Here is a 115,343-nt window from a genome sequence, read left to right as displayed (position 1 = left end):
TCTCGGTCGATACCAACATCATGACCGTGTTCACGCGGCGGGGGGCGCGCGTGGAGCTCGCGCTCGCCTCGAAGCGCGACATTGCCGTGAGGATACTCGATCTCATCGAATCGGATATGGGTGCGCGCAAACTCTGAACTCGGGGGAGGTTCCCATGTTGCGAAGAAGCCCGGTAGTCGCGGGATCGTTCTACCCTTCCAATCCCCAGCGCCTTGCCGGGGACGTGGAGGAATATCTCAACGGGGCCGGCAAGGCCAGGCTGGACGGCGAGCTTGTCGCCCTTATCGTGCCGCATGCGGGTTATGTGTACTCAGGCCCGGTAGCGGCCTACTCATACGCGCTCCTGGAAGGTTCGGGGGTCGAGCTCGTCATAGTGCTCGCGCCGTCCCACCGGGCGCGTTTCAGCGGCGCCTCGGTCTGGCCGTCCGGGGCGTTCGACACGCCGCTGGGGAGCGTGCCGGTGGACCAGGAATTGGGGAGCAGGCTCGAGAAGCAGCCCCATATAAGCTTCATCAAGGAGGCCCATCTCAACGAGCATTCCCTCGAGGTACAGCTCCCGTTTTTGCAGAAGACGCTCCCTTCATTCAGCCTCGTGCCGCTCATCATCGGTACGGTCGACCTGGGGCTCTGCAGGGCCATCGCCGCCGAGATCGCATCGGTCTTAGAAAACGAAACACGGAAATTCGCGGTGGTGATATCGACGGACCTCTCGCACTATTTTCCGTACGAGCGCGCAAAAAAGATCGACGGCATGTTCATAAGCAGGCTCACGGGTTTTGACCTGGACGCGCTCGCGCAATCCCTGGGCGTCGAGGAGTCGCAGGCCTGCGGCGAGGGACCGGTCCTCACTGGCCTCGCCCTCGCCAAGATCATGGGGGCACGCGCGGTTGAAATTTTGAAATACGCCAATTCCGGCGACACCGCGGGCGGGAAGGACCAGGTCGTGGGCTACCTCGCGGCCGCGGTGGTCAAATGAAACTACGAAGCCCCGGAGGCGCCGCATGATAGAATTGAACGAACAGCAGCAGCAAAAACTGCTCGCCCTCGCGCGCAAGGCCATACGCCAGTACCTGGAAACAAAAACGCTCCCGATACCCGACATGGAGGAGGAGTTCAGCGACCCGGTTTTCTGCGAACGGTGCGGGGCCTTCGTGACATTGCACATAGACGGCCGGCTCCGCGGCTGCATCGGCTACATCACCGGGATCAAGAATATCCCGGACACGGTCGTGGATATGGCGCGCGCGTCGGCGTTCCAGGATCCGCGCTTTCCGCCCCTGCGTGCGCAGGAGTGCGACCTTGCGGAGATTGAGATATCCGTAATGTCGCCCCTTGAGGATGTAAGCGATATCGGCGACATCAAGGTCGGGCGTGACGGTCTCATCGTGTCCTCGGGACGCCAGTCGGGCCTTCTCCTTCCTCAAGTGGCGACCGAGTATAACTGGGATACGGCCGAGTTCATCGAGCACACGTGCACCAAGGCTGGGATGCCGTGCAACGCGTGGAAGAAACCGGGGGTTCGCATTCAGAAATTTTCCGCGCAGGTGTTCTGTGAAAAAAGGAAGGGGGTCCGATAATACCCTCAGTGCTCCAGGCCTTTTTCCTCGGTCAGCGCGCTCAGGGTGGCGAGAAGATCGGAAACCTCGAAGGGCTTGTCGATCCAGGCGCTCACCTCTTTCTCGATCTTCTTTTTCTTGAGCGGCGACGACGACCATCCGCTCAGCATGACGATCTTGGCATCGGGGAGGTGCTCCCGGATGACGGGAATGAGATGGTCGCCGTTCTTTTCGGGAAGGATGTAGTCGAGCAGCACCACGTCGAACCGCTCCGACTTGCACAGCACGGTCGCTTCCTCCGCGTTGCGCGCGAGTGTCACGCGGATGTTGCGCGCGGTCAGCGCGCGGAAAAGAAGCTCGCGGATGCTCATCTCGTCGTCCACGACCAGCACGTTAAGGGGGTGCCGTAGCATGGGAGGTGCCGTTGTCGCGGCGGGCGCCGGTTCGCGCGGGTGGCCCTGCGCCGGGACGGCGGGAAGCCTCACGATGAAACGAGAGCCCTCGCCGGGGATGCTCTCCACGCGTATCGTACCCTGGTGTTTCCTTATTATCGCGCTTGAGACGGCCAGCCCCAGCCCCGAACCCTTGATTTCGGACCCGTAGAGGTTCATTCCTATGGGACCCTTGCTTGTAAAAAAGGGATCGAATATCCTCGATATGTTGTTCTTGTCGATGCCTATCCCCGTATCCTTCACCTCGATCACGATCATGCCGCGGCTCATCCGGGCCCGGATGGTGATGGTGCCGCCTCCCTTGGGGATTATCGCGTGACGCGCGTTGATTACCAGGTTGAGGAGCACCTGTTGGATCTGGAACCTGTCGAGCATGTGGCGCGGCAGGTCGTCCACATCCGTTATAACCTCGATCCCTTCCTGCGCCGTGTACTTGCGCTGCAGGGAGATAACCGTATCGACCAGGTCCCCGATTGAAACCGGTTCCGGGTTGATCTGCGTGCGGGAGGAATAGAGTCCCATGTTCTTGCACAGGTCCGCCCCTCTTCGGGTTTCGCTTTCGATGATCCGGAAGGCCTTCTCGAGCAGGGCCGAGTTCGAGAGGTCGCGCGCGGCGAGCTGTGCGTATCCCCGGATGCCCGTGAGCACGTTGTTGAACTCGTGTACGACACCGGAAGCGAAGGTGCCTATGGATGCGAGGCTCTGGAGGTGATCCATGCGTTCCCGAAGCTCCATCTCCCCGGTCAGGTCGGTGAACCGGATCAGCAGGTGCCGGTTATCGCCGTCCTGGACGGTTACGAGCCTTAGAGACGCGGGAAAACCGGTTCCGTCCCTGCGAATGCACGCGAGCTCCAGCGATTGTTCCTTCCTTCCCCTGCCGGCGGCCTTGTCGATGGCGGCCGGCAGGGTGCGCCCGTCGGCTGGTGAAATGAAATCCCGTATGTCCTCACCGCTCAGGTGCGATCCGCCGATCGAAAACATCCGCATGAAGGCCTCGTTAACGCGGATTATTATGCCGCGGCGGTCGATAAGGACGCAGCTTTCGGGCAGCAGCATGAGGGAATCAAGCCGATGGTTTTCCTTGCGCGGACGCGACGTGCCTCGTGACGCCGGGCGGTCGGATTTGGCGGGTCCTGTTGGATTTTTCCTGGCCATGTCACCCTTGTCGACCGTTCCCCGGACTCGCCCTCACCCCGTCTATTGTGTAGGCAAAATGCCGTATTCGAGGTAAAGACCTTCACCCGGGAGCACGATAATTAGATTGACGGGAGAGTCGCAGTATCTTTTTTTATTCCGCCGTCTCTATATAGTAATTGAACTGCATCTAACCTATCGATACACAGGAAAGATAGTGTGCGGCGCGGTTTTATGTCAAATAAATTCCAAGGTTATTAAAATGCATTTTGCCACCATCATGAGGATCGCTCTCGTCACCCTGCTTTTCGCCCCGCTCGTCGTCTGGCCGGGATGCGGCAAGCCGAAATTCGCCGGCCCCCAGCAGGTGCTCGCGAATTGGAGCAGGTCGATCCAGGATCTCAACTATGCGGAGTATTCCCGCTGCGAGGCCTATCCCCGCGGAGCCGACGTGTTTGCGGAAATGTACAGGGATTTCTACTTTACCGACATGATGGTGACCTCGATCGAGGAGCCGTCCGAAAGCGACGTAAAAACCGATTACGAAGGGAATGCCTATATCCACTGTTCCCTTTCGTTCGAAGCGGGCGTAATTAAAAGGGGCGCCGCCCATCCGTCGCAGCTCGCCAGGGGCGACGCGGTATTTATCAAATTCGCGGAGGGAAAAAGGGCAAAACAGGGCTGGCTCATGTCGAATCGTACATTTATAACCGTGGACAGGTGATGCTTGATTTCGCGCATGAAACAGGGTATATTAATACGTTAAACAGACGCTTTTTGTCCGTGCGATAGCGGTATGGACGCAATGAAAAAGAGAACCGTATCCCTTATCCTCATCACTACAGTAGTCATCGGCCTCCAGGGGGGGCGGATTGCGCGTGGAGAAACGATCGAAGAGCTCGACCAGAGGGCGAGCATGTATTACGAACAGAAGGAGTTCAGCAAGGCGCTCGCCGACTGGCTGCGTATACTCGATATCGACCAGAACAATGAGAATGCGCAGAAAAAGATCGAAATGCTCTATGAGGAGAAGCACAAGAAAGACCTCAGTTACCAGCGCGCGCGCGCCTATTTTCGACGGGCGGCGGAGCAGATGGGCGTGAATTTCGCGCTCGCGAAGCTCAGCTCGGAGGAGGCGATAAAGAATTTCGTTTCCGCGTATCGCGTCGACCCGAACGACCCCGATCTTCAGGCGATGCGCGAGGACATGCGCAAACTGCAGGAAGAGGTCCGGATAGAAGAAGAGAAGCGCAGGCTTTCGGCGGAGAATAAAAAGAGGTTCGACGATTTCATGCTTCTTGCAGAGGAGTACATGAAGAAGCAGGATTTCGAACCCGCGGTAAAGGCCTACAAGGCCGCCCTGAAACTTCTGCCCAAGGATCTCAAGGCGGCCGAGGGTTACCGGACCGCCGAGATGGCGCTCAACAACCGTCTCAAATTCGAGAAGATCCAGACATTACTCGTGGCGGGGCTCGCGTTATTCAACGAAAAGAAGTACAAGGAAGCCCGGATGGAGTATGAGCAGATAATCGCGCTCGATGAAAAAAACAAGGACGCGGCGCGATTCATGCGGAAGATCGACGATATCCTCGAGGAGGGCCGCAATCTCGAGCTCAAGCGCGCGCAGTCGGAACAGCTGTACCAGCGCGGCATAGAAAACGTGCAAAAGAAGAATTTCGACCAGGCGGTGGACGACTTCGAGAGCGTGCTCTCGCTCATACCCGGCTACAAGGACGTGAAGGATCGCCTTGCGAACATGGACCGCCTGCGCAAGGAGTGGGCCGAGGAGCAGAAATTCCAGCGCCTGAAGGACATCGACAAGGAGTTCCAGAACGGGCTTTTTGCCTACGCCAACAGGAAATTCAAGGATGCGCTGTCCTACTTCGAGAAAACGCTGCGCCTGGATCCCGGCAACGAACTCGCGAAGAAGTACATCGACCTGGTCAAGGACGCGCTCAAGGACGTCGAGGAGGAGACCGTCGATACGGACTCCCCGTATTACGATATCGTGAATTCCCTGGTGGTGTCGGGCCGCCGCCTCTTCGACCAGGGCGATTACCCGGAATCGCGCCAGCGGTGGGAGAAAATTCTCAAGCTCTTTCCCAAGAACAAGATCGCGTTCGAATTTTTGTTGAAGTGTGAATTCAAGATGAATCCGCGGCGCTTCGGCGAAATCGCGGGGAAGTACGTGGATGAGGGAAAGGATCTCATGAAGGAAAACCGGTTTGACAAGGCGCTCGCGAATTTCGAAATGGTGAAATCCATTTCTCCCGAGTATCCCCAGATCGACGAACTGATCGCGGCCTCCCGCCGCGGGAACCAGGAAAGAAAGGTTTTCGGCGGGGGCGCCACGGCGGATGAGATCGAGGGCGCGTACAACGAGGGCATGGCGTATTACCAGCGCGGGGGCGAGGGCAACGTCAAGCTCGCCATGGAGAAATTCCAGTGGGTCGTGGCGCGCGATCCGAATAACGTTAAGGCGCTCATCAACCTGAACAAGATAGCGTCCCAGCTGCGCGTTGGGGGCGGCGTGATCGCGGCGGAGGAGGGCGTCGCGCTTACCGAGCGGCAGCGCCAGCTTGTGCGCCAGTATTATTATAACGGGATCGCCTATTACACCAGCAACAATTTCGACAAGGCCATCGAGGAGTGGTACAAGGTCCTCGCGATCGATCCGACCCACGAGAAGGCCCGCAATAATATAAAAAAATGCCTGGTACTGTTAGGAAGGTAATGCAATGGCTGAACGGGGCACCGGCTCATCGAAGCCGGCCGGAACACCGGTTAAATCCGCGGGGAAACCCGTTGGGGAACCGAACACACCAACCGCGGCGAAGGTGCGGTTCGGTCTCAGGGTTAAGTTTTCTCTCGCGATTATCGCCCTCGTTGCGGTGGTCGTTGTCGTCATGACCATCTATTTCATCCAGCTTGAAAGCGGGACGCTTAAAAACGAAATCTTCAAGTTCGCGGAGAGGGAGATCGAACACCTCGCGAACACCGCGCAGGACGCGATAGCCTCCGAGCAGGAACTCAACCTGATTCCCGCAATCGAGAATATCAAGAAGATTCCCGCGGTCAAGTACGTGATCATTTTCGACGCAAACGGAAGGGTAATCCAGCATTTCGATCCCGCGGTGATCGGGACGACCGTGGAGGACGACGAGATTACCAGGAAGGCCAGGGAATTCGCGGATACGGATAAGCCCCTCCGGATAGACGTGCCCGACCCCGCGGAAAGAGGCGGTATTATCTACGACTTCTCGAAGCCGGTCATGCACCCGTTCTTCAAGAACCGAATAGCCACCGTTCGCATGGGGTTTTCCGACAGCATGATCAGGGAGGAAATCGCGCGCGTCACGCAATCCATCCTGTATATCGGCGGCTTTTTCCTGGTGTTTTCAATTTTCGGCGCAATTGTCCTCGCGAGCATCACGATCAAGCCCATAAGGAAACTGTCGCAGGGGGCGGCGATCATCAGTACGGGCGACCTCGACTTTAAAATTGATATCGGAACCTCCGACGAACTGGGCGCGCTCGCGCGCGATTTCAACCTGATGACCGAACATCTCAAAAAAGCCAAGGATATAGAGATCGAATCGAGGATCATGCAGGAGCAACTGGAGCTCGCCAAGGAGATCCAGGAAGGACTCAACCCGATGGCGTTTTACGACCGGAACGGAATCCAGATCAAGGGGTATACCCGCGCGGCCAAGGGCGTGGGGGGGGATTATTTCGACTACATTGACATAGGGGAATCGAAGGTCGGGGCGCTGATAAGCGACGTGTCCGGGAAGGGCGTTCCCGCGTCGCTGGTCATGGTCATGATACGCACGGTGTTCACCAACTCGGTCAAGAATAACCGGCACGTGGACTGCGCGACCATCGTGCGGTCGATCAACGACGCGCTGAGCGCGGATTTCGCCATCGACAAATTCGCCACGTTGTTTTTCATGATCTACAACAGGGAGACCGGGGAGCTCTCTTTTACCAACGCGGGCCACGGGCCGCTTTTCTGCTATCGTGAGGCCCTGTCGCGCTGCACGGTAACCAAGCTGGACGGCGTCCCGATCGGCATAACGGAGGACGTGGAGTACGAGCAGGCGAAATTGAAGCTGAACCCGGGGGACGTGGTGGTTCTCTATACGGACGGTATAACGGAAATGAGAAACGAGTCAAGGGAGGAATACGGCAGAACCCGACTGCAAAAGCTGCTTGTCGAAAGCCACCGGTTGAACGCGCAGGAGATAGTGGAGAAAATAGTGACCGATGTGGATATTTTCAGGGGAAACGCGAGCCCCCACGACGATATGACCACGCTCGTGATGAAAAGGGTATCCTGACCTAGAGCAGATCCTCTTCGTCCTCGTAGATCTTGAAAAACTTATCCAGCGTAGCAAGCTTGAGGATATTGAGCACGTCGTCGTGTATGTTTATAAGCGCGAATTTTCCGTTGTGCGCCTTCATTTTTTTCTGCCCGGCGACCAGGGCCCCGATTCCGGATGAATCCATGTAGTTCACATTTTTCAGATCCACGATCACGCTCATGTGCTTCCCGTCCGTGATGCTGAATAACGCCTTTTTAAGATCGCTTACGTTATACAGATCGACCTCTCCGCTCACGAGCACGATTTTATGTTCGCCAAGGTCTTTGAAATCTATTTCCATCCGTTCCTCCCAAACCAGCCGGGCGCTACGCCCCTTGCCCTGTGCTCAATTCGAATTTATTACTCATCGTGATGGAGATTGCGTGATCCGATGTAACGACTGTGCGACCATGCAGCCGGAAAGAAAGCTCCAAGCTCCATCGTTATCGTATAATTCATGAGACATTGGATGTAAAGCAAAAAAGAATTACGCAGAAAAATTTATGCCTTTTTTGGAAGTGAAATGAGAAACCTCACCCACTTGCCGACTTCCGATTCGACCCAGATCCTGCCGTTATGTTTTTCCACTATCGTTCTGCATATATAGAGTCCCAGGCCCGAGCCCTTTACGCCCTCCGTGCCCTTTTGCTTGAGCCGCGCGAACCGCTGGAAAAGGCGCTGCTCTATATCTTCCTTTGAGATGCCCACGCCCTCGTTATAGACGGAAAGGACGTAGGAATCCGCGGTTTCCGACAGCTCGATTTTAATGGGGGTTCCGGCGATTCCGTATTTAATAGCGTTGTTAACCAGGTTGGTGACGACGATCTTCAATAAATTGGGGTCGCCTGAAATGACGGGTTTCACCCGGAAATCCGTCATTATGGGCATGGCCTTCATATTGCTGTGGTGCTCGGGTATCTCCACGATGGGGAGCACGATTTCGTCCACAAGGTTGACCTGCTGCGCGAACGATTCGATGTTATCGATCTCCATCTTGGAGAGGTCCAGGTAATTGCGGATTATATCCTCGAGGTACTGGCAGTTGCGCAGGATAGTTTCGATGGTCTTTTCCTGTCCCTGGTCCAGCTTCCCGAAGTAGCCCTTGTAGAGGGTTTCGGCGGTGGTGTGCACCACGGATATCGGGCTCTTGAGCTCGTGGGAGACGATCGACATCAAGTCGAGCATTTTCGCTTCGGAGCTGTTGGTCCGGGAGGCAATTGCGTTTTTCACCACCTCCCGGAGCTCGTCGGGGGTGAAGGGTTTCGGGATGTAGTCAAATGCGCCGTTTTTAAGGGCTTCGCGGGCAGTTTCCACTGTCGCGTAACCGGTGAAGATTATCACCGTGACGTCGGGCTGCTCCTTTTTGAGGGTTTTGAGTATCTCCATCCCGCCCAACTGGGGCATTTTCAGATCGGTGATGACAATGTCGAATTTCTGCGCCCGGGCCTTATCGAGCCCCTCGATCCCCGATCCGGCGGTGGCTATCATGTAGTCGGTGCTGCGCAGTATGCGGGTCGAGCTCTTAAGCACGATTTCTTCGTCATCGATAAGCAGAATCCTGGTCTGGTTTTCCATATCGGCCCCTGAGCCTTCTCCCCCGCGAACACCATAATATTCAGTATACGTAATCTAGCGCGCGCTCTGCAAATGTCACTCATTTTTTTAAGGCGGGCCCCCGTGGACCCGGATCGTGCATTCCCCGCCTAGACCCCGCTCGCGTCGACGGGATTCACGGGCAGGGTGATGACGAACTTGGTACCCTCTCCCGGAATGCTGTGCACGGTTATCTGCCCGTTGTGCCGCTTGATGATTCCATAGGTCACGGCCAGTCCAAGCCCGGTCCCCTTGCCGGTCTCCTTGGTCGTAAAAAACGGGTCGAATATCTTTATTAAATTTCCCTCGGGGATGCCGCACCCGGTGTCGTTCACGGTGATGACCACCGAGTCATTTTCGCTGTCGAGATTCGTCGCAATGGTAAGCGTTCCGCCGTCGCTCATCGCGTCGGCGGCATTGAGCGCGAGATTGTTGATAACCGATTTTATCTGGTTTATGTCCACGTACATGGGGGGAAGATCGTCGCGAAATGCCTTGACGATCCCGATGTTGTGGAACGACACGTGTTTTTCCAGGATGGAAAGCGTCTCCGAAATGATAAGGTTAATATTGACACGCTCTTTTTCGATCTTCGTCTCGCGCGCAAAATTGAGGATTTCGCGCACGATCTTGCGGCAGCGCATGGTTTCGTTGACGATTATTTCCAGATCGTCCTTGTACTCCGTATCCTTGAGATCCTCGAGCAGTATGGAGCTGTAGGTGAGTACGCCGGTGAGCGGGTTGTTGATCTCGTGGGCGATGCCCGCGGCGAGCTTGCCGAGCGAGGCGAGCTTCTCCGAGTTGATGATCTGCTGGTGCGTGTCTTCCTTCAGCATCGTGTCGCGCTCCACGATGGCGCCCACCATGGTGTTAAATGTTTTGCAGAGTATCCCGAGCTCATCCCTGGTCTCGACCGGGATATTGATGGTATAGTCGCCCTTTGCGATGCTGTTGGACGCGTTGACCAGGTAGCGGATGGGATTGAGAATGTTGTGGATCAGGTAGATGTATATTATCAGCGCCACCTGGAGCGTGACGAGCAGGATTATGAGAAAGAAAATGGCGGTCTCTTTTTTAATCTGTTCGAACTTGCTCTCTATAATGCCCACGTAGAGGATCCCGATTACCTCGCTGCGGATATTGTAGATTGGGCTGTAAGCCGCGATGTACCAGTTGTTCACGACGAATGCCTTGTCGAGCCACAGCCTTCCCTGCGTGAATACCCGGTCGTAGACTTCTTCCGAGACCTTGGTGCCGATCGCACGGGTGCGGCTGATGAGCACGTTCGTCGAAATGCGCATATCCTCGAGGAAGATGGTCGCGGTGCCGTACTCATAGCCCTCGTATTTTTCATCCTTGAAAACCAGGCTCTTGATCTGGTCGACAATCTCGTAGTTTTTATTCAGGAGTTTTGCGCCGTAGATGATCGCGATTAATTTCCCCTCGTAATAGATCGGCGCGGCCGCCTTGATCACCATGCCGCGCTCCTCGTTGAGCGAAGCCGCGGCGCGGGACATCGCCGTGGGCACGAATTGGATATACGCCTGGTTCGCCAGATCCTCTCCCTCGCGCAGGAGATACTCGCGGCTCATGATATCGGTTCCCGAGCAGGAAATTCCGTTTTCGAGGATGAACCGGATGAAGATGTCGTCGGATACGTAGTCTCCCGCGACGCGCGGGTTGCGGGAACGGACTATCACGCGTCCGTCCGGGGCCGTAATGTTCACGATATCGAGGCCAAGCTCCTTTTCGACCTCCTGAAGCTTGTTGATAAGAAGGACCCTGTTGTCGCCCAGTACCGCGTCCTTTATATAGGGAAGCGACGCCAGGTGTTTCATGAACAGGTGGATGACATTGATCTTTCCGTCGTAAATGAACTGCGCGGTCTTGAGATCGTTCTGAACCTGGTCGTATGCCTGGCCCACGATGTTGTTGTTGATGATGCGCAGGCCCAGCCACACCGATGACACGCCTATTATAAGCACCACGGACACGATGCTCGCGATAAGCTTGAAACGTAGGGTGGGCTTCACCCGTAATATGCGGAAGATGGGCATGGGAAATTACTTGGTAAACAGCTTGTCGATGAATTCGGAAAGGTCAAGGAAGTTATTTACTTCCTTCATCTCGGTGCAGTGGGTGCCGTACACCGAGGCGATGCTGTCGCTCCAGTCCCAAAGGTGGCGCTTCTCGGGATTGAGCCAGTAGACGTTGCGCACGCGCTCCTTCATCCTGATGAACGCGTCGAGCCCGGGGTCCTGGTTGTTGTTCCGTGCGTCGCCGATGATTATCACGGTGGTCTTGCGGGTGCAGGAATCGCTGTACTCGTTCATGAAAATGTCGAAGCAGCGCCCGTAATTGGAGCCCCACCCGTACGTAAAGTCGGTGTCGGTGAAGATGGAATTGAGGGCGCGCTCCGGGTTCATCTCCATGAACAGCGGCGTGATTTCGACCATGCGGCTGATGAACGCGAAGGTGCGCACCTTGGAAAAGAGGCTCTGCAGTGTATACGTGAGAAGAAGCATGAACCGGGAATACTGGTTCACGGAGCTTGAGATATCGCACATGACCACGAGCTGCGGCCGGTCTATGCGCCGGTTGCGGAAGTAGAGCTTGAAGGGGATGCCGCCGTGCGGGAGGTTGGACCGGAAGGTGCGTTTCACGTCCAGGCCGCCGCGCTTCATGCGCTTTTTCCTGAGCGAGATCCGGTTCTTGAGTTTCTGGCCGAAGCGCTTGACGAGCTCCCGCATCTCCTGGACCTCCGCGGGCTTCAGCTGGTAGAGAAACCTGTTAAGGAGATACTGCTCGCGCTTGTGAATCGCGTTTCCCACATTCCGCTCGCGCAAGCGCCGCTTGATGCGCGGGAGAATGATGTTCGCGAGCCTGTTCCCGCCCTCTCCCTCGTCGGGCTCGTTCGCGCTTCCCGATGACGCGCGCGCCCGCGCATTCAGGAGCATCATGCCAAGCCCCCCGCCCGACGTCGCGACCGCCGGGTCCTCGAGCATGAGGTTCAGGATTTCGCGGGGCGAGCGGGTGAGAAGAAGCTCCTCGGGGAGCGATTCCAGGTAGCGGTCGATCTCGTCCTGCATGCTCTCTAACTCCTCGGGAGAAAGGCCGAGGTCCTGCTGCGCCGATTCGCGTCCCCTCAGGTCGGCGAGCGCGGTTTCCAGTGATCCGTCCTTGCCGGCCTTCTTCTCGAAAAACTCCTCGAAGCAGCGGTTGAATACGGGTATGTCGGTGTAGTCTTTTACCAGCGTCGTCGCGAGCGTCTGGCGAAACTGGACCCTGTCCGTGAAGTCAACGAGGGGAAGGGCGTTCATGAGGTCGATTGTCTCCGTGGGCGAAACGGTGACGTCGGCGTCCTTGAGCACGCGGGTGAACTCGAGAATTTTCCTTGTGATCCTGGGATGTTCCATCAGTGCACGAATACTTCTTTGGCGTGCTTCTTTACAAGCTCGATGTCCTTTTCGTATTTCAGTATGAAGTTCAGCGTATCGATCGCGGCCGTGTCGTTGAGCACCTCGCAGCCCAGTATCGCGAGCGCCTTTGCCCAGTCGAGCGTTTCGCTTATACTGGGTTCCTTCTTGAGCGGGAGCGTGCGGATCTTGTGCACGGCGCCCACCATCTCCTTGATAAGGAATTCACCGGCCTCGGGCACTTTAATGGACACGATCTTCTCCTCGAGCGCGCGGGAGGGGAAATTGATATACAGGTGAAGGCAGCGGCGCTTGAGCGCATCGGACATCTCGCGGGCGTTGTTCGAAGTCAGGAGCACGAAAGGCTTCTTGCCGGCCTTTATGGTCCCGATCTCCGGGATGGACACCTGGAAGTCCGACAGCACCTCGAGCAGGAAGGCCTCGAACTCGGAATCCGACTTGTCGATTTCGTCTATGAGCAGCAGCGTGGGGCTGGGAGAGGTAATGGCGCGCAGGATGGGACGGGCGATCAGGAATTTTTCGGAGAAGAATATGTTTTCCTCGCCGCTCAGTCGGTTCACCGCGTCGGTAAGCGTCTTCTCGCTTTCAAGCATTGCCGAAAGCTTATCTTTTAGTATCTGGGTATAGAGAAGCTGTTTCGCGTATTCCCATTCGTAGAGTGCCTTGGCCTCGTCGAGCCCCTCGTAGCACTGGAGGCGTATCAGGTCCATCCCCAGCGCCCCCGCGATGCACTTGCCCAATTCGGTCTTGCCCACGCCCGCGGGCCCCTCTACCAGCACCGGCTTTTCCATCTTCATCGCGAGGTAGACGGTTGTCGCGATCTCGCGCGAGCAGATGTACTCCTGGGTTTCAAGAGCCTGGACGGTAGTTTCGACATCTTTAAACATAGGGCGTGTCCGTGCGACTATAATAATCGATGCTTGTGCGCCTCGACCATGATCAAACCGAGTATGCAATCCCGCAAGAACTTTCCACCGGGTGCGGTGTTTTTTCGGCTGTGCGCGAAAGGGCGCGAGTTCTGGTTGTGCCTTCAATGGGAGATGACGAGATGGTGGATATAAGGAGATGAGGGCAGGGTAATTATCGGACCTGGTTCATTGGCAAATACTGTCCAAAAACAAGATCTGATAGTTGGAGTTGAGCAAAAACGTCAAAGACATGGGGTGCCGATACACAAGGTTCCACGGCGGAACGGTCGGATTAATCCCGGTACTTTAAGGGGTTTTCCCGGACTACGCACGCAGGTGCGAGAAGAGGTCCAGGTCCTGGAGGCGCGCCGCCAACCCCTCGTTATTGGCGTCGCCGGTTTTTTTATGCGCATCGCGGATAGCGCCTGCGAGCGCCAGCACGGACGCAAGGTCCGCCGATCTTTCGTCGACGCGCTCGCCGGCCCGCGCCTGGTCGTACGCGCTCTTCGTGGTCGCCGACTGGGCTGTAAGCAGGGATTGCAGGTCATCAAGCGCGTGGTTGGGAATCGCGCCGGCGGGAAGCGCCTCGCCCATGTACATGCAGAAGGCGATGAACGCCTCCATGATGAGTGCCCGCTCCACGATGCCCCACCTTTTAATGGCGCGGCGCAGGTCCGCCCCTTCGATCGCGAACAGGTCGCTTTCGGGGATCAGAAATTTTCGGAGCGTCAGGCGGGTGTGGCTCATCGAGCGAAGCGCGGCAAGATGAAGCTCCTCGAAGGCGTCGTCGGGAATAATATACGCGGGAATGACCGCGGCACGCGACACCTTTTGCTCGCCGGCGAGACGCATCGTGAGGATGACGAGATCGCAGAGGTATCCCCCGGTAATGTATTTCTTGGTGCCGCTCACGCATGCCTCGTTGCTTTCGCTGCGCTCCACCGTGACGGGGTTTGCCGCGTCCTCTGAGTGGGCGAGGGAGGCGATTCGGTCGTGTTCCAGCATGTCCAGGAGTGCGGCGATCTTGTCCGCGTCGCCTGCGCTCCTGAGATCGGCGAGGAGGGCGCGGATAATCGTGGCCTGCACGATCCAGAGCATGGACAGGCCCAGGTCCCCCGAGCGCCGCGCAACGATACCCGATGGAAGCGGGCCCGCCGCCTCACGGTAGCGTTCGAGGAAAGGGGGATACTCGCCGGCCAGCTCCACCCACGCGGCCCGCTGCAAGTCGAAGTCGCCGCAGCGGGAGGCGAAGCCCTCGTCGAGCCTCGCGAACAGGTCCGCGGGGGCCGTCATTTTCCCCTTTTCTCGTTCAGAAGTGCTTCGACCTTAATGGGCAGCCCGTAGATGTTCATGAACCCGCTGGCGTCCTTGTGGTCATACAGCTCGCTCTTGTCGAAGGTCGCGATATCGGGCTCGTACAGGGTCACGGGAGATTTTCTGCCGACGACGATGCAGTTGCCCTTGTAGAGCTTCATCCGCACCATGCCGGTTACGTTCTTCTGTGTTTCCTCGATAAAGGCGTCCAGGGACTCGCGCTTCCGGGTAAACCAGAGGCCATTGTACACAAGGGTGGCGTACTCGTGCGATAGCTTGTCCTTGAGGTGCTGCGTTTCCCGGTCTATGGTAATGGACTCCAGGTCGCGATGCGCGGTGTAGAGGACGGTACCCGCCGGCGTCTCGTACACGCCGCGCGACTTGATGCCCACGAGCCTGTTTTCGACGATATCGATGCGTCCCACGCCGTTTTCACCGGCGAGGGTGTTCAGTTTCATCATAAGCTCTATCGGACCATACGCCTTGCCGTCAAGCGACACAGGATTGCCGCGCTCGAACCCGATCTCCACGTAGGTGGGCTTGTCGGGTGCCCTTTCCGGGGACTTCGTGAGTATGAACATGTCTTCGTCCGGCTCACGGTACGGGTCCTCGAGTATGCCGCCCTCGTAGGAGATATGCAGGAGGTTGCGGTCCATGCTGTAGGGCTTGTCCTTGCTCACCGGTACCGGGATGTGGTGCTTCTCGGCGTAGTCGAAGAGAAGCGTCCGGGAATGCAGGTCCCAGATGCGCCAGGGCGCTATGATCGTGAGGTTGGGCGCGAGCGCCTTGAAGGTCATCTCGAAGCGCACCTGGTCGTTTCCCTTGCCGGTGGCGCCGTGGCACACCGCGTCGGCGCCTTCCCTGAGGGCGATCTCCACCTGTTTCTGCGCGATGATGGGGCGCGCCAGGGACGTGCCCAGCAGGTAGCGGTCCTCGTAGATCGCGTTCGCCTTGACCGCCTTGAACACGTATTCGCGCACAAACTCCTCGCGCAGGTCTTCGATATAGCACTTGCTCGCGCCCGTGTTTATCGCCTTCTGCTCGAGCCCGTCAAGCTCCTCGGCCTGGCCCACGTCCGCGGCGAAGCAGATCACCTCGCACTCGTATGTTTCGCGAAGCCACTGGACGATGATCGAGGTGTCCAGCCCCCCGCTATAGGCGAGGACGACTTTTTTGATTTTCATTGCAGTTCTCCTTATAACGTACCGGGCGTGGTAGAGACGGCCCGCCGGGCCCGTCTTTACTACGCCCGGTACGCGGTTACTTACCCATGAGCGCGCACAGGAGCGCCTTCTGCACGTGCAGCCGGTTCTCCGCCTGGTCGAACACGATCGAGACCTCGGAATCAAGGACCTCCTCCTCGATCTCTTCACCGCGGTGCGCGGGCAGGCAGTGCATGACGCGGCACCCGTCGGCGCACTTGTCGAGGAGCTTGCGCGTGATCTTGTAATCGCGGAACGCCTTGCGCCGCCTAGCCGCCTCGCGCTCCTGGCCCATGCTGGTCCACACGTCGGTGTAGAGGTAATCCGCGTTCTCGACCGCCATGCCGATATCGCTCGTGACCGTTACGTGCGATCCCGATTTCGAACACAGCCCGAAGGCGATGCTCACCACCTCCCGGTCGGGCTGGTAGTCCTTCGGGGACGCGACAGCGATGTCCATGCCCAGGATCGCCGCGCACAGCATGAGCGAGTGCGCCACGTTGTTTCCGTCCCCCACATAGGCGAGCTTTCTTCCCGCGAACCCGGGCTCACGCTCGTAGATCGTGAAAAGGTCGCTCAGGGCCTGGCAGGGATGGAAGAGGTCCGACAGGCCATTGATCACCGGTATGTCGGCGATCCGGGCAAGCTCGATCACCTTGCCGTGCGAAAAGGTCCGTATCATTATGCCGTCCGCGTACCGCGCGAGCACGCGCGCCGTGTCGGCCACGGACTCACCGCGGCCGAGTTGGATGTCGTTGTGGCTCAGGAAGAGGGCGTACCCTCCCAGTTGGTACATCCCTATTTCGAAGGATACGCGCGTGCGCGTCGAGGTTTTCTCGAATATCATCGCAAGGGACTTCCCCTCGAGAAGGCGGTGGGGCTTCCCGGTTTTCTGCGCCTTCTTCAGTTTTGCGGCGAAATCGAACAGCGCGATGATTTCCTTCGCCGACAGGTCCTTGACGGACAGCAGGTCCTTGTGCGCCAGTGCCGGTATTTTCACGGTTTTTCAACCTCGCCGGATAATAGTTTTTCGAGTATTACAAGCCCCTCGTCGATCGCCTTCCGGCCGATCGTGAGGGGAGGCATTATCCGGATGACGCGGTCCGCGGTGCAGTTGATCACGAGCCCCCTTTCCAGCGCCTTTTTAACGAGCGCCGCGCCGGGAACCGCGAGCTCGACGCCAATGTGAAGACCCAGCCCCCGCACCTCGCGGATCACGGGGTAACGAGCGGCCATGTCGTTCATGCGCTTCATGATGTATTCGCCGCTCGCGCGCACCTTTTTGAGCATCGCGGGTTTGGCCAGCTCCTTGAGCACCGCCTCGACCGCCGCGCACGCGAAATGATTTCCGCCGAACGTGGTGCCGTGCGCGCCTTTTTCGAAGAGCCGCATGAGCTCGCCCCGTGCGTGGAGCGCCCCGACCGGGATGCCCCCGCCCAGCCCCTTGGCCAGGGTGATGACGTCCGGGGTGACGCCGTAATGCTGGTAGGCGAATGCCGTTCCGGTCCTGCCCACGCCCGTCTGCACCTCGTCGATAATTGAGATCGCGCCGTGCCTTTTACACGATGCGATCATCGATTTCACGAATCGCGTATCGGCGATGCGGATGCCGCCCTCGCCCTGGACGAGCTCGGTGATGACGGCGCACACGCGCGGGTTTCCGGAGAGTTCTTTTTCGAGCGCCGCCGTGTCATTGAAGGGCAGGTACTTGAAGCCGGGCACTATCGGACCAAATCCCTTGCGTATCTTCTCCTGCGCGGTCGCCGACATTCCCCCGAACGTTCGCCCATGGAACGATCCCTCGAAGGATATGATCTCGTATTTTTCAGGCGACGTCTCCTGCCCGTAGCGGCGCGCGAGCTTAATGGCGGCCTCGTTCGCCTCCGTGCCGCTGTTCACGAACAGCGTGCGGCCCTTGAACGCGAGGGTGGAGACCAGCCGCGCCGCCGCCGCCTGCTCGCGGTTGTAGAACCAGTTGGAGGTGTGGATGATCCTGCCCAGCTGCGCGTGCAGTTTTTTCGAAAACGCCGGGAGGCCGTGCCCCAGCGAGGTCACCGCGATGCCGCAGAAAAAATCCAGGTAGCGCCGGTCGTCCTGGTCGTAGAGGTATGCCCCCTCGCCGCGCACGAAGCACACGGGGAGCCTGTCGCCGTAATTCTGGAACAGATATTCCCTGTCCTCGTCGATGATTGCCTGCAATTTCCTGGAAGTCATAAAGCCGCCTTAAAATTGAAAAAATCGGGGCTCCCCCGATCGCCATGTATAATTGCATTCTTGCAGGGTATACCCTGTCAATCAAAAAAAGGGCCGCAACAGGGCGCTAGAGCATGAACCCGAATCCGAAATAGAGCACGGTCATGTTCATGAATACGTCGGAGTAGAAGATGGTCCTCCAGGAAAGACCGGTGGTGATCTGGAGATGGCTGAACTGGAACTTGAGCCCCGCTGCCAGCGAGAGATAGGGGTCCACCGTCTTCGCGGTATGAATTATCGCCGGCGGACCGTTGCTTCCCGTATCCGTGATTTCGAGCGTGCTCCACGCCCCTCCCAGCCCCACCGTCGCCGTAGCGGAAAACGCGGGAGAGAGCACGTAATTATAGCCGCAGGCGAATCCCGCGGTCCTGATCGTCAGGTAATTGTTGTTCCCGCCCGAACCGCCGTCCTCGTTGCTGACGCTCATGTAGTCGAACTGAAGCGAGCCCGTGAGGTCCCTGTAGATCGGCTGATTGGTAAAGTACGAGAGGTCATAGGCGAACGACAGGGACATCATCGTTGCCTTACCGTCGTAGATATCCCCCCAGTCTCCGGAGATATCGGCCTGGCCGTGGGTCAGGCCCAGCGTTGCTCCCTTGATGCGTTCATAAAAGGGGAGGAAGGGGGACGCCGTCGCGTGCACCTTCTTGATCTCGATGTCTTTCTGCAGTTCGGTATTGATTCTTGTGGATATCTGGTCGATGATCACCAGGAGGAGCGCCCCCAGCTCCTCGGTGGTTTCGCTGATATCGCGCATCTTGAGCTCGTGAACGTCGAATATCTGGGTCCTGATCCGGATTATCCTTCCCTCGACCGAAAAGCTGCCGGTGATCACGTACTGCGCGTCGAATTCCCTGCCCCTGTCGGCAAGCAGGCGTATGCGGTTTTTCTGCTGTTCGGCGGGGGCCGATTGATCGACGTACTCCATGACCACCGGAAACGTCTGGACTGTGAATTTATCGGACCTCTTGATGTCGGTGGCTATGTTTTCGGGTATGATATACGAATAGTATCCGAACTCGGTCGATTTCCCCGTGTTCTGGAAATGGTAGACGATGACCTTGCCCTTGAGGTCGGCGTCCCTATGGGTCTGGATGTCTTTTTGCGCAAGCGCCGGGCGGGCGGCTCCGCCCAGGATTATGAGGGAAATGAACCCTGCGGTGAGAATCCCGGCAGTTCGCGATGGTAGTGATCTCATTGGGGTAATATGGGGCACAATCGCGGATTCGTCAAGAATGAAATAATGCGCCCCCTGATATTATGTCGTGTACTCCGCGTTGATCTTCACATAGTCGTACGAGATATCGCTCGTATAGAATCGTGCGCTTCCCGTCCCCCGGCCGATATCGAGCTCGATGATCAGGTCCTTTACGCTCATCTTTTCGATCACCTCTTTTCGGTTGACCGCCTGCGGGACCCCGCGGGAAAGAAGAAGCACCCCGTTGATGCTCACCGAGAGCGTGTCCTCGGACAGGGCGGCCCCGGAGTAGCCCGCCGCGCATGCGATGCGCCCCCAGTTGGGATCATTCCCGAAAAGGGCGGTTTTCACGAGCAGGGATTCGGCGATTGACCGGGCGGCGCGCCGCGCGTCGTCGTCGGATTCGGCGCGCGTCACGTCGACCGTCACGAACTTGGTGGCGCCTTCACCGTCCCGCACGAGGAGCTCCGCGAGACGCGTGAGGACGTACAGGAGCGCCTCCTCGAACGCCTCCGCGTCGCGGGGATCGCCCAGGGGCGCGTCCGCACGGGGGGCAAGGAGGATTGCGGTGTCGTTGGTCGACATGTCCCCGTCGATGGTGATCGCGTTGAGCGAGCGCGCTATGCACCGCCCGAAAACCCCATCCATGACCGGGCCCGCCAGGGGCGCATCGGTGACGAGAAAGGCGAGCAGCGTCGCCATATTGGGCGCGATCATGCCCACGCCTTTGGCCGTGCCCGCGATAGTGAACGCGCCCGCCGAGGTTTCGAAGGACGCCGCGGCCGCCTTGGGATACGTGTCCGTGGTCATAATCGCCCTGGGGACGACCGCGCCCGCCTCGCGGGAAAGCCCCCCTACGAGCGACGGGACCGATGCGCGCATCTTATCCGCGGGGAGCTGGACGCCGATAACGCCGGTCGAGGCCATGAGCAGGGAGTCCGCCGGAACGGCAAGCTTCAGGGCGGTCTCGCGCGTGAGCGCCACGGCGTTGCGGTACCCCTCGTCGCCCGTGCACGCGTTCGCGTTCGTCGCGTTGATGAGCACGCCGTGCACCGTTCCGCCGATACGCTCCCTGCACAGGCGGACCGGCGCGGCAAAGATGCGATTCGTGGTGAACGCCCCGGCCGCGCGGCACGGTTTCTCCGAAAAAATGAGCGAAAAGTCGAGCCGACCCGCGTACTTGATGCCGCATTCGATCGCGGAAAAGGTGTAGCCGGGAACGAGCTCCAGGCCGCCGTCGAGGATTTTCATGGTGAAGCTCCGTACGTAATGATTCATCGCGCTGTGCAGGAGGAATAATGAGGGGGGAGGGGGGAAGAAATGCAATAACAAAATGAATCGAAATCTGACACTTGGGGAAACTTTACTGTACTTCATTGTTGCCTCCTCCTTATGAGGCGACAACTATCTTGACACTGGGGGGTTGTATGACGTTTTGTAATGGTTTCACAACAATATTTTATTAAATCATCATTATATAATAATATGTTTCATTTATATTTATGCTTTGCAAGATATGTATTACCTTTAAACTCTTTTTCGTGAATTATCCATCCTAAAACTAAAGCTTCAAATATATTTCTAATTTTTACTTTTGTCCTTGTTTGTGGTTTAAGGTTACTTGTGGATATTTTATAATCGACTAACAATTCAAATGCAGATTTATAATCACTTCGTTTTATATAAAATCTTGCTACATTATAACCCCAAATATATGGTCCTGGATATAGATGATGAAAAATTGAATTGATTATGTAATAATTAATGTTATGAGCATCTAGTATAATTCGATAAATCATTATTTCATTTTCATTTGAAGATGTAAAGATTTCCATAATTAAATCTTCATCAGCAACGTTTAGACAGAAATTATAATTTGAAAAGTCTTTATAAAATTCTCTGTCTCCATTTTTGGGCAAAATATAATATAACATAGAAATTGATGTTATTATCAAGATCAAGACTGAAAAATATTCATCCTGCATTGTTTTGATTCATCCATGGTAAATATTATACTTGTTTCACTTTTACAAGTCACAAATAGATAATGTTAAATATCAAATACAAAAAGCCAATACAAAATGTCCTATAACGTCAAAGCATACCCGATGTTGCGCTGGTTGTGGCGTACGACGCGTTATGTTTGTGCTAAAACGAGACGATTATCCGGCTGTAATATTTCTCGATTTATTATTCTTACATTTTGAAAATCGACGTGTTTGGGATTTAAAATAAAAATATTTTCGTTTGGAACAATTGAAGAAGGAACTTTAAGCAATAATGTTTCCCGTGATTCAAGCCAAATAGTGCCGTTTTCGATTGTATAATTATTCCAGGGAATAGAATTCCAGTCTGGAGGTAATAAAGAGCGGTTATAAACTTTTATGGATGAATCGGGTACTTCGAATGATAATATCAATCTATTATGCAAATCATTGATGCATTGGCAATGAACAATTGTCTCAAGAATGGCAAGTGAGATATTTTCAGCTAAATATATTGCCGGATAGCCCTTCTTGTTCCAGCGCCCACCCGGTAGTTCCGCTCCCTTTCCACTTAAATCATCAGCATGACGAAGTTTTGAGACCCGATAAAGAACCATTAGCTGAATTCACTATATTCAATTCTGTTTAATTCTGCTTTTATCAAATCGCGTCCCTTGTGCGAATCCATAATCTCGATGGGTTTTTTATGGTTGAAATAAGCATTTTCAGTATTCAGCCAATTGTTAAACCTTTCTTTGTTTTCATCAAATGCCTCAAGGCCAATGGAATATATTTCACCAATTTCAACAAAAGTTTCAGTAACTTTAAATTCTAAAATTTTATGCTTTTTTTCAAGTTCTCTCTGTAGAGTTCGTTTTGATATAGGTAATATGGTTGACCATTCGTTTAATGAAAGTTCCGAAAAATTAATAAAATTCCTGGCATTGTCGGCAGTGAATTTATTCCGAATAACTTCGATCAGCTCGTTGTCATTGTGTATGCTGCTAACCACCTTGGGCGGTAACTTATACATATAATGTAGAAAATCGTAATTCATTATGTTCCTCGATATGATGTCATCTGACATACAAGATAGCGACATATGGCATTTCTGTCAACAGGAAATGGCGTTTGATACGATATTTTTCGCACCAACCAGATACTCGTGCGTACAAACAAAAAAGGGGCGCGATCACTCGCACCCCTTTCATTGAATCCGCTGAAAGCGTTAATCAATATTCCGCAAGCACGTTCGACGCGATCACGAGCCTCTGGATCTCCGAGGTGCCCTCGTAGATCTCCGTGATGCGCGAATCGCGGTAGTAGCGTTCCGCCGGGTAGTCCTTCACGTAGCCGTAGCCGCCGAAAATCTGGATGGCCTTGTGGGTTACGCGGTGGCTGGCCTCGGAGGCGTAGAGCTTGGCCATGGCTGCGAACTTGGACGCCTTGCGCCGGTCGCCGTGGCCTTCCGTGAGCAGCTGCGCGGCCTGGTACACGAGCAGGCGGGACGCCTGGATCTCGGTGGCCATGTCGGCGAGCATCCACTGGATGGCCTGGTTCTTCGCGATGGGCTGGTTGAACTGCACCCGCTCCTTGGCGTACTTCGCCGACGCGTCGAGCGCGGCCTGCGCAATGCCCAGCGCCTGCGCGGCAATGCCCACACGGCCGCCGTCCAGGGTATGCATCGCGACCTTGAATCCCTCGCCCTTCTTGCCCAGGATATTCTCCTCGGGGATCTCGCAGTTGTCGAAGATGAGCTCGGTGGTGGAGGAGGCGCAGATGCCGAGCTTGTCCTCGCTCTTGCCCACGGAGTACCCGGGAGTGGTGTTCTCGATGATGAAGAAGGTGAGGCCCTTGTGGCCGATTCCCTTTTCGGTCACCGCGATCGCCACGGCCACGTTCGCGACGCCGCCGTTCGTGATGAAGTTCTTGGTGCCGTTAAGCACCCATTTGCCGTTCTTGAGCTCCGCGGTGGTCTTCGTGCCCGCGGCGTCGCTGCCGGCGGAGGGCTCGGTGAGGCCGAAGCAGCCTAACCATTCCCCGGTGCAGAGCTTCGAGAGGTATTTCTTCTTTTGCGCCTCCGTGCCGAAATAGTAGATGGGTGAGAGGCAGAGCGAATTGTGCGCGGACACGATGACGCCGGTCGATGCGCACCCGCGTGAAAGTTCCTCGACGGCGATCGCGTAGCATACGTAATCCATCCCGGAGCCGTTGTACTCTTCGGGATATACGACGCCCATCATGCCCATCTCGCCCAGCTTCTTGACGTGTTCCCACGGGAAGGCGTGCGATTTGTCGTACTCTGCCGCCTTGGGCGCGAGCTCGTTATCCGCGAATTTCCGGCACATATCCTTGACCATCTGCTGTTCTTCGGAAAGATTGAAGTCCATACGTGTCTCCTAGATTGGGTTTGGATGAGATTCCCTTCTTATATTAAACTAAAAATCGGGGCGTTCTCCTGTCAATGCAATATTGGCTGCCGTCCGGTAAAAAGATGGAGGAAATTTCTCTTGAATAATTCCCTGCACGCGTATAATCGGATACCTGACGGTGGCGGGGCATCCCCGGGGCCGCACTTGAATACGAATCGAGGATTTATGAATAAAAAGCTTGTAGTGCTCATCTGCCTGGCGGGCCTGGCCGCGGCCCTTTCCTGCGGTCACTGGAGGGTGAGCTCGCTCAAGGCGAAGAAATTGTGCTCCATCAAGGCGGGCTCGGAGCCGGGAAACATCATGGTGGAACAGGAAGAAAGCGCCATCCTGAACGTCTCGTTCCTGGTCAGGGCCTACCACGGCCGCCTCTATACCGCCGACAACCTCCTCAAGCGTGTCCAGGTGCTCGATACCGACGGCACGCCGCTGCTCGTTATCGGGCAGAAGGGCAAAGAGGGCAAAGAGGGGAAGGAAGCGAAAGAAGCGAAAGAATCAAAGGAGTCCGCCGACAAGGTCAGATCGGCGCACTTCAATTTCGGCGTGGTGGGCCACATCACCGCCGATTCGAACGGGGCCATATACGTGCAGAACCGGCTCCAGCCGGGCGGGCAGGCCAAGACCGAAAAATCCGACGATATGGACTTCTCCCCCTCCTACGTGCTCGTGTTCGACAAGGATGGGGGCCTTAATTACGTGAACGGCCAGAAGGGAAATCCCGACATACCCTTCTATTATATCGAGAGCATCGATATCGACAAGAGCGACAGGCTTCTCGTGGTCGCGCGCACCATGGACTCCTGGAGCGTCTACCGGTTCAATAACAAGAAACGCGAATACCACGCGACGCTCGCAAACCTGGATTTCAAGGAAACCGAGGGCGGCGAGACCTACAAGGGCCGTATCGAGAGCGTGCGCGTGTTCAGGTCGGGCGAGAATTACCTGGTCTCCGTCGCCTATTACAGCGGCACGCGCTTCAAGTACCGGAGGATTTTCGATTATTCGCTCGCAAAGGGAAAGCAGCAGACCGTGGTGCAGATACCCGATCCCAAGAACGAGCTCTTCTCCCTCGTGGACGACAAGCACATGTTCCTGTGGAACGTCGAGGACCGCAGGCTGAAATTCGTAATCTACAATTTCGACGGGAACGTCATCAACAATATCCGCATCGAGACCCAGGACGGCAAGCTCTATGAGGACGTATTCACGGATGAGACGGGCCAGTTGTATTCCATCCACGCGACGCGCAAGGAAATCGATGTCATGGAGTGGAAATAGATGAAGGTCGTCACCGCGGACGAGATGCGGCGCATCGACCGCGCCGCGATCGACGGGGCGGGAATTCCCAGCGAGGTCCTCATGGGGTTCGCGGGGAAGGCGGTGGCCGATATCATCTTCGAAGAGATGCGCGATGCCGGACAGGTGGTCGTCTGTTCCGGGACGGGCAACAACGGCGGCGACGGTTTCGTGATCGCCTATCTCCTCGCAAACCGGGGCATGCGGGCAAGGGTAATCCTGGCGGGCTCCAGGTCTAAAATGACGCCGACCGCGGCGGTATTCCTGAACATATGCGAGCGATCGGGCGTCACGGTCGAAGAGGTCCGGGACGAGAACGAGCTCCGCCCGGCGCTCTTCGCGGACGCGGGACTCGTCGTGGACGCGCTCGCGGGAACCGGTTTCACGGGGGCGCCGCGCGGACTGCTCGCGGCCGCAATCGCGGCGATCAACGCCTGCGGGGCGCGCGTGCTGTCCGTGGACATGCCGAGCGGCCTGCCCTCGGACGGGGAGGGACCGGCCGGCGAGGCGGTGCGCGCGGACATGACCGTAACCATTGGCCTGCCCAAGGTATCCCTCGTCACCTGGCCGGGGCGCCCGTTCGCGGGAGAGCTTCGCATCGCGGACATAGGGTTTCCCGCGGCGCTCGCGGAGGGAGGCGACATTCGTACCGAGCTCGCCGATACGCGTTATGCGCGACGGATATTCCCCCCGCCCCCCGGCGCCGATTTCCACAAGGGCGCGGCGGGCCACCTCCTGCTCGCGGGCGGGTTCGATACCATGGAGGGCGCGATCATCATGACCGCCGAGGCGGCCTTCCAGACGGGCGTGGGGCTCGCCACGCTCATTACGACCCCGGGCGCACGCGTGGCTATCGCGGGCGCGGTCCCTGAGCTCATTACGCGCTCCCTGGAAGGTGGCGAGGGGACCGCGATCGCACAGGGACTGGAGCGCTTGATGGGGGAGGACCGCCGTTACGGGGCGCTCGTGATCGGTCCGGGCATGGGGAGGGGGGCGTACTCCCGCATAGTATTCGATACGCTCATCGGGACGTGCGCGGCCGGCGGGATACCGAGCGTTCTTATAGATGGGGACGGACTCTACCACCTCGCGGAATACCTGAAGGAAAACAGACTTCCGGGCGGGGTCCGGTTCATTATCACCCCGCATTTCCTGGAGGCATCGCGGATCCTGGGGATGAGCGTGGAGGAAATAAAGAACAACCGCTTTGGCGCTGCCGGGGCGCTCGCGGAGCGCACCGGGTGCACGGCGCTGCTCAAGGGACCCGGAACCGTGATCCACGACGGCGCGGACGCGCGCATCAATACCACGGGAAACCCCGCGCTCGCCACGGCGGGCTCGGGCGACGTGCTTTCGGGAATTATTGGGGCGCTTTTACTGCGGGACATGCCCCCCCTGGATGCGGCGGCGCTCGGCGCCCATATCCACGGACTGGCGGCGGACCTCTGCAGCGCCGAGCAGGGACTCGAGGTCATGAAGGCCACCGACGGTGTCCGCTTCATCCGGATGGCTATGGCGTCCCTTGCCCGCTAGTCATAAATTTGGAACAAAAGCACTACGCGCCACCTGCTCGTTATCACTCACTCGAGACACGGCACGGAGATTGGGGTTTTTCCCAAATAAATTTCACAGTTCTCCGTGTCTCCGTGTCTCCGAGCCTCTGTGGCAAATGCTGTTATCCCGCATCGTGCTAATCAAAGCATGGTCTGCTAAACAATCGTACAATCCCGCAGCCGGTAATATCGGTCCCCGAAACTTGCCTTTGTCCTTGGCCTTCATTATATTGTAATACATTAGTATATGCTTAAATACTGATGTGTTTTCAATGAGACTCACCGTGTTTTTTCCGGAGGTCGAAATGGAAGAAAAAACTAGGAAAACACTGACGAGCATATTCTCGTTCCTGCTGGGTGTCGCGTTCACGCTGGACGGGATCGTCAAGCTGGTGGGCGTGACCTCGCCGTTCGTGATCATACCCGGCGCGGATTTCCCGCTGTGGCTGACGTATGTGATCAGCCTGTTTGAGCTGGTGGGCGGGATCATGCTGCTCATCGAGGATATAAGATTTTACGGCGGCGCGCTTACGGTCTTGAGCACCGTCGTGGGGATCGTCTACGGGCTTGGGGCCGTGGATTACCTGACGCTGGTCATGCCGATCCTGTTCTTCATAGGATCGTGGATGGTCGCGCTCTCGAGCATGCCCGAGGGGATTAACAGGATCGCATGTTCCATGCCCCTGTTCAGGATGACGCATGCCTGCAAGGTATCGCATCATCACACCGGATAATTTCCGGCCGATTGCATGAAGATGCTGCCGATCGATGCGCAGCATCTTCATACGATCGCACGCTTATCTTCGCGTAACCACGGCAAAGATTCATTAACAGGGATGGTCAGGATGGACAGGGATTAGCCTGTCCGGTGATTATACCAATCCTGAATATCCTGCAAATCCCTGTTAATTTCTCGAAGGCATTATAACAGGGATTGGCAGGATGGACAGGGATTGGCTTGCCTGGGCACCCGTTGGAATTGATTCTATTCCTCAATTTTTCAGGACATGTGTTTTCTAGTCAGACGGATTTAATTATATTGGGAGCACGTGGCCGGCAGGATGCGTTTTCGGGGCAGGAATTGATGAAGCTTTCCCGGGGACGCGTCCTCGATGCGCGCAATCACGCACTTCCAGTAAGCAGGCCCCGTTCAAGGAGGAATACCAACCATGAAGAATGCATTATCGTCATGCGCACTGCTCATCGCGGGACTGCTCACGGCGGCCTTGCCCGCAGCGGCGGCGGAGGTGACGTTCATGATCGGAAGCGTCGATGTCGAACGCGGCGGAACATGGACCGGTGTCGCGACGGGGACGCCCCTGCAGGAGGGTGACTCGATCAGGACCGGGGCGGGATCCCTCGCGATTCTCGCGCTCAATGACGGCAGTATGCTCAAGCTGAGCGAGAACACCGTGCTCAGGATCGATCGGTCCGGAGCCGGCGCGAACACCGAGCTCGAGCTTACGGCCGGGAGCGTATTCAGCCGCATAATAAAAAAGACTGCCGGGGAGGGCTTCAGGCTAAGGGCCCAGACCGTGGTTGCGTCGGTGCGGGGCACGGAGTTTTTTACCGCCTACGGAAAGACCGCGAAGAACACGAGCGATATCTGGCTCTGCGTGAACGAGGGATCCGTGGAGGTGACGAGCGCCGCAGGGACGGGAAAGGAGTTGGTCACCAAGGGGAAGGGGATTTTCATCACGGGGAAGGGCGGCATTACCCCTCCCAAGGAATATAAATGGACGAAAGAGCTCAACTGGAACATGAACCCTGCCGCCGGGACCGTGAAGGACGCAACCAATATCCTCAAGGCATACGGCGATCTGACGGACCACAACTATGATTAGGTTCGCGCTGCGGGCATTCGGCGGGATCGCGGGTGCGGTGCGCGTGATCGCACCGGCGGCGGGAAGGTGCGTTCTGTGCATCCTGTTCCTGGGGGCGCCCGCGGCGGCCGACCACATACCGGTCCCGTCCGAAAACGATCTCGATTATGAGGGTAACCTGCGCGTATTCCTGAATGGGGACGGGTGGTCGTTTTTCACCGAGGCGCGCGGGCGCTACGAGGGGGAGCGCTCGGATTTCGGGTATCGGGCGCTCACCGCGGGGCCGTACTACCGCGTGTTCCGAAACTTACAGGCGGGCGCGTTCTACCGCCTGCAGCAGGGGGCACGGCACGACGACGACTGGGTTGCCACGCATCCCGGCTGGGAATGGCGCGATACCACGTCCAGGAACGAGCATCTCCTCATCCTTGACGCGACGCCGCGCGTCCAACTGGCGTTTCTGCCCGGCGAGAACTGGGTAGCGGAGATCAAGGCCCGCTATCTTTGCAATTCGTATTTCGGCCAGCAGACGATCACCGTCAGGCCGGGCATCATGTACGTGGTCATGCGGCGCCAACAGCCGATCCTCAACGTGTACGCGCAGTACGAGCTTTACTACCCCCTGAACTACGGCGTGTCGGCGATATATGAGAAATGGATGTACCTGGGGATCATGTACCACGCGAGCGAAATAATCAAGATCGGCGTATACGGGGCGCGCAGGGAGGTCGTGTGGGGCACATCGGATGACGCGCGCCGCGAGGTCCCGGGAACGAAATACCGCGTGACCTACAGGGCGAGCGTTATCGGGTTCATCGTAACATCAATGATCGAGCTTTAGGCAGTATACGGCCGGGATACCGGTATCGGCGGCCGGTATCCCGCGAAGTCGATCAGATCACGTGCTCGAAGTTGATGAATATGCCCATGTCCTCCTTGCTGAAACCGGCGTAGAAGTGGATGATAGTCGCCTGGTTCCACGCGATGACCAGTCCGCCGCCAAAGGAATGGTGGTAGTCGGCGAACCGCGGCTTGGTGACGGGGTCGGCAGCCTCGTCATAGACGCAGCCGGTATCGGCGAAGCCCACGAGCTTGAAATCGAATTTCTGCCCGGCACCCGATACCCCCGCGAAGCGCCAGCGCGCCTCTACGTTCGCGAGCGTCATGGTGCGTCCTACAAAGCGGTCGGCCTTGTAGCCGCGCAGTGTCCAGTTTCCGCCCAGCCCGTTTTTACGCGAGAGGGGGAAGCCGAACCAGTTCTGCTCGTAGAAGGGGATGTCCTCCGCCGCGGTGGTGTAGCCGACCCTGAAGGCGAACACGAGCGGCTTCACCGGGTTCAGATACGTGCGGGCGCCGAAGGTATTCTTATAGAAGCTGTACTCGGATCCCAGGGCCGGCGTCGATACCTCGATGCAGTAATCGACGTACACGCCCCGGTTGGGATCGGGCTCGTAATCGCGCGTGTCGTAGCCCGCGCCGAAGCGGGCGTAGTTGGTCCATCCGCCCTTGTACCCGGGGACGATGTTCCGGTCCCGGTAGAGTAGTGTCTCAACCTGGTTGTCCCCGTCGAACTTGTCACCGTCCCATGTTTCGATCGTCACCTTCTTGAATTCGACCCCGGCCATCACCTGGAAATTCGCGGGCAGCTTGCGGAAGAGGGAAAAGAAGTACTTTGGCTTCGTGATGGTGTAGTTGTACCATTTCGCGTAGCCTTCGTTCTCCTCGGTGTAATCCAGGAACCCGGAGTACGTCGAATGGGTGTCGCCCGTGTTGTCGGTGAGCGGGCGCGTCGCGTTCTTCGCGCCCAGGCCGAAATAGTTCGCGTTCAGATTTTTTTCGTACACGAGCGCGGTCATGATACGGAATTTCGTGCCCATGAAATAGGGCATGTCCACGTTCAGCTCGTGATACTGGACCCCGTTCGTGGTCTGGAAGAACTGGGCATACATTTGCAGGAAGTAGGGGGCCACGTCGTAGTACGGGTCATCCTTGTTGCCATCGTAATAGATATAGCCGCGGAGGCCGTACCCGAATCCTTCGTCGCTTGAATAGTTGATAAGCGGAAGGCCGGTGGGGTACCACCCCTCGATCTTGTTCTCGAGCGTCTCCTTGTCCATCTTTGTGTCTTCGGCGGCGATTGCGGGAAGGGTGGCTATGAGAATAAAAATTACGGGAAGCAGGTAAACATGCCATCTTTTCATGGGCCGATACACCCCCTTGGGTTTATATGATTTCCAACCTGAATATCCGGAAAACCCTACTGAGCGTCCGCTCGTTTGTCAATGCAAAAAGAAGGCGCGAACTTGAATTCGCGCCTTCTTTCCTGAATGAGGCTTCTGCTAGAAGTTATGCTCGAAGTTGATGAACAGGCCCGTGTCTTCCTTGCTGATGCCATAATATACATGGACGATCGTGGCGAGGTTCCAGGCTATGACGAGTCCGCCGCCGTAAGAGTTCTTGTAATCGCCCCAGCGCGGATCGGAGAACGGGTCACCCGATGCGTCGTACACGTTCCCTGAGTCGAAGAAGCCGACAAGCTTGAAGGCGAAGCGCTGGCCTGCTCCGGAGACCTCGTAGAACTGCCCGCGGATTTCGGCGTTCGCGAGGGTCATGGTTTTGCCGACGAAGCGATCGGCCTTGTAGCCGCGCAGGGTCCTGTTGCCGCCCAGGCCGTTCTGGCGCGAGAGTGCGAAGCCGAACTGGTTCATTTCATAGAAAGGAATGTCGTTCGACGCGGTGGTATATGCCGCCCTGAAGGCCAGCACGATCGGCTTGAACGGGTTGAAGTAGGCGCGGGCGCCGGCCGTGTTCTTCTGGAAGTCATAATCGGACCCCAGGTAGTTCGTCGCCGCCTCGAAGCAGTAGTCCAGGTAAAATCCCTTGTTGGGGTCGGGCTCATAATCGCGGGTGTCCCAGGCGAAGCCCAGGCGCGCGTAATTCGTCCATCCGCCGTTGTAGCCGGGGACCGCATCCTCGCCCAGGGTTTCCAGGTAGGTCGTGGCCATGGTCGTTCCGTCGAACTTGCGACCGCCCCACGGGTCTACGTTGACTTTTTTGAATTCCGCGCCCGCCATAACCTTGAAATGCTGCGGGAGGTTGCGGAACAGGTAGAAGTAGTATTTGGGCTTCGTCAGCGTGTACTTGTACCATTTGGTCTGGTCTTCATTGTCGTCGATGAATTTCTGGTAGTCCTCGTACTTGTCGTACTCAACACCGTTAAAGTCGGTAAGAGGCTTGTTCGCGTTTTTCGCGCCCAGGCCGAAGAAGTTCGCGTTCAGGTTCTTTTCGTACACGAACGCGCTCTTAATGCGGAACTTGGTTCCCATGAAATAGGGCATGTCCGCGTTGAGCTCATGGTACTGGTAGCCGTTCGTCGTCTGGAAAAACTGCGCGTAGAGCTGGAGGAAATACGGTGCGGAGTCGAAATAGCGATCCCCGCGCTCGCCGTTGTAATAGATATAACCGCGCAGGCCGTACCCGAAGCCGTCGTCGCTGGAAAAGTTCACCAGCGGCAGGCCGGTAGGATACCATCCCTCTTTCTTTTTTTCGAGCTTTTCGGGCGAGAGCTTCTGTTCTCCCTCATCGGCGAGATCAGCCGTTTTTTCAACCTTTGAGTCCTTTGCGGGCTCTTTTTCCTGTGCCGCGAGCGTCGAGGCAAGCGAAAATATGAGCGCGAAGGCCGCGAGAATGCATAATAATTTCTTCATACGGTGCCGCTCCTTTAATGTAAGTTATTGAAGCTGATCAAGGTGCGAATACTGCGCGTATAAACCCCTCCCCGCCGGGAGCTCAATATGCCGTTGGGCATGAATAAATCGTTTGCAGACAAATGTCAACGCAAAAAGTTACACGATTGCGTACAGCACCATGGAACTAGTGAGCGCGAAATCGCCGGCATGCACCTTTCCCAGGAGGTGGTAGAGGGAAATGCGCAGCCAGTGACGGTAATCGGTCCAGCGGCGGAAGGAGGAGCGCGATTTGAGGAGCTTGGGCAGAAGCCCGAATTCTACCGGGTGGAAGGCGATCACCCGGGAAAAGCCCGCGTCAGTGAGCGCCTTCGTGAGGGTGCGCTTTGAAAAATAGGAAAGATGGCCGGGCATGAAATACGCGTAATCGGCCCCCTGCATTGCCGCCTGGAGCCCGTCCATGTTCGCGGTCTGGACGAGGAGGACGCCGCCCGGGGCGAGGAGCCTGCGGCATTCGCGCAGAACCGCGGCGGGGTCCGGGCAGTGCTCGATCACCTCGACCATCGTGACGACCGAGAAGCCACCGAGTGGGAAGGGATGGTCTTCGAGGGTTCCGATATGGACCGCGTCCCCGAAGAGCGCTTTCGCGTATCGGCCCGAATACCCCGACATCTCGATGCCATAGGGGGCGTAATGGCGGGAGGCGCATTTGAGCAGGCCGCCGAACGCGCACCCCACATCCAGGAATTTCCCCGACGGCGCATACCGCCTGAGGACGCCGATTCTCCGCTCCCACACGTACCGCGCGTATTTCTCCGCGGCGCGCTCGTCGTAGTAGGAATACTCGGCGTTCCCTTCGTAATAGCCCGGACCGTAAAACGAGGCGATGACCTCGCGCGTGAAACGGGGATTCATGAAGATGAAATCGCAGTTGGCGCATCGGCCCACGGAGAAGGGGGGCGTAGAGCGATCGATGCGATACAGGGGCGACGGTGCCGGCGCGCCGCACAGGGGGCATGCCGCGAGGGGCGGGTCGTAGAGGGGCGTCCCGGCGCTCATCGCTCCGCCCAGAAATACCAGTGCGCTATGCGCGCGTTCATGTCGCCGGGGAGCGTGCGCTCCATCATGCCGTACGCGAAGCGCGCGAAGGGCGCGAGCGCGGACCGAACCTCTTCCTCGGCGTAAAACGAGACCACCGAGTGCTCTATATCCGCGAGGTCGGTGACCCAGACGTCGTTGCCGCGGTGGGTGCCTTTTTTTAAATAGGTGTCCCTGCTGTTGCGGAGCGTGGCGAAGAGGCGCCCCCCGGCCTTGAGCGCGCGCCGGATTTGGGCGAGCATTACGGGAAGGTCTTCCTTTATGGTATAATGCAGCGATCCCCAGGCCACGGCGAGGTCAAGCGAGCCCTCTTTGAACGGGAGCGCGCGCGCGTCGCCGCGCAGGACCGGGACATGATACAGGTCGCGGCAAACCGCGAGCGCGTTGGCGCTCGTGTCCAGACCGGCGGGCGAGGGGATCCCGTACTCGAGGAAGAGCCTCAGGTGGCGCCCTGTTCCGCATCCGATATCCGCGGCGGCCAGGCGTGACATGTCTTTTTCGGCGAGCCAGGGGGCGAGCATCCGCACGAGATTTTCATCGGGGTGGGCGAGTACCGATTTGCCGCGGGTGTAGTGACGCTCCCAGGCGCGTTCCGAGCTCATTTTTCCGATCCCCCCCTGCCTACGGTGACGGCACACGCGCGCGCGGCGAGCGCCGCGGCGTCCAGCGCCGCCTCCCGCGTGCGGCCCTTTGCGACGATCACGCCGATACGATCGTGGTTGTCCGCCGGGGGGCCCACCTCCGCGCCCAGGGCCTTGAAGAACCGGGAGTAGACGATCCCCGGTACGCCGCGCGGCGCCCGGGTGTCAAGGGAAAGGAGGCGGCCCTTGTCGGCGGTCAGGTACTTCACGGCCACGGCCAGGCGCGGCGCCCGTGCGGGGGGCGGGGTGAAGGTCATGCCGGTCGCCGCGCGCACCGCCTGTTCCAGGAAGTTATACCCGGTGGCAAGCGGTACGAGGTGGTCGGGAAGGCATTCCCCGCCAAACTCGGGCACCGCTTCGATTACCTGGATGCCCTGCCGGGAATCGACGCGCATCTCGATGACGAGGGGGGAAAACTCGATCTCGAAGGCCTCGGCGATGCGCTGCCCGATAGCGGTGACCTCCGTCCACAGGGCATGGTGCCGGGAGGGCGTGACATGCAGGAGGTCGACGAAATACGGGGCCGGGGTGGTTTCCTTGTCGCTGAGCGAGGCGAGATGAAACGTGCGCCCGTGAATAATCCCCAGCGCGATGATCTCGTCGCCTTCCACGAAGCGCTCCGCGATGAAACCGGCGCCCTTTCCGCGAATGGAGCCGGCGAAGCGCTGCAGCTCCCTGCGGCTGGTCACCATTCTCACCCCGGTCTTGGCATGACCGGTAACTGGTTTCACCACGAGGGGAAATCCGAGTCGCGCGGCCCCGGCTGCCCCCCTGGCGGACGTCTCGACCACCAGGTATTCCGGCGAGGGAATCCCCCCGGCCTGGAAAACCTCTTTCATCCGCTTCTTGACGATAAAATCGTCCATGCGCCTGCTGGGGAACATGGGGAAGCCGAGCATGTTTGCGATATAGCTTGCGGTCCGCACCGCCGGGCCGTAGGATTTCGAAAGCACCCCGCGTATGTCGCCGTACACCGAGATGTCCTCGAGATGGGTGAAAATCTCTGCAAAGTTTTCTATGGATTCCTGGATTTTCAGATCGCAATGGGTTGCCGCGAACGCCCTGGTGTCGCGGTCCACGCCGATCACCCTGAATCCAAGCGCGCGGGCCTCCCGGATGAGCGGCAGTTGGTTCTCCCCCATGCCAATGGAGATGAAGAGACGGGCGGGGGCGCGCCTCGTTCGTTTAAGGATCCTGGGAAGTTTAAATAGGGACATGGTGGCTTAGAATCAATAGACCATGGGATCGTAATTTATCAAGAACCTTTTACGGGTGTCTGATATTTCTATCGGCATATCGGGTCCCGCGGGCGAGGGGGGTACGGGAATTATTCGGGGTCCGTTGCGCGAAGGCCCATTATCTGCGCCAGCTTTTCCATAAGGTCCTCTATCTTGAAGGGCTTCGAGATGTAGTCGAAAAAGCCCTCGCGCATGAAGTGCTCCCTGTCGCCGGTCATCGCGTGCGCGGTGAGGGCGATGATGGGCGGCGTACGGTCGCCCAGGGTCTTCCGTATCTCGCGCGCGGCGGCGATCCCGTCCATTCCCGGAAGCTGCATGTCCATGAGGATGAGGTGAAAGTCCCGGTTCGCCGCGGTGAGGACGCCTTCCTCCCCGCTCACCGCGTACACCACATTGAGTCCCGTACGCTCGAATATCGAATGGTAGAGCTTGAGGATGGAGTCGTTGTCTTCTATAATAAGCACGTTTCCGCGGAGGGAGCCCGGTGCCGGCCCTGGTTTCCCCCTGCCCGCATGCGGCGCCGGAATTCCGGCCCCGCATTCCAGCGGAAACACGAGGTGGAACAGGCTTCCCCCTCCCTGCCTGCTTTCCAGGGTGATGCGCCCCCCGTGGAGCTCGGCGAGCTTGGACGAGATCGCCAGCCCCAGCCCGGTCCCCTGGGGTTTGCCCGAGTTAGCCTCGTAAGCCTGCTCGAACGGCAGGAATATCCGCTCCCGGTCCTGGGGCCTCACGCCCGGTCCCTGGTCCCAGACCGTTATGCGGATTTCCGCGCCGGTCTTCGCGGCGATGACGCCGATCTCCAATCCGTCGCCGGTGAACTTGATCGCGTTCGAGAGCAGGTTGGCGAATATCTGTTTGAGCCTTGCGGCGTCGCCCCGGATGATCGCGGTTTCGTCGCGCACCTCCGTGCGGACGGTAAGGCCCTTTTCGCGCGCCAGGGGCATGATCGACTGCACGCACCCGGCCAGCAGCTCACCTACCTGGACCGGGGCCATCTCGAGCTTGAGCTTTCCGGCCTCTACCCTGGAGATGTCAAGAATGTCGTTTACGGTGCCCAGCAGATTTTCCCCCGCGTTCCTGATATGCCCTATCCATTCCAGCTCTTCGTTCGACAGCGAATCCGTGCGCGTTTCCAGGAGCTGGCTGAATCCCAGGACCACGTTGAGCGGCGTCCGGATTTCGTGGCTCACGTTGGCGAGGAAGGTGCTCTTTGCGCGGTTCGCGCTCTCGGCGCGGTCGCGCGCGAGCTCCAGGTCCAGGGTTCTCTCCCGCACCTTGTACTCCAGGGCGTCTTTTAGCCCGGTGATCTCGCGGTTCACCGCTTCAAGGCTCGTGTTCTTCGATGAGAGCTCGCCGGAGAGAACCTCGACCTTCCTGAAGGCCCGCGAGAAGCGGCCCGCGATAAGCAGCGCCTGGGCGAGCATGAAGACGAGGAGGCCCGGGGCGAGCAGGTTCGTGGTGTCGATGAGCTTGCTCGCGTACGCGATGTCATTGACACCCGCGAAGATCATCGCGAGGCCGGGCCACAACACCAGGCGGGCGTCCGGGTTTCCGCGCCGCGATGAGAGGCAGACCGCGCACAGCGCGTAGCCGCAGAACGCGAGGATGTTGGCATAATACGGAAAAACCAGCCACGTGAAGAACACGGGAGGCGTAAAGAGAACGGCCGCCGCGAAGACGCCGAACACGATCCAAAGCGCGCGAATATATGCGCGCGGAAAGCGCCGGGGAAAGAGCGCGCCGAAGTACTCGGCGAAAAGCGGCACGGTCAGGCCGAACGTGAAATATTCGAGGGGCAGATAAACCTCGAACGGAAGCGCGGGCAGCAGGCTCAGGAGGTTCTTATGCCCCAGCACGAGCTCGCGCAGCGCGATATTCAGACAGATAAAACCGAAATATACCGGCGATCGTTCGCCCCGTGCCAGCGCGCTGATGATAAGGTGGTAGAGCCCGATGAGCAGGAGGGCGCCCGCCAGGACGGCCTCCGCGATGACATGCCTCGTATTGGTTTCACCCAGCCGCGCCGCCGGGCCGAACTCTATGGGGTGCCAGATCCCGCCCTTGCGGTAATGGAAGTTCGACACATGCAGGATAATTTCGAGCTCGGGCGAGGCGGGAACGTACAGGTACGTTCCCGGACGAAGGGAAGGCCGCTCCGCCTCCGCGGAATCCGCTACATCCCCCCTGCTCCCGATCCGCTCCCCGTTGACGAAGATGGTATACGCGGTCCCCATCTCCTTGAATTCGAAGGCCAGGGGCCCCCGGGATTCAGGGGGCAGGAGCACGGTCAGACGATAACTCGCGAAACCGGTTCCCCCGATCTCCCGTCCGTCAATCGCCAGCCCGTTCCAGTTGGAGGGGACGATTGCGAGGGCGTCCGGCCGCGGCGCGTTGTCCGAATGGCTCCTGCCGGGGCCGATGAATTTTTTCCAGAAAAATTCCCATTCACCGTCCAGGCGGACGGTGCGGTCAAGGGCGGGAAGCTCGGCGCGAAGGTCGATCACCCCGCCTCGGGCGGTTCGTTCTTCTGAGCTAAAGGGGGGAAGCCGGCAGGAAAGGGAAAAAAGCAGGAAGCACGCGAATAGTGCACGGTTCCACCTGCACAGGAACCTTCGAGGCGCCACGTTCGACAAGTATCCGTGATTGCACCCCGGCACTCCATATCGTTTCCCGTGTAGCAGGCCCATGTCCCCTGTCATCGCACGCCCATCGCCGGGGTGTCTCACGTCAATCGCGGCCTCGAACCGGCCTCGCAATGGGGAGCCCGGCATAATCGGCAAATCTTGCACCCTCGGCAGTTGCAGACACCAACGAAAAAATCGTATCACCGGCCGGCCCTGCATTCCAATTAATGTTTTCATGACTACAAATTTCCGTACCCGGCCGCCCCCTCATTACGGCTCGCGATCCCCGTGCAGGCCATGCCCGAATGATAGACCGGTTCCATTGTTGACATTACCTCCCGATTATGATAGGTTACTATTAGTCATAAATTTCCCATCATATAAAGATTCAGCGGCGAGAATGCCGGGCACGAAAGCCCGGCGCGGATAATATCGGTGCGCGTACATGGATACGCAGTCGTGGCCGCTTTCCTCCGCGCCATGGGCTCGCTTCCCCTTCACCGCGCACCGCACGCTGGGAACAGGGAGGTATTGTAATGGTCAAGGGTAACAGCGCACGCGCGTCATTCAAGTCGTTCATGCTCCGGAACATCCTCGCCACGGACGGGATCAGCTATTTCGTGATCATTCCCCTCGTGGTGGCGGCCTACCTGTCGAGCGTCACGCTCTCTCCGGAACAGGTCCGGGCGTTCATCTACACGGTGGGCGCGATCACGGCCGTCTTCGCGGCGCTCAACGCCCTGTGGTACCGCTACCTCTTTGCACCCTTTGCCTCCTATTGCGGGAAGTATGACCGTGGGGAGGTCATCGAGGATATACTGAAAATCAGGGTCAGGGAGCGTTTTTCGAGCTTCAACGTGCTCGCGGCGATCTGCATTACCGCACGGTGGCTTGCCGGCTTCCTCGCCGTGAGCGTGAGCGTCAACCTGATTTCGGGAATCAGTTTCGACCAGTTGCTGAACCTCTGGATCGCGGCCGCCGCGGTCATGACGTACTCGGTTATCGAGTACAATTTCGTCACCAAGGGACAGGTGAAGCGCTTTTCGGGACAGGATATTTTCCGTGGTCTCGAGACCGTGGTCTCCGACAGGACCAGGTCATTCCTGGGGTCAATAACCGGGCAGCTCGCCTTCGCGTCCGTCCTGGTGTGTTTTATCATTACGCTTATTCTCACGGCTACGGCAATCTCCGTGGCGCACCGCCTGCTCGAGCACGTGGCGCGCGAAGCCGCGGGCAGGGATATCGCCGCGGTGGGGGCGGAGATCACGGAGCATTCGGTGGAGCTTGCGCTCTGGCTCACGGGCATGGGCGTCTTCTGGCTGGGCGTGGGGGCGCTCATTCTCTATAAGAGCATGAAGGACAGGCTGGAGCCGCTCATCCATTACCGGAAGGATATCGTCATCCGCGCGAAGGGGGATTTCACGGGCGAGCCTTACTACTACCCGGGGGGCAACGAAATAGGGATGCTGGGATCCTCCACCAGGATTCTCACCGACAGGATCAGGGAGATCGTGAGCCGCATCATGGCGCTTTCGGGCGAGCTCGCCGCCTCGTCCGAGGAGATGTCGGGCGCATCGGGCACCTTTTCGGAAAGCGCCCAGAGGGAGGCGGCGAACGTGGAGGAAATAACCGCGTCCATGGAGGAGATGTCGGCGAGCATAGGGAACGTGGCGTCCAATACCGAGGATCTCTTCACGAGCCTCATCGACCTCATCGATAAAATGCAATCGCTCTCGCAGCACATAACGGGAATGGGCCATTCGGTGAACGAAACCTTCAAGGTCACCCAGGCGATCGCCGGGGACGTCAAGTCCGGGGAACAGTCACTGATGAAGATGAACGCGACCATGCAAAAGGTGGTGAAGAGCTCCGACGACATGATGAGCATCGTCAATATCATCAATGACATATCGGACCGCATAAACCTTCTTTCGCTCAACGCGTCCATCGAGGCGGCGCGCGCGGGTGACGCGGGACGGGGCTTCGCCGTGGTCGCGGAGCAGATATCCAAGCTCGCGGACCAGACGGCGCAGAGCATCGGGGAGATCACCTCGCTCATTACGATGAACAAGGGCGAGATTTCCGGCGGGCTAAAAGAGATGCTTGAAACGACCGCAAGCCTGGGAAAGATAATCGAGGGCGTAAACAGGATCGAAAACGGCATGGAGCAGATAAATCTCACCATGGATTCGCAGATCGACACCAACTCCGCGGTGCAGGAGAAGGTGTCGAACCTCCGTTTGAAATCCGAGAACATAAAGCTGTCCACGGGCGAACAGAAGATCGCCGTCTACGAGATCACGCAATCCATGACGAGCATCTACGATATCACGAACTCCTACGCCGCCGGCGCCGAACAGATCGCGGGCTCCTCCACCCAGGTCGCGCAGATGGCGGCGAACCTCAAGGAGTCGGTGGATTTCTTCAAGGTGTGAGCCGTAAATAATTGCAGGAGGCCATATGAAAATCATGCGCATGACGCTATGCGGTCTTGTGTCCGCGTTCATGCTATCATGTTCCGGGGACGCGGGCATGCTCACGGATCAGCACGGAAAGAAGATCGCGCCCATCGATCCCCCGGGAACGGAGCGTATGATCCAGAGGGAATATACGGCCGCGGTACCGCTCCTGGACGCGAAGGGTGCGCTCGCCGCGGCCGGCTGGTCGCGCAGGCCCCTGTTCGCGTTCGACCGCACGCGCGTTGCCGCGGAGGCGGAGCGGGTCAAGATATGGGAGCACTATACCTTCTATACCGACGACTATGCCGGCGCGGTCACGGTGTCCGACATCGGGACGCTCGGTTTCGGGAGCATGGAGCTTCTCGATTTGAAAAGCGGGAAGGTGATCGTTTCACTGATAGACATAGTCCGCCCGGGGGAGATCGTGTTCCCCGCGGACGCGTCGCGGGACCTGCATTTTAAAAAGGGAAAGAGTTTCGTGGATTTCGAGAAGAAGGCGGGGACGCGCCGCCTGGCGTTCCGCTTCGATAACGCGGATCCGGATCGGGATGTAACCTGCGAGCTTCTTCTGAAAGAGGCGTCGCCGGAGGCGCTGGCGATCGTGACGCCTTTCAACGACCCCGCGCTTTTCTTTTATGAATACAAGATGCCCTCGCTCTCCGTAAAAGGAAGCCTGGCGTACGGCGGGAAGGTGTACGATTTCCCCGCCGGGAAAAGCTTCGCGGTCCTGGACTGGGGCCGGGGAGCCTGGCCGCGCGACAACCGATGGCTCTGGGCCGCGGGCGCGTGCTACGTGAACGGCGAGCTCATGAGCGTTAACCTGGGGTACGGGTTTGGCGAAAAAGCGCCCGCGACCGAGAACGGCATCGTCTACCGAGGGAGAGTGCACAAGCTGGACAAGGTGCGCTGGAACTACGACGTCGCGAACTACAGGGCGCCCTGGAGTTTCACCGCTAACGACGGGCGCCTCGAAATGAAGTTCACGCCGGAATTTCTCCTGCATTCCGATCTGAAGCTGGGCGAGATGCTCGGTTTTCTCTCGCAACTCTGGAGCAATTTCTCGATCGGGGAGATCATGCACCTGCTTTCAACTAAGGCCTACCTCAACAAGGTTTTCGGTCATTACACGGGCTTTCTCGTGCTCGATGACGGGACGAAAATCGCGATCGAAAAAATGCCGGGTTTCGCGGAACAGATGTACCAGGTGTGGTGAAGGGCGGCGCCTGATCGGAATTGTGGGGATGCGCCGGCGGTAACGCGTGTAGAGACGCGATTAATCGCGTCTCTACACGCGTTACCGCCGATTCCACAGGTACGGTGCGTTTTGCCCGGGAATTATCATAATATTTTTTTCTTGCAATTATTGCATGCAATAACATATATAGCCTGACAGGTGAATGCATGCTCTTCGAACCTTACCAGCTTCAATCGAAACGGGTCCCCAACAGGATATGGGCGCAGTCCATGGAGATCAACAGCGCGGACGCGCGCGGCGGGGTGACGCCGCGCGTCGTCGAGCGCTACGCGGCACTTGCCGACGGGGGATGGGGAGCGGTCTCGGTCGAGGCGATTTCCGTGACGGGCGAATCCCTCGCGCGAAGCCGGGGCCTGGTGCTCGACCGGAAAAACCTGGACGGCTTCAAGCGACTCGTGGAGGCGTTTCGCGCGAAAAGCGAATCGGCGCTATTGATCTTCCAGCTCTCCCATTCCGGGAGGCAGAGCGGGGCATTCTCCCGCCGCGTGAAGGCCTTCGGGGCGGAGGATGACGGCATACCCGTACTCGGCGAGGCGGACCTCCGCCGGATCGAGGAAGAATTCATCGACGCGGCGCGTCTCGCCCGCGAGGCCGGGGCCGACGGCGTCGACATCAAGGCCTGCCACGGCTACCTCCTGGGCGAGTTTCTGCGCCCGTCCAACGACAGGGACGACACTTACGGGGGGACCAGGGAAAACAGGGCCCGGTTGATCACGAACGTGATCGGCGGCGTGTCCGGGGAAATGCCCGGCTTTATCGCGGGCAGCCGCGTCTCACTATACGAGGGGATACGTGGGGGATGCGGAACGGCCGCGGCGGATGAGGTGGTTGAGGACCTGGACGACATGACGGGGATCATTTCCCTCATGGTGAAGGCCGGGGCCTCGTTCATCAACGTGTCCGCGGGGATACCCGCGGTGACCCCGCACATCACCCGCCCGGTCAAGGCAAATTCGTTCTTCCTGTATTACCATTTCCGTTATGCGAAACTTATCAGGGACCGGTTTCCCGGGGTCGCCGTCGTCGGATCGGCCTATTCGGCGGGCGGGGAGCGCTCGCTGGACTGGGCCGGGGAAAATATCCGGAAGGGATACGCGGATTTCGCGGGGTTCGGCAGGCAGACCCTTGCCGATCCGCGCTTCCCGGCGAAGGCCCTTGATGCGCCCGATTCGATACGCTTCTGCACCCTGTGCGGCGGGTGTTCGACCCTGCTGAAAAACCAGCAGGAGGTGTACTGCTCGTTCTATGAAAAAAAATGAGGTTTCGACGCTGGACGATATCGCGCGGGAATGCAAGGTGTCCGCGAGCACCGTCTCGCGCGTATTGAACAACGAACAGGGCATCTCGCGGGATACGCGCGACAGGGTGCTCGCCTGCGCGCACAGGAATCGGTTCACTCTCCAGCGGCGCAGGAAGCCGGTCACGCGAAGCCTCATCGAGCTGCTCATAGTCGTTCCGGACGGCGTCGAGGTCGCGCATAACCCCTTCTACGAAGTGGGCGAGCTCATCAACGCGATCGGGGACGCGTTCGACGCGGTGAAGAAGCGCATCGAGATCACCACGTACTCGGCGATGGAGGAGGCGATGGGCGGCGATTCGTTGAAAGTCGACGGCGTCATCTGCGCCTTCGGCGATATCAGCGCAGCGGCAAAAGGGGTCCTCCGGGCGCGCGGCGTCCCCTACGTGTTTCTGAACCGCACGTTCCCCGATGAAAATTACATCTCCTGCAACCATTTCCACGGCATGCTCACCCTGGGGACGCACCTGTACGACAGCGGCTGCCGGAGCATCGGCTACCTGGGCTGCGAAACGATCCCCGTTAACCGCGACCGGTTCCGCGGCTATTGCGTCGCGGTGGCCGAACACACGCAGTCGTTCGAGGGCATCACGCAACTGGGCCTCGCGTCCATAGACGAGGTAAGCCCGGCGGTCGCGCAGTTCTTCGTCGAGCGTGAGTGCGACGCCGTGATGTGCTTCAACGATAATTTCGCGATCAGGCTTATCGGCGAATTCAGGAAGCTTGGGATCCAGGTGCCGGGCGGGATCGCGGTCACGGGCTTCGACGATTCGCCCCTGCGCAGGGTCTTCAAGCCCAGCCTCACCACGATCAGCCTCTCGACCTACGAGATGGGATTTTTCGCGGCGCGCTGGATACTGGACAACATCTACCGGAAGGAAACGAGGCGGCTGCGCCTGGAGGTGGACGGCGTGTTCATCGAGGGAGAAACGGTGCCGAAAAAAACATCGGGGGCGGGCGATGTCCGCGGAAAAAAATAATTTCACGGCCGTCGTCACCGGCGGGACGTCGGGCATTGGGCTCGCGATCGCGGTTGCGCTCGCGGGCGAGGGGTACTCGGTCGTCATCAATGGAAGAAGGACGCGGGCCAACGCGGAAAAGGCGATCGCGGAGATCGAGCGCGCGGCGGGACGCGCCGGCGCGTGCCGTTATGTGCAAGGAGATATCGCCCTCCCCGCGACGCGTGAGGCGATCGCGAAGGAGGCCGGGAGGGGTCCGGGCGCGCTCAGGGTCCTGGTAAACAACGCCGGGATGGGCGCGCGGGAACGCAAGGACATGCTGCTCCTCACGGAAGAGGCGTTGCAGGAAATCCTTTCGGTGAACCTCGTGGCCCCGTTCATGCTGACGACGAGGCTCGTGCCGCTCCTTTCCGCGTGCGCGGACGGCGCCTTCATCATCAATATCTCTTCGATATCCGCCTACGCGGTTTCCACCGAGCGGGCCGACTACTGTATCTCGAAGGCGGGAATGTCCATGATGACGGGGCTCTTCGCCGCGCGCCTCGCATCGATGAATATCGGGGTATTCGAGATTCGACCGGGGATAATCCGCACCCCCATGACGGAGGGCGTCATTGAAAAATACGACGAGCTGATTCGCGGGGGACTGCTCCCCGTCGCGCGGATTGGGGAGCCCGGCGACGTCGCGAAGGCGGCGCTCGGGATCGTGAAGGGATATTACCCGTACGCGACGGGCGCGGTGCTCGATATCGACGGCGGCTTTCACATACGGAGATTATAAGAATGAAGCGGTCCGATATCGCAATTCGCGGAATGCGCGTTCCGGTCATCCAGGTGGCCGTCGTCATCGCGGGCTCGGGCGCGGCCTCGCTGAACGCCGCCGTGCACTGCCGCAGGCTGGGGATCGACGACGTCCTCGTGGTGACCGATACGCTGGGCGGCGGCGTGTCGGCTAACGCGGGCTCCGACAAGCAGACCTACTACCGGCTCAATCCCGGCGCCGTTCCCGATGGCGCGCTCGAAATGGCGCGCGACTTGTATAGCGGCGGATGCATGCACGGGGACATCGCCCTCGCGGAGGCCGCGCTCTCGGAAAGGGAATTCTATCACCTGGTGGAGCTCGGGGTTCCGTTTCCGTGCAGCCGTTTCGGCGAATACGCGGGCTTCCGGACCGATCACGACGAGCGCGGGCGCGGCACCTCGGCCGGTCCCGGGACCTCTATGCAGATGTTTGAAAAGCTCCTGGCCGAGACCAGGCTCCTGGGTGTGCCGGTCATGGACGGGCTTCGCGTGATCGATATCGTGACCGCGGGCGCGGACGAAAAAAAATTCGCGGGGCTTCTGGCCCTGGATACGGGCGCCCTCCACGGCGGCGCATACGGGCTTACGATAATCCTCGCGGACTACTGCGTCTGCGGCACCGGGGGGCCGGGAGCGTTGTACCGGGATTCGGTGTACCCGGCCTCGCAGCGCGGGGCCCTTGGCGCGGCCCTCGCGGCGGGCGCGGCGGCGCAGAACCTCACGGAGTCGCAGTTCGGCATTGCCGCCGTGAAGATTCGGTGGAACCTGTCAGGAAGCTACCAGCAGGTCCTTCCCCGGTACGTCTCATCGAACCGGGACGGGTCCGGCCCGGTCGAGTTCCTGAACGAATATTTCGCACACTCGCGCGAATTGCTCACGGCCCAGTTCCTGAAGGGATACGAGTGGCCCTTCGACGTGCGGAAAACCGGCGCCGGCGGTTCGTCCCTGGTCGACATGGCCGTCCACCACGAGCGCGAGGCGAAGGGCAGGCGCGTGTTCATGGATTACTCAGCCAATCCCTCGTTTAACGGCCGCGCGTTGTCGCCCGACGAGGCGGGGGATATCGTGCGGGACTATCTCTCCAATTCCGGGGCAACGGCCGCGCTTCCCTGGGAGCGCCTGCGCAAGATGAATCCCCCGGCCTTCGACCTGCTCGCGGCCAGGGGAATCGATCCCCGGCGCGACCCGGTCGAGATCGCGGTGTGCCACCAGCACATGAACGGGGGACTCAGGGGAAGCGCGTGGTGGGAATCGAGCATTGGAAATTTATTTCCTGTGGGCGAGTGCAACGGGAGCCACGGCGTCTACCGCCCCGGGGGCAGCGCCCTCAACTCCGGCCAGGTGGGATCGCTGCGCGCAGCGGGGTGTGTCGCCCACCGGATGAAAAAAGGCGGGGGCGGGGGGTCCGATATCGCCATGGACGCATCGGTGCGGGCCGCGTCCGGAAGACTCGAGTACATCGAGACGCTCCTAAATAAGCCGGTCAAATGCGATCTCCTCGCGCAGAGACGCGCGATCAGGGAACGGGTCTCGGGGAGCCTGGGGATCGCGCGGAACCTGGGGCGGCTCGAGGCCGCGCTCGTGGAAAACGCGGCGATGCGCGCGGGGCTCGGGGAACAGGGCATTGCCGCGCGCGAAGAGATCCCCGGGCGCATGCTGAACGAGGACCTGCTCGTTACGGAAAAGGCGTTTCTGATTTCGAATATCGAGATGCTGCGTATGCTTCGCGGGGGCCGGGGCTCATTTATAACCGAAGATATCGGCGCATTCCTTCGCGAATTGCACGAGAGCATTTCATCGGGGAAGCCCCGTCCAGCCGCGCGCACCGATTTCTCGCTAAACGGGAAGATACTGGAAATGAGCTTCGACGAATCGATGGAGCCCGATCTTCGATGGGTGGACGTACGGGAGATTCCCGAAAGCGATCCCTGGTTCGAGCGCGTATGGGCCGACTACCGGGAGGGGAAAATCTATGAATAGTAAGCCTTTCAAATACCCCCCGGCCCCCCTTTGGGAAAGGATAAAGGGGGGTGATGGCGCGAAATGTCCGTCGAGGCAAAGCGAACGCATCCTATCATCCTGAAGGTGGAATTGTGAAAAATGTATTCCTGTTGTCAAAGGGTTTTATTCATCCCAGCCTTCTTGGGCGGCACTATCTCCGGCGGTGTATAGCGGAGCTTTCCGGAATCGTAGTGCGCGAGACTAGCAGCATCGAATCGCTGGCGCGTCTCCGTTATCCGGAATACGCGGCGCTGGTCATGTACCTGCACCGGCAGGTAATTAGCCGGGGGGCGCTCGATGCGCTGGACGGGTTCGTCAGGTCGGGCGGCGGGCTGCTCGCGGTGCATTCGGCATCGGCATCGTTCAAGAAGGAATCCCGCTTTTTCGACATACTGGGCGGGAGGTTCGTGCGGCACGACCGCGTGCATGAATTCACCGTGAGCGCATCTGTGCAGGACCCCGGGATATTCACCGGGATTCCGTCCTTCACGATAAGGGACGAGCTTTACCTGCATGAATACGATCCGGGCGTGACCGTTCACTTCACCGCGGACCATGAGGGACGCGCGGAGCCTGTCGCCTGGACCCGCGCGCACGGGCAGGGGAGGGTGTGTTACATTTCCCTGGGGCATCGCGCGCCCGCGATTAAAAACCCGCATGTCCTCGAAATGCTCCGGCAGGGAATGCGATGGGTCGCCGGGGAGGAAGGGGGGGACAAAGGATGAAAAATTCGATCAGGGTCGGGCTCGCGGGATGCGGCGATATCTCGCACTTCATCGCGATGCTGGCGCGGCTTAATCCCCGGATCACCTTCGCCGCCTGCGCGGCCCCCGGCGAGGGACACGCGTCGTCCTTCGCCCGCAGACACGGCATCAGGCGAAGCTTTCTGGACTACCGTGAGATGATCGCGGAAACGCCGCTCGACGCGGTGTACCTCGCGGTTCCCCACGACCTGCACGGTCCCATGATGCTCGACGCGCTGGAGCGTGGGCTGCACGTGCTTTGCGAAAAGCCGGTCGCCCGCACGCTCGACGAGGCCCTGGGGGTATCCGCGCGCGCGCGGCATACCGGGTTGAAGGTCGGTGTGAACTACCAGTACCGGTACGATTACGGGTGCCACGCGCTTGCAGGGGCCGGGCGTATCGGCGCCCTGGGAGAGCTTTATCACGGGCGCTGTAACCTGGCATGGCACCGGGACGAGAAATATTTTTCCGGCGGGACGTGGCGGGCGTCGCTCGCCGCATCCGGCGGAGGAACCCTTCTCATTCACGCCAGCCACATTCTCGACATCCTCCTGTGGTCTTTCCCCTCCAGGCCGGTGCGCGTCCAGGCGATGATCGCGCGCCGCAGGTTCGCCGACGTGGAGGTCGAGGACCTCGCCATGGGCGCGATCGAGTTGACGAACGGGAGCCTTGTACAGGTTTCAAGCTCCATGATCGCGGTCCCCGAGCAGCCGGTGAGCATCGAGCTTTACGGCAGCAAGGGAACCGGTCTCTACTCCGGAACCGACTATACGTCGCGCCTGGAGTTCAGGGGCGCGAGAGTCAAGAGAAAGAAACCCCCGGTCAGGGGAATTCATCCCCTCTCACGGAGCCTGGAGGCCTTCCGGCAATGGATTACGGGCGGTGCCGCGTACCTTACCCCCATAGAAGAATCGCTCCCGGTGCTTGCGGTGATCGAGGCGATGTACCGTTCGGCGAGGACGGGGAACAAAGAACCGGTAGACGACCGGTACCTGGAATTCCTGCGGGAATCCGGATGATACGCGGAACGGGCGCATCGTGTACGGGAAAATCCTGAAAGGAGTATTCTGAAAATACCGGAGGTCGGGACATGGCGGCGGAGAAAACGGAAAAGCTGAGTCTGTTTACAAAGATCGGGTTCGGGATGGGCGATATTTATGGGGGCGGTTCCATGGTCTTCGTAGGCATCTACTATCTCTTCTTCCTGACCGACGTGGTCAGGCTCTCCCCGGCGCTCGCGGGGCTCGTGGTGCTCATCGCGAAGATATGGGACGCGGTGAACGATCCCCTCATGGGATTCATCACCGACAGGACGCGCTCGCGCTTCGGACGCCGGAGGCCCTACCTGCTGGCGGGCGTCGTGTTCATCTTCGTCTCTTACGTGATACTCTGGTATCCCATAGACGTCGAAAGCGTCACGGCGCGCTTCGCGTTCGCGCTGTTCGGCTATTTCTTCTTCGACGCGGTCCTCACCATGGTGATGATTCCCTACAACGCCCTTGCCTCGGAGCTTACGCTCAATTACGGGGAGCGCACCTCGCTGGTATCGGTCCGGATGTTCTTTTCCATGTTCTCCTCGATCGTGTGCGCCGTCGTCCCCATGGAGATCATCAAAGCGGTCCCCGACGTGAGGCTGGGCCACATGGTGATGGGGGTCACGTTCGGGTTGCTCTTCGCGTTGCCCTATTTAGTGACGTTTTTCACGACGCGGGAACGCAGCGATTTCCAGAAGGAGGTGCCGGCTTTCAGTTTCAGGGAAATGTACATCACCCCGTTCAAGATCAGGTCGTTCGTGCTGGTGCTGCTCATGTACCTGTTCAGTTTCCTTTCCATGGACATCGTCATGAGTATCGTCATCTATTTCATGACCTATTATATCGGGAGGGGCGAGGAGACGAATTACGTGTTCGGGGCGCTCCTGGTAATGCAGATGCTCATGATACCGTTCTTTTATTACCTGAGCAAGAGGACGAGCAAGAAGACCGCGTTCGTCGCGGCGCTCTCGGTCTGGATCGGGGTGATGCTGTTCAGCTTCGCCATGACGCCGGATCTCCACCGGGCGATCATCTATATTTTCGCCGCCCTGATCGGGGCTTCGACCAGCGGCGTGGTGGTGATGATTTACTCGATTTTCCCGGACGTGCCGGACGTAGACGAGCTCGTGAGCGGCGCACGCCGGGAAGGGACCTACATGGGGCTGTTCGTGTTCATGCGAAAATTTTCTTCGGCCTTCGCCATATTGCTCATTTCGCAGGCAATCTCCCTCGCGGGATACCTGCCGCCCGAAAGCACAATGGTGGAGGGCGTGATGAAAACGGTGAACCAGGTACAGTCCGCCCAGTTCATCATGGTGCTGCGCGTCATATTCGCCGTGGCCCCGGTGGTGCTGCTGCTGGCGTGCCTGTATTTCGCGATGCACTACGAGCTTTCCCCCGAGGTGCACGATCGGTTGAAAAAGTTTCTCATGGTGCGCCGGAGCGGTGAAGGCAGGGCGACGGAGCTTGCCGGCGAAGAGGCGGAGCTCAGAAAGCTCCTGGTGTGAAGGAAGGAGGCTGAGGGGATTTTTCGAGGTGATACCGTGAAGCACAAGAACCAAACAGCGGAAAAAGACTACAACCAGGAATTCTTTGAAACAAAGAGCGTCACCGATTTCGCCTTAAAGGCTTACGGAAAGCCGCCCGCGAATTACCCCGCGAAAAAACGCGCGGACGAGTACGCGCCGTTTCCGTTTGCGAAAGACTACGGGGATCGGCGGGAGGCATTCTTTCGTCATTGCCTGGCCAACCCGGCCGGGACGGGAATCAAGGGGTATTACTATGAGCTCGTGCGGCTCTATAAGAACAAGGGCCCCGTCCACGAGGGGGCGCTGCGCAGCGCGCTTGACTATATCGACGCGCGCTATGACTGTGCGGATTTCGTCATGCTGGGCATCATGCGCCTGCTGTACCAGTTCCCGGGAACGCGGCGTATCGGCGCGGCGCTCATGGGGCGCGCGGAGCGTACGATACTCGAATTCAAGTACTGGCCCGACGAGCCCGGCATCGATTCGATGTGCACGTGGACGGAAAACCACCAGATAATGTTTTCCGCGAACGAGTACCTCGCGGGACAGCGCTTTCCCGACCGCGTCTTCGAGAACTCGGGCATGACCGGCATAGAGAAGATGCAGAAGGCCCGGACGCGCATCATGAAATGGCTGGAGCTTCGTTATGCGACAGGCTTCAGCGAATGGCTTTCTCACGTCTATTACGACGAGGACATCACGGCGCTCGTGAACCTCGCGGATTTCTGCGCCGATACGCTGATCGCGCATCGCGCCCGGATAGTGCTCGACCTCATGGTTCTCGACATGGCCCTGGGTAGCTTCAAGGGGGTGTTCGGCTCCACGCACGGGAGGAGCTACGCGAAGGAAAAGCGCAACGCCCTGTCGGAATCGACCACCGACACGGAGAAGCTCCTGTTCGGCACGGGCATATTTTCGGGGGCCGATAATATGAGCGCCGTCACGCTCGCGCTGAGCGAACGATACAGGCTGCCGCGCGTTATCTGCGAGATCGCCGGGCATCTCCCGGCCGGGGGTATGGAAAACCGCCAGAGGATGGGGATTAAGCTCCGTGAATCGAAGCGCTGGGGCCTGGACCCGAAGCGCCCCGATGACGCGATGATACTGCTGAGCCTGGAGGCCTACACGCATCCCCGAACGATCAACGCCGTGATGGACCTGTTCGACCGCTACCGCTGGTGGCGGAATAATTTTTTCAGAATGTTCGCGTCGAAGAAGTCGCTGTTAAAAGCGATGCGCGCAACGCGGCTCCTGCCGCTCCTCGCGACAATAATGGAGAAGGACATCACCCGGAACACCCGTGAAGAGGTGAATACATACACGTTCAAGACGCCGGACTACATGTTAAGCTGCGCGCAGGACTACCGGAAGGGCTACGGTGGGGACCAGCAGCATATCTGGCAGGCGACGCTCTCGCCCACGGCCGTGTGCTTCACGACGCATCCCGGCCACCATGAAAACACCTCCGGGGGTTACTGGGTGGGCTCGGGGACCCTGCCGCGCGCGGTACAGCACAGGAACGTCCTCATCGCATGCTACAGGGCGTCCAGGATGCCCGGGCTGTACATGACCAACAGGCTCTTCTTCACCCACGCGTGGTTCCCGCGTAGGGAATTCGATGAGGTCCGTGAAGAGGGCGGCTGGGTGTTCGGCCGGAAGGGCGACGGATTCATCGCGCTCTTTTCGCGTAACGGCTACGCGTGGCAGGAAACCGGGGAGGACGCGGGAAACGAGATGATCGCCCCCGGAAGAAAGAACATATGGATCTGCGAGATGGGAAGGCGCGCGGACGACGGCCCGTTCGATGAATTCGTGAAGCGAATCGGCGCAGCCCGATTGTCGTTCAGGGGGAGCCGCGTGGCCTACGATTCCCCCTCACTCGGGGAAATGCGTTTCGGCTGGTCGGGGCCGCTGCGGGTGAACGGCGCGATCACGGGCGTCCACGGGTACGCGAGGTTTGAAAATCCCTACGCACGTGTGCCGTTCCCCCCGGGAGAGATACGCCTTGCCCTGGGAAAGCATTCCCTGGTGCTCGACTTCGAGAGGGGAAGGCGTGAGGCGAGCGGGTACGTCTGAATCACGCGCTTATGACGCCCGCCTGTATCGATCCGTCGACCGTGCCGCGCTCCATCACGCGGCGTCCGTTGATGTACACGGCCTCGATCCCCGAGGGGACCTTGCTCGTCTCGGTGATGGTGTTGTTGTCTTTCACCGCGTTCCAGTCGAAGACGGTAATATCGGCGGCCAACCCTTCTTTAAGGAGGCCCCGATCTTTCAAGCCGAACCGGTCGACCGAGGCGCCGCTCATCTTGTAAATCGCCTCTTCGAGCGTGAGGAGCTTTTTGTCGCGCGCGTACTGGAGGAAGAGCGGGAAGGCGCCCGTGCTCGCGGGATTCTGCACGCCCTTCAGGGTGGGCAGCGCGTCGGTCATGAAGAGCGACGCCTTGTGCCGCATGAGCGCCTCGACGATCTCCATGTTCGTGTAGCGGTGGTTGAGCACCTCCGCGAGGCCTCCGCTCCTGTGCGCGATGTCCATGGTGCTGTCGAACCAGTCCATGCCCCGCGCCTTCGCGATCTCACCCAGGAACATGCCGTTGTATTTGTTGAGCTCCTCGTGGTTGGCGTAGGTGATCTGGATGTCGTCGTAGCCGAACCCCAGGAATGTCTGGATGGAACCGAGCTCGCTCTTGAGCTTCCCGAGCATCTCCTTGTCGGCGTACGCGCCCGGCACCTTCGCGAGGAACCACGGGGGAAGGACGACGTTGATGTGCGACTGGCCGCAGTGGTACGGGTAGGTGTCAAGCTTCACGTCCACGCCCTGCTTTATCGCCTCGTCGATGTGCTCCAGCGCGTCGCCATAGTTCTTGAAGCTCTGTTTCCCCACAAAGATGAGGTGCGAAAGCTGGAGTCGCACGCCCGTCTCGCGCGCAACGTCCAGCATCTCGTCGATCGCGAGGATATTGTGCGGCGTGTAGCCCTGGAACGGGGTGAACTTGTCGATGAGGATCTTCGCGACGCTCATGGGGTAGCCGGGAGAGAGGGCCGAGTACGCCCGCATGTGGACGGCGAGCACCTTGTTCTTTTTCTTCACGAGCTTCGCGATCTCGATGAGCTCGGCCTTATCGGCGAATATTCCGGGCTCGTACTGGAGCCCCAGCGAGACGCCCAGCGCCCCCTGGTCCATGCCCTCCTCGAGGAGCGCGAGCATCTCCTTCATCTCCTCGGGCTTGAGCGGCGAGGCGTCGAACCCGCGGATAGTGGTACGCGTCGTGCCGTGGCCCACGTAGCTCGCGAGGTTATGCGACAGGCCGGTCCGCCTGAGCGCCGTAAAATACTCGTCCATGGTGGACCAGGTGATCGGGTAATATTCCTTCGACCTGGTGCCGATGCGCTCCATATGGGCGCTGCCCTTCTTGTAGCCGCCGGGACCGAATCCGCAATTCCCCCCGATGAAGGTGGTGATGCCCTGCGCCGTGAAGCGGCTTTTCAGGCCTTCGCCGTTCACGTAGGGCAGGTACATATCCATGTGGGAATGGGCGTCGATAAAACCGGGGGAGATCACCTTCCCCGAACAATCGACGGCGGTTCCCTCGAAGCGCGCCTCTTCTCCCTCACGGAATATTTTAGCGATCTTTCCTTCTTTTATAAGGAGGCTGCCGGGAAATCCCTTGCCGCCGGTTCCGTCCACGATGAGGCCGTTCTTCAATAATACGCCGCCGGTACTATCGGTCCGCGCCGCCGCCTTGACCGTCGTCTGGGCCGCGCCGGTCCCCGCTTCGCTGCCGGGCGCGATCGCCCGCATCACCGCGCTTACGACCGGAATCGCCGCGAACGCCGCGAGCCCCCTGCCCATCAATCCCAGGACCCCGCGCCGGGTGACGCCCGTGGTCTGCTCGTCGAATACATTCTTCATAACATCCTCCATTCGGAACAACATGCATGGTGTCGGTGCCGGTCAATTTACAGGTCCCTCGCGGGGGCCTGTTGCCGGTGTGAAGCGGTCCTATTCCTTTCCCTGAAGCCGCGTCATGTCAACGAGTTTGCGTCGTGACATGGACGCGATTTTCGGGATAATCATGCTTATATGGTAGTACTCTCCAGTTTACCCCGGCGCCGAAACATATCAATAGAAATCGCTTTATTGAATCGATAATAGTCATCCGGATTTAATGATGCTCGAGGCATCGTCACCGGATATACCCGTTCTCCCTGAACCAGTTCAACGCCTTCCCTATGGCTACCCTGGCCGGCGTCTGGGGCAGGCCCAGCTCCTTCACCGCCTTGGAGCTGTCATACCATTCCTGCAGCTTGCCGATTTTCACCTCGGAGGCGGTGACGACGGGCGGTTTCCCGGTGATGAACGCGCCCAGTTCAAATACGTATCCGAGCGCGACGGCCGCGTGATAGGGTATCTTTATGCGCGGCGGTTTTACGCCCGCGATCTCCGCGATCAGCCTGAAATAGCCCGAAACGGTCAGGTTCTCGTTACCTAACAGGTAGCTTTCGCCGACCCGGCCCTTCTTCGCGGCGAGCACATGGCCCCGCGCGACGTCCTCGACGTCGATGATATTCGTTCCCCCTTCGATGTATCCGGGCATGTTCCCGGTGGCCACGTCGATGATCATCCGTCCCGACGGCGTCGGCTTGATGTCGCGCACGCCGATCACCAGGGTGGGGTGGACGATGACGATGGGAAGCCCCTGGGGGATGAATTTTCTCGCCTCGACCTCGGCGAGATACTTGGACATGGAATAGTGGTCGCCGGTCTTCCAGTGATTGAACTGCGCGGTCTCGTCGACCGGTATGAGGCCGTGGGCGCCCAGCGTGTTGTTGGTGCTGGTGTAGACGACCTTCCCGACACCGGCGTCCAGCGCCGCCTTCATGGAGGTTTTGGTGCCTTCCACGTTCACCTCGTAGGGCAGTTTCCTGTCGGGCGTCCAGTGGGAAAAATGCGCGGCGGTATAATACAGCGTATCGCAGCCCTTGAGGGCGGCCCTCATGGAGTCCCCGTCGCGTATGTCCCCATAGGCCTTCTCCACGTCGAGACCGTCGATGTTGCGCGTATCGCTGGTCTTTCGGATGAAGACCTTGACTTCCTGCCCGTCCTTTAAAAGCTCCCTCACGATCGACGAGCCCATGAATCCCGTGGAACCGGTTACCAGCTTTTTCATGATTGGCAATCCCCCCAGGTTAACATTTTTTCAATGCCGTTCCGCGGAATCGTGTCATGCATCGAGCACGGGGAGGGTCTCCATGGCCTTCACCGTCTCGTCGAAGCCCTGCACCCCTGCGTCGCTTCCCAGGCCCGTGGCCACGAGGGCCGATACGGCCGTACCGAACCGGCACGCCTTTTCCAGGTCGAAGCCCCGGGCCAGTCCCGCGATGAAGCCCGCGCAGTAGGAATCCCCGCAGCCGGTGGTGTCCACCACGGCGACCGAGAATGCCGGAATCCTGGTGAGGCCCGACCGGGTCGCGAGGAGCGAGCCTTTCGCGCCCCACTTGAATATGCACGCCTCCGGGCCCAGGTCCAGGTAAAACTTCGCCGTGTCTTCGGGCGTCACGGTCCCCGCGATTTCCGCGGCCTCGTCCATGCTCGGCATGAAGTACTTCACGTGGGGAAGGACGAGCTTCAGGGCGTCCAGCGTCTGGGGCCCGGGGGCTATGAAGTCGCATGTGACGACCGCACCGTTTGAATTGGCCTGCTTGAGTATATCAGCGCCCGCGCCGCCGTCCAGGTTCAGCATGGTTCCCACGCCGCCCCAGTGAACGAAGCGGCTGTGCACGATGTGCTCCCGGGTTTTGTCGTCGATTTCGAGAAGGATGGTCGCACCGATAGCGTGGAAGTTGGGGCGGTCGCCTTTGCTGTTTACCGCGAGCATGGTCGCGGCCGTCGGGAGCTCGGCGCGGCGCTGCATGTACGCGGTATCGACCCCCTGCTTCTTCAGCATGCCCAGGAGGTAGTCGCCCATGTCATCGGTACCGATCGCCCCCACGAGCGTCGTCTTGAGGCCGAGCTTCGCCGCGATCACCGCGGGACCTGCCGCGGTGCCGGCCGGCGTCGTCCGTATCTGCTCGATAATGGATGTCTTATTGCCCTGGGGAATGGAATCGATGTGGCGGCCGAGAATGTCCAGGATCGTGAGGCCTACGCATACGCAGTCGGTTCCTTGGATCATGTGAGCCTCCTCTGATGAAGGCATCTCATCACCGGCAAACAATTATGTCCAATCAATAACAGATCGAACAGAGTTTGAGAAGGGAAGGCCGGGAGAGGCGAACTTTATTGACTTTTGGTAAACTCCCTGTACGATGTGCGCAATCGCCGGGAGTAGCTTTGCCGGCAGGGGCGCGAGGGCAATTTTCGCCTCTAAGGAACGCGTCGCGCCTGAATACCACACGGGAGGGTCGCAATGAACGTCGTCATCCGTTTTCTGCTTCCGCTTTTCATCCTGTCGTACGCGGGGTGCGCATCCTTTAACGATCCCGTCATGAAAATGCCCCTTAAAAACGGGACCGGCACCTACGATGTAAGCTATAAACATATCATCGCCTCCGGCTATTGGGAATGCTACCAGGTCAACTTCGAGATGGCCTCCGACCTCTTCTTCGCGAGCTACAAGACGTTTACCATCAGGAAGAACCTTTACGACCGGGAGGCCATAGTCGACGCAAAGGGTACGAAGGTCCTTTCGCAGGAGATGCTCTCGTTCTACCATAATAAGATCTATGATGTCGCCCCCGCCGTCGTCCTCTTCGTAGACGGCAGGCCCTTTACGCTCGCCTATTACAGCGGGTCTTCCAAGACGGTGTCCAGGGTCGGCGGAGGAACCGCTTCCGCGTTTAGCGTCATGACCTACGTGCTTTCACGGGACGTGATCGCCGCGATGAAAACGATGACGAGCCTGACGTTCCAGTTCGGGACCGACAAGATCGACCTTGACGCAAACCTGATCGCCGCCACCCGGAGCTTTTGCATCGACACCGACGGCATGGATTTCAAGACCTTCGCGGGAAAGGTCGCGGCGTCGAAGCTGTAAAGTCCCCTAAGGCTTCGCCAACTCCCCTTTAAGTAAAGGGGAGCCCTACGGGGATGCCGGTGGGAAAATCAGGCAATCATGATCGAATTCGTCACCGACAGGGAAATCTACACGAAGGTAATTCTCCAGGAGATTCCGCGTGCGCGGAAGTACGTCTGGATCGCGACGTCCGATCTTAAAGACATGTACGTGGAGAAGGGGAGGAAGGCCATCCCCTTTCTTGAGATACTGTCCGACCTCATTGCGCGAAATATATCGGTCCGGCTCATCCACGCGAAGGAGCCGGGGGCGAACTTCCGGCGGGACTTCGACCGGTATCCCAATCTTATCAGCGGCGGCGGGCTGGAGCGGGTGCTGTGCCCGCGCGCGCATTTCAAGGCCGTGATTATCGACGGCCGATTCGCCTACACGGGCAGCGCCAACGTCACCGGCGCCGGGATGGGGGCGAAGGCCGTGACCCGGCGAAACTTCGAGAACGGGATCGTCACCGACGACAGGAAACTGATCGGTCAGATCGCGGGCCAGTTCGACGCGATCTGGATGGGGGCGCGCTGCGCGGAGTGCAGGAGGAAGGAGTTTTGCGCGGATTCACCCTTTGCTTAAAGGCAAATCCTCTCTGCCTCCGAGCCGGCTAAAGGCGCGACATCGTGTCGCAACGCCGGGTGCGCGCAGGACGCGTGCCTGCACGCGCAAGCCAGGACGGCTTATTTTATATTGCCTTATCCGCTAAACTTCACTATACTGGGATTAGGGCATAGAATCAATCTCAATTGTCTAATAATCAATAGGCATCATTTATGGTGAATAAAGTTATAATAATATATATATAATTATAATGAACATAACACCAATTCTGATAAGTTCAATCGTGATCCAGTTTACTGCGGCAATTTATGCGTTGAGCCTCGTCAAAATTACGGGGAGGAAATACTCGTGGTTTTTCATTTCGCTGGCCTTGTTTTTTATGGGAGCGCGAAGGGTGATCCCGCTTCACCACGCTCTTGCCGATGCGAATTTTAATGCCGATATCCCCAATGAAATAATCGGACTGGTGTTGTCGATATTCATGCTGATCGGAGTCCGTGGCATCGGACCGATATTTGTCGAGAGAAAAATTGCCGAGCAAAAAAACAGGGCTCTTCTAATCGAAAAGGAAACTCTCATCCGTGAGCTGTATCATCGAACGAGAAACATTATGCAGGTAATTCGCGGTTTAATAATACTCCAGGCCGCGGAATATTCTTCAAATGAGGAGATTCAAAGGCTCGTCGAGGCAACCAACAGCAGGATTGAAGCGATATCGCTCGTGCATCATAAATTATACAATAGTCTCGATTTATCCCACGTATCGATAAAAGAATATATCGAAGAGCTTTCCAGCCTGATCATGCAAAAATTTCCGCATTCATGCGGTAAAACCACATTAAGCACCCGGATCGATAATCAATGTTTCCTGCTGGATATTGCAATTCCAATCGGTCTGATATTGAATGAGCTGATCACCAATTCATTAAAATTCGCGTTTCCGGGCAACAGGGAAGGCGAGATCCGGATAACGTTCACCAGCCTTGCGTCGAGTAAATGCATATTGAAATATTCCGATAATGGAATCGGCGTCCCCGATGATTTTGATTTTACTAACCATAAGAAAACATTGGGCTTGATTCTGATTCATGAAATCGCCACAACCCAGTTACAGGGGAAAGTCGAAATGAAGAATGCGGACGGGGTTACCTGCGTTATCGAATTTGACAACGATCTGTACGGGGTAAGGGTGTAATATGCGAAAAAAAATAAAAATTCTCGAAGTCGAAGATGAAGCGATCACCGCGTTTCTTCTTGCGAAGGAATTATCGGAATGCGGATATGAGGTCGCCTCTCGCGTGCCGACCGGAGAAAAAGCCATAGTAACTGCACGAGAGTTTAAGCCGGATATTATATTAATGGACATACGGTTGGCCGGCAAAATCGACGGGATAGACGCCGCTATCAGGATTAAAGCCGAATCCGATATACCTGTAATATTTATTACCGGCTATGAAGATCGGGAAATGAGGGAGAGAGCCGTGGCGATCAAGCCCTGGGGTATTTTTATCAAGCCGGTCGAAATAATTGAATTAAGAAAAAGCATCGATGCATATTTTACCAAAGAGGTGAATGCCCACGGGAGCTTTGTGCAATAAAGGCCAGTTCCGCTTCTCCCTCGCCGGCCGGACCTCACCCCGCTCGCTCAGGCGTCGCGAGGGACTGACGCCCCGTCTCGCCTCGCCGGCTATGCCGGACTCGGCTCAGCGCCGGGCGCAGACGCGACCTCCTGTCGCGCGCCCGGGTGCGGCCATGGACCGCCGCCTGCCCGCATAAGCCAGGACGGCTTATTCATGCGGGCCATTAGGACATCCTGTCCGTCACAATCGGGCTGAAGTGGTTTGCCGCTGACGCGGCGATCTAGGTCTTATCGGCGGTTCCGGATGTCCCGAGTACTGCCTTCACCGCTTTTACCATAATCACGAGTACTTGTTGAATCAAAGGCTTTGCTTTATTGTCCCATACGGGGAGTAAAACCCTCGACTTCAGTCGAAGACTTTAGTATGGTTGCGGGATGGAAAACTATCGTAAGTCGAGTCATGCGGTATACGATATCAAGTATCATATTGTGTGGATAACGAAATACCGCAAGCCGGTCTTGAGGGGACCAATCGCGGATCGCGTCAGGGAATTGATACGCGAGATATGTCGGGCCAATGATGTCGAAATCATCAAGGGGCATGTGTCGAAAGAGCATGTGCATATATTTGTGTCAGCGCCACCCGACATATCGGTGAGTAAACTCGTACAATTGATAAAGGGCAAGAGCGTATATAAGCTTTTAGCAGAGTATTAAGGGATTAAATCGGGAATTCTGGGGGCGTCATATGTGGGCTCGCGGATATTTTGTGGCAAGCTCTGGACACATTACGGATGAGATGATCATGAAATATATTGAGGATCAAGGCAAGGAGCCCACAGATACCGACTTTAAAACTGATGAGGATCTTTAGTCGGCTTTAGCCGAACACGAAGCCACCGCCTTTAGGCGGTGGCTGGTTCACTCCCCCTCTCCCTTCTTTCAAGGGAGACGCCGGGAGGGAGTCCTAACACCCGCCGCCTGCCCGCATAAGCCATGTAATTCCCGAAATCCGAAAATAACGCTGATTGGTAAATAACTATTTGCGTCCATTCGCGAGCATTCGCGGTTAAACAATTCCCGAAGCATGCCGATTGTTCCCGTCAATTCTCACCTCCGAGTCATGTTTCCATTTCTTATTACGAAGAGGCAGGGCGCTTTTATTAAAATTTCCGGGTGAAAGCAGGCTTTTTTATTAAAAAAACATCAGATTCCGAAAAAATTTAAACCGGATTCAAATGGAGAAAGACTGGAGAAAGGGTGGAGGAGGGTGTTGGCATAAAAATTGCTAAAAGAATTTATTTAAAGGTCATGCTATGCATTTTCATGGACTATATGTAAATTGTAGGAAGGAACAATAATCATTACATGATTCTTGGGATACTTCTGAGCCGATCAAGCTGATGGTCACGCCTGTCTTATATGCGATCCAGGTTACGGATAAAATTTAAAAAAGAGGTCACTTATGAGCGATATGAACAAAGAGGGCAATAGCCCTGTAACAGGCCCCGCCGGTCGCGGGACGTCGAACCGTGACTGGTGGCCAAACCAGTTGAACCTGGGCGTCCTTCATCAGCACACTCCGGCCTCCAATCCGATGGACCCTGATTTCAACTACGCCCTGGAATTCAAGAAGCTCGATATGGCCGCCCTGAAGGAGGACCTTTACGCGCTTATGACCGATTCTCAGGAATGGTGGCCCGCCGACTGGGGGCACTATGGCGGTCTTATAATCCGAATGGCCTGGCACAGCGCCGGCACGTACCGGACGTCCGACGGCCGTGGCGGCGGCGGGACGGGCAACCAGCGCTTCGCCCCGGTCAACAGCTGGCCCGACAACATCAATCTGGACAAGGCGCGCCGCCTGCTCTGGCCAATCAAGCGGAAATACGGGAAGAATATTTCCTGGGCCGATCTCTTTATTCTTGCCGGTAACTGCGCGCTGGAGTCGATGGGCTTCAAGACCTTTGGTTTCGGCGGCGGTCGTGTTGACATCTGGCAGCCTGAAGAGGATATCTACTGGGGCAAGGAGGATATCTGGCTGGGCGAAAAACGCTATAGCGGTGATCACGAGCTTGAGAACCCCCTGGCAGCTGTGCAGATGGGACTGATCTATGTGAATCCTGAAGGACCGAACGCAAATCCCGACCCTGTGGCCTCGGGCCTCGATGTGCGCGTAACATTCGCCCGTATGGGCATGAACGACGAAGAGACGGTCGCCCTCGTTGCGGGAGGACACACCTTCGGCAAGGCGCACGGTGCGGGAGACCCTGCGCTGGTTGGCCGGGAGCCCGAAGCCGCCCCCCTCGAAGAACAAGGTCTTGGCTGGAACAACCGGTTCGGTACGGGCAAGGGCGAGTACACCACCAGCAGCGGTATCGAAGGCGCCTGGAAGCCAAACCCGACCAAATGGGACAACGGTTATTTCGATATGCTGTTCGGCTACGAGTGGGAGCTCGTCAAGAGCCCTGCCGGGGCCAACCAGTGGCTGGCCAAAAACGTCAAGGAAGAGAACATGATCCCGGACGCACACAACCCTTCGAAGAAACACAGGCCCATGATGACCACGGCCGACCTGTCGCTGCGGTTCGATCCGATCTACGAACCCATCGCGCGTCGCTTTCATAAAGATCCGCAGGCCCTGGCCGATGCATTCGCGCGCGCGTGGTTCAAATTGACCCACCGCGACATGGGGCCGCGCGCACGTTACCTGGGTCCGGAGGTCCCGGCGGAGGATCTTATCTGGCAGGACCCGATTCCGGCCGTGAATCACGAATTGATAAACGCAAAGGACATCGCCGGTCTCAAGGGCGAGATCCTTTCCTCGGGTTTGTCCGTTTCCGAGCTGGTCGGAACGGCCTGGGCCTCGGCATCGACCTTCCGCGGATCCGACAAGCGCGGCGGGGCGAACGGGGCGCGCATCCGTCTTGCGCCGCAGAAGGACTGGGAGGTCAACCAGCCGGCTCGACTGAAAAAGGCGTTGCAAACCCTTGAAGGGATCCAGGCGAAATTCAACAAGGCGCAATCCGGCGGGAAGAAGGTATCGCTCGCCGACCTGATCGTCCTGGGCGGGTGCGCCGCCGTTGAGAAGGCGGCGAAGAATGCCGGCATTGAGGTGACGGTACCCTTCATGCCGGGCCGAATGGACGCCGCGCAGGAGCACACCGATGTGGAATCCTTCGCCTTCCTCGAGCCGGCAGCGGACGGGTTCCGTAACTATCTTAAAACCAAATACACCGTTTCGACGGAGGAACTGTTGATCGATCGCGCGCAGTTGCTGACACTGACCGCCCCCGAGATGACGGCTCTCGTCGGCGGACTGCGCGTATTGAATGTCAACTACGGCCAGTCCCCGCACGGCGTTTTCACGAAGCGGCCGGAAATGCTCACCAATGATTTCTTCGTGAATCTGCTCGACATGGGCACGGCATGGAAGGCGACATCGGCAGAGGAGGACTTTTTCGAAGGTCGCGATCGCGCAACCGGCGAACTCAGGTGGACCGGCTCTCGTGTCGATCTTATTTTCGGTTCGAATTCCCAGCTTCGTGCCCTCGCGGAAGTCTATGCCTGTGACGACTCTAAGAAGAAGTTCGCGCAAGACTTTGTTGCCGCATGGAACAAGGTGATGAACGCTGATCGCTTTGATCTTGTTCGGTCGTAGGAAAGCACTGGGCCGTGGGGCCGTAGACCCTTGGCAAGGGGATGCTTTTGCAGGGGGTGTTCAACAGCAAACACCCCCTGCACCCCCGTGCCGCCCTTCAGGCGCCAGGGGGGCTAGGCTGGTGCAGACGATTGAGTTCGCGCATGCGCGCTGCGATACACCTCCTGTGTGACTCGCGCGCAGCCTTCCGCTCGGGCGTCGTGCCCTCGCGGGTTTGTAAAAAAATCAATTTCGTTATGCCTCGATAAATGCGAGGTGCTATTAAGCAATGTGATCACCAAGTTTCCGACATTCTATCCGGGGAAATGTGTTAATCGATGGTTTAATCATCTGGATTTTAGAAAAATTTAAACAATTATTCGCTTTCGGAGTTGTTGTATGAATAAAATTAATAAAGATCAAATTGATCCGGTGGTTGAGCCAGAATCGGAAAAAATTCATAGAATGTCGAGAGCAATAATATCGGCTGTACCAGTATTGGGTGGACCATTATTAGAAGGATTAAATGCTTTAATTGAACCCCCTATGGCAAGACGAAGAACAGAATGGATGACGCAAGTCACCGAAGCTATCAACGACCTAGTTGAATCCAAAGGAATAACAATAGAAAGCTTACAGGAGAATGAGAAATTCTTTACGGTACTGGTTACTGCAAGTAATATTGCAATAAAAAATCATTTAAAAGAAAAACTTGATGCCCTTAAAAATGCAGTCATTAATTCAGCATTACCCGGGGCGCCTGATGATGTTTTACAGCAGATATTTCTTAATTTGATTGATAATTGTACTACTTGGCATATTGCCATTCTAAAATTGTATCACGGACCAGTACAATGGGCGCAAGAAAATGGCCATATATTCCCTGACTGGTCTATGGGAGGAATCCCGTCGGTGATAGAAAGTGCATACCCTGAATTAAATGGACAAAGAGAAGTATACAATATCGTGTGGCAAGAACTGAATCGATATGGTTTGATTAACACTGATAATATTGCTATCACAATGACTGTGAGTGGGATGCTTTCAAAAAGAACTACGTCAATTGGAGATATGTTTCTTGAATTTATTTCATCTCCCAAAGTACCTTGAATTCCTCCTCCCCCTTCTTCCAAAGGGGAGGCCGGGAGGGGGTCAGAGCCTCAATTTTATGCTTGAGATTCAAGCCCGCAATCCGCATACTTATCCCGACGCGGCACACCGGTCTTTGTCACCGAATAGAAAAGAGATACACATGGTGATCGACCGGGGGCCTCTCCCCCTTTCCTTTAATAATGCTTCGGGCACGTTCAGGCGCGTGGGCTTATTAAAGGGCGTATGCCGTGATCCCACCAGCGGAGGGTACCATGCAGGAGTATGACATCGTCGTTATCGGCGCGGGGAACGGCGGGCTCACGGCCGCGGCCACGGGCGCGAAACAGGGACTAAGGACGCTCCTCCTCGAGCGGCACAATATACCGGGCGGGTGCGCGACCAGCTTCTGCAGGGGAAGGTTCGAGTTCGAGGTGGCGCTCCACCAGCTTTCCGGCATGGGGGCGGCCTCGTTCCCGGGGCCGCTTCGCTCGACGCTGCATTCGCTGGGGGTCGTGGACGAGGTCGAATGGGTGGAGATGAAGAACCTCTACCGCGTGGTGGTGCCCGGCCGGATGGACATTACCCTTCCGGCGACCCGCACGGGGTTCACCGATGCGCTCATAGCCCGGTTTCCGGACGAGAAGGCGGGGATCGAGTCCTTCGTCGACCTCGTGTATCGGTTCTTCAACGAGGTCATCGCGGCAGTCTTCATGCGCGACCCGGAGGCCTCGCCGCAGAAATACCCGCTCTATTACAAATACGCCCTCACCGATGCGCAGACGATCCTTGACGAGCACCTGAAAGACCCGCTCCTGAAGCTCGCCGTATCAGTCTACTGGAGCTACGCGGGCGCGCCGCCGCGCATCCTCACCTTCTCGGACTTCGCGGCGATGCTGTTCGCCTACATCGAGTTCAAGCCCTACCACATGAAGCACGGGTCGCAGGCGCTCTCCAACGCGATCGTGGATTCGTTCATAAAGAACGGCGGGGATGTCCGATTCAGCTGCGGGGCGAAGAAGATAATCATTAAGGACGGGCGCGTCGCCGGCGTTGTGCTCGATACGGGCGAGGAGGTTGCGGCACGGTACGTGATCTCCAACGCGTCGCCCATTCTCACCTGCACCGAGATGCTTGACGCCGAATACCAGAAACCGGAATTCTTCACACAGATGGGCGCCCATACCGTGGGCCCGTCGGCCTACACGCTGTACATGGGACTGGATTGCCCGCACGGGGACCTGGGGATCGTCGAGACCACGAACTTCATCTGCACCCATACCGACATGAACCGCGCCTACACGGAGATGAAGATGCTTGAGAACGAGCCTGCGCAGATGCTCCTCACCTGCTACAACGCGAGCGACCCCGCGGCGTCGCCCCCCGGCACGACCCAGGTCGCGCTGGTGGATCTCAAGTACGGCGAGCCCTGGCTCTCGGTGCCCCCGCACAAGTACTACGACTACAAGTACGCGTACGCCGAAAAGATGCTCGCGATCGTGGAAAAGCTCATTCCCGGGTTCCGGTCGCACATCGAGGAGGTGGAGGTCGCGACGCCGCTCACCCACATGCGCTACCTGGGGACGCCCGCGGGCTCTATCTACGGCTTCGACCAGTTCATCCGCGACTCGCGCGTCTTCGGGACGCTCGATCCGGGGATACCGGGCCTGTACTTCGCGGGGGCCTGGGTGGGAGGGGGCGGATTCCAGCCCACCCTGATGTCGGGCGCATCGGCGGCCCGGGCCGTGTCGAAACAGATCCGAAAGGAGAGGGGGTGATACCATGACGGCAAGGGACAATCTCACGCAGATAGAAGGTTACGACCGCGTTCTGGACGAGGTGAAGACCGCGCGGCGGTACGGCGCGGACTACCGCACCATGAAGGGGGAGGTCGCGCGCGTCCTGGACCTGCTCCACCCGAAAAGCCTCCGGCTGCGCGTGTCGGAGGTGATTGAGGAGACGCCCTCCACGAAGACGCTTCGCATGGTTTCGGAGACGGGCTATCTGCCTCCCTTCGAGGCCGGGCAGTACATCAACCTCTTCGCGGAGGTCGCGGGCGTGCGGACCAGCAGGCCCTACAGCATTTCCAGCGCCCCCAGCGAGACGGCGTACTATGACGTCACCGTGCGCGCACAGCAGGGCGGGTTCGTATCGGACCACCTGCTTTCGCGCGTAAAGGCGGGGGATCGCTTCGAGGCAGCCGGCCCGGCGGGCCAGTTCCGCTACAACCCGCTCATCCACGGAAAGGAGCTCGTCTTCATCGCCGGCGGGAGCGGTATCACGCCGTTCATGAGCATGATCCGCGAGGCGACCGACCGCGGGCTGGATCGCGCGATGCATCTCATCTATGGGAACCGTGTCGAGGGGGACATCATCTTCCACAACGAGCTTAAGGAGCGCGCGGCGCGGCATAAGAATTTCACCTATACGCCCGTAATATCGGAACCATCCAAAGGATGCGTCGCGCTCACCGGCTTCATGTCGGCCGAGCTCATGAAGAAGGTGCTTTCAGGCGTGCAGGGGAAAAACTTCTTCCTGTGCGGCCCGGGCGCGCTCTACGATTTCTGTATGCCCGAGCTCGGGAAGCTGGGGGTGCCAGAGAACAGGACCCGCCGCGAGATGTTCGGCGCGCCCACGGACATCACCGCCGATCCCGGCTGGCCGCGCGGCGTGAAGGCGGGCACCAGGTTTTCTATCAAGGTAAAGGGGAAGGGCGACGTGAGCGCGCTCGCCCACGAGCCGCTCCTGGTCTCGCTCGAGCGGGCGGGATTTACAGTCCCGGTGCTCTGCCGGTCCGGCGAGTGCAGTATGTGCCGCGTGAAGCTCCTCTCGGGAAAGGTCTTCCAGCCCAGGGGTGCGCACGTGCGGGCGTCCGATCTCAAGTACGGCTACGTGCATTCGTGCGCGGCGTACCCGATCGAGGACTGCGAGGTGTTGCTGTAGGATAGGGTATAGGTGGTGGGGGGAATGGCCGGATCCGCGACGACCTGAAAAAGGTGCAGGACCGGTATCGCGGGGGGAATTGGGTTCGCCCGGGTACGCCGTCGTCGTCATCGTAGAGACGTCCCGGCGGGACGTCTCTACGATGACGACGACGCGGTCGTTTTCCTGAACGCCCCCAGGTCGATCCGGTCCTCGCCGTTGTACGAAATCGCGTCCTTGACCGCGTTCTCCGCTTCCAGGAGCAGGGTGTCCATGATGTGCCCGGCGTAGTCGGCGTCGCGCGCGGCCAGGGCGGCGGCCAGCCGGGCGTAGTGCCGGAAGGTGTTCTCCGCGGAGGAGGGCAGGGTGTAGTAAAATGCCGTATAGTGCCGGTAGACTGCCTTAAACGAATTGAACAGCAGCGCGAGCACGATATTGCCCGAATGCCGTATCACGGCGCGGTGTACCTCGTAGTCGCAGTCGCACAGCACGGCGATGTCGTGCATTCCCTCCGTACCGCGCCGGACCCATCCCTCGATCTCGTCGATCCCCTGCCGCGTGATCTCGAGCGCCGCCTTGCGCGCGGCGTACACCTCGTTCACACGCCTGAAGTCCAGCAGCGACACGAGCGCCGCCGTGTCCATCGTGTCGGTGGACTGCATGATCCTTACCAGCAGGTCGATCGATGTCTCGGTGAGGTAATCGTTCACGAAGGTCCCGCTCTGCGGCGCCTTGCGCAACAGGCCCATCTGGCACAGCCGCGACAGCGCGTCCCTGGTCGTGATCCGGCTCACCCCGTAGCGCGCGGAGATTTCCCGCTCGGAGGGAAACCGGCTTCTGATCGCGTACTCGCCGCGCAGTATATCGGACTCGAGGCGCTGGAGCAGGTCTTGTATCTTGTTCGGTTTCATCAAAGGTATGGTACCGATACAACTGGTATTACCGTCAACAATAATATCGGTACATAGACGCTCATTTATCGAGTTACGTGCATAAAATAGTTGACTAAACAGTAAATATCGCCTTACTGGTAATACCAGATGAATGATTTTTACACCACAGGTGCGGATCCCGCGTGAAAGGCGAAAGTTACGAAATTTATCCCGAGGCGGATGGACAGGCCGCGGCAGCCGGCGCGCTTGTTTTCGATATCCAGCGGTTCTGCCTGCACGACGGACCCGGTGTGCGGACCACGGTGTTTTTCAAGGGCTGCACCCTGGCGTGCGCGTGGTGCCAGAACCCCGAATCGCACCGCGCCGTCCCGGAAATGGCCTTCTACGCGGACCTCTGCCTGGGGTGTTTCAGGTGCGCCGACGCCTGCCCGTCGGGTGCGATCATAAAAGACGCGCGGGCGCGGATACGCTATTCCCGGTGCGACGCGTGCGGGCGCTGCGCGGCAGCATGCCCCGCGGACGCGCTCAGGAAAATTGGACACCCCTGGACCGCCCCCGCACTCGCCGCCGAGCTCGCGCGCGACATTGACTTTTTCACAGACGGCGGCGGCGTGACCCTTTCCGGCGGGGAGCCGATGCTCCACGCGGGTTTCATCCGGGAGCTCGTCCCGCTATTAAAAAAGCGCGCGATCCACGTCACCATGGAAACCGCGGGCCACGTCGCGGCGCGCGCCTTCGAGCGTCCGTCCGGGCTCGCGGACCTCTTTTATTTCGATCTCAAGCACGCCGACGATGCGCGCCACCGCGCGCTTACCGGCGCGGGGAACGGGCTCATACTCGAGAATTTCCGGGGCCTTACACGGCGTGGAAGCGCCCTCCAGGCGCGCATGCCGCTCGTCCCCGGATGCAACGACGATGCGGCAAACATCGCCGGCACGGCCCGCATCGTACGGGACGCGGGACTGTCGAGCATCCACGTGCTGCCCTGGCACGGGATGGGAGAGACCAAGCGTGCACGCATCGACGCCGTGAGTAAAGGCTTTATGGGAAAAGTCCCGGACGCGGATTTGCTGGAGTCGGTGAAAGAACTTTTTTTCAAGGAGGGGATCGATGCGCTCATCTACCGGTAATGGGAACGGGGAGGCCCGCGGGAATGCGGTTGCGGACAGGATCGGAAGGCTCAAGGCGGCGGTCATGGAAACACAACCCGGCATCTGTCCCGAGCGGGCCCTCATCTGGACGGACTATTTCCGCACGCGCGCGCACCGCGCACAGTCCCCGCACGCGTACATGGCCGGGGCGCTCGCGGAGGTCCTCGCCCGGAAAAGCGTCGCGATCCACCCGGACGAGCTCATCGTGGGCAATTACACCTCGAAGCGGGTGGGGGGCTCCCTCTTCCCGGAGCTGCACGGCCTTCCCGTCCTCATGGACCTGTTTAAATTTTCATCGCGGGAGACGAACCGGCTCCGGGTGAGCGGGAAGGAAAAGTTCGCCCTCCTGAAAATCGTCCCCTTCTGGATGTTCAGGTTCCTGGGAATACGGGCGTACCGCTCCCCCCTGAGCACGATGCGCCTGCTTGCCGACCAGCTCAAGGCCCATTTCTACCTCATAAATGAATCCGGCGGCATCTCGCATATCGCCCCCGATTACGAGGCCCTCATTCGCATGGGAACCGATGGCTTTCGCGCGAAGGCCGATGCGCTGCAGGCAGGCGTCGAACGGGGAAGTGAGCCGTGGCATTTCTACGAGGCCGTCAAGACGATCGCGGAGGGCCTCGCGCGCTTCGGGGAGCGGTACGCGGCGCTCGCGGAACGCATGGCGGATAAAGAAAAGGATGCAAAAAGAAAGCGGGAGCTTGCGGAAATCGCGCAGGCCTGCCGGCAGGTCCCCCGCCACGGCGCGCGGAATTTCCGGGAAGCGGTCCAGTCGCTTTTCTTCGCGCAGATCGCCCTGAACCTGGAAAGCCTGGACAACTCGGTGTGTCCGGGGCGCGTGGACCAGTACCTGTATCCCTATTACGCCGCGGACCTCCGGGAGGGGCGCATAACCCGCGAAGGGGCGAAGGAGCTGCTCGCCTGCCTGTCGATAAAGATGGCGGAGATCATACCGGTGTTCTCCCGGCACATGACGAATTTTCACGGCGGCATGTTCAACGGACAGGTCGTCACGGTGGGCGGCGTGGACCGGGAGGGGAAGGACGGGGTGAACGATCTCAGTTTTATCGTTCTTGAGATAATGGACGAGCTCAGGATGCGCCAGCCCAACTACCACGCGCGCGTGCACGCTGGCTCGCCCGCTCCGTACCTGGATAAGATCTGGTCCATGCTCGCCTCGGGAAGCAATTCGCCCGCGCTCTACGGCGACGAGACGATCATCGAGACGATGAAGATGAACGGCTACACGCCGGAGGACGCGCGGGACTACACTGCCGTGGGCTGCGTGGAGCCCGTGTGCCAGGGGAAGAGCTTCTCTTCCACGGACGCGGCGATCTTCAACACGCCCCTCTGCCTGGAGATGGCGCTCAACGGCGGCAGGCGGTTCGGCCGTCTCTTTCGTTCGGGTGTGAAAACCATGAGCGCGTCAAGGATGAAATCCATGGACGACGTCGTTGCGGCGTTCGGGGCGCAGCTCGAGCACGCGCTGGGGCGTCTCATCCGGGACCTTCGCGCGATCGAGGAGGCGAACCGCAACTACCACCCCACGCCGCTCACCAGCATGTTGCTGGACGGATGCCTGGAGCGCGGTAAATGCTCCACGGCGGGAGGCGCCCGGTACAATTTCTCGGGGATTCAATGCGTGGCGCCGGTCGACACGGGGGACGCGCTCAGAGCGATCGAGAAGGCGGTGTTCCAGGACGGGGCTCTGACCCTGCCGGGGCTTGTGTCCGGGTTAAAGCGGAATCTGCCCGACGAATCGATGCGTACGGCGCTGAAAGGAATCGAGAAATTCGGGAACGATTGCGAGGAGGCCGACCGGTGGACGCGGCGCGTGACGGAACGCTTTGCCGCGGCGCTGCGCTCGTTCGGGATGAATACGCGGGGCGGCGCATACGTCATGGGGCTCTACTCGGTGACGGCGCACGAGTATTTCGGCCGGATAACCGGTGCGCTTCCCCACGGGCGCAGGAAGGGCGAGCCGTTCGCGTCCGGGATATCGCCCCTGAACGGCGCGGACCGGAAGGGTCCCACGGCGGTACTCAACTCGGTGAACAGTCTGGATCACCGGGCGGCCGCGAACGGCGTCAATTTCAATCTCAAGTTCACCCCGCTTTCGCTCCGCGGTGAAGAGGGCCGCCGCGCCCTGGGGGTACTCATGGGCGCCTATTTCCGGCGCGGCGGAATGCAGGCCCAGGTGAACGTGCTCGATCCGGAGATGCTGCTCGACGCCCGGAACGACCCGGGGAAATACCCCCACCTGCTGGTCCGCGTATCGGGCTATTCGGCCTACTTCAACGACCTCACACCGGCGATGAAGGACGAGATCATCAGACGGTCATCGCTTGAGGCATGCTGACGAGACGCGCTACAGCTTCATATTCCTGAGGGCCTCGATCGCGAGCAGCGTCTGGTTGCGGTCCTCGATGTTGATCGCGTTTTCGAGCGCGCCCGCGTCGATGTTCACGTTGATGGCTTCCTTGGTCAGGCGAAGGCCCATGGGATTCTTGGTCATCATCACACGCGCAAATTCCAGGCAGGTGTCCATGAGCTTTTCCCGCGGGACCATCCTGCTCGCGAGACCCAGGTTCATCGCCTCCTCGGCGGTCATGAAGTTGCCCGTGTACATGAATTCATAGGCGCGCCCCGCGCCGATAATCCTCGGGAGGAGGTAGCTGCATGCCATGTCGGCCCCGCCCAGCCCTATGTTGATGTACGCCGCGTTGAAGCGCGCGTCCGGCGCAATCACGCGGATGTCGGAGGCGAGCGCGAAACTGAAACCCTGGCCCGCCGCCGCGCCGTGCACCCCGCAGATTATGGGCTGCGGGCAGCGGCGCATATGGAGGTTGATCCTTCCCAGCCTGCCCTGGAAGCGGTAAAAATCGGCGGCCGTCATCGAGGTGAACGCGCTCTGGTACTCCTTCACGTCCAGCCCCGCACAGAATCCCTTTTCGCCCGATCCACGCAGAATGATGACGACGGTTTCAAGGTCGTAAAGCCGCTCCATCCAGAATTGTTCCAGTTCCGCCATCATGGCGAAATTGACCGCGTTGTAATTCTGCGGCCTGTTGAGGGTGAGCACGCCGATCCCCTTTTCGACCGTTTCGAACTGAATCGTCTCGTAAGCCATAGATCCTCGCATGGGTATATTTATATTTGGTGCCGGGTTCAAGGACCGCGTCGCGATTCCCGCGGGGACGGCCGGGAGAGAGGATCTGCCGGTCGGCCGGGGGATGCGCATCCCTTGCGGCCTCAGCACGAGAATCAATCGGGGCTGCCTAAAGTCAAGGCGAATTTGGGCGTCGATAGACCCCCGGCCCCGGACGGGGCGGGTCGAAAGACAAATATAAGGGCTCAGGATAAAAACGCCTTGACCCGATACATTAATAGTATAACCCTCATGGCAGATACAAAGGTTTCCCGCGCGTGAGGGCGAGTTCCCGCAAGGCGATATGTTTCTGCCTCGCGCGGGACCGTTGGATCCGGTGCAACAATACCCGAATTTTCAGGAAGAGATCGACGTGGACGAAAGAGATTTCAAGGAATGCCGGCGCGAGCTTGACGCCGTTATCGCCTCCATCAGGGAGCTCCATGATTCCATACACGTGGACGGACTGCGCGAGAGGATGAAGAAGCTGGAGGAAGAGACGCACAGGGACGATTTCTGGAAGGAAATCGAACGCGCCACCGCGGTCAACCAGGAGATGAGCGCCCTCAAGAAGAAGGTCGATCCCTGGGACCGCATCATGGCCGAGACGACCGAGGCGCGCGAGCTCTTGGAGCTGGCGTCCGCGGAAAACGACGAAGAGATCCTGGCGGAGGTCCGCTCCAAGCTGGACGCGTTCCGGAAGCGGTTCGACGATCTCGAGACCCTGGTGCTCCTTTCCGGCGAAGACGACTCGAACAACGCGTTCGTGACCATACATCCCGGCGCGGGGGGGACCGAATCGCAGGACTGGGCGGAGATGCTGCTGCGCATGTACACGCGCTGGGCGGAAATCCGGGGCTTCAAGTCCGAGCTCGTCGATTACGCCCCGGGCGAGGAGGCCGGCATCAAGGGTGCCACGGTGCTTATCTCCGGGGATTACGTCTACGGGCTGCTTAAAGGGGAACGCGGAATCCACCGGCTGGTGCGCATTTCCCCGTTCGACGCGAACAAGCGCCGCCACACCTCGTTCGCATCGGTCGAGGTCGTGCCCGATCTCCCCGATGACATCGACCTTGAGATCAACGAGCTCGAGCTGCGCATCGACACCTACCGCGCGAGCGGTGCCGGCGGCCAGCACGTCAATCGCACCGATTCCGCGGTGCGCATCACCCACCTGCCGACAGGCCTCGTGGTTCAGTGCCAGAACGAGCGTTCCCAGCACAAGAACAAGGCCTTCGCGATGAAGGTCCTGCGCGGGAAGATTTACGAGCTCAGGAAAAAGGAATCCGAGGAAAAGAAGCAGGAAAAGCTGGGAGAGAAGAAGGACATATCCTGGGGAAACCAGATCAGGTCCTACGTCTTCCAGCCGTACACCATGGTCAAGGATCACCGAACCTCCGAGGAGACCGGCAGCATCGACTACGTGATGGACGGCGAAATCGACCGGTTCATCTACGCCTATTTGAAGGGACTCAAGAAGGGCTGATACATGAAGGTCGGCCTCGACAGGCTCCAGCGTCTCTGGAACAATTACAACGAGTACTTCCTCGAGTGTTTCTACGTACAGGACATGCTCGTGGGCGGAAAAAAGTTCCGGGCCGGGGAACTCGTGCGCGCCGCGGACCTCTCTTTTTTCGAGCGGAACGGCCAGCCGACCGTCGATATCCTGTTCGCGGAAAAGATGTACGGATTTCTTTCGGGAGAATTTCCCGCCGAATTCCGCAAGCCCTACGGCCAGATGTCCTTTATCGGCATGGACCGCCACCTGGAAAATCTCAGCACTATAAGCAACCTGACCCGCCGGCGGCGCTTCCTCTACGTGGTGGGCGACATCTACGGGTCCGACCCGGTCAGCGGAAAGCGGATCGTGCTCTGCTCGCACAGCGAGGAGCTCGATTACAAGCGCTGGAACGAGATGAAGCGCTTCATCAACAAAGACGAAAAAATTTCCTACCGCAACTCCGAGAACGGGATAATACTCCTCGTGAACATGAAACCCGACGCCGACTCGCCGTACCTGGAGCGTTTCAAGAAGAATGCCGACCTGGTGACCGCGATCGTTACGCGCAAGAAGGAGAGCAAGGTGGAGATCGCGCCCGATTTCCTTCCCACCGAAGACACCCACTCGGTGAACGACCCGAACCTTCTCCTGGAGGAATACAAGAAGACCGGTGCGCGCCTTATAATCATAGGCGAGAATATAACCGATTCGTACCGGCGCGCGCTGCTGGACCTCAAGCAGTACGACCGCTTCGTGCGCATGATGGTGGTGCCGTTCATCAACCCCAGGGAGATCGAACATTTCCTTCTTCAAGTGAAAATGGTGTACAATTCCGATCGATGGTGAGCCGAGAAGGGGGACCCGTGACTAAAAAAAACAAGAAAAAGTCACTCAAACATTTCAATCCCATCGATATGGGCGGGGTGCTCAAGGGAGACATGGAGCTGTCGGACGTTGGCGAGAATTTCGGTTTTTTCAGCCGGGGCTCCAGGGAAAAGCTGTTCCTCTCGAAATATAGCGAGAAGGACCTGCTGGGTGTCATGGAGCAGGTGGGACTCGTGAAGCATCTCAAGGGCAGGGGGTTCGATACGCTGGTCGTCGAGGTGGGAATCGACGAGTCGGACGTGCACCAGCTGCGCGTGTATGCCGATAAAAAATCCTACGACAGCGTGCTCATCGATCTCAAGCTCTCGGAATCCCGCTTCGTTCCCGACCCGAAGTTCCTGGAGGAAAAATCGGGAATCGTGACCCTCGACATGGTCGTGATAGAATGGCTGAGCATCAGCAACCCGCGCGCCGATTTCTCGGGAACGAAACCGCAGCTTCCGGGTCAGGAGCGTCCGGGCCTGGGGGGGCTTGGATATTTCATGAAGATGATGTACCACGTCGCGGAGGGGGTTACGAAGGACGGGTTCATGGACGTGCCGGACCACATGCACGGCGCGGTAATGTATTCCAAAAACTTCAAGTTTTTCAATCCCTCCCACGAAGCGGTGCTGCGCGCGATCATGCGCGACCTGGGAAAACATTCGCTTTCGGACATCTCCTGGGGGATGATAACAGGGACCGTCATCGACAAATCCACACGCACCCCGCAGGTGTACGATCCCTCCGAACAGATATTCCCGGTTTCGTCGCGGATAAACAACTATTTCAAATCGAAGAAGTACACGCGAAAGTTCGACGAGGTCTACCGGAAGAAAAGCTACTACCTCGACATGGAGGCGATGCTCACGCGCCGCGCCGAAATACTCAAGAAGAAGGATCCCGCGGATCTCTGATCGCGTCTATCCCCAGCACCCTGCCGAGCGCGGCGAGGCTGCGCCGCTCGTTTTCCATGCTCCTGAACCGTGATTCGATTTCCTCCACCAGGCGGTCGTGCCCGTCCTTGAGCGCCCGCGTCTCTTCCAGTATATCGGCCTGCACGGCGAGATACGCCTCCACGGCGGACCCGGAAACGGTGCGCAGAAATGGGTGCAGCCCGCCGGCCTGGACCCCCAGGACACGTGCGAGCGACGCGCGAACCGCGGCGGCGTCGAAGTCCAGGACATCCGTATCGGCGACAAGCCCCGTGCAGCGATCTATGCTCTGGGCGAGGCGGTCGGTATCCTCGCTTTTCAGGTAGTAGCGTCCGTTGGTTTCCTCCGCGCGGATCGCGCGCAGGAGAGACAGTTTGGCCGTGAGGATTTCCGAAAGGCTGCGGAGCAGGAGCTCTGCGTCATCCCTCAATGCTGAAGGTACCCTTCGAGGCGATGGTGGCGTGCTTGTCGGTCCGCGCTTCCTTCGCGGAGATTTTATCCCACGATTCGCGCAGGTCCTTGAGGTGAGTGATCACCTCGGCGACCATCCCGGCGTCCTTCTGGATGTTCGCCTCGAGCAGTCTCTTCTTGAAATAGACATAGAGGCTCAGGAGGTTTTTCGCGATCTCGCCGCCCTCTTCCATGTTCAGGGATACGATCAGCTCGGCGATGATATCCTGCGCCTTGATGATATTGTTGTTTGCGACATCGTAGGTGCGGGGGTTCATGTTTTCGACCGCGATGTTGAGGAACTTGATCGCGCCGTCGTAGAGCATTACGATGAGCTTGCCCTGGTTCGCGGTGCTTATCTCGGTGCGCTTGTATTGATCGTAAGGGTTCTTCTGAGCGAGCGCCATTAGTTCCTCCCGTTGCATCTGCAATGGCATGCCTGTACTGTCAGTATATCGGCACACACGGGCCGGAACTTGAGCGCGGGGCGCGGATCGGCCCCGTTCTACTGGAAAAGGCCCCGTATGCGCTGGAACATCTCCTCGTATTTTTCACGGGTTTTGGTCACGATCTCTTCCGGCAGGGGCGGGGGTAGTGAGTTCTTGTCCCATGGCGTGGTGTCAAGGTAGTCCCTGATGAACTGCTTGTCGAAACTCACGGGCGATGTCCCCACCTTGTAGCGGTCGGCGTCCCAGAACCGCGAGCTGTCCGGAGTGAGCACCTCGTCTATCAGCATTATCTCGTTGCCGTAAAATCCGAACTCGAACTTCGTGTCGGCGAGCAGGATACCTGCTTTGCCCAGGATCTCGCGGCCGAAATCGTATATCTGGAGAGTGATCTCGCCCAGCCTGTCCGCGACGTCGGGGCCCATTTTCCTGCGCATCACCTCGATCGATATGTTCATGTCGTGGCCGGACTTCGCCTTGGTCGAGGGGGTGAACAGCGGGCCCGGAAGCTCCTGGGCGAGCTGGAGCCCGCCGGGAAGCTTTATGCCGCACACCTCACCCGTCTGCTGGTAATCCTTCCATCCGCTGCCGATAAGGTAGCCGCGGGCGACGCACTCGAAATCGATACGCTCGGCGCGGCGCACCATGACCGCGCGGTCCTGCACCATCTCGGGGTAATCGCAGTAGGGCTTGGGGAAATTTTTGTAATTCGTTTCAACGATGTGGTTCTTGATAAACTTGATTTTCTGGAACCACAGGTTCGAAATCCTGTTGAGGATGATACCCTTGCCGGGGATGCCGTTCGGGAAAACGTGGTCGAACGCCGATATCCTGTCGGTCGAGATGATAATGAGATGCTCGCGGTCCGCCGCGTAGACGTCGCGCACCTTGCCGCTGAAAAGTTTCTTCGATCCTGGTATCTTCGTGCTCGTAACCGCGTTCATTAACCGCTCCTTTCCGTTCCTTTTCCCGTTACGACAGCTTCCTCGCGAGTATCTCGTTAACCATCTGGGGATTGGCCTTCCCCTTCGATTCCTTCATGACCTGGCCCACGAGGAAACCCAGGGCTTTCCCCTTGCCGCTCCTGAAATCGGCCACGGACTGCGCGTTCTCCGCCAGTACCTTGTCGACGATCGCCTCGATGGCCGAGGTGTCGGTCACCTGCACGAGACCCTTTTCCTTTACGATCGATTCCGGGTCGCCCCCGGTGGAGACCATCTCCTCGAACACCGTCTTGGCGATCTTCCCGCTTATCGTGGTGTCGTCGATGAGTTTGAGCAGCCCCGCGAGCTGCGCCGGCTTCACGATGAAATCGAAAATCTTTTCCGGATCGTCGAGCCGGGCCATGAGCTCGACCATGATCCAGTTTGACGCCTTCTTCGCGTTGACGCCTTCCCGCACCACCGACTCGTAGTAGTCGGCGAGCTGTTTCACGGAGGTGAGGACCTCGGCATCGTAGGGGGGGATGCCGTACTCGGCGACGAAGCGGGCCCGGCGTTCGGCGGGAAGCTCCGGGAGCCGGGAGCGGATCGCGTCGATATACGCCTGGTCTATGATGACGGGCGGAAGATCGGGCTCCGGGAAGTACCGGTAATCATGAGCCTCCTCCTTCGAGCGCATGCTGAAGGTTTCGTTCCGGTTCGCGTCCCAAAGGCGCGTCTCCTGGGGAACGCGCTCGCCGCCCTCAAGGGCGCGCGTCTGCCGCTGTATCTCGAACTCGATCGCGAGCTTGACGGCGCGGAACGAGTTCATGTTTTTGATCTCGACCTTCTGGCCGAACGGTTTTGTGCCTTTTACCCGCAGGGAAATGTTGACGTCGCACCTGAGGCTCCCTTCCTCCATGTTGCAATCTGAAACGTCGAGGTACTTCATGATCGTTTTCAGGTTCTGGAGATAGGTGTACGCTTCGTCGCTCGAGGCGATTTCGGGTTCCGATACGATCTCGGCCAGCGGGACGCCTGTCCTATTGAAGTTGACGTATGATACGCGAACGGCCGGATCCTCGGAGTGAATCGATTTTCCCGCGTCCTCCTCGAGGTGGAGCCTGGTGATACCGATCCTCTTGGTCGATTCCCCGGTCTTGATCTCGACAAACCCGCCCACGCAGATGGGCTTGTCAAACTGCGATATCTGGAAGGCCTTGGGCAGATCAGGATAGAAATAATTCTTCCGGTCGAACTTGCTGTACCCGGAGATCTTCGAGTTGAGCGCAAGACCTGCCATGATCGCCTTCTTGAGGGCCTCCTCGTTCAAAACGGGGAGCACGCCCGGGAGGCCCAGGCACACGGGACAGGTTTGCGTATTCGCGTCTGCCTTGAATCGCGTTGAGCACCCGCAAAATATCTTGGTCTCAGTATTGAGCTGAACGTGGACTTCCAGGCCTATGACCGGTTCGTATTCCATACACCCTCGGAACGTATTCGTATGCATGAGGCGCTTCCGGTCATGCGGGCCGGCTGCGGCGCCGTGCGGAAGGGATCGCCGATTGCAGAACCTTACGCCGGAAAGCATATTTGTCAAGAAAAATGGTTGTAATAGCCGCGATTGGCCGTAATTTTAGCGGCAGGGAAGAGGTAAATACCGTCATGAACTGGATTTATGCCCGGAATGCGGCAGTTGCCGCGTTTGTCGCCGCGGCGGGACTGGGCGCGGGGTTCGCGGTGGGGGCCGATGCGCTCACCGGGTTCGTCACCGGGCGTTCGCGCGCGGCCGTGCTTTTGTACAGGCCCTCATTCGATCACGTGAAGAGCGTCCTCATGCTCAACAGCCAGGACGAGCTCAGGCGTCTCGCGGGATATTACGCGCTGCTCCAGAACCGCACCCTGGACGCCGACTACCTTCTCGCGCGCTACCGGGAGGAACAGAATCCCGTGACAAGGCGCACCATACTGTGGATCATGGGGTTCGTGCCCGATCCCTCGAAGGCGTACGCATCCCTCGAGTCGGTGTACGACGACGCCCCCGGGATAATGCAGCGACAGATCCTGCGATCCCTCGCACGTGTGGATCCCGGCAGTCTCGATCGTTTCGCCCGGGATCACCTTGTTGACGCCGGGGCGGCCTATGAGTCGCTCGAATCCATGTACGACAACGTACCCCGGGCCACGCAGCGCCGGATCGTGAGGGCCATCGCGCACCTCGCCCCGGGGAGGCTCGAACAGTTCGCCGCGGCCCATGGCATTGACCCCGCATGGTTGCGCGAACCCTAATTTTAAGCGGGCTGGTCAAATATTCTTGACTTTTGAGAAATCGGGAAAACGCTGATTCCCGTTCAATGAGGGAAAGGGCTCGAATCGCTCCCGGCGAAAGGGAGCGTTACCTGCAAGCGATGCACCGGTTCGCCGTTCGAGGGGGAGCGGGCCATTCCCTTAAACATGCGCATCGGACATGATGCCGCGTGCCTTTTGGTTTTTAATTCAATTAACGCGGATGGAGCGCGGGATATGGACAACAACGCATACATACTTGACCTTTGCGTGAGGGCCAGGAAGGCGTCCCACGAGGTGCGCCTGCTCTCCTCGACGCGAAGGACCGGCACGCTGCACGCAATCGCCGCGACGATCCGCGCGCGCGCCGAATTCATCATCGCCGAGAACGCGAAGGACATGAAGGCTGCGGACGCCGCCGGGCTTTCGAGCGCCCTGCGGGACCGGCTGCTCCTGGACGGGAAGCGTATCGAAGGCATCGCACGCTCGATCGAGGAGATCGCCCTGCTTGAAGACCCGATCGGGCGCGTGGAAAACATGAAGCTCCGTCCCTCGGGGATACGTGTGGGACAGATGAGGGTTCCGATAGGCGTCATCGCCGTCATCTATGAATCCCGGCCGAACGTGACCACCGACATCGCCGCACTGTGCCTCAAGTCCGGCAACGCGTGCGTGCTGCGCGGGGGAAGCGAGTCCATCAACTCCAACCGCGCGCTCTATACGGTCGTCCGCGACACCCTCGCGAAAACCGGTGCGCCCGTCGACGCCGTCCTCCTGGTCGAGCACACGGACCGCGCGCTCGTGAGCCTGTTATTAAAGATGAATACGCATATCGATATCGTCATCCCCCGCGGCGGGCAGGGCCTCATCGACCGCGTCACGCAGGAATCCACGATTCCCGTGATCAAGCACGACAAGGGGGTATGCCACACCTACGTAGACGCCTCGGCGGACCGCGGGATGGCCGAGCGGATATGCGTGAACGCCAAGGTGCAGCGTCCCGGCGTGTGCAACGCCATGGAAACGCTCCTGATCCACGCCGCGTATCCTCACGCGACCGGGCTGCTGGAAGCGCTTGCGGAATGCGGGGTGCAGATACGGGGCTGCGACCGGACGGCGCGCATCCTGCCCGAAAGGGTCACGCCCGCGACCGAGGAAGACTGGAGCGCCGAATACCTGGAACTGATACTCGCGGTGAAAATCGTGGATTCCATGGACGACGCCATCGCGCATATCATGCGGTACGGGTCCAATCATTCGGAGGCGATCGTCACCGCGGATTATTTCAACGCTGAGCGCTTCCTGGGGGAGGTGGACTCTTCTGCCGTGTTCGTGAATTCATCGACACGGTTTCACGACGGCGGGGAATTCGGGCTTGGGGCGGAAGTGGGCATTTCTACGCAGAAGCTTCACGCGCGCGGCACGATGGGAATCGAGGGGTTGACATGCCTGAAGTATATAATCTACGGGACGGGCCAGGTGCGGTCTTGAGAATAGGCGTTTTCGGCGGCACCTTCAACCCCATTCACCACGGGCACCTTATCTGCGCCGCCCATGTGCGGGATGAATACGCGCTCGATACCGTGCTCTTCGTTCCCTCGAAGCGCCCGGTGCACAAGGAGATCAAGAGCGTCGGTCTCGCCGAGGAGCGGGCCAGGATGATCGAGCTCGCCATCGAAGGCGACGATCGTTTCGCGCTCTCCCGCATGGAGCTTGACAGGAAAGAAGAATCCTATACCATATTAACCGTGCGGCGGATCCTGGCCGATGTGCGGGATTCGAACGTGTTCCTCGTCATTGGGGCGGACTCCTACGCCGAGTTTCACACATGGAAGGAATACGGGGAGCTGCTGGGGCTGGTCACGCTTATCGTGATGAACCGGCCCGGCGTCGCGCCGCTCAACGAGCATCTTGCCGGCCTGGGCGCACGTGTGGAGTTCGCCTCGAATCCGTACATCGGGATCAGCTCGTCGGAAATACGAAACCGTCTCCACAGCGGGCGCGGAATACGATACCTGGTGCCGGAACCGGTCGAATGTTATATCCATGAAAAGGGGTTGTACCTGTCTTGAACAAGAACCTGATTAAAAACGGGGCCATCGCACTGGGATGCCTCATCGTCGTACTCTCGCTGCTCTATGCATACCGCATCAATACCAGGAACGCGGTGGAGGTCCTGGCACAGAATAAAAAGCTCATAAACGTGCTCGTCATGGGCAGTAACGTTTTCCACGACAACAAGCACCGCTTTTTCGCGGTCTTGAGCGTGAACCCTGAAAACAACAGGACCGGGATCACGCTGCTGCCGCCCAGCCTCAAGATCCCGCTTGACCGGGGCGGAAAAAAAAGCGTTAAGCTCGATGAGATCGACATCGACAGCTTTTCAAAGATTTCCCGGACGCTCGAGGCGGAGCTTAAAATCAACGTCCCCTTCTGGGTGGAGATTTACGCCACCGATGTCGAGAGGCTTGTCGACACCCTGGAGGGCGTGGATATCTTCGTTCTCGACCAGGTCAGGAAGATTGACGGGGTCCGTCCCGGCCTCAATTATTTTGACGGGGCCAAGGCGGTGCAGTACATCAATTCGGTGGAAGGAGGCTCGGTATACCGCACGTATGACCGCATACAGGACATCCTGCTCTCCCTGTACTACAACCGGGAGCGTTATCGGCCGCTGGTCAGCCTCAAGTTCATTTCCCACCTGCTCACGAAAATAAGGACCAACATGCTCGACAAGGAGCTGTTTTCTCTTTCACGGATTATTTTCGATGAGGGGGACCTCCAGTGCATCCGCGCCCCGGGAAAATTGGAGGACGACGGTTTCTATGTCATTGACGACGTTGCGACGAAGATATACGAAAAGGAGTTTCTTTCGTCGCTGGTGCTCGGCGCCGCGCCCGATGCGACCATCCGGGTCAAGGTATTGAACGGAACCAACATTCCCGGACTGGCAAAAAAAATGAGGAACGCCCTCAACCGGGAAGGGGTGAACGTGATCGAGTTCGGCACTTCGCCGTACCCGTTCATGGATCATACGGTGATCATCAACCAGAGCGGGAGCACGGGGGATGTGCGCAAGATCGCGGAGCTCGCGGGCGTAACGAGGGTTCACCATATAGTGGACTCATCCCAGCTTTCGGATGCGCTGATAATTATCGGGAAGGACTACGCAAAATGAGCGGAAAGGCCGGTATCGACGAAAAAACACTGATCGACATGGCCCGGCGATGCGCACGGGCGCTCGAAGAAAAAAAGGCGGAGGAAATCGTGCTCATGAACCTCATGGGGGTAAACAGCTTCCTCGATTATTTTCTGATCGCCACGGCGAATTCCATAATGCACGCCCGCGCGCTTGCACGGGAAACGCAGCGATATTTCGGCGAACGGGGAATCCGGGAACGCAACAGGCCCATAATGGATTCCCCGTGGATTGTGCTTGATTACAGCGAAATCGTGGTCCATATTTTCACCCGTGAGGGGCGGGACTACTACCAGCTCGAAAGATTATGGGCGGACGCGGAACACCTTGCCTTTTAATTTGAATGGCCGGCAAATGGGGGCGGCATGAATCGGCATGAGTATGCTCTCGTCGAGCGGCTGATAAGGAATCTCAGCCACGAATTCAAGAATCCCCTGACCACCATCAAGGGTTACGCCCAGCTTGCGACCATGAGCCCGGACGACGCCGCGGTCCTAAAGAAATCCCAGGACATGATCATCGCCCAGGTCGAAAAGCTCAACGCGCTGCTTGACGAGTTGTACCGCATCTTTTCCGCCGTCGCGGACGATCGTTCGGAGATCGACCTCATGCGCGTCATCGATGAGATCGCGGGCGACGCGCGCGGCGAAACGGCGCGGGTGACGGTGGATACGACGGCGCGCGTTACGGTGCAGGCGAACGTTCCGGGAATCCGCAGGATGGTCGGCGCGATGATAGGCGGATTCGACTGGAAAAACAACCCTGGAACGTCCCTCGCCGTCTCGGTCGCCGATTCAGGCGGGAAACGCACGATCGCGTTCCGCTACGAAGGATCCAGTTTCGACGACCTGGAGCCGGAATCCTTTTTCCTCCCCTGCGCGTCCAAACGCCATTTCCTGTCGTCCACCGGACTGTACGAGGCCGCCGTGATCGCGTGCGCGCACGGATGGGACCTCCGCCTTGTCAATGAAACCGATACAAGCACGCTGGAGCTCGTATTCTGATGTCCAGGGGATACAAGATACTTATCGCGGACGATGAGCCCGGAATCAGGGACCTCCTGGGCGATCTATTGAAGAACTATTTCGACGTCGACATGGTCGAGCGGGGCGACGTCGTCCTCGACCGCCTGGGTCGATTCGGTCACGACATCCTGATATTGGACCTCCATCTGCCGGGCATGAACGGCCTGGACGTGCTTGGGCGCATACATGAAAATAAAATGAAGGTCGTCGTGGTGGTGCTCACGGCCTCCAACGATCTCGCCACCGCGATCACCTCCATGAAGCTGGGCGCCTACGAGTATATCGTTAAGCCGTTCGACAACGACAAGCTCATGGTGATTCTCAAGAACATAGTCGAGAAGCTCGAGCTTGAACGGGAGGTGAACGAGCTTCGCGAACAGGTGGGGGAAGGGTATCGCTTCCGGAACATAATAGGAAAATCGTCAAAGATGCACAAGATTTTCGCAACCCTTGAAAAGGTCATCGATACCGACAGCACCATTCTCATAATCGGCGAAAGCGGGACGGGCAAGGAAGTGATCGCCAAGGCCATCCATTACAACAGCAACCGCAGGCAGCACCCGTTCCGGTCGATCGACTGCAGCACCATCCCCCGCGACCTGATCGGCAGCGAGCTTTTCGGCCATGAGAAAGGCTCGTTCACCGGGGCGATTTCACGGAAGATAGGAAAATTCGAGATCGCCAGCAAGGGGACGCTGTTCCTGGACGAGATCAGCAACCTCTCGGTGGACATGCAGTCAAAGCTGCTCCGCGTGCTCCAGGAAAAGGAGTTCGAGCGCATCGGCGGCTCCGAGGTCATCAAGGTCAACACGCGCATAGTGGCCGCGAGCAACCGTGATTTAAGGGAGATGGTGAAGGAGCAGAGCTTTCGGGAGGATCTGTACTACAGGCTCAACGTGGTGCCCATATACCTTCCGCCGCTCAAGGAAAGGCTGGAAGACATACCGCTCTTTATCGATCACTTCCTCGCCCGTTACAACGAGGAGTTCTCGCGCGAAATCAATCTCGACCTCAAGGCGCGGCTGTACCTGGTCTCCTATCCGTGGCCCGGAAACGTCCGCCAGCTGGAGAACCTGATCAAGCGGCTCATCCTGCTTGCCGGCAACCGAATGGTCACGGTCGAGGACGTGATGAGCATACTCGAATTCGAGCAGGTGGGGGTCCGCGAACCGGCCGCACCGCGCGCCGGGGAGCCGGTGCGTCCCGTCTCAGCCGGCCCGGAAGGGGAAACCCCGAAAAGCCTCGACGAGGTGGAACGGGAATACATGGAGCGCGTGCTTCGCGAGTTCGACTACAATATTTCCTCGACCGCCAAGGCGCTGAAAATCAGCCGGAAAACCATGCACAACAAGCTGAAGAAGTACAATATCGTGATACGAAAATCCGCAGGAACCGGCGGGGAGCCGGCACCATGAGCGAAGGGCCTCGAAAAAACCGGGGGCAGGGGAGGCAGTCGGCCCGCTTCCCTGGACTCCGGCTTTTTCCACGCATCGCAGGAAGCGGCCTACCGGTTGCCTTCCAGCTCCTGTATCCCGTCAAGGAGCAGTTGGTACTCCCTTGAGTCCTTCTTGAAGTTGTTCAGGTAGCCCCGAAAATACTTAAGCTGCTCCTGCTTCCAGTTCCTCATATCCTTTTCCGAATGAATCATGCTTCCTCCATAATATGCAGCCTGCGTGGTGTCATGGAAAGTGCTCTACTACTGTTTCGGAAAACGGGCGCGTATCGGTGAGAATTTTTTTGCGCGGGAGAACAGGGGAACGAAGGAAATCGGGGGGTCCGATAATAAAACAGGGGCGATGCATTCGCATCGCCCCTGTTGCGATTCAATGATTATTGTGGGAAACTATTACATCTTCTCAATGATCATCGCAGCGCCCATGCCGCCGCCGATACACATCGATTCGACGCCATACTTCGCGCCGCTCCGGTGGAGGTTAGTCACCAGGGTGGCCATGATCTTTGAGCCGGTGCATCCCAGGGGATGTCCAAGCGCGATCGCGCCGCCGGTCAAGTTCACGATGTTCATGTCGAGTCCAAGCTCGCGGGCGCAATGCAGCGCCTGGGAGGCGAAGGCTTCGTTCAATTCATACACGCCAATGTCACTGATCTTGAGACCGGCAAGCTTGAGAGCCTTCGGGATGGCGTACTTGGGACCAACGCCCATCTCGTCGGCGCGGCACCCGGCAGCCGTATATGCGACTATGCGGGCCAGGGGCTTTACGTTGTAGCGCTTGACTGCCTCTTCGCTCATGAGGACGGTCGCTGCGGCACCGTCTGTGGTCTGCGAGGAGTTACCCGCGGTCACCGAACCCAACGCGCTGAACGCCGGTTTCAGTTTCGCGAGGCCTTCCAGGGTGGTGTCCTTGCGGACGCCGTCGTCGAAGTCCTGGATGAAGGTTTCTTTCAAATAGGTGCCGTCCGCCTGCATCTTGTAACGGGTTGCGGGGGTCGGAATTAATTCCGTGAAGAGGTTCTCGGCCTGGGCCTTCGCTGCCTTCTGGTTTGAAAGAACTGCAAACTTGTCCTGGTCTTCGCGGCTTACTTTATACCTGTTGGCGACGTTCTCGGCGGTGATACCCATCGAGATATACACGTCGGGGTTTTTCTTCGCCCAATCCGGATGAGGCCTGGGAAGGTTGCCGCCCATGGGAACGATACTCATGGATTCACATCCTGCGCCTATGGCAACATCGGCCCAGCCGGCCTTGATCTTGAGGGCTGAAATTGCGATAGACTCGAGACCGGACGAACAGAAACGGTTTACAACGGCGCCGCACACTTCGTCGGGGAAACCGGCCATCTGAACGGCGATACGGCCGAGGTTCAGGCCCTGTTCCGCTTCGGGGAACGCGCACCCTACCATAACGTCATCGATGTCGCCTGCGGGAATCTTGATCCTGTCAACGGCGGCTTTAAGGATGTGTGAAAGCAGTTCCTCGGGCCTGGTCTGAGCAAATGCGCCCTTCGCCCTGCGGCAGCCGGGGGTTCTCACTGACGAAACAATATATGCGTCTCTCATATACTTGTTCCTCCTGTGTATTTTAGTTATTGAATCTGAAAAGCACGTCATGATGCCATGATGCTTTAAAAACATCGTTCAAGGGGCATCATTGCGGATGCCCCTTGAAACGGTTATTACTTGAATCCTACATGAACAGCGGTTTGCCCTTTGCAAGGATGTGTTCCGCCATCTTCTGAGTCCCTTCGGTCTTCCAGAGCTCAACGAAGGCTTCGCGTTCCTGCTTCATCCACTGCTCTTCGGTGATCTCCATGCCGCTTCTTACGTCGCCGCCGGACATAACGTAGGCGATTTTCTTCGAGATGAACTCCATGTGCGGGGGAATGTAGAAGCCGTTTCTCATGTTGTTCAACTCGGCCCATACCATGCCGTGCGCTTCCGAGCCCATGACCGGGATCTTTTCCTTCATGGGAGGAGCATATCCGTCTTCAACCATGCGGAGAACTTCTTTCTTCGCTTCGCCTATCTGTAAATCGCGATTGAAGATGATCTTGTCCTTGGGTCCCAGGAAGCCGTTCTTGACGCAGTCGCCTGCGCCCATGGCGACCTTCGCCTGCGCGACATTCATAAAGCAGGGAAGGAAGAAAGCGGCCATGTCGGAAACCTTTACGGGCTTGGGAACGGAGCTGATGAACTTTCTCCAGAGGTTAAGCATCCCGAGTCCGCCGGGCAGGAGTCCCGCGCCGATCTCGACGAGACCCATGTAGGTCTCGACGTGGGCGAGGATCTTGTCCGATGCCAGACATACTTCGCAGCCGCCGCCCAGGGTCATGCCGTAAGGAGCCGCGACCACGGGGTAGTTTGAGTATCTCTGGGCCTGAAGGTTCTCATGAACCTTTTTGATGAACGCGTCGATCTCGGAGAACTTTCCGGCCTTCGCAAGTCCGCCCATGAACGCAAGGTCGCCGCCCGCTGAGAACGCGCCGGGCATGCCGCCTGCCTGGTTGCCTATGACCATGCCGACGCCGTTTTTCGAGACATAGTCTCCGAATTCGGCGATCGAATCCACGATCTCGCCGTTGACGGCGTTCATCTTGGTGTGGAACTCGGTGCAGAATACGCCGTCGCCCAGGTCAATAAGCGATACGGAAGAATTCTGCTTAACGACGTTGCAATTCTTTAAAAGAATCGCCGCCGCGTTCCTCTTGATTTCCTTGTACGAGCCGCTGGCCAGGTCATAGTACATTTCCTTGCCTTTCTCCGACTTGTAGAAGGAGGTAGCGCCGGACGCGAGCATCTTCTTGACGTTTTCCGGAACCTTCATCCCTTCTTTTTCCATGCGGGCGACCGACTCTTTCAAGCCGACAGCGTCCCATGTGCCGAAGGGGCCCAGCTCGTTGTTATAGCCCCAGATCATCGCGTTGTCGATTTCGAGGATGGTATCGGAAATTTCGGGGATGCGGTTCGCGGCGTAGATAAAGCCGAGCGCCATAACCTTCCATGCGAATTTTCCGCCCTTATCGTCTGCGTTAACAACGGCCTTAATCTTCTCGGGAAGCGTCTTCGCGGCCTTCGCGGCTACGAGGCAGGGGAATTCGGCCTTGGGGGCCTCTGCATATTCCAGAGTCTCGGTATTGATCACGAGGGTCTTTCTCTTTCCGTCCGGGCTCTTTTCCTTCTTGTAGAATCCACCCTTGGTCTTGTCGCCCAGCCATTTGTTCTCGACCATCTTCGTGAACCACGCCGGGGCCTGGTACGCTTCGCGGCGCTCGTCGTTCTTCAAGAGCTCATAAGAGTTCTTGGCGAGGTGACCGAGGGTGTCCAGGCCGACCAGGTCGGAGAGCTTGAAAACGCCGGTCTTGGGACGGCCGAGAGAAGGGCCGAACAGGGCGTCGACTTCGGGAATGGTCATCCCCATTTCTTTCATGACGGGGAATATGTCCATAATGGAATAGACGCCGATACGGTTTCCGATGAAGTTCGGGGTATCCTTCGCCCATACGATCCCTTTACCAAGCCTCTTTTCGCCGAACGCGGCGATGAAGTCGAGGATTTCTTTCTTGGTCTTTTCGCCGGGGATGAGCTCAAGCAGGTGCATGTACCGCACCGGGTTGAAAAAGTGGGTCCCCATGAAATGTTCCTTGAAACCCTGGCTGAGGCCCTCGGAGATCTCCTTTAAAGGAAGACCGGATGTGTTGGTGGTGATGATGGAATCGGCCTTTCTTACCTTGTCGATCTTGGCGAAGAGTTCCCTCTTGATCTTGAGGTTTTCAACGACCACTTCGACGATCAGGTCGCATTCGGCAAGTTTCTGGAAATCGTCTTCCAGGTTGCCAATCTTCATCCTGTTGAGGCTCCCTTTATCGATGAGGAGCGCAGGCTTGGCCTTCTGCATGGCCTCGAAACCCGCCTGAACGATCTTGTTGCGATTGGCGGGAACCTTCTTTTCTTCGTCGGTGAGATTGAACGGTACGATATCGAGAAGCATTGTGTCTACACCCGCGTCGGCCAGCAGAGCGGCAATACCGCCACCCATTATGCCGGAGCCGATGACGGCTGCCTTATCGATCCTTCTGACCATAAAAACCTCCTAGCTGAGATTGAAATTGTTGAATACTAAAATTAGAATACAAACTGCGTGCAGTACCTGACAATGAGCCACAGGCCAAGTGTGAAACACGTAAGGAAAAAGTCAATTGTTATTGCTTGGAAAACCGCGAAGAGGTTTTAATTTTTGAAAAACTGTGCACTTATTCTAAGCATCTATTTCATTTTTTTGAACGGGTTCGGCGGACATTCGGAGATTTTCGCTCCCCCCGGTATTTTGTATTGACAACAACGTGCATGCTTCCTATATGTGATTCAAATTGAAAGGGACGCTCGTGTGTCCTCAAGTTCATGGCGCCGTACCCAAGTGGCAAGGGAGAGGTCTGCAAAACCTTTATGCAGCGGTTCAAATCCGCTCGGCGCCTCATAGACACCCGGCCAACGGCCGGGTATCTTTTATGCGGAAGCCGCCATTGGCGGGATTCCCTGCAGCGCGGAGTGCGTGCAGGCGTTAGCCGCAGCCGTCTTGCCCAAGTGGTGGAATTGGTAGACACAAGGGACTTAAAATCCCTTGGACGCAAGTCCGTGCCGGTTCAAGTCCGGCCTTGGGCACACCCTACCATTCGTATTCTAAGTCGGAAAGGCCGTTCTTCGAGGGGGTTATCCTGGTGCGGGCGTCGTCCGCGTTGGGCTGGGTCTTTTCACCCGATTCGATCTTGGGTTTGGCCTCGCTTTTCTGTCCGTCCAGGAATCCAAATGAAGAAAACGCGGTGTTGAAAATCTCCTCGTACTTGTAGAAGGTGCCCACCGGGGCCTTGCACTCGATCAGGTAGACGATCCCGCCGTTGACCGCGACGAGGGTGCGCTGCAGGATGTCGCGACGCCCCTGGGTGTATTCGAACACCATCAATTTTCCGGCGATATTTTTAGTGATGGTTATATTGCCGGTTTCGATGATTTTGTTGAGCCTGGAATCGATGTCCCTGAGGTTCCACTTGCTCTTATTCGCGATCCGGTCGATATCGGACTCCCCGGATTTCAACGCCTTTACCTTGATTTCGGTGAGCTTATCGGGACAGGAATACATTATATGCTTGTTCGCGAGCGACATCTCGCTGAGCGCCCATTCATTGGGAACCTGGATGGAGTAGTTGTAAGCCTCGTTCTTATACGTGGCGAACCAGAAATGCGAAAAGACGGGGGAGGCCGCCAGGGCAAGAACGAACATGATGATGGGGGCTTTCTTTTTCATAGCCGTACACCTTCCTTTGTGTAGTCGGGGCCCGGGGCCGCGGCGCCCGGGCATGACGGGCAGAGTCTAACGGCTTTGGGCCTGAAACGCAATAATAATTTATCCGCGCCCTGCGGGCACTTATTCGTCCAGCACCGTATGGGTCACCCGGTTTATCAGTTTCTCGATCCTGGGCTTGAGATAAATGAAACCCTCCTCGGGACTGTCGCAAAAATGGAACAGCTTAAGGTCCTCGTGCGAGATATAACCCAGTTCGTCGAGCTTCTTGAAATTGACGATGGATTCCCAGTATTCCCGGTCATAGAGCAGTATCGGCAGATTGTCCTTCTGGAGCTTGTCGGTCTGTGCGAGCGTGAGCGTCTCGAAAAGCTCGTCCAGGGTGCCAAACCCGCCCGGGAAAACCACCAGCGCCTTGGCGTGGTAAAGGAACCAGAGCTTGCGCATGAAAAAATAATGGAATTCAAAGTTGAGCTCGCGGCTGATATAGGGGTTCGGGTGCTGTTCGAAGGGCAGGGAGATATTCAGCCCGATCGTCCTCGATCCGGCGCGCTGAGCCCCGCGATTGGCCGCCTCCATGATCCCGGGGCCCCCTCCCGTGCAGATGTAAAAACCCAGGTTCTTTCGGGCGAGTTCGGCGCCGAACGAGGCAAGCCGGAAGGCGAGATCCTCCGCGGCCCAGTAGTATTTTTCAATTCCGGTTTTAGTCTTCCTGGGGCCCGACCGGGCGGAACCGAAAAAAACCACGGTATGCTTCACGTCGAGGTCGCCAAATCGCTTCTCGGGCTCCAGGTATTCGCTGAGTATGCGAATGGTGCGCGCCTCCCGCGAGGCGAGGAAATCCAGGTTTTTATACGCCTTCTGGGGCTTCTTCGACTTCACTAGTATCTCCTCTTTCGGGTAATGGTCAGTATGGTGCCGTCGGTCAATTCGGATACCGATGAGGATAACACGTCCTTTTTGTCGAACAGGTCGATGGTGATGGTGTCCATGAAGGCGATGATGATCTTGATTCCCGCCCCGATCCCCTTCAGCACGACCTCCTTCCCGTTCACCGTGAGGCGGACCTTTTTGTGCTCCACGTCGCTTGAATAGCTCATGATCTGGTCGTAATAGTCCCGGGAGGCCTGGTCGGGGATGATCTTGAGGGACTTGAGTATATCCAGGCCGCATCCGTGGTCGATGAACGTCGCGTCGAAGAACTCGGGGGTGATACGGTACCTGACGGTGATGGATCGGCAGAGGTTTTGCGCGCAGACGGAGACCCCCTCCTGCTTCTTGAGGGTGCCCTGGATCGCGTTGGTGAGCGCCTCGTCCACGGCGATGATGATCTCGTCGATCTCCATCTGCGGAAATTTCATCGCGGTGAGGTCGGCGATAAGCCGCGTGACGACTTCGGGTACCACGGCCGTGCCGGCGTTGTAGCTGTCCAGGAACTGGATTTCCCTGTCTGCGGTCATTTCTATCCTGGTATTATTATCGAAGCTTTGAGGTCCGAAATTTACTCACCCCGGGAAAAAGCGGGCATTATGACAAGTGCCTAATCTGGTCCATGCCGCGCATTTCTACAACAATTTAATGTGGCGCCGCGTAAAAATGTATTGAAAAAACCACTCCACCCGCTTTTCACTAACCGGAAACGAGGAGACAACCATGAGAAAAATTCTATTTTCCGGATGCCTGTGCTTCTGCGCCATAGTCATGACGTGCAGTCCGGAGCCCAGGCGCTTCGTCGACGCGGACACCCTGCTGGGACGCATGTCCCTGGAACAGAAAATCGGGCAGCTCCTGATGGTGGGCGTTCCCGGGAACGCGATGTCCGACGCGAGCCGGGCCATTCTGGAAAAATATCTCCCCGGCGGAATCATACTCTACGGCTATAATATAGACCAGCGGCAGGGCCCGGCACGCTACGTCGCCGCGCTGCAGGAATCGTCCATGAAATATTCGGGCATTCCCCTGTTCATCTCCACGGACCAGGAGGGGGGCAGGGTGTACCGCATAACCCAGGGGGTGACGCAGTTCCCCGGCAATATGGCGTTCGGGGTGGTGAACGACACGGACCTGATCTACGACGCGTCGCGCATTCTGGGGATGCAGCTGCGCGCCGCGGGGGTGAACATGAACCTTGCCCCGGTGCTGGACGTCAACAACAACCCGGACAATCCCGTGATCAATTCCCGCTCATTCGGCTCGCGGGCGGACGTAGTCGCCCGGATGGGCCGGTTCTACGTGAAGGGCCTGCAGAAGGCGCGCTGCATCGCGGTGGGCAAGCACTTTCCGGGACACGGCGACACGAACCGGGATTCGCACCTTACCCTGCCGGTCATCACGCACGATATGGAGAGACTCGCGAGTCTCGAGCTCAATCCATTCGACGCGGCCATAAAGTCGGGCATGGAGGTCATAATGACCGCGCATATCAGCTATCCCACGATACTCAAAAGCGACATCCCGGCCACACTTTCGCGCGAAATGCTGACCGACCTGCTTCGTACGAAGATGGGCTTCCAGGGGCTCGTGATCACCGACGACCTTGAGATGCACGCGATCTCGAAGATGATGGGGATCGGCGAGGCCGCCGTGAGAACGATCGAGGCGGGAGGGGACATTATACTGGTATCGAGCCATGGGACCACGGTGCCGCTCGTACACGAGGCGCTCACGAAGGCGGTCAAGTCGGGCGCGCTCCCGGTCGAGCGGGTGAACCAGTCCGTGCGAAGGATCCTCGAACTGAAGCTGCGCTACGGGATTATGAAGCTTGAGAACGGCAAGGCGGCGCCGGACCAGGCCAGGTATTCCGGGCGCGAAACGGAGCTCCTGGGCAAGGCCGATGCGATCAACGCGGCCGCCTCGGCGGAGGCTATTTACTATCGCGGGCCCGAGACCTTCGATGCCCTGTTCGCCGATAAATCTTCAAAGAAAAAAATCGTGATCAGCCCTCACGCCGTTCTTCGCGCGGAGATCGCGAAGCTCAACGATCCCGCGATCGCGGTGATCGACGCGGAGGCGCGCCTGGCCGACATTCTGCCGCGTGACGGAAGCGGCGCGCTGGTGTTCTATCACACCGACTGGTACATCGATCCCCAGCTCGCCGGGGTGCAGGGCCTCGCGCAGAATCGCCGGGTGAAACTCGTGATCCTGGCGACGGGGAACCCGTTCCCGGTCGCGAAGCAGCACACGGTGCCGCGCGTTCTCTTCTCGTTCTCCAACAGCGAAGAATCGATGCGCCAGATCGCGCGCACGCTCGCGGGCGCGGTGAAGGCGCGGGCAAAAATAAATCTCGCGATCGAGACGCCCGCGGTCGAGGGAGCCGCGCGCTAATCCGCGTTCGGGGGCCGCATGAAAGCGGGGGTGTATCTCCATATTCCCTTCTGCCGCTCGAAGTGCGATTACTGCGGATTTTACTCCGTCCCGGTGGACGGCATGGAGCCGGGCGCCCGGGACGGGCTGCTGGCGCGTTATGCGGAAAAGCTTATCGTGGAGCTGCGCGCGAGGGCCGGCGAAATAGCGGATACGGGCGCCGATACGCTCTACCTGGGCGGGGGCACCCCCTCGCTCATGGGGCCCGCCCTGGCGGGAAGGCTTATCGACGCGGTGCGCGGGAGCGTCGACCTCGACAAGGACGCGGAAATCACGCTCGAGTGCAACCCGGAGGATTTCACCCCGGAGACCCTGGCCGGTTACCGCGATGCCGGGATAAACCGCGTAGTGCTGGGGGTGCAGACACTCCGCGCGGAGGAGTGGCGGTTTATCGGACGGCGCGCCCGCCTGTGCGGGGAGGCCGACCTCCGTGCCTTCATGGGGGTACCGGGAATCGCGCACTGCGTCGACCTCATCGCGGGGATACCGGGCGGGAACCCGGAGGACGCGCGAGGGGATGCGCACGCGCTCCTGGATGTCCGCCCGGAACACGTTTCGGCCTACATGCTTTCCCTGGAAAAGGGCACCCCGCTTGCCGCGCGTTTCCGCTCTACATTCGAAAGCGAGAAATCCTCGCGCGATTCCTTCGAGGCGCTCATGGACGGGCTGGTCGGGGGCGGCTACACGCATTACGAGATATCGAATTTTGCGCTGCCCGGCTTTCAATCGCGGCATAACCTGAAATACTGGAGGTTCCTGCCGTACCTTGGTCTGGGAGCCTCCGCGCACTCGTTCACCGGGGGCATGCGCCGCTACAATGTCCAATCTATGGATGAGTACGTCAGCGAAAACGGGGTGCGGCTTTCGCTCGACGCGCGCGGGGCTAACGCCGCCGCGGCCGAATTCATCATGACGGGGCTCAGACTCATCGAGGGCATCTCGGTCTCGTATTTCGAGGAAATGCTGGGGTTCCCCCTTCCCGACGGTGTGGCCAGGAGATTTGAAGAGCTCAAGGATGAGGGACTGGTCGAACGAACGCATGATGATGCGGGCAACGGGATTATACGCCTCACCAGGGAAGGGCTCTTTAGGGCGGACGATGTTATTTTTCGCGCGTCGGAGCCGCTGCTGTAACGGTTATTCGCGGATTATGAAGTACTTCTTGTAGTTGTTATGAAGCCGTGCGTAGTGGTCGGCCAGGTTTTCGTTCCCGGCCAGCGAGTAGAACAGGTACAGCAGGTAGGATGCCTTGATCACGTAAATATTGAGATCGCGTCCCTTGAGTCCCTTAGCGATCTCGTGGCGCCCCTTCTTCATGAGATCGAGCCCGAGCTGGAGGTGCTGTGCGAGGTTGTTGATATCGGCCTTGAGGTCCGTGTTGCCCCTCTTGAAAAGGTCCCGCACCTTCAGCTCGTCGATGCTTCCCGACATGAGAAGATACTTTTTCAAAAGCTTCATCGAATTGCTGATCGAGGCTTTGCTCGCGGCTTCCTTGAAGAGCTGCTCGAACCTCTCGAACGAAACGAGTTTCTCCTGGTCGTTCTCGGGGTGGCGTCCGTGGATCATCTTGAAGAGATTGAACGCGATGGTTTCCACCTCCTTGCAGTCCGAATCCGCGTCGATGAGTTTCTGGAGCTTGTTGAAATTGGCCGGGTTGCGATCGAGTATCTTGATATACAGCGCGATCCCCTTGAGCGCCTCCAGGTAGACGGGCATGGTCTGCGAGGAAAAATTTCCCTGCGTATAGTATTTCATGCCCTCGAGGATCATGGGGGACTGGGCGGTCATGAGCAGGGCGTCCATGTCCGGGTTGAAGTCCTTGGATGAGCGCCGCTGGGGCGTGTGTTCGACCTCTTCGAATCCGGGCACCTCGTCAAGCGAGGGCAGGGTTATCTCCGGCTCCTTTTCGGGAATAACAGGGGATTTCGAATCTTTCTTGATATCGCCGGCGAACGGATTGTCGAGGTCTACGTCTATGTCGAAAAAATCAAGATCCATGTCGTTCGCTTTTTTCTCTTCTGGCATGCCGGCCCCTCGCCTCGCTGAAAACGGCGTATCATTAGCGTAGGCGGGGGAGCGATTATGTCAATAGTTTTTACTTAAAAAAGGCCTGCGCCTCATTCCTCGATGATATCGTACACGATCTGGAAGCCGACAAGGCTTGCCAGGACGGCCTTGAAGGGCATGCCCTTCGTCATGGAGATGAGATGCTCGTTCGTCACCCCCTGAAACCTCCAGGAGCCCCCGTCGGCGAAGATGCTGCCGCAGTATTCAAGGGTGTCCATATCGTACATTTTCACTTCCATGCCTTGCTCTCCATCCGGATAGGTATCATGTGCACAGCCTGATCTTTCCCAGCGCTTCCCTGATCACGCTCCAGTGAACGGGGTCGCGTGCGTATAACGTCGTGAGCGCGGGACGCGCGGCCGGATCGCCGCATTCCCCCAGCGAGACGATGATCCTCACGCGCACCTGGGCGTCCCTTTCCGCCTCCAGCGCGCGAAGCAGCGCCGGAGCGGCGCGCGCGTCCCCCGCGCGGCCCACGGCCAGGGCCGCGCGCATACGCACCAGCGGATGTTCGTGCGCGAGCAGGGGGAGAACCGGCTCCATGTAGCGCGCGGCGGGGAAACGGGCTAGCGCCGCGGCCGCCTGACTGCGCTGCACCCCCATCCCCGGGTCGGCAAGGACGTCGATGAGCGTGGGTATGGCTCCTTCGTCGCCGATAGAGCCCAGGGCCCACGCCGCCATGTCCCGCACCAGGGGGTCCGCGTCCCGGGCGGCCGCCCCGCAAAGCGCTTCCACCGCAGCGCGATCGCCGATAAGACCCAGGATGCGCGCAATGCGGCGCCTGATGTCCGGTTCCCGGTGCGCCAGTGTTGCGATGAGACGTTCTGTCGATCCGGCACCGGTGCGCGCCAGGACTCCATAAAGCGCATCGCGCACGGCGTCATCGCTTTTTTCGAGCCTGCCCAATAAAAATTCGGCGCCGATGCCGCCGGTGTGCGCGAAATACGATTCCGCGGCCGCGCGCACCCTGTGGTCACGGTCCATGAGCAGGGGAAACAGGCGCTTCATGGCAGCATCGCCCTCCTGCTCCGCCACCGACAGGAGCGCGTCCCTGCGCACGTCGGGGAACGGACTGGCCAGGAGCCCGATAAGGGCCGGACGCGCATCGGCCCCAATGCGTCCCAGGATGGAAAGCGCTTCCCTGCGTGTGTCGTCGCCCAGGGAGGGAAGCGCATCCACGAGCGGCCTTACCGATGGTTTCCCGATCCCGGCGAGACACCACGCCGCCTGCTCGCGGGCGAGCATCCCGGGATGCCCGAGCATGCGCACCAGGGACGGGATGGCCGGGCGCCCCAGGCGGGTGAGCGCCCATGCTACGTTCTGCCGGACCCCGGCGTCCGGATCGAGAAGCGCGCGCAGGAGCGGTTCGACCGAACGGCGCGCGTGAAGTATGCCCAGGAGCTCCGCGGCGCCGGAGCGCATGCGGGCGCTCTCGTCCGAAAGGGCTTTCTCGAGGGGCGGCACCGCGGCCGCGCCCGCGCGGGACAGGACCCATGCCGCGGTCTCGCAAAATGCCGCATCGTCGTCGTCCAGCGCGCGTACGAGGACCGGGACGGCCTCGCGCGCGTGCCGGAGAATCCGCGCCGCGACCTCTTCGCGGTCGGTCCCGGCCGGGTCGCGCAGCTGCCGGATGAGGTCCGTGATGGTGTCGCGGGTGCGGGACATGTCCTGTTCTGCCGTTCGTGTATCGGACCGTCATAATCCGCAGGGCGCCGGCGCACAAGAATAATTCATTGACGGGATCGGAGATTTCCGTTATCAGGATGCCGTGGCCGTCGCGTGTGCAGCCACGCGAGTCGTGAAAACGGGGAAGGTAAGGAGCCGGAACACCATCATGGCGAAAGCATCGGGCACGGGCGGGAAAAAGAAGACGACCAAAACGGGGACGCGTCCCAAGAGTGCGCCCAGGGCCAAGGCCGCGCCCAAAAAACCAGCCGCACCCGCCGGTCCCGCGCCGGGTTCGCGCTCCATGGGCCCCGCCGCCGTGCTCGTGATCCTCGCGCTCCTTATCGTGATCGTGTTCATGGTGAACCGGTTCTATTTCTCCGGGGAAGGGACGAAGCGCGCGGATGCTCCCGTCCGGGAGCGCAGGGAGGCGCGCGTCGCGGGAGAGGACGACGATGACGAAAAATCGGCGCGTGAAGACCGCGAGAAGGACCGGAAGGAGAAGGAAGCCGCGAAGGCCAAAGCCGGGAAGGAGGGTCCGATAGAGCGGGACCTGCGCATATACCTGGTCCGCTTCAACGAGCGGACAGAGAAGACGGAGCTCGCGTCCGTCTCCCGCCGCGTGAAGGCCGAGGAGCCGCTCGAGGCCGCGCTGCAGGAGCTTCTAAAAGGTCCCAGCGGCGCCGAGAAGCGCGGCGGGCTCCTGAGCGCGATGCCCGACAGGCTCGCGATCCGCAACGTGACCGTCCGGAACCGCACCGCCTACATCGACTTCAACGACGCATTCGAAGAAAACGCGATCGGGAACATCATCCAGAGCCGCATCGACCAGATAGTTTTCACCGCGACGCAGTTCGACGACGTCGAGGGCGTCGTGATACAGGTGAACGGGGCGACGCGAAAATTCGTGGGCGGGGACGGGGTGGTGCTGAACAACCCGCTCACACGAAAGCAAAGGTGACCATGGGGCCCTACGAGATCGAAATCAAGGCGCACTGCGACGACCTGGACGCCGTGCGGGGGCGTATTTCCGCGATGGGCGGTACACCCCTGCGTTCCGGCCGCGAGGAGGACACCTATTTCGGTCATCCCTCGCGCGATTTTGCCGCGACGGACGAGGCCGTCAGGATGCGCGTGCGCGGCGGGAAGGCGATACTCACCTACAAGGGGCCCAAGGTAAGCGGGCGCTCCAAGTCGCGCTATGAGAAGGAGACCGGCGTCGAGGACGGCGATGCGTTGTGCGAAATCCTCCTGAAGCTCGGATTCGTGCGCGTGGAAACGGTCGTGAAGGAGCGGGAGATATTCCTGCTGGACGGCGTCGAGGTGTGCCTGGACCGCGTGCAGGGGGCGGGCACCTTCGTGGAGCTCGAATTGCAGGGGGAGGACGTGAGCGCCGTCGAGCACGAACTGTTCGCCCTCGCGGAGCGGCTGGGCCTGGATCGCTTCGAGCGGCGGTCCTACCTGGAGCTCGTCCTGGGCGCGTAAATATAAATCATTCACCCGGAGGTTTATCGTGAAAAAAGGCGTAAAAAACGCGTTCCTTGTCGCCATCGTTCTCGTCGTCCTGATCGTGGGTTTTCTGGGGGCAATGACCGTTCGCTTCGTCATGGAAACAAGGAAGATGTCCCCCCTGCCGACCGGCATAGTCGCCGAGGGCGTGTACGCCGTCAAAGACGATTACGTCAACCTGTTCGTGATTAAGAAGGGCGATTCCATCGTCGTCGTAGACGGGGCCATCGATGCGGGGGTCGTAAGCGCGGAGCTGGCGAAGCTCAAGATCGACCCGGCGCAGGTGCGCGCGGTATTCCTGACGCATACCGATAACGATCACGTCGCGGCCGTGGGATTGTTTCCCCGCGCGAAGGTGTATATCGGTACGGAGGAAGAGCAACTGCTGGACGGCAGGCTTCACAGGATGTTGATCTTCAACAACAGCCTCACGCGATCGTATGAAAAACTGGCGGACGGGCAGGTGATCGTACTGGGCGACATCAGGGTGAAAGCGATATCGACCCCCGGTCATACGCCGGGATCATTCTGCTTTCTCGTAAACGATTCGCTTCTTTTTACCGGAGACACGCTCGCGCTCCGGGACGGCGCCGCAATGACGTTCAACGAGCTCTTCAACATGGACACCGCGACCGAAGAGACCACGATTCGCAGCCGCATCGCGCCGCTGCGTGGGGTGAAATATGTTTTCACCGCCCATTACGGATTCAGCGATAATTTCGCGAAGGTCTTCGCGGCCTGGCAGAAATAATACCGGACCGGGGGATACCGGGCGGCCCCGGGCGCGTCGTACTCGCTCCAGGGTCCCTACGAAACCTTGAAGAACTCGATGTGACGCGCGAGCGCTTCGGCCTGCGCGCTGATCTCCTCTGCCGATGAAGCAATTTCCTCGGCAGAGGCCGCGACGTTCTGGGTGAGATTATTGATCTGGTCCACGGTCGAGGTCATCTCCCTGTTCGCGGTCTTCTGTTCGTCGGTGGAGAGAGAGATGCTCTCGGCCATCTCCATCACCCTCTTCGTATCCGTCACCACCTTCTCGCCGAAGGCGTTCTGCGATTTGGCGGATTCCGCGATCTTGCGCACCATGTCGTCCGTGCGGCGGATGTTTTCGATTATCGAAACCAGGGCGGCCGAGGTGCTGTCCACGTACTGCGTACCGCGCCCGACCTCCTCCAGGCCCGCCCGTACCAGGCTGTTGATGCTCTTGGTGCTCTCCGCGGTCTGGTCCGCGAGCTTGGAAATCTCGTCGGCGACCACCGCGAAGCCGCGCCCGTGCTCGCCCGCGCGGGCCGCCTCGATCGCGGCGTTCAGGGCCAGCAGGTTCACCTGGTCCGAGATGTCGCTGATCATTTTCACGATTTCCGATATCTGCGAGGTGCTCGTATTGATGCTGTGCATGCCGGTGATGGTGTTCTGCATGAGCTCGTTGCCCTTCTGCGCCTCGAGCGTGGAGTTGTGCGCCATGCCAAGCGCCTGGGATGCGAAGTCCGACACCTCGCGCACCAGGCGCTTGAGCTCGTCCATGCTGTTGTAGGTCGCCTTCGCGAAATCCGACTGGTCCTTCGCGTTGATCGAAATTTGTTCGATCGAGCTCGAAACCTCCTCGAGCGAGGCGGTGGTCTCCTCCACGGCGGCGGCCTGTCCCTGGGCGTTCTGCGAAAGGTCCTGGCTGGTGCTCGCGAAATTCTCGGCGGCCCCCGCGAGCTGGCGTGAAGAATCGAGCGCGATATGGATTATCTCGCGGAGTTTTGAGATCACGATCTTCTGGTGGCGGATAAGCTCCCCGAATTCGTCCGGGACGTAATCGGTCATCTCGCCGGTAAGATCGCCCGTGGACATCCTGCCCAGGAAGACGATCATCCTGTGTATCGGGTCGGAAAACGCGCGCGCGATCCACTGAAGTATCGAAACGAAGAGGGTGATGGAGATGAATATTCCGGCGAGGATAAACATGATCTGGCGGTCAACCCCCGCGAGGAACTCGGCGCGGTCTTCCATGAGCACCAGGAAGTTCCCGGTCTGCGTGATCTCCTCCGCGTACATGTACTTGGGGATGCCGTCGAAGATAAGAGCGTCGAAAGATTTGTCGGTCGGCGACGACAGCTTCCCGATGCCCGCGAACCGGCGGCCGTCCTCCACGATATCGGCCCCTATTATTTTACCGGAATGCTTGTCCGCGAGGTCGAGCACGATCCGGCCGTCGCGCGAAAAGATCATGTACCGGGATGTCTTTATTATGGTGCGATCGATCGCTTCCTTTTCGATGAAGTCGATCACCAGGCTTGCCCCGAACATGCCCACCATGCGCCCGCCGCGCGTGATGGGGACTGCGACAACGATCACCGGGAGCCCCGTCGATTTGCTTATGATCGGCTCCGAATACACCGTCTTCCCGGTGCGCCACACCTCCTTGAAATAATCGCGGTCGTTCACGTTCTTGTAATCGTTCGTACTGAACGCGCCCCTTCCGTCGGGCCCCGCGATGAAATACACCGCGACCAGTTCGTCCTTTGTTTTGTGCAGGTCCGCCAGGAAGTCCTTGATGCGGGGCAGGTCCATTGACTGCACTATGTCGCTTTTCGCATATGCCGCGAGCTCGGTCTCGGCGCGGTGGAACACGTGGCCCAGGAGAAGGTTCGATTTGTGCACGGTGTTCACCAGGGTTTCACGAGCGAATTTAAGATTTTCCTGGTACGACAGGCTGTAGGTGAGGACTCCCACGAGGACGAACAGCAGCAGCGTTGGGGAAAGGAGAATGATGAGGAGTTTTGAAAAAATGGAAAGGGGCTTGTAGTCCGCATGCTCGTTGACGGGGTAGAGCGCCTGCTTGGTGAGAAGGTAATATATGCTGGAGGTAATGACCGCCAGGATGGAGAGGACCAGGAAAAAGAACGCCGTTGCCAGAATCGAATGGAAGACGCCCCTGGAGTAGGCAATGACAGCCGACGCAAGGGTGCCCGCGACATTGGCGGCGAACATCACTCCCGCGGTAAGCATTGAATAGCGATTGATGAATGCGGCGGGCGCATCCTTTCCGGAACCGCCCGAAACGCCGGTACAAAGGCGCAGGTTTGCAGAGAGTCTCCTGTTCAGGTACATCACCGTGGAACAGGAGATGGTTCCGAATGAACCCGAGATGACCGCGATCAGGTGAACGATGGAAACCAGCTCCCGTTGCACGAGCAGTGCGAGAATCGTGGCGCAGCTCGCGTACACGAGGAAAAGGTAAAAAAACCATTTTAAGGATTGGGAAGCGACTGACTGAAGCTCGTAGCGGATCATGGGGGTTCTCCTTCCAAACTTTCTCTATAGGGACCGAATCCTGTAGCCCGTCCCCCATGCATTGCCGGGAGTAGCGGGTCCGTGTCCGGGCACGGGGAACGCGTGCTTAAAGAAAATATCGCACAAAAAACAATTTAAGACAAGAAATAATGCAAGGATTGCCGGGACGTACGTAGCTAGCCGCCGGGGATTTCTGTGCCGGCGCGCAGGCCTGACTCCATGAAAAATGAAACGGGCGGGGATGATAATTCCCCGCCCGCGGATGACTGCCGCGAAAGTATTTTATTTTACTTCGACGCCTTTATCTTCTCGAGCTCGGTCGCCCTGAGCTCCTTCCTCAAAATCTTTCCCACGCCGCTCTTCGGCAGCGCGTCGATGAACTCGACGGTGGTGGGAACCTTGTACTTCGCGAGCTTCTCCTTGCAGTAGCCGATAACCTCTTCCTGGGTGAGGGTCTCGCCCGGTTTCAGCACGACGAACGCCTTGACCGTCTCGCCCCGGTAGGTATCGGGAACCCCTATCGCGCATGCCTCGAGGATTTTCGGGTGCTCGAACAGCACCTCGTCGATATCGCGCGGGTAGATGTTGTAACCGCCGGCAATGATCATGTCCTTCTTCCGGTCCACGATGTAGACGTACCCCTCCTCGTCGAACTTGCCTATATCGCCGGTAAACAGCCATCCGTCCTTGAGGACCTTGACCGTCTCGTCCGGCATGTTGTAGTATCCGCCCATGACCTGGGGCCCTTTGATGAGAACCTCTCCCTCGGAACCGACCGGCATTTCCTTCGTTCCTTCCTCAAGGTCGACGATTTTAATCTGCGTATCGCACACGGGAAGGCCCACCGAGCTGGCCTTGGTCTTGCCGCCCCACGGGTTGATGGTGGCCACGGGACTGGTCTCGGAGAGGCCGTATCCCTCACAAATCTGCGAGCCGGTCTTCGCCTCGAAGGCCTTTATGACCTCGACGGGCAGGGGGGCCGCCCCCGAGAAGCACCCTTTTATCGAGGAGATGTCGTACTTCGCGAGCTTCGGGTGGTTGAGGAGCCCCACGTACATGGTGGGAACCGCGGGAAAGAAATTTACCTTATGCTTGTGGACCGCCTCCAGGATCACCTCCGGCTCGGGGCGCGGAATGAGCACCGAAGCCCCCCCCATCCAGAGCGCATAGTTCATGACCGTGGTGAGGCCGAACGAATGGAAGAAGGGGAGAACCCCCAGCCCCGTCAGCGCGCCGCGTCCGAACTCCGGGAACCACGCGCGGATCTGCTGGACGTTGCACGCCAGGTTGCTGTGGGTCAGCATTACCCCCTTGCTCACACCCGTGGTACCCCCGGTATACTGGAGATTGGCGAGCGAATCGAACTCCACCTTCACGGACGGGTCCGTGGACGGCGCGCTCTTGAGGATGTCCATCCATTCGATCACGTCGACCGTGGGCGGAATGTCGCGGTGCTTGTCCTTGGCCACGATGGGAAGAAGCTGTTTCTTGGGGAAGCCCAGGTGGTCGCGGATATGGGCGACCACGATCTTCTTGACCGGGGTTTTGGGCCGCAGCGCGATCATGCGCGGCGCGAGAAGGTCGAGTGTCACGAGAATCGTCGATTCGGAATTGATCAGTTGGTGCTCGAGCTCACGATCGGTATACAGGGGGTTGTTCATGACCACTACCGCCCCCACCCGCCACGCGCCGTGCGACGCGATGACGATCTGGGGCATATTGGGCATGAGCATCGCCACCTTGTCTCCCTTCTTGACGCCGTTCTGGATGAGCCAGTTTCCGAACTGGTTCACCATCTGGTCCAGCTTTTTATACGTGATCACCTTGTCCAGGAAAATGAGCGCAGGCCTGTCAGGGAATTCGCGTGCGCTGCGTCCCAGGGCCTCCGCGACGGTGACTTTCTCGTAATCCAGGCAGATGGGCACTCCGGGCGCATAAGATTTCTCCCATAAATATGCCATTGTGTGAACCTCCTTGATGTATGTAGTATTTCTATGCGCGGCACGGGGATCTCAATGCTATGAGTATGGATATAAATAATCAAAAGTCAAGCTTTATTGTATTACACCCATTCACTTGAGTCGCCCGGAAGGGAGTTGGATTCCGGAGGATTCGTTAAAAAAACAGCCCATCGTAAGGCGTGAATAGTTAATCACGCCTGCGGTTTCGGGGTAGCCCTCTGAAAAGCGCGGGGCGCAGATACTGCATATCGATCGACGGAAGCCCGTGTCCCCGGCAAAAAAACGGTTGACGAATCCATTCCCCGGGCGCATTGATGAGCGAGCGCTCACTCATTAATTGTGCGCCGATTTACAGGGAGGATTCAACCGATGAAAATAGCCTTTATCACCGGCGGGGGCGATTCCGCGGGAATCAATTCCGCCATCGCACGGTCGATCATGCACGGGTTTTCCCGCTACGGCGACAGTTTCGTCGGTGTGGAAAAGGCGTTCGAGGGCCTGGCCGCGGAGCGCGTCGACGAATACCTTCGGCCCCTTTCCGCCCGGAATGCGGCCGGCATTTTCGATTCGCCCAGCACCATCCTGGGCTCCTCCCGGTTCGCCCCGTTCAAGGGGGCCGGCGTCTCCTGGGCCCCGGCGCGCATCATTGAAAACTGCACGCATGCCGGGATCGACGCCATCATCGCGACGGGCGGGAACGATACCATCGAGAGCGCCCTGGGCGTCCACGGGCTGGGCATTCCCATCATCGCGGTCCCTAAAAGCATCGACAACGATATCAGCGGCACCGACTGGATGCTGGGCGCGAACACCGCCGTGGATTTCGCGGTGAAGGCGTTCAGGAGCACCGCGGTATCGGCGGAGACCCACGCGCGGATAAATGTAAACGAGATCATGGGCAGGAAAGCAGGCTGGCTCGCGTACCTCGTGGGGATAGGCAGCGGGGCCGATATCATCCTCGTCCCCGAGAAGGCCTTTTCCATGAACGGGCTCGCCTGCCGGGTGCGCGAAATATTCGAGCGCAAGGGCTGTGTGAACATTATCGCCGCGGAGGGGATCACCTTCCGCCTGGACGATCCGGTGATTGCCCGTTACGCGGGCGCCGATTCGCCCGACCGCATCCTGGGTGCCATGCTCTGCGAGAAGCCCGAGTACGACCCGCACGGAAACGCGAAGCTAGGGGGCGCGGGAATGATCCTCCAGCGCATGCTCGCCGCGGAGCTCGGGTGTCCCGCGAGCGCCGTGCGGCACTCGAATATCGGGTTTGCGCTCAGGGGGCTTCAGCCCAATGCCTTCGACATCAACCTGGGCCAGCGCTTCGGACGCAGGGCCATCGATCTCCTCCATGAAGGGAAATCGGGGCTCATGACCGGAATCCAGGGAAACCGGATCGCCGCAGTCCCGCTTGCGGACGCCCTTCCTCAATATACGCTCGACTCCCTGGACGAGGCGGAGCTCGCGGATTTCGGCGTATTCTTCGAGGCGCGGGGGAGAGAGGAATTCCGTACCGCATCGTGATCCGGCGTGCGGGGCAAGCCGCTATGGTGCACTAGTTCAGGACTTGTACGCCGCTTACCGTCACAGGAGCGATGCGGTATGGAGGGTGCGTCATTCAAGGTGCATGGATGAACTGTACGAGGGCGCATCGGACCCCGAAAAAACTGCTTGAAGCATGGGAATGTATGCAGTAAAGAAAAACCTGCAGCCCGTGATCCGCGGGAAGCGGATTTTAATCCTGACCAGGAGCGCACCAATGGACTATTTTACCGGAAAAACCGTATACATCACCGGCGGCTCGAGCGGCATCGGTCTCGCGACGGCGCGGGAGCTTTCGGGACGCGGCGCGCACATGGTGCTCATCGCGCGCGACGCGGCTAAGCTCGACATGGCGCTCCGGGAACTCAAGGCGCGCACCGGTTCGCCCGGTCAGAAGATCGCGACCGTTTCCGCGGACGTCGCCGATACCGCGCGGATCGCGGAAATAATGGAAAAGGCGGCGCGCGATCACGGAATCCCGGACATCCTCATCAACGGGGCGGGCGCGGGGCACTTCGGCACCTTCGAGGAGACCGACCCGGCGACGGTCAGGCGCATCTTCGATGTGAACGTGATCGGCCTGCAGTGCGTGAGCCGCGCGCTCATTCCCCTGATGAAAAAGAAGGGCGGGGGCATCATCGTGAACGTGTCCTCGCTCGCCGGGCTTATCGGCATGTACGGATACTCGGCCTACGGCGGATCGAAGTACGCGGTGGTGGGCATGTCCGAGGCGATGCGCGCGGAGCTTCGTGAAAGCAATATCCGCGTCCAACTGCTCTGTCCGCCGGAGATCGACACGCCCATGGTAAGGGAGGAGCGCAAATCCATCACTCCCGAGGGGCTCGCCCTGAAGAAGATGGCGGGTCAGCTTACCGCGGACGTCGCCGCGCGCGCCCTGCTCAGGGGCATACGCAGGGGGAGCTTCATCATCATCCCGGGATTTATGGCGCGGACGACCTACAGGCTCTCGCGCCACTTCCCGCGTTTTTCGAGAATGGTGAGCGACCTCGTCGTGAAGATGAACAGGGGAAAGACGAAGGCGGCCTGACCCTGTTCAGCGCACGCTCATGAACGCGTACTCGCCGCATACACCGTCGTTGTCCGCGGGATTGAATTCCTTCCGGAACAGGAAGTAACCCCCCTTTGCGAGCCCGTCCATGATGGAAATAAATTGACTGAACTGGGGTTGCGTCCAGATATGGAACTCGACGAGCACCTGCCGGACGCCCAGCTTCCCCAGCGCGCCGGATTCGATAAGCGCGAGGAGAACCGGGAACTCCCCGCCCTCGATGTCCATCTTGAGAATGTCGATCCTCGTGTGGCCCAGTGAGCGGGCAATTTCCTCAAGGCCCTTCACCTCGCAGCGCGCTCCCTCGATCACCAGATCCCATGCGCGCGTCTTTTCCAGGGATACCGGGCCGATGCCCACGGGCTGGTAATGTATCATTCCCGCGCCGCACCGCCAGGAGCGCTCCTTTTCGGGAAAGCGCGCCTTGACGGAAGGCGAGGGATCGAACATGTAGACCTGGCAGCCGAAAAGCCCGGCCATGCCCGTGTCGAAGGAAATGTCTCCGCCCACGCCGAACGAATAGACGATCGCGTGCTCCGGGAGCGCCTGGGGATTGCACACCCATTTTCCGCCGTCGTCGTTTCTTCCCACCCGCATCGCGCAGTCGCAATCGGCCACGGCGTCGAACATGAACCCGCGATGCGATCCGTGGATCGTGTTCGCGCACTCGGGGCACCGGGCGAAGCGCGCGAGCAGGCGCTCCTGTTCCGCGATCCGCGCCCGCGCGATGTCGGACTTCGAGCGCGGTAAAGCCGAGGAGGCGTACTCGGCGTTCCGCGATGCGATGAATTCGGAGTAGGGCGCGGGCTTCGTTTTGGCGGAATCGCGCTCCCCGGCGGACGGTTTCGGAGAGAAGATTTCCGCGCAGGTCGCCAGTGCGCATAACGGCAGGAAGCAGGTGATGATGAGTGCGATTTTTTTCAGCAAGGGATTTTCCTCTTGGCATGGAATCGGGGAAGGGTCCGCTTTGCGGCCGGACATTCCGGGTACGCTCGGTTTTTACGAAGCGCGGATCAACACCGGCGCGCGTCAGCGGAGCTTGTATCCCTTCGCCGCGAGGTCCTGTATCACCTTCTTCTGGAGCTTGTCGATCTCTTCCGGGCCGAGCGTTCTTTCGCGCGCGGCGAAGATGATCTCGAATGAGACGGATTTGCTCTCCGCGGGGATGGGATCGCCCTGGTAGACCGAAATCGGGCGGACCGATCGAATGAATTCGCGGCTGCTTCGCCGGATGATATCGGCGATCGAGCCCGCGTAGTCGAGCCTGTCCGCGAGCACGGAGACCTCGAAGGGAACCTCGGGGAATTTCTGCAGCTCCGTGAACGACATCTCCTCCACGGGCGCGCCAAAGAGCGCGTCCATGTCCAGGTCAAAGAGCGCCGCCTGCCCGTTGATCCCGAACGATTCCCGGACGCGGGGATGGAGCTCGAAAATGAGACCGGCCTCTTTTCCGCCAACAACCACGCGCATCGATTTTCCGGGATGCGCGTACGGCGGAAGCGCGTCCTGCGCGGGAGCGTATCGGACCTCGCGTATGCGGAGCTGGTCCAGCAGGTCGGCGACCGCGGTCTTGGCGCTGTAGAACAGGGGGGAGGCGGTCTTTTTCTGGAAGAACGCCCCGGTCACCCGCGTAGTTTCCCCGGCGAGTGTCGTATCGGTACGGCTCACTTTCATGTATGTGCGCCCCAGCTCGAACACCTTAAAAGAAGCGTGAAAGCGCTGGTTGAGTTCCACGGTGCGCACCAGGTTGGGCAGGAGGCTCCTGCGCAGCCGGTCCTGCTCGCTCGACAGGGGGTTCTTGAGGCGGAGCTCGGCGTCATCGTTCACGCCCAGCCTGTTGAGTGCGTCGTCGCCCACGAAGGAATAATGGCTCACCTCGATCATGTTGTGGTGGCGCACGAGGATGTCCTTGACGCGCCGCTCGAAGAGGCGTTTCAGGTTGCGCGCGGGAGCGGCGCAGGGAACCATGGGAGGCTTCTGCGGGATGTTATCGTACCCGAAGATGCGGCCCACCTCCTCGACGATGTCGTCGGGAATGGAAACGTCCTTGGTCGCGCGATATGTGGGTACGTCGATTGCGAGCGCCGTACTCTCGCCGGAAAGCCCGAAATCCAGGGAGCCCAGTATGGACTTTATCCGCGCATCGTCGACGGGGTGTCCCAGCTTGCGCCGAATGGTATCGGTGCTCGTGACGATGCGGACCGGTTTCGCCTTCGCGGGATACGCGTCGACAATAGGGCCCATTGGTTCCGCGCCGGGAATGGCCTGCATGATGAGGTCGCAGCATCGTATGATAGCCGCGGGGCATAATTCCGGGTCCAGTGATTTTTCGAAGCGGATCGCCGCCTCGGTGCGGAGGGAGAAGCGCCCCGAGCTCTTGCGGATATTTACGGGATTGAAGTTCGCGGCTTCGAGGACGATCTCGTGCGTGCCGTCCTCTATCTCGGAATTGCCGCCTCCCATGACGCCCGCGAGTGCGATCGCGCCGCCGGAATCGGCGATCACGACGTCCTCGCGGGTGAGCGCATGCACCTGGCCGTCCAGCGTGGTGAGCGTTTCACCCCCGCCGGCGAGCCTGACGATGATCTCGTTCCCGCGCAGCTTCGCGCGGTCGAAGGCGTGCATGGGCTCGCCGATCTCGACCATCACGTAGTTGGTGATGTCGACGATATTGTTTATGGGGCGCATGCCGATCGCGCTGACCGCCGCCTTAAGCCAGTCCGGCGATTCGGCGATACGGATATTTTTCATTGCAAGGCCGCAATACCGGGGAGCGGCATCGGCGTCTTTGATGCTCACGGTGAGCGGCGAGGTCCCCTTGAACGAATCCGCGAGGGAGAAATCGACGACGCTCGTGTATTTCCTCCCGAAGAGCGCGGCGATTTCGCGGGCGAAGCCGGCATGGCTCCAGAGATCAGGCCTGTGGGTGATGGACTTGTTGTCGATCTCGATACGCGTATCGGCCCAATCGGGGTAAAGCTGCGCGAGCGGGATCCCCAGCGCCGTGTCCGGGGGAAGGATCATGATGCCGCTGTGGTCGTCGGAGAGTCCAAGCTCCTTTGCCGAGCAGAGCATTCCGGAAGACTCCTCTCCGCGGATCTTGGACTTCTTGACGGTAAAATCTTCCGTGAATCTGGTCCCCACCGTGGCGAGCGGGACGATATCCCCAGACTTGTGGTTGGGCGCGCCGCACACTACGTGAAGACGCCCGGTTCCCGTGTCCATGTCGCACAGGGTGAGCTTGTCAGCGTTCGGATGCTTTTTAAGATCGACGATCCGCGCGGTGATGACCGTCTTCAGGTGTTCGTTCAGGTGCTCGATCCCGTCTATCTCCGCGGTAGCCATGGTAAGCCGTGACGCGATATCCTCGGGGGTAAGGCCTTCGAGGTCGACCATTCGTTTGAGTATATTGAAAGAGATCCACATTGCTTTCTTCCCCCTAGAATTGTTCGAGGAAACGGATGTCGCCGCTCAGGAAATGGCGGATGTCGTTGATGCCGTAGCGCATCATCACGAGCCGGTTCATCCCCAGTCCAAAAGCGAACCCGCTCCATTCATCGGGGTCGATGTTGCCCAGCCGCAGCACGTTCGGGTGCACCAGCCCGCAGGGAAGGAGCTCGACCCAGCCGCTCTGCTTGCACACGCTGCAGCCCTTGCCGTCGCAGATAAGGCAATGGATGTCGAGCTCGAAGCCGGGTTCCACGAAGGGGAAATACCCGGGGCGAAGCCGGATGGTAACCTCACGGCCGAATATCTCTCTCAAGAGCGATTTCATGAAATAGATGAGGTTGGCGACCGATATGTCTTTGTCCACCATCATGCCCTCTACCTGGTAGAAGGTATTTTCGTGCGAGGCGTCGATCGCCTCGTAGCGGAAGACCCGGCCGGGGCCTATCACCCTGAACGGGGGGCGATGCGTGGCCATGCCGCGCACCTGGATCGCGGAGGTGTGCGTCCTCAATAAATTTCCATCCTCGGTCCAGAAGGTGTCCTGCATGTCGCGCGCGGGATGGTGCGTGGGGATGTTCAGCGCCTCGAAGTTGTTGTATTCGGTCTCCACCTCGGGGCCGTCCAGCACCTCGAATCCCATGGAGGTGAAGATGTCCTCGATCTCGTACTGAATCTGCGAAAGCGGGTGGAGCCTGCCTCGGCGGAATGCCTCGTCGGTTGATGCGCCGTCGAGCGTGACGTCTATCCACTCCTTTTTGAGGAGATCGGAAATGTTCGCCTCGGAAAGCGCGGCCTTTTTCGCGTCGAGTGCCTTTTCGATCGCGGCCTTCACGGCGTTGGACTTCTGCCCCATGCGCGCGCGCTCCTCGGGGGTAAGCTCACCAAGGGCGCGGAGTATCTGTGTGAGCTCGCCCTTGCGGCCGAGCACGCGCACGCGTATGTTTTCGAGCTCTTCGGTATTCGGGGCGGCCCCTATCTGGGAGAGAGTCGCGGTCTGGATTTGGTCGAGTTTCAGTTCCATGGCGCACCCGCTGGACGTGTGGATTTAAAATAGCATCACAATGGGAACGGTCGACCAAAAGTCAAGGAAAAAGTATCGGGGGTCCGATTCGCGCGCGGGCCGGCCGGCACGTACCCGTAGGGACGCGATTAATCGCGTCCCTACGGGTACGTGCCGGGTAACAGCATATGTTTTATTCCGCCGTCTTCAGTCGCGGTATGACCGAAAAGAGATACGGCGCAAGGAACGTAACCCATAAGCCCAGCATCCAATAGCGCAAAAAGTCGGCGGCCGCGAGCTGCGGCATAACGGCTTTAAGCCCAAAGCGAATGGCCGCCACGCCCGCGAAACCGATCACGCATCTGCCGGCAAGCTGGAGGAACGTGCCCCGGGCGAGGTACCCGATCTTTTCATGTTCCAGGATGATGCCCACGAGGAAGCCGGACATCACGCCCAGGCTCTTGCCGGGCTCGTGTCCGGGTATGATCGTGGAAAGTACAAAGGGGACGAGCAGGGCGAGTCCCAACGCGATGCCCCTGTAAGCGTCCTGGTAGCGCTTTTCAAGGAATGCGGCCGTGAGCATGTACGCCGAAAGCACGATCGCCCCGAATACAAGCCCGCCTAAGACATCGCCCAGGTAGTGAACCGCCAGGTAGAGGCGCGAATAGGAAATCAAAAAAATAATAACGGCCGATGCGATAATAATCGGACGTTTCTTTAAATAAAATGCGAGGGCTCCCCAGAAAACAATCGAGTCCTGCGCGTGGCCGCTCGGGAATCCCGGGCTTTTATGTGGCAGATATCTTATGTTGAGCTCCTTTATTCCGTCCAGGAGATAGTCGGGATTGGGTCGGGGATTGAAGAAAAGATCCTTCAGCGAGGCGTTCACGAAATCTCCGAACAGGAACGCGCCACCGGCAAAGATGGCGAGTCTTTTATCGATGCACCAGTAGACCAGCGGGATTGCGGTGAGATAAAACGATTCGTTGCCCATCCAGGTGAAGAATGCCATTACGGAATCGAACCAGGTTCCTATAAACGGATGGATTTGATTGAGTATTTCCTCTCCGAACAGCAGGGGATGATTGAAAAAGCTCTCCATACGCTCCTCCTAGCGGTTTTTACGGTGAAAGGCGTCAATCGCGATCTTTGCTGCTCCGAGCGCCGGTGCGCGCTCTTCGTCTTTTATAAGAAGATACTTAACATTTTCGGCGAGTCCCCGCATCGTGCGTTCGCGCACGGTCTTTTTTATCACGGGAAGCAGAAATCGGTGAGCCCGGGAGAGTCCGCCCCCCAGGATAACGGCCTGCGGATTGAAAAGGTTAACGAAGTTCGCGATGCCCATACCCAGGTATTCCGCGGTTGTGTGCAGCGCGTGGAGGGCCAGATCGTCCTTCCTGAGCGCCTCCTCGTGAATCGTCCTTGCAGTGAGATTCCCCTCGCGGACGCGCGCCTTGAGCGTCGAGTGGGGATATTTTTTAAGTTTCATTCTGGTGTAGCGCACGAGGGCGGTCGCCGACGCATAGAGCTCCAGGCAGCCCGTGCTCCCGCACGGACACCGGGGTCCTTTGTAGTCGATGGTGGTGTGCCCCACCTCCATGGAGCTCCCGGACTGTCCGGTGTACACGGTTCCCCCGACCACCAGGCCCCCGCCCACGCCCGTTCCCAGGGTAAGCATGATCCAGTCCGAATAGTCCCGCCCATGCCCGGTCCAGAGTTCGCCCATCACCGCGACGGTCGCGTCGTTTTCCAGGAATACGGGCTTTCCCGTGATCCTGCCCATGTTTTCCGCCAGGTGATAATTTTTCCAGCAGGGAATGTTCGCGCTCATGAAGACCAGGCCCCTGTCGCGGTCGATGGATCCCGCGGTCCCTATCCCTATTGCGCGCACTTTTCGAAATTCAATCCCTGCGCGCGCGGCGAGCGCCCGGCACATTGAGTCGATTCCCGCGTCGATTTCGCGCGCGGTGACGCCCGTGGGGACCCTGTCGAACGCGCGTACAGCGCCCTCGCGGTCCGCGAGCACTCCCTTGATTGTGGTTCCCCCGATGTCGATCCCTATATACACGCCGGTCCCCTTTGTATTCGTTAGACACACAATTGCGTATCAGATTTTCATCGGGGCCGTAAAGCAAATTTTAACCGGGTCGATAATAAACTTGTCCTTTTCAACAGCGTTAATAATAGTAGATGTTCGAATCGTCCGGCTCCGATACGCCTACCGGCGTGTGCAAAAGGGGCTCGCGGAAAAAAGCAGCGAGCGGGAACGCGGCGAAAGCGGACCGCTATGAAGGCTATCGGACCCCCATTGCCGGATCGATTCGCCCGCATTCCCCGGCCCGCGAATATGCCGGGGGCTTATCTTAACCATGGAGCGTTGTGCAATTAATGTCGACCCTGATAGACCTGCACCTGCATACGAAGGCCTCGGACGGCCTGCTGTCTCCCTCGGAGCTCGTCGCATTCGCGTCCGCGAACGGCGTGGGCGCGATAGCGATAACCGATCACGATACCGTGGCTGGCGTAGGGGAGGCGCTTGAACGGGCCGCACAGGCCGGGATCGTATGCATCCCGGGGATCGAGTTCAGCGTGGAGCATCCTGCCTCGTTTCACCTTCTGGGCCTGTTCGTCGACCATGCGCATCCCGGGCTCGTGAAGCGCACGGAGGATCTCCAGCGTTTCAGGGAGAACCGTGCGGAGCGCATGCACGCCGACCTTGCGGCTCACGGGATATTCATTCCTTATGAGGACGTGATCGAGGAGGCGGGAGGGGCCGCGATAGGAAAACCGCATTTTGCGCGTGTCCTGGTGAAGCACGGTTACGCCGGGAGCCACGATGAGGTATTTACCAGGTTTCTTGAGAAAGGAATGCCAGGGTACGCTTCAAAGGAAAAAATTCTCCCGGAAGAAGCGCTCACGCTTATCGACCAGGCGGGGGGCATCGCGGTGCTCGCCCATCCGGTTTCACTCCAGCTGGGGACGGGCGCGGAATTCGAGATAGTCCTTCGCGGCCTGGTCGACCAGGGGCTGCGCGGCATCGAGGTCTACGCCTCCATGCACGCAGACGACGAGGTCCGCGACCTGCTGGCCCTGGCCAGGAAATATAACCTGCTTGTCTCGGGAGGAAGTGACTTCCATGACAACGAGGAAACGGAGATGGGATACTACGGGCTTTCCCGTCCCATCCCGGTTGAAATCCTCGACCCGCTGATGCGCGCGGGAGGGTGACCCACGTCGTTCGCCTGTTGTCGCCGCCCTTTGTCAGAGACTTTAAAATTTTCTCGACACATTCCAAACTCGCTCTTATACTTTCAAGGCGGAATAGAAGGTGGAAAATCAGGGATGTCTATCCGAAATGTTGGAGTGTCTAATGACGAAAAATTCCGTAAACAAGACCGCCGTATATATCGTCAAAACGATCAAGGAAGAGTTTGCGTGTGATGGTATCGGGATTGTGTCGCTCATAATGTTTGGCAGCAGGGCCAGGGGGGGGGGAGCGTCCGGAGAGCGATTGGGATTTCGTCGCCGTGACCGACCAAACGCTCGCCTGGACGCGGAAAATGGACCTGTGGCTGCGGATCGCGCGCCGGCTTTCCGAGCGGTCGATCACCGCGGATATCGTTATAAAAACCGAGAACGAATATTACCATGACAGGGGCGATACCGGCAAGGTTGTCTATTACGCGGCGAAGGAAGGGATCGTACTGTGAATGAAAATACGGTCCGCCAGTGGTTCGCCCGCGCGGAAAACGATTTGAAGGCGGGCAAAGATGAATTCGCGACGAAGGAGCCGGCCACAGACACAGTCTGCTTTCACATGCAACAATGCGTCGAGAAATATCTCAAGGGATATCTTGTCTTTCACGGAAAGGAAATCGATAAAACGCATAATCTCACCTCGATTTTAGTCCAATGCGCCGCTGTTGACGCCTCATTTCAGGAGCTTATAGATAAAAAGATAGACCGTTTGACGCCTTACGCCACAGTCCTGAGATACCCCGATGATTTTTATATGCCGGACGCTACTGAAACTGTCGCGCTTCATTGAAAACGGGAAAAAAATAGGGTAAAAATAAGCTAGTAAATCCTCCGAGATATTTATAGGAGGATCACATGACCAAGAGTAAGAGACGGCGTTTCACCCCGGAAGA

97 protein-coding genes, 2 tRNA genes and 1 pseudogene (1 of these 100 running past the window's edge) are annotated in these 115,343 nt (G+C 58.7%); 54 read left to right on the top strand and 46 right to left on the bottom strand.

Going from position 1 to position 115,343, the window contains the following annotated elements; all coding sequences use genetic code 11:
* The 3 genes in view from EPN93_15190 to amrA are tightly spaced (at most 25 nt apart) and all read left to right on the top strand, a layout consistent with a single transcriptional unit that may run on beyond the window.
* Positions 1 to 137: the 3' end of a phosphopantothenoylcysteine decarboxylase gene (locus EPN93_15190; GenBank protein ID TAL33008.1), read on the top strand. 547 nt of this gene lie to the left of the window's left edge; only the last 137 of its 684 coding nucleotides appear in the window; its start codon lies off the left edge, out of view; it ends in the stop codon at positions 135 to 137.
* Positions 138 to 154: 17 nt separating this feature from the next.
* Positions 155 to 976, top strand: coding sequence for an AmmeMemoRadiSam system protein B (gene amrB, locus EPN93_15185; protein TAL33007.1), 822 nt, complete (start codon positions 155 to 157; stop codon positions 974 to 976).
* Between the two features lie 25 nt (positions 977 to 1,001).
* Positions 1,002 to 1,577, top strand: coding sequence for an AmmeMemoRadiSam system protein A (gene amrA, locus EPN93_15180; GenBank protein TAL33006.1), 576 nt, complete (start codon positions 1,002 to 1,004; stop codon positions 1,575 to 1,577).
* A gap of 5 nt (positions 1,578 to 1,582) precedes the next feature.
* Here amrA and EPN93_15175 read toward each other — a convergent pair whose 3' ends face one another.
* Positions 1,583 to 3,163, bottom strand: a complete 1,581-nt coding sequence (locus EPN93_15175) for a hybrid sensor histidine kinase/response regulator (protein ID TAL33005.1) — start codon at positions 3,161 to 3,163, stop codon at positions 1,583 to 1,585.
* 241 nt (positions 3,164 to 3,404) lie between these two features.
* Between EPN93_15175 and EPN93_15170 the strand changes: the two genes are divergently transcribed.
* The 3 genes from EPN93_15170 to EPN93_15160 all read left to right on the top strand — a co-directional run bounded on the left by EPN93_15170 (position 3,405) and on the right by EPN93_15160 (position 7,482).
* On the top strand, positions 3,405 to 3,866 hold the full coding sequence (locus EPN93_15170; protein ID TAL33004.1) for a hypothetical protein: 462 nt from the start codon (positions 3,405 to 3,407) through the stop codon (positions 3,864 to 3,866).
* 72 nt (positions 3,867 to 3,938) lie between these two features.
* Positions 3,939 to 5,876: a hypothetical protein gene (locus EPN93_15165; protein TAL33003.1), complete on the top strand. Its 1,938-nt coding sequence runs from the start codon at positions 3,939 to 3,941 to the stop codon at positions 5,874 to 5,876.
* A 4-nt stretch (positions 5,877 to 5,880) separates the two neighbouring features.
* Positions 5,881 to 7,482, top strand: a complete 1,602-nt coding sequence (locus EPN93_15160; protein TAL33002.1) for a HAMP domain-containing protein — start codon at positions 5,881 to 5,883, stop codon at positions 7,480 to 7,482.
* A gap of 1 nt (position 7,483) precedes the next feature.
* Here the strand turns inward: EPN93_15160 and EPN93_15155 are convergent, their stop codons facing one another.
* From EPN93_15155 to EPN93_15085, 15 genes are all read right to left on the bottom strand, one after another.
* Positions 7,484 to 7,807, bottom strand: a complete 324-nt coding sequence (locus EPN93_15155) for an anti-sigma factor antagonist (GenBank protein TAL33001.1) — start codon at positions 7,805 to 7,807, stop codon at positions 7,484 to 7,486.
* Between the two features lie 200 nt (positions 7,808 to 8,007).
* Positions 8,008 to 9,081: a hybrid sensor histidine kinase/response regulator gene (locus EPN93_15150; protein ID TAL33000.1), complete on the bottom strand. Its 1,074-nt coding sequence runs from the start codon at positions 9,079 to 9,081 to the stop codon at positions 8,008 to 8,010.
* A 128-nt stretch (positions 9,082 to 9,209) separates the two neighbouring features.
* Entirely contained in the window at positions 9,210 to 11,156 is a 1,947-nt protein-coding gene (locus EPN93_15145; protein ID TAL32999.1) for a HAMP domain-containing protein, read from the bottom strand.
* A 6-nt stretch (positions 11,157 to 11,162) separates the two neighbouring features.
* Positions 11,163 to 12,515, bottom strand: coding sequence for a VWA domain-containing protein (locus EPN93_15140; protein TAL32998.1), 1,353 nt, complete (start codon positions 12,513 to 12,515; stop codon positions 11,163 to 11,165).
* Positions 12,515 to 13,423, bottom strand: coding sequence for a MoxR family ATPase (locus tag EPN93_15135; protein ID TAL32997.1), 909 nt, complete (start codon positions 13,421 to 13,423; stop codon positions 12,515 to 12,517). Before EPN93_15135 ends, EPN93_15140 begins: the two co-directional genes overlap by 1 nt.
* Positions 13,424 to 13,768: 345 nt before the next feature.
* Positions 13,769 to 14,737, bottom strand: coding sequence for a hypothetical protein (locus EPN93_15130; protein TAL32996.1), 969 nt, complete (start codon positions 14,735 to 14,737; stop codon positions 13,769 to 13,771).
* Complete coding sequence (locus tag EPN93_15125; protein TAL32995.1) at positions 14,734 to 15,942, bottom strand: argininosuccinate synthase; 1,209 nt, start codon at positions 15,940 to 15,942, stop codon at positions 14,734 to 14,736. Before EPN93_15125 ends, EPN93_15130 begins: the two co-directional genes overlap by 4 nt.
* Positions 15,943 to 16,018: 76 nt before the next feature.
* A complete protein-coding gene (gene argF / locus EPN93_15120; protein ID TAL33041.1) occupies positions 16,019 to 16,945 on the bottom strand; it encodes an ornithine carbamoyltransferase in 927 nt (308 codons plus the stop codon).
* A gap of 11 nt (positions 16,946 to 16,956) precedes the next feature.
* Positions 16,957 to 18,174 (bottom strand): aspartate aminotransferase family protein, encoded by a 1,218-nt coding sequence (locus tag EPN93_15115; GenBank protein TAL32994.1) that lies wholly within the window; start codon positions 18,172 to 18,174, stop codon positions 16,957 to 16,959.
* Between the two features lie 106 nt (positions 18,175 to 18,280).
* Entirely contained in the window at positions 18,281 to 19,411 is a 1,131-nt protein-coding gene (locus tag EPN93_15110) for a hypothetical protein (protein ID TAL32993.1), read from the bottom strand.
* A gap of 60 nt (positions 19,412 to 19,471) precedes the next feature.
* Entirely contained in the window at positions 19,472 to 20,662 is a 1,191-nt protein-coding gene (gene argJ, locus EPN93_15105; GenBank protein ID TAL32992.1) for a bifunctional glutamate N-acetyltransferase/amino-acid acetyltransferase ArgJ, read from the bottom strand.
* 239 nt (positions 20,663 to 20,901) lie between these two features.
* Positions 20,902 to 21,396: a hypothetical protein gene (locus EPN93_15100; protein TAL32991.1), complete on the bottom strand. Its 495-nt coding sequence runs from the start codon at positions 21,394 to 21,396 to the stop codon at positions 20,902 to 20,904.
* 152 nt (positions 21,397 to 21,548) lie between these two features.
* Positions 21,549 to 22,013: an RES domain-containing protein gene (locus EPN93_15095; GenBank protein TAL32990.1), complete on the bottom strand. Its 465-nt coding sequence runs from the start codon at positions 22,011 to 22,013 to the stop codon at positions 21,549 to 21,551.
* Positions 22,013 to 22,498: a DUF2384 domain-containing protein gene (locus EPN93_15090; GenBank protein ID TAL32989.1), complete on the bottom strand. Its 486-nt coding sequence runs from the start codon at positions 22,496 to 22,498 to the stop codon at positions 22,013 to 22,015. Before EPN93_15090 ends, EPN93_15095 begins: the two co-directional genes overlap by 1 nt.
* A gap of 130 nt (positions 22,499 to 22,628) precedes the next feature.
* Complete coding sequence (locus EPN93_15085; protein TAL32988.1) at positions 22,629 to 23,786, bottom strand: acyl-CoA dehydrogenase; 1,158 nt, start codon at positions 23,784 to 23,786, stop codon at positions 22,629 to 22,631.
* Positions 23,787 to 23,993: 207 nt separating this feature from the next.
* On the opposite strand from EPN93_15085, the gene EPN93_15080 reads away from it, so the two are divergent.
* The 5 genes from EPN93_15080 (at position 23,994) to EPN93_15060 (ending at position 29,338) form a co-directional block, all read left to right on the top strand.
* Entirely contained in the window at positions 23,994 to 25,103 is a 1,110-nt protein-coding gene (locus EPN93_15080; protein ID TAL32987.1) for a hypothetical protein, read from the top strand.
* Positions 25,104 to 26,654 (top strand): NAD(P)H-hydrate dehydratase, encoded by a 1,551-nt coding sequence (locus EPN93_15075; protein ID TAL32986.1) that lies wholly within the window; start codon positions 25,104 to 25,106, stop codon positions 26,652 to 26,654.
* 325 nt (positions 26,655 to 26,979) lie between these two features.
* Complete coding sequence (locus EPN93_15070; GenBank protein TAL32985.1) at positions 26,980 to 27,408, top strand: hypothetical protein; 429 nt, start codon at positions 26,980 to 26,982, stop codon at positions 27,406 to 27,408.
* A 435-nt stretch (positions 27,409 to 27,843) separates the two neighbouring features.
* Complete coding sequence (locus EPN93_15065; protein TAL32984.1) at positions 27,844 to 28,518, top strand: hypothetical protein; 675 nt, start codon at positions 27,844 to 27,846, stop codon at positions 28,516 to 28,518.
* Positions 28,511 to 29,338 (top strand): hypothetical protein, encoded by an 828-nt coding sequence (locus tag EPN93_15060; GenBank protein TAL32983.1) that lies wholly within the window; start codon positions 28,511 to 28,513, stop codon positions 29,336 to 29,338. The genes EPN93_15065 and EPN93_15060 overlap by 8 nt, the downstream gene beginning before the upstream one ends.
* A 52-nt stretch (positions 29,339 to 29,390) precedes the next feature.
* On the opposite strand, the gene EPN93_15055 is transcribed toward EPN93_15060, so the two are convergent.
* From EPN93_15055 to EPN93_15030, 6 genes are all read right to left on the bottom strand, one after another.
* Positions 29,391 to 30,698, bottom strand: coding sequence for a hypothetical protein (locus EPN93_15055; protein ID TAL32982.1), 1,308 nt, complete (start codon positions 30,696 to 30,698; stop codon positions 29,391 to 29,393).
* 138 nt (positions 30,699 to 30,836) lie between these two features.
* Positions 30,837 to 32,204, bottom strand: a complete 1,368-nt coding sequence (locus tag EPN93_15050) for a hypothetical protein (protein TAL32981.1) — start codon at positions 32,202 to 32,204, stop codon at positions 30,837 to 30,839.
* Positions 32,205 to 32,342: 138 nt separating this feature from the next.
* Entirely contained in the window at positions 32,343 to 33,242 is a 900-nt protein-coding gene (locus EPN93_15045) for a class I SAM-dependent methyltransferase (protein TAL32980.1), read from the bottom strand.
* The gene (locus EPN93_15040; GenBank protein TAL32979.1) at positions 33,239 to 33,883 is read right to left on the bottom strand and encodes a class I SAM-dependent methyltransferase; all 645 of its coding nucleotides are present in this window, start codon (positions 33,881 to 33,883) and stop codon (positions 33,239 to 33,241) included. The genes EPN93_15045 and EPN93_15040 overlap by 4 nt, the downstream gene beginning before the upstream one ends.
* Positions 33,880 to 35,139 (bottom strand): ATP-grasp domain-containing protein, encoded by a 1,260-nt coding sequence (locus EPN93_15035; protein TAL32978.1) that lies wholly within the window; start codon positions 35,137 to 35,139, stop codon positions 33,880 to 33,882. The genes EPN93_15040 and EPN93_15035 overlap by 4 nt, the downstream gene beginning before the upstream one ends.
* Before the next feature lie 110 nt (positions 35,140 to 35,249).
* Positions 35,250 to 38,021: a response regulator gene (locus EPN93_15030; GenBank protein TAL32977.1), complete on the bottom strand. Its 2,772-nt coding sequence runs from the start codon at positions 38,019 to 38,021 to the stop codon at positions 35,250 to 35,252.
* Between the two features lie 299 nt (positions 38,022 to 38,320).
* Here EPN93_15030 and EPN93_15025 point away from each other — a divergent pair, with 299 nt between their 5' ends.
* The 10 genes from EPN93_15025 to EPN93_14980 all read left to right on the top strand — a co-directional run bounded on the left by EPN93_15025 (position 38,321) and on the right by EPN93_14980 (position 51,938).
* Positions 38,321 to 40,219, top strand: coding sequence for a hypothetical protein (locus tag EPN93_15025; protein ID TAL32976.1), 1,899 nt, complete (start codon positions 38,321 to 38,323; stop codon positions 40,217 to 40,219).
* A 25-nt stretch (positions 40,220 to 40,244) separates the two neighbouring features.
* Complete coding sequence (locus EPN93_15020) at positions 40,245 to 41,456, top strand: DUF2804 domain-containing protein (GenBank protein ID TAL32975.1); 1,212 nt, start codon at positions 40,245 to 40,247, stop codon at positions 41,454 to 41,456.
* A 188-nt stretch (positions 41,457 to 41,644) separates the two neighbouring features.
* Positions 41,645 to 42,757: a hypothetical protein gene (locus EPN93_15015; GenBank protein TAL32974.1), complete on the top strand. Its 1,113-nt coding sequence runs from the start codon at positions 41,645 to 41,647 to the stop codon at positions 42,755 to 42,757.
* Positions 42,744 to 43,775, top strand: a complete 1,032-nt coding sequence (locus tag EPN93_15010; GenBank protein ID TAL32973.1) for a LacI family transcriptional regulator — start codon at positions 42,744 to 42,746, stop codon at positions 43,773 to 43,775. The genes EPN93_15015 and EPN93_15010 overlap by 14 nt, the downstream gene beginning before the upstream one ends.
* The gene (locus EPN93_15005) at positions 43,756 to 44,535 is read left to right on the top strand and encodes a 3-ketoacyl-ACP reductase (GenBank protein TAL32972.1); all 780 of its coding nucleotides are present in this window, start codon (positions 43,756 to 43,758) and stop codon (positions 44,533 to 44,535) included. Before EPN93_15010 ends, EPN93_15005 begins: the two co-directional genes overlap by 20 nt.
* 2 nt (positions 44,536 to 44,537) lie before the next feature.
* Positions 44,538 to 46,535 carry an FAD-binding protein gene (locus EPN93_15000; protein TAL32971.1) on the top strand — a complete coding sequence of 666 codons (1,998 nt, stop codon included), beginning with the start codon at positions 44,538 to 44,540 and terminating at the stop codon, positions 46,533 to 46,535.
* A 53-nt stretch (positions 46,536 to 46,588) separates the two neighbouring features.
* A complete protein-coding gene (locus EPN93_14995; GenBank protein TAL32970.1) occupies positions 46,589 to 47,281 on the top strand; it encodes a ThuA domain-containing protein in 693 nt (230 codons plus the stop codon).
* Positions 47,245 to 48,318 (top strand): Gfo/Idh/MocA family oxidoreductase, encoded by a 1,074-nt coding sequence (locus EPN93_14990; GenBank protein TAL32969.1) that lies wholly within the window; start codon positions 47,245 to 47,247, stop codon positions 48,316 to 48,318. The genes EPN93_14995 and EPN93_14990 overlap by 37 nt, the downstream gene beginning before the upstream one ends.
* 71 nt (positions 48,319 to 48,389) lie before the next feature.
* Positions 48,390 to 49,841, top strand: a complete 1,452-nt coding sequence (locus tag EPN93_14985) for an MFS transporter (protein TAL32968.1) — start codon at positions 48,390 to 48,392, stop codon at positions 49,839 to 49,841.
* A gap of 36 nt (positions 49,842 to 49,877) precedes the next feature.
* A complete protein-coding gene (locus EPN93_14980) occupies positions 49,878 to 51,938 on the top strand; it encodes a hypothetical protein (GenBank protein TAL32967.1) in 2,061 nt (686 codons plus the stop codon).
* Position 51,939: 1 nt separating this feature from the next.
* Here the strand turns inward: EPN93_14980 and EPN93_14975 are convergent, their stop codons facing one another.
* The 3 genes from EPN93_14975 to EPN93_14965 form a co-directional block, all read right to left on the bottom strand.
* Positions 51,940 to 53,799, bottom strand: a complete 1,860-nt coding sequence (locus EPN93_14975) for a hypothetical protein (GenBank protein ID TAL32966.1) — start codon at positions 53,797 to 53,799, stop codon at positions 51,940 to 51,942.
* A 250-nt stretch (positions 53,800 to 54,049) separates the two neighbouring features.
* Positions 54,050 to 55,033 carry an NAD-dependent epimerase/dehydratase family protein gene (locus tag EPN93_14970; GenBank protein TAL32965.1) on the bottom strand — a complete coding sequence of 328 codons (984 nt, stop codon included), beginning with the start codon at positions 55,031 to 55,033 and terminating at the stop codon, positions 54,050 to 54,052.
* Between the two features lie 54 nt (positions 55,034 to 55,087).
* On the bottom strand, positions 55,088 to 56,062 hold the full coding sequence (locus tag EPN93_14965) for a sugar kinase (protein TAL32964.1): 975 nt from the start codon (positions 56,060 to 56,062) through the stop codon (positions 55,088 to 55,090).
* A 210-nt stretch (positions 56,063 to 56,272) separates the two neighbouring features.
* Here EPN93_14965 and EPN93_14960 point away from each other — a divergent pair, with 210 nt between their 5' ends.
* The 9 genes and pseudogenes from EPN93_14960 (at position 56,273) to EPN93_14920 (ending at position 66,735) form a co-directional block, all read left to right on the top strand.
* Positions 56,273 to 56,899, top strand: coding sequence for a hypothetical protein (locus tag EPN93_14960; GenBank protein ID TAL32963.1), 627 nt, complete (start codon positions 56,273 to 56,275; stop codon positions 56,897 to 56,899).
* A gap of 78 nt (positions 56,900 to 56,977) precedes the next feature.
* Positions 56,978 to 57,502: a hypothetical protein gene (locus EPN93_14955; protein ID TAL32962.1), complete on the top strand. Its 525-nt coding sequence runs from the start codon at positions 56,978 to 56,980 to the stop codon at positions 57,500 to 57,502.
* A 232-nt stretch (positions 57,503 to 57,734) separates the two neighbouring features.
* Entirely contained in the window at positions 57,735 to 58,679 is a 945-nt protein-coding gene (locus EPN93_14950) for a sensor histidine kinase (GenBank protein TAL32961.1), read from the top strand.
* A gap of 1 nt (position 58,680) precedes the next feature.
* Positions 58,681 to 59,082 carry a response regulator gene (locus tag EPN93_14945; GenBank protein TAL32960.1) on the top strand — a complete coding sequence of 134 codons (402 nt, stop codon included), beginning with the start codon at positions 58,681 to 58,683 and terminating at the stop codon, positions 59,080 to 59,082.
* A gap of 416 nt (positions 59,083 to 59,498) precedes the next feature.
* Positions 59,499 to 59,937 (top strand): annotated as a pseudogene (gene tnpA, locus EPN93_14940) (IS200/IS605 family transposase).
* A gap of 600 nt (positions 59,938 to 60,537) precedes the next feature.
* Positions 60,538 to 62,724: a catalase/peroxidase HPI gene (gene katG, locus EPN93_14935; GenBank protein ID TAL33040.1), complete on the top strand. Its 2,187-nt coding sequence runs from the start codon at positions 60,538 to 60,540 to the stop codon at positions 62,722 to 62,724.
* Between the two features lie 378 nt (positions 62,725 to 63,102).
* The gene (locus tag EPN93_14930) at positions 63,103 to 63,813 is read left to right on the top strand and encodes a hypothetical protein (protein ID TAL32959.1); all 711 of its coding nucleotides are present in this window, start codon (positions 63,103 to 63,105) and stop codon (positions 63,811 to 63,813) included.
* A 254-nt stretch (positions 63,814 to 64,067) separates the two neighbouring features.
* Entirely contained in the window at positions 64,068 to 65,570 is a 1,503-nt protein-coding gene (locus tag EPN93_14925; protein ID TAL32958.1) for an NAD(P)/FAD-dependent oxidoreductase, read from the top strand.
* Positions 65,571 to 65,574: 4 nt separating this feature from the next.
* On the top strand, positions 65,575 to 66,735 hold the full coding sequence (locus tag EPN93_14920; GenBank protein TAL32957.1) for a 2Fe-2S iron-sulfur cluster binding domain-containing protein: 1,161 nt from the start codon (positions 65,575 to 65,577) through the stop codon (positions 66,733 to 66,735).
* A 137-nt stretch (positions 66,736 to 66,872) separates the two neighbouring features.
* On the opposite strand, the gene EPN93_14915 is transcribed toward EPN93_14920, so the two are convergent.
* Positions 66,873 to 67,628, bottom strand: coding sequence for a FadR family transcriptional regulator (locus EPN93_14915; protein ID TAL32956.1), 756 nt, complete (start codon positions 67,626 to 67,628; stop codon positions 66,873 to 66,875).
* Positions 67,629 to 67,789: 161 nt separating this feature from the next.
* Between EPN93_14915 and EPN93_14910 the strand changes: the two genes are divergently transcribed.
* Together EPN93_14910 and EPN93_14905 are read left to right on the top strand one after the other, a co-directional pair.
* Entirely contained in the window at positions 67,790 to 68,737 is a 948-nt protein-coding gene (locus tag EPN93_14910) for a glycyl-radical enzyme activating protein (protein ID TAL32955.1), read from the top strand.
* Positions 68,718 to 71,120, top strand: coding sequence for a formate acetyltransferase (locus tag EPN93_14905; GenBank protein TAL32954.1), 2,403 nt, complete (start codon positions 68,718 to 68,720; stop codon positions 71,118 to 71,120). The genes EPN93_14910 and EPN93_14905 overlap by 20 nt, the downstream gene beginning before the upstream one ends.
* A 9-nt stretch (positions 71,121 to 71,129) precedes the next feature.
* On the opposite strand, the gene EPN93_14900 is transcribed toward EPN93_14905, so the two are convergent.
* Positions 71,130 to 71,891 carry an enoyl-CoA hydratase/isomerase family protein gene (locus tag EPN93_14900; protein TAL32953.1) on the bottom strand — a complete coding sequence of 254 codons (762 nt, stop codon included), beginning with the start codon at positions 71,889 to 71,891 and terminating at the stop codon, positions 71,130 to 71,132.
* 322 nt (positions 71,892 to 72,213) lie between these two features.
* On the opposite strand from EPN93_14900, the gene prfB reads away from it, so the two are divergent.
* Genes prfB through EPN93_14885 form a run of 3 tightly spaced genes read left to right on the top strand, consistent with a single transcriptional unit; the run spans position 72,214 to position 75,191 of the window.
* Positions 72,214 to 73,395 (top strand): peptide chain release factor 2, encoded by a 1,182-nt coding sequence (prfB, locus tag EPN93_14895; GenBank protein ID TAL32952.1) that lies wholly within the window; start codon positions 72,214 to 72,216, stop codon positions 73,393 to 73,395.
* A gap of 3 nt (positions 73,396 to 73,398) precedes the next feature.
* Positions 73,399 to 74,256 carry a hypothetical protein gene (locus tag EPN93_14890; GenBank protein ID TAL32951.1) on the top strand — a complete coding sequence of 286 codons (858 nt, stop codon included), beginning with the start codon at positions 73,399 to 73,401 and terminating at the stop codon, positions 74,254 to 74,256.
* A gap of 17 nt (positions 74,257 to 74,273) precedes the next feature.
* The gene (locus tag EPN93_14885; protein TAL32950.1) at positions 74,274 to 75,191 is read left to right on the top strand and encodes a hypothetical protein; all 918 of its coding nucleotides are present in this window, start codon (positions 74,274 to 74,276) and stop codon (positions 75,189 to 75,191) included.
* Here the strand turns inward: EPN93_14885 and EPN93_14880 are convergent.
* From EPN93_14880 to gatB, 4 genes are all read right to left on the bottom strand, one after another.
* Positions 75,163 to 75,639: a hypothetical protein gene (locus EPN93_14880; protein ID TAL32949.1), complete on the bottom strand. Its 477-nt coding sequence runs from the start codon at positions 75,637 to 75,639 to the stop codon at positions 75,163 to 75,165. The genes EPN93_14885 and EPN93_14880 overlap by 29 nt on opposite strands.
* On the bottom strand, positions 75,629 to 76,066 hold the full coding sequence (gene fliS, locus EPN93_14875) for a flagellar export chaperone FliS (GenBank protein TAL32948.1): 438 nt from the start codon (positions 76,064 to 76,066) through the stop codon (positions 75,629 to 75,631). Before fliS ends, EPN93_14880 begins: the two co-directional genes overlap by 11 nt.
* A 98-nt stretch (positions 76,067 to 76,164) precedes the next feature.
* Positions 76,165 to 77,049 (bottom strand): phosphoribosylaminoimidazolesuccinocarboxamide synthase, encoded by an 885-nt coding sequence (locus EPN93_14870; GenBank protein TAL32947.1) that lies wholly within the window; start codon positions 77,047 to 77,049, stop codon positions 76,165 to 76,167.
* Positions 77,050 to 77,077: 28 nt separating this feature from the next.
* Complete coding sequence (gatB, locus tag EPN93_14865; protein ID TAL32946.1) at positions 77,078 to 78,508, bottom strand: Asp-tRNA(Asn)/Glu-tRNA(Gln) amidotransferase subunit GatB; 1,431 nt, start codon at positions 78,506 to 78,508, stop codon at positions 77,078 to 77,080.
* Positions 78,509 to 78,630: 122 nt separating this feature from the next.
* Here gatB and EPN93_14860 point away from each other — a divergent pair, with 122 nt between their 5' ends.
* The 7 genes from EPN93_14860 (at position 78,631) to EPN93_14830 (ending at position 84,950) form a co-directional block, all read left to right on the top strand.
* Positions 78,631 to 79,314 carry a hypothetical protein gene (locus EPN93_14860; protein TAL32945.1) on the top strand — a complete coding sequence of 228 codons (684 nt, stop codon included), beginning with the start codon at positions 78,631 to 78,633 and terminating at the stop codon, positions 79,312 to 79,314.
* Positions 79,315 to 79,548: 234 nt separating this feature from the next.
* Positions 79,549 to 80,802: a glutamate-5-semialdehyde dehydrogenase gene (locus tag EPN93_14855; GenBank protein TAL32944.1), complete on the top strand. Its 1,254-nt coding sequence runs from the start codon at positions 79,549 to 79,551 to the stop codon at positions 80,800 to 80,802.
* Positions 80,757 to 81,383 carry a nicotinate-nucleotide adenylyltransferase gene (locus EPN93_14850; protein ID TAL32943.1) on the top strand — a complete coding sequence of 209 codons (627 nt, stop codon included), beginning with the start codon at positions 80,757 to 80,759 and terminating at the stop codon, positions 81,381 to 81,383. The genes EPN93_14855 and EPN93_14850 overlap by 46 nt, the downstream gene beginning before the upstream one ends.
* A complete protein-coding gene (locus tag EPN93_14845) occupies positions 81,380 to 82,489 on the top strand; it encodes a LytR family transcriptional regulator (GenBank protein TAL32942.1) in 1,110 nt (369 codons plus the stop codon). Before EPN93_14850 ends, EPN93_14845 begins: the two co-directional genes overlap by 4 nt.
* Positions 82,486 to 82,848 carry a ribosome silencing factor gene (gene rsfS / locus EPN93_14840; protein ID TAL32941.1) on the top strand — a complete coding sequence of 121 codons (363 nt, stop codon included), beginning with the start codon at positions 82,486 to 82,488 and terminating at the stop codon, positions 82,846 to 82,848. Before EPN93_14845 ends, rsfS begins: the two co-directional genes overlap by 4 nt.
* A 27-nt stretch (positions 82,849 to 82,875) precedes the next feature.
* Positions 82,876 to 83,514 (top strand): HAMP domain-containing histidine kinase, encoded by a 639-nt coding sequence (locus EPN93_14835; GenBank protein ID TAL32940.1) that lies wholly within the window; start codon positions 82,876 to 82,878, stop codon positions 83,512 to 83,514.
* Positions 83,514 to 84,950, top strand: a complete 1,437-nt coding sequence (locus EPN93_14830; protein TAL32939.1) for a sigma-54-dependent Fis family transcriptional regulator — start codon at positions 83,514 to 83,516, stop codon at positions 84,948 to 84,950. The genes EPN93_14835 and EPN93_14830 overlap by 1 nt, the downstream gene beginning before the upstream one ends.
* A 431-nt stretch (positions 84,951 to 85,381) precedes the next feature.
* Here EPN93_14830 and EPN93_14825 read toward each other — a convergent pair whose 3' ends face one another.
* Positions 85,382 to 86,554 carry a thiolase family protein gene (locus tag EPN93_14825; GenBank protein TAL32938.1) on the bottom strand — a complete coding sequence of 391 codons (1,173 nt, stop codon included), beginning with the start codon at positions 86,552 to 86,554 and terminating at the stop codon, positions 85,382 to 85,384.
* 127 nt (positions 86,555 to 86,681) lie between these two features.
* The gene (locus EPN93_14820) at positions 86,682 to 89,075 is read right to left on the bottom strand and encodes a 3-hydroxyacyl-CoA dehydrogenase/enoyl-CoA hydratase family protein (protein TAL32937.1); all 2,394 of its coding nucleotides are present in this window, start codon (positions 89,073 to 89,075) and stop codon (positions 86,682 to 86,684) included.
* Between the two features lie 319 nt (positions 89,076 to 89,394).
* Here EPN93_14820 and EPN93_14815 point away from each other — a divergent pair.
* Both EPN93_14815 and EPN93_14810 read left to right on the top strand, forming a co-directional pair.
* Positions 89,395 to 89,466 (top strand) — tRNA-Cys (locus tag EPN93_14815).
* Between the two features lie 103 nt (positions 89,467 to 89,569).
* Positions 89,570 to 89,653, top strand: a tRNA-Leu gene (locus EPN93_14810).
* Between the two features lie 4 nt (positions 89,654 to 89,657).
* Here the strand turns inward: EPN93_14810 and EPN93_14805 are convergent.
* The 3 genes from EPN93_14805 to EPN93_14795 form a co-directional block, all read right to left on the bottom strand.
* A complete protein-coding gene (locus EPN93_14805; GenBank protein ID TAL32936.1) occupies positions 89,658 to 90,293 on the bottom strand; it encodes a hypothetical protein in 636 nt (211 codons plus the stop codon).
* 120 nt (positions 90,294 to 90,413) lie between these two features.
* The gene (locus EPN93_14800) at positions 90,414 to 91,178 is read right to left on the bottom strand and encodes a TIGR00730 family Rossman fold protein (protein TAL33039.1); all 765 of its coding nucleotides are present in this window, start codon (positions 91,176 to 91,178) and stop codon (positions 90,414 to 90,416) included.
* On the bottom strand, positions 91,172 to 91,750 hold the full coding sequence (locus EPN93_14795; GenBank protein TAL32935.1) for a hypothetical protein: 579 nt from the start codon (positions 91,748 to 91,750) through the stop codon (positions 91,172 to 91,174). Before EPN93_14795 ends, EPN93_14800 begins: the two co-directional genes overlap by 7 nt.
* 193 nt (positions 91,751 to 91,943) lie before the next feature.
* Between EPN93_14795 and nagZ the strand changes: the two genes are divergently transcribed.
* Together nagZ and hemW are read left to right on the top strand one after the other, a co-directional pair.
* The gene (gene nagZ, locus EPN93_14790) at positions 91,944 to 93,614 is read left to right on the top strand and encodes a beta-N-acetylhexosaminidase (protein ID TAL32934.1); all 1,671 of its coding nucleotides are present in this window, start codon (positions 91,944 to 91,946) and stop codon (positions 93,612 to 93,614) included.
* 18 nt (positions 93,615 to 93,632) lie between these two features.
* Positions 93,633 to 94,787 (top strand): radical SAM family heme chaperone HemW, encoded by a 1,155-nt coding sequence (hemW, locus tag EPN93_14785; protein TAL32933.1) that lies wholly within the window; start codon positions 93,633 to 93,635, stop codon positions 94,785 to 94,787.
* Between the two features lie 3 nt (positions 94,788 to 94,790).
* On the opposite strand, the gene EPN93_14780 is transcribed toward hemW, so the two are convergent.
* The 3 genes from EPN93_14780 to EPN93_14770 all read right to left on the bottom strand — a co-directional run bounded on the left by EPN93_14780 (position 94,791) and on the right by EPN93_14770 (position 97,385).
* Complete coding sequence (locus EPN93_14780; protein ID TAL32932.1) at positions 94,791 to 95,678, bottom strand: hypothetical protein; 888 nt, start codon at positions 95,676 to 95,678, stop codon at positions 94,791 to 94,793.
* Between the two features lie 92 nt (positions 95,679 to 95,770).
* Positions 95,771 to 95,959, bottom strand: a complete 189-nt coding sequence (locus EPN93_14775) for a hypothetical protein (GenBank protein ID TAL32931.1) — start codon at positions 95,957 to 95,959, stop codon at positions 95,771 to 95,773.
* 25 nt (positions 95,960 to 95,984) lie between these two features.
* Positions 95,985 to 97,385, bottom strand: a complete 1,401-nt coding sequence (locus EPN93_14770; protein ID TAL32930.1) for a HEAT repeat domain-containing protein — start codon at positions 97,383 to 97,385, stop codon at positions 95,985 to 95,987.
* 169 nt (positions 97,386 to 97,554) lie between these two features.
* Here EPN93_14770 and EPN93_14765 point away from each other — a divergent pair, with 169 nt between their 5' ends.
* Genes EPN93_14765 through EPN93_14755 form a run of 3 tightly spaced genes read left to right on the top strand, consistent with a single transcriptional unit; the run spans position 97,555 to position 99,645 of the window.
* Positions 97,555 to 98,346: a hypothetical protein gene (locus EPN93_14765; GenBank protein ID TAL32929.1), complete on the top strand. Its 792-nt coding sequence runs from the start codon at positions 97,555 to 97,557 to the stop codon at positions 98,344 to 98,346.
* A 2-nt stretch (positions 98,347 to 98,348) separates the two neighbouring features.
* Positions 98,349 to 98,870, top strand: coding sequence for a class IV adenylate cyclase (cyaB, locus tag EPN93_14760; GenBank protein ID TAL32928.1), 522 nt, complete (start codon positions 98,349 to 98,351; stop codon positions 98,868 to 98,870).
* Positions 98,871 to 98,898: 28 nt separating this feature from the next.
* Positions 98,899 to 99,645 (top strand): MBL fold metallo-hydrolase, encoded by a 747-nt coding sequence (locus EPN93_14755; protein ID TAL32927.1) that lies wholly within the window; start codon positions 98,899 to 98,901, stop codon positions 99,643 to 99,645.
* Positions 99,646 to 99,701: 56 nt separating this feature from the next.
* On the opposite strand, the gene EPN93_14750 is transcribed toward EPN93_14755, so the two are convergent.
* Together EPN93_14750 and EPN93_14745 are read right to left on the bottom strand one after the other, a co-directional pair.
* Positions 99,702 to 102,176, bottom strand: coding sequence for a hypothetical protein (locus tag EPN93_14750; protein TAL32926.1), 2,475 nt, complete (start codon positions 102,174 to 102,176; stop codon positions 99,702 to 99,704).
* A 287-nt stretch (positions 102,177 to 102,463) separates the two neighbouring features.
* A complete protein-coding gene (locus EPN93_14745) occupies positions 102,464 to 104,137 on the bottom strand; it encodes a long-chain fatty acid--CoA ligase (GenBank protein ID TAL32925.1) in 1,674 nt (557 codons plus the stop codon).
* Positions 104,138 to 104,506: 369 nt separating this feature from the next.
* Between EPN93_14745 and EPN93_14740 the strand changes: the two genes are divergently transcribed.
* The gene (locus tag EPN93_14740; protein TAL32924.1) at positions 104,507 to 105,655 is read left to right on the top strand and encodes a hypothetical protein; all 1,149 of its coding nucleotides are present in this window, start codon (positions 104,507 to 104,509) and stop codon (positions 105,653 to 105,655) included.
* A gap of 154 nt (positions 105,656 to 105,809) precedes the next feature.
* On the top strand, positions 105,810 to 106,721 hold the full coding sequence (locus EPN93_14735; protein TAL32923.1) for an SDR family NAD(P)-dependent oxidoreductase: 912 nt from the start codon (positions 105,810 to 105,812) through the stop codon (positions 106,719 to 106,721).
* A gap of 6 nt (positions 106,722 to 106,727) precedes the next feature.
* Here the strand turns inward: EPN93_14735 and EPN93_14730 are convergent, their stop codons facing one another.
* From EPN93_14730 to EPN93_14710, 5 genes are all read right to left on the bottom strand, one after another.
* On the bottom strand, positions 106,728 to 107,723 hold the full coding sequence (locus EPN93_14730) for a hypothetical protein (GenBank protein ID TAL32922.1): 996 nt from the start codon (positions 107,721 to 107,723) through the stop codon (positions 106,728 to 106,730).
* A gap of 48 nt (positions 107,724 to 107,771) precedes the next feature.
* Positions 107,772 to 110,168, bottom strand: a complete 2,397-nt coding sequence (locus EPN93_14725) for a phenylalanine--tRNA ligase subunit beta (GenBank protein ID TAL32921.1) — start codon at positions 110,166 to 110,168, stop codon at positions 107,772 to 107,774.
* 13 nt (positions 110,169 to 110,181) lie between these two features.
* On the bottom strand, positions 110,182 to 111,213 hold the full coding sequence (locus EPN93_14720) for a phenylalanine--tRNA ligase subunit alpha (GenBank protein TAL32920.1): 1,032 nt from the start codon (positions 111,211 to 111,213) through the stop codon (positions 110,182 to 110,184).
* Positions 111,214 to 111,385: 172 nt separating this feature from the next.
* Positions 111,386 to 112,294: a phosphatase PAP2 family protein gene (locus tag EPN93_14715; protein TAL32919.1), complete on the bottom strand. Its 909-nt coding sequence runs from the start codon at positions 112,292 to 112,294 to the stop codon at positions 111,386 to 111,388.
* A gap of 9 nt (positions 112,295 to 112,303) precedes the next feature.
* On the bottom strand, positions 112,304 to 113,293 hold the full coding sequence (locus EPN93_14710) for an ROK family protein (protein TAL32918.1): 990 nt from the start codon (positions 113,291 to 113,293) through the stop codon (positions 112,304 to 112,306).
* Between the two features lie 287 nt (positions 113,294 to 113,580).
* Between EPN93_14710 and EPN93_14705 the strand changes: the two genes are divergently transcribed.
* From EPN93_14705 to EPN93_14695, 3 genes are all read left to right on the top strand, one after another.
* Positions 113,581 to 114,420, top strand: coding sequence for a phosphatase (locus EPN93_14705; protein TAL32917.1), 840 nt, complete (start codon positions 113,581 to 113,583; stop codon positions 114,418 to 114,420).
* Between the two features lie 299 nt (positions 114,421 to 114,719).
* A complete protein-coding gene (locus EPN93_14700) occupies positions 114,720 to 114,902 on the top strand; it encodes a hypothetical protein (protein ID TAL32916.1) in 183 nt (60 codons plus the stop codon).
* Complete coding sequence (locus EPN93_14695; GenBank protein TAL32915.1) at positions 114,899 to 115,240, top strand: HEPN domain-containing protein; 342 nt, start codon at positions 114,899 to 114,901, stop codon at positions 115,238 to 115,240. The genes EPN93_14700 and EPN93_14695 overlap by 4 nt, the downstream gene beginning before the upstream one ends.
* Positions 115,241 to 115,343: the final 103 nt, after the last annotated feature.

The sequence above is a fragment of the Spirochaetota bacterium genome (assembly GCA_004297825.1).
In the GTDB taxonomy this organism is placed as follows: domain Bacteria; phylum Spirochaetota; class UBA4802; order UBA4802; family UBA5368; genus FW300-bin19.
This window is presented reverse-complemented; position numbering and strand designations above follow the sequence as displayed.

What these genes read in the sequence shown, in the direction of transcription:
- EPN93_15005 (TAL32972.1), top strand. Translation starts at nt 43,756, where the DNA reads ATGTCCGCGGAAAAAAATAATTTCACGGCCGTCGTCACCGGCGGGACG.
- EPN93_14795 (TAL32935.1), bottom strand. Translation starts at nt 91,750, where the DNA reads ATGACCGCAGACAGGGAAATCCAGTTCCTGGACAGCTACAACGCCGGC.
- EPN93_15050 (TAL32981.1), bottom strand. Translation starts at nt 32,204, where the DNA reads ATGAAGAAATTATTATGCATTCTCGCGGCCTTCGCGCTCATATTTTCG.
- EPN93_14725 (TAL32921.1), bottom strand. Translation starts at nt 110,168, where the DNA reads ATGTGGATCTCTTTCAATATACTCAAACGAATGGTCGACCTCGAAGGC.
- EPN93_15060 (TAL32983.1), top strand. Translation starts at nt 28,511, where the DNA reads ATGATTAGGTTCGCGCTGCGGGCATTCGGCGGGATCGCGGGTGCGGTG.
- nagZ (TAL32934.1), top strand. Translation starts at nt 91,944, where the DNA reads ATGAGAAAAATTCTATTTTCCGGATGCCTGTGCTTCTGCGCCATAGTC.
- EPN93_14900 (TAL32953.1), bottom strand. Translation starts at nt 71,891, where the DNA reads ATGGCTTACGAGACGATTCAGTTCGAAACGGTCGAAAAGGGGATCGGC.
- EPN93_15065 (TAL32984.1), top strand. Translation starts at nt 27,844, where the DNA reads ATGAAGAATGCATTATCGTCATGCGCACTGCTCATCGCGGGACTGCTC.
- EPN93_14990 (TAL32969.1), top strand. Translation starts at nt 47,245, where the DNA reads ATGGGTCGCCGGGGAGGAAGGGGGGGACAAAGGATGAAAAATTCGATC.
- EPN93_14765 (TAL32929.1), top strand. Translation starts at nt 97,555, where the DNA reads ATGGCGAAAGCATCGGGCACGGGCGGGAAAAAGAAGACGACCAAAACG.
- argJ (TAL32992.1), bottom strand. Translation starts at nt 20,662, where the DNA reads ATGAAAATCCTCGACGGCGGCCTGGAGCTCGTTCCCGGCTACACCTTT.
- EPN93_14750 (TAL32926.1), bottom strand. Translation starts at nt 102,176, where the DNA reads ATGATCCGCTACGAGCTTCAGTCAGTCGCTTCCCAATCCTTAAAATGG.
- EPN93_14905 (TAL32954.1), top strand. Translation starts at nt 68,718, where the DNA reads ATGCGCTCATCTACCGGTAATGGGAACGGGGAGGCCCGCGGGAATGCG.
- EPN93_14780 (TAL32932.1), bottom strand. Translation starts at nt 95,678, where the DNA reads ATGCCAGAAGAGAAAAAAGCGAACGACATGGATCTTGATTTTTTCGAC.
- EPN93_15035 (TAL32978.1), bottom strand. Translation starts at nt 35,139, where the DNA reads ATGTCCCTATTTAAACTTCCCAGGATCCTTAAACGAACGAGGCGCGCC.
- EPN93_15020 (TAL32975.1), top strand. Translation starts at nt 40,245, where the DNA reads ATGAAAATCATGCGCATGACGCTATGCGGTCTTGTGTCCGCGTTCATG.
- EPN93_15085 (TAL32988.1), bottom strand. Translation starts at nt 23,786, where the DNA reads ATGGACTTCAATCTTTCCGAAGAACAGCAGATGGTCAAGGATATGTGC.
- katG (TAL33040.1), top strand. Translation starts at nt 60,538, where the DNA reads ATGAACAAAGAGGGCAATAGCCCTGTAACAGGCCCCGCCGGTCGCGGG.
- EPN93_14960 (TAL32963.1), top strand. Translation starts at nt 56,273, where the DNA reads ATGAACGTCGTCATCCGTTTTCTGCTTCCGCTTTTCATCCTGTCGTAC.
- EPN93_14770 (TAL32930.1), bottom strand. Translation starts at nt 97,385, where the DNA reads ATGTCCCGCACCCGCGACACCATCACGGACCTCATCCGGCAGCTGCGC.
- EPN93_15015 (TAL32974.1), top strand. Translation starts at nt 41,645, where the DNA reads ATGCTCTTCGAACCTTACCAGCTTCAATCGAAACGGGTCCCCAACAGG.
- EPN93_14745 (TAL32925.1), bottom strand. Translation starts at nt 104,137, where the DNA reads ATGGCATATTTATGGGAGAAATCTTATGCGCCCGGAGTGCCCATCTGC.
- EPN93_15170 (TAL33004.1), top strand. Translation starts at nt 3,405, where the DNA reads ATGCATTTTGCCACCATCATGAGGATCGCTCTCGTCACCCTGCTTTTC.
- EPN93_14705 (TAL32917.1), top strand. Translation starts at nt 113,581, where the DNA reads ATGTCGACCCTGATAGACCTGCACCTGCATACGAAGGCCTCGGACGGC.
- EPN93_15000 (TAL32971.1), top strand. Translation starts at nt 44,538, where the DNA reads ATGAAGCGGTCCGATATCGCAATTCGCGGAATGCGCGTTCCGGTCATC.
- EPN93_14740 (TAL32924.1), top strand. Translation starts at nt 104,507, where the DNA reads ATGAAAATAGCCTTTATCACCGGCGGGGGCGATTCCGCGGGAATCAAT.
- EPN93_15135 (TAL32997.1), bottom strand. Translation starts at nt 13,423, where the DNA reads ATGTTTAAAGATGTCGAAACTACCGTCCAGGCTCTTGAAACCCAGGAG.
- EPN93_15160 (TAL33002.1), top strand. Translation starts at nt 5,881, where the DNA reads ATGGCTGAACGGGGCACCGGCTCATCGAAGCCGGCCGGAACACCGGTT.
- EPN93_15040 (TAL32979.1), bottom strand. Translation starts at nt 33,883, where the DNA reads ATGAGCTCGGAACGCGCCTGGGAGCGTCACTACACCCGCGGCAAATCG.
- EPN93_14925 (TAL32958.1), top strand. Translation starts at nt 64,068, where the DNA reads ATGCAGGAGTATGACATCGTCGTTATCGGCGCGGGGAACGGCGGGCTC.
- amrB (TAL33007.1), top strand. Translation starts at nt 155, where the DNA reads ATGTTGCGAAGAAGCCCGGTAGTCGCGGGATCGTTCTACCCTTCCAAT.
- EPN93_14715 (TAL32919.1), bottom strand. Translation starts at nt 112,294, where the DNA reads ATGGAGAGCTTTTTCAATCATCCCCTGCTGTTCGGAGAGGAAATACTC.
- EPN93_15030 (TAL32977.1), bottom strand. Translation starts at nt 38,021, where the DNA reads ATGAAAACATTAATTGGAATGCAGGGCCGGCCGGTGATACGATTTTTT.
- EPN93_14735 (TAL32923.1), top strand. Translation starts at nt 105,810, where the DNA reads ATGGGAATGTATGCAGTAAAGAAAAACCTGCAGCCCGTGATCCGCGGG.
- EPN93_15045 (TAL32980.1), bottom strand. Translation starts at nt 33,242, where the DNA reads ATGAGCGCCGGGACGCCCCTCTACGACCCGCCCCTCGCGGCATGCCCC.
- EPN93_15095 (TAL32990.1), bottom strand. Translation starts at nt 22,013, where the DNA reads ATGGTTCTTTATCGGGTCTCAAAACTTCGTCATGCTGATGATTTAAGT.
- EPN93_15130 (TAL32996.1), bottom strand. Translation starts at nt 14,737, where the DNA reads ATGACGGCCCCCGCGGACCTGTTCGCGAGGCTCGACGAGGGCTTCGCC.
- EPN93_15100 (TAL32991.1), bottom strand. Translation starts at nt 21,396, where the DNA reads ATGCAGGATGAATATTTTTCAGTCTTGATCTTGATAATAACATCAATT.
- EPN93_15080 (TAL32987.1), top strand. Translation starts at nt 23,994, where the DNA reads ATGAATAAAAAGCTTGTAGTGCTCATCTGCCTGGCGGGCCTGGCCGCG.
- EPN93_14820 (TAL32937.1), bottom strand. Translation starts at nt 89,075, where the DNA reads ATGGTCAGAAGGATCGATAAGGCAGCCGTCATCGGCTCCGGCATAATG.
- EPN93_15175 (TAL33005.1), bottom strand. Translation starts at nt 3,163, where the DNA reads ATGGCCAGGAAAAATCCAACAGGACCCGCCAAATCCGACCGCCCGGCG.
- EPN93_15070 (TAL32985.1), top strand. Translation starts at nt 26,980, where the DNA reads ATGGAAGAAAAAACTAGGAAAACACTGACGAGCATATTCTCGTTCCTG.
- EPN93_14775 (TAL32931.1), bottom strand. Translation starts at nt 95,959, where the DNA reads ATGGAAGTGAAAATGTACGATATGGACACCCTTGAATACTGCGGCAGC.
- EPN93_15140 (TAL32998.1), bottom strand. Translation starts at nt 12,515, where the DNA reads ATGGAACATCCCAGGATCACAAGGAAAATTCTCGAGTTCACCCGCGTG.
- EPN93_14985 (TAL32968.1), top strand. Translation starts at nt 48,390, where the DNA reads ATGGCGGCGGAGAAAACGGAAAAGCTGAGTCTGTTTACAAAGATCGGG.
- EPN93_15155 (TAL33001.1), bottom strand. Translation starts at nt 7,807, where the DNA reads ATGGAAATAGATTTCAAAGACCTTGGCGAACATAAAATCGTGCTCGTG.
- EPN93_14950 (TAL32961.1), top strand. Translation starts at nt 57,735, where the DNA reads ATGAACATAACACCAATTCTGATAAGTTCAATCGTGATCCAGTTTACT.
- EPN93_14930 (TAL32959.1), top strand. Translation starts at nt 63,103, where the DNA reads ATGAATAAAATTAATAAAGATCAAATTGATCCGGTGGTTGAGCCAGAA.
- EPN93_14955 (TAL32962.1), top strand. Translation starts at nt 56,978, where the DNA reads ATGATCGAATTCGTCACCGACAGGGAAATCTACACGAAGGTAATTCTC.
- EPN93_15055 (TAL32982.1), bottom strand. Translation starts at nt 30,698, where the DNA reads ATGAAAAGATGGCATGTTTACCTGCTTCCCGTAATTTTTATTCTCATA.
- EPN93_15125 (TAL32995.1), bottom strand. Translation starts at nt 15,942, where the DNA reads ATGAAAATCAAAAAAGTCGTCCTCGCCTATAGCGGGGGGCTGGACACC.
- EPN93_14860 (TAL32945.1), top strand. Translation starts at nt 78,631, where the DNA reads ATGGTTGTAATAGCCGCGATTGGCCGTAATTTTAGCGGCAGGGAAGAG.
- EPN93_15165 (TAL33003.1), top strand. Translation starts at nt 3,939, where the DNA reads ATGGACGCAATGAAAAAGAGAACCGTATCCCTTATCCTCATCACTACA.
- EPN93_15110 (TAL32993.1), bottom strand. Translation starts at nt 19,411, where the DNA reads ATGAGATCACTACCATCGCGAACTGCCGGGATTCTCACCGCAGGGTTC.
- EPN93_14920 (TAL32957.1), top strand. Translation starts at nt 65,575, where the DNA reads ATGACGGCAAGGGACAATCTCACGCAGATAGAAGGTTACGACCGCGTT.
- rsfS (TAL32941.1), top strand. Translation starts at nt 82,486, where the DNA reads ATGAGCGGAAAGGCCGGTATCGACGAAAAAACACTGATCGACATGGCC.
- EPN93_14825 (TAL32938.1), bottom strand. Translation starts at nt 86,554, where the DNA reads ATGAGAGACGCATATATTGTTTCGTCAGTGAGAACCCCCGGCTGCCGC.
- gatB (TAL32946.1), bottom strand. Translation starts at nt 78,508, where the DNA reads ATGGAATACGAACCGGTCATAGGCCTGGAAGTCCACGTTCAGCTCAAT.
- EPN93_15115 (TAL32994.1), bottom strand. Translation starts at nt 18,174, where the DNA reads ATGACTTCCAGGAAATTGCAGGCAATCATCGACGAGGACAGGGAATAT.
- amrA (TAL33006.1), top strand. Translation starts at nt 1,002, where the DNA reads ATGATAGAATTGAACGAACAGCAGCAGCAAAAACTGCTCGCCCTCGCG.
- EPN93_14720 (TAL32920.1), bottom strand. Translation starts at nt 111,213, where the DNA reads ATGGAACTGAAACTCGACCAAATCCAGACCGCGACTCTCTCCCAGATA.
- EPN93_14850 (TAL32943.1), top strand. Translation starts at nt 80,757, where the DNA reads ATGCCTGAAGTATATAATCTACGGGACGGGCCAGGTGCGGTCTTGAGA.
- EPN93_14965 (TAL32964.1), bottom strand. Translation starts at nt 56,062, where the DNA reads ATGCCTTCATCAGAGGAGGCTCACATGATCCAAGGAACCGACTGCGTA.
- EPN93_15150 (TAL33000.1), bottom strand. Translation starts at nt 9,081, where the DNA reads ATGGAAAACCAGACCAGGATTCTGCTTATCGATGACGAAGAAATCGTG.
- EPN93_14835 (TAL32940.1), top strand. Translation starts at nt 82,876, where the DNA reads ATGAATCGGCATGAGTATGCTCTCGTCGAGCGGCTGATAAGGAATCTC.
- EPN93_14970 (TAL32965.1), bottom strand. Translation starts at nt 55,033, where the DNA reads ATGAAAAAGCTGGTAACCGGTTCCACGGGATTCATGGGCTCGTCGATC.
- EPN93_14975 (TAL32966.1), bottom strand. Translation starts at nt 53,799, where the DNA reads ATGTTGTTCCGAATGGAGGATGTTATGAAGAATGTATTCGACGAGCAG.
- prfB (TAL32952.1), top strand. Translation starts at nt 72,214, where the DNA reads ATGTTTCTGCCTCGCGCGGGACCGTTGGATCCGGTGCAACAATACCCG.
- fliS (TAL32948.1), bottom strand. Translation starts at nt 76,066, where the DNA reads ATGGCGCTCGCTCAGAAGAACCCTTACGATCAATACAAGCGCACCGAG.
- EPN93_14830 (TAL32939.1), top strand. Translation starts at nt 83,514, where the DNA reads ATGTCCAGGGGATACAAGATACTTATCGCGGACGATGAGCCCGGAATC.
- EPN93_14890 (TAL32951.1), top strand. Translation starts at nt 73,399, where the DNA reads ATGAAGGTCGGCCTCGACAGGCTCCAGCGTCTCTGGAACAATTACAAC.
- EPN93_15145 (TAL32999.1), bottom strand. Translation starts at nt 11,156, where the DNA reads ATGCCCATCTTCCGCATATTACGGGTGAAGCCCACCCTACGTTTCAAG.
- EPN93_14855 (TAL32944.1), top strand. Translation starts at nt 79,549, where the DNA reads ATGGACAACAACGCATACATACTTGACCTTTGCGTGAGGGCCAGGAAG.
- EPN93_15010 (TAL32973.1), top strand. Translation starts at nt 42,744, where the DNA reads ATGAAAAAAAATGAGGTTTCGACGCTGGACGATATCGCGCGGGAATGC.
- EPN93_14730 (TAL32922.1), bottom strand. Translation starts at nt 107,723, where the DNA reads ATGTCCGGCCGCAAAGCGGACCCTTCCCCGATTCCATGCCAAGAGGAA.
- EPN93_15075 (TAL32986.1), top strand. Translation starts at nt 25,104, where the DNA reads ATGAAGGTCGTCACCGCGGACGAGATGCGGCGCATCGACCGCGCCGCG.
- EPN93_14995 (TAL32970.1), top strand. Translation starts at nt 46,589, where the DNA reads ATGGCGCGAAATGTCCGTCGAGGCAAAGCGAACGCATCCTATCATCCT.
- EPN93_14805 (TAL32936.1), bottom strand. Translation starts at nt 90,293, where the DNA reads ATGAAAAAGAAAGCCCCCATCATCATGTTCGTTCTTGCCCTGGCGGCC.
- hemW (TAL32933.1), top strand. Translation starts at nt 93,633, where the DNA reads ATGAAAGCGGGGGTGTATCTCCATATTCCCTTCTGCCGCTCGAAGTGC.
- EPN93_14945 (TAL32960.1), top strand. Translation starts at nt 58,681, where the DNA reads ATGCGAAAAAAAATAAAAATTCTCGAAGTCGAAGATGAAGCGATCACC.
- cyaB (TAL32928.1), top strand. Translation starts at nt 98,349, where the DNA reads ATGGGGCCCTACGAGATCGAAATCAAGGCGCACTGCGACGACCTGGAC.
- EPN93_14870 (TAL32947.1), bottom strand. Translation starts at nt 77,049, where the DNA reads ATGAACGCGGTTACGAGCACGAAGATACCAGGATCGAAGAAACTTTTC.
- EPN93_15090 (TAL32989.1), bottom strand. Translation starts at nt 22,498, where the DNA reads ATGTCGCTATCTTGTATGTCAGATGACATCATATCGAGGAACATAATG.
- EPN93_15025 (TAL32976.1), top strand. Translation starts at nt 38,321, where the DNA reads ATGGTCAAGGGTAACAGCGCACGCGCGTCATTCAAGTCGTTCATGCTC.